General features: G+C 65.2%; 97 protein-coding genes, 1 tRNA gene and 1 pseudogene (2 of these 99 running past the window's edge). 62 read left to right on the forward strand and 37 right to left on the reverse strand.

Going from position 1 to position 115,343, the window contains the following annotated elements:
- The 3 genes from prpB to MUG94_RS06225 all read right to left on the reverse strand — a co-directional run.
- Positions 1-761, reverse strand: partial view of a methylisocitrate lyase gene (gene prpB / locus MUG94_RS06215; RefSeq protein ID WP_227889312.1) — the 5' portion only. The gene continues 145 nt to the left of window position 1, outside the view; only the first 761 of its 906 coding nucleotides appear in the window; it begins with the start codon at positions 759-761; its stop codon lies beyond the left edge, outside the window.
- The gene (locus MUG94_RS06220) at positions 762-2,279 is read right to left on the reverse strand and encodes an MmgE/PrpD family protein (RefSeq protein ID WP_227908959.1); all 1,518 of its coding nucleotides are present in this window, start codon (positions 2,277-2,279) and stop codon (positions 762-764) included. It abuts the gene before it with no gap.
- Positions 2,280-2,373: 94 nt separating this feature from the next.
- Entirely contained in the window at positions 2,374-3,027 is a 654-nt protein-coding gene (locus tag MUG94_RS06225; protein ID WP_227908958.1) for a GntR family transcriptional regulator, read from the reverse strand.
- A gap of 210 nt (positions 3,028-3,237) precedes the next feature.
- Here MUG94_RS06225 and MUG94_RS06230 point away from each other — a divergent pair, with 210 nt between their 5' ends.
- Complete coding sequence (locus tag MUG94_RS06230; RefSeq protein WP_227908957.1) at positions 3,238-5,208, forward strand: acetate--CoA ligase; 1,971 nt, start codon at positions 3,238-3,240, stop codon at positions 5,206-5,208.
- A gap of 87 nt (positions 5,209-5,295) precedes the next feature.
- Here MUG94_RS06230 and MUG94_RS06235 read toward each other — a convergent pair whose 3' ends face one another.
- Positions 5,296-6,693, reverse strand: a complete 1,398-nt coding sequence (locus MUG94_RS06235) for an FAD-binding oxidoreductase (protein ID WP_227908956.1) — start codon at positions 6,691-6,693, stop codon at positions 5,296-5,298.
- Between the two features lie 597 nt (positions 6,694-7,290).
- Here MUG94_RS06235 and MUG94_RS06240 point away from each other — a divergent pair.
- The 3 genes from MUG94_RS06240 to MUG94_RS06250 all read left to right on the forward strand — a co-directional run bounded on the left by MUG94_RS06240 (position 7,291) and on the right by MUG94_RS06250 (position 10,892).
- Entirely contained in the window at positions 7,291-8,040 is a 750-nt protein-coding gene (locus tag MUG94_RS06240) for a helix-turn-helix domain-containing protein (protein ID WP_227908955.1), read from the forward strand.
- Between the two features lie 135 nt (positions 8,041-8,175).
- Entirely contained in the window at positions 8,176-9,852 is a 1,677-nt protein-coding gene (locus tag MUG94_RS06245; protein WP_227908954.1) for a flavin-containing monooxygenase, read from the forward strand.
- Between the two features lie 53 nt (positions 9,853-9,905).
- Entirely contained in the window at positions 9,906-10,892 is a 987-nt protein-coding gene (locus tag MUG94_RS06250; protein ID WP_227889319.1) for an alpha/beta hydrolase, read from the forward strand.
- A gap of 60 nt (positions 10,893-10,952) precedes the next feature.
- Here the strand turns inward: MUG94_RS06250 and MUG94_RS06255 are convergent, their stop codons facing one another.
- The 4 genes from MUG94_RS06255 to MUG94_RS06270 all read right to left on the reverse strand — a co-directional run bounded on the left by MUG94_RS06255 (position 10,953) and on the right by MUG94_RS06270 (position 15,551).
- Positions 10,953-11,636, reverse strand: a complete 684-nt coding sequence (locus MUG94_RS06255; protein ID WP_227889320.1) for a response regulator — start codon at positions 11,634-11,636, stop codon at positions 10,953-10,955.
- Positions 11,629-12,975 (reverse strand): sensor histidine kinase, encoded by a 1,347-nt coding sequence (locus MUG94_RS06260; RefSeq protein WP_227908953.1) that lies wholly within the window; start codon positions 12,973-12,975, stop codon positions 11,629-11,631. The genes MUG94_RS06255 and MUG94_RS06260 overlap by 8 nt, the downstream gene beginning before the upstream one ends.
- Before the next feature lie 99 nt (positions 12,976-13,074).
- Positions 13,075-13,824: a response regulator gene (locus tag MUG94_RS06265; RefSeq protein ID WP_227889322.1), complete on the reverse strand. Its 750-nt coding sequence runs from the start codon at positions 13,822-13,824 to the stop codon at positions 13,075-13,077.
- Positions 13,821-15,551, reverse strand: coding sequence for a sensor histidine kinase (locus MUG94_RS06270; RefSeq protein WP_247098841.1), 1,731 nt, complete (start codon positions 15,549-15,551; stop codon positions 13,821-13,823). Before MUG94_RS06270 ends, MUG94_RS06265 begins: the two co-directional genes overlap by 4 nt.
- Positions 15,552-15,746: 195 nt before the next feature.
- Here MUG94_RS06270 and MUG94_RS06275 point away from each other — a divergent pair, with 195 nt between their 5' ends.
- From MUG94_RS06275 to MUG94_RS06315, 9 genes are all read left to right on the forward strand, one after another.
- Positions 15,747-17,120, forward strand: a complete 1,374-nt coding sequence (locus tag MUG94_RS06275; RefSeq protein WP_227908951.1) for a cation:dicarboxylate symporter family transporter — start codon at positions 15,747-15,749, stop codon at positions 17,118-17,120.
- Positions 17,121-17,502: 382 nt separating this feature from the next.
- Complete coding sequence (locus tag MUG94_RS06280; protein ID WP_227889325.1) at positions 17,503-18,402, forward strand: ParA family protein; 900 nt, start codon at positions 17,503-17,505, stop codon at positions 18,400-18,402.
- A gap of 5 nt (positions 18,403-18,407) precedes the next feature.
- Complete coding sequence (locus tag MUG94_RS06285) at positions 18,408-19,301, forward strand: segregation and condensation protein A (protein ID WP_227908950.1); 894 nt, start codon at positions 18,408-18,410, stop codon at positions 19,299-19,301.
- A complete protein-coding gene (gene scpB / locus MUG94_RS06290) occupies positions 19,273-19,902 on the forward strand; it encodes an SMC-Scp complex subunit ScpB (RefSeq protein ID WP_227889327.1) in 630 nt (209 codons plus the stop codon). The genes MUG94_RS06285 and scpB overlap by 29 nt, the downstream gene beginning before the upstream one ends.
- A gap of 23 nt (positions 19,903-19,925) precedes the next feature.
- The gene (locus tag MUG94_RS06295) at positions 19,926-21,173 is read left to right on the forward strand and encodes a pseudouridine synthase (RefSeq protein WP_227908949.1); all 1,248 of its coding nucleotides are present in this window, start codon (positions 19,926-19,928) and stop codon (positions 21,171-21,173) included.
- Positions 21,174-21,176: 3 nt separating this feature from the next.
- A complete protein-coding gene (locus MUG94_RS06300) occupies positions 21,177-22,286 on the forward strand; it encodes a prephenate dehydrogenase (RefSeq protein WP_227889329.1) in 1,110 nt (369 codons plus the stop codon).
- Positions 22,283-22,984 carry a (d)CMP kinase gene (gene cmk / locus MUG94_RS06305; RefSeq protein ID WP_227889330.1) on the forward strand — a complete coding sequence of 234 codons (702 nt, stop codon included), beginning with the start codon at positions 22,283-22,285 and terminating at the stop codon, positions 22,982-22,984. The genes MUG94_RS06300 and cmk overlap by 4 nt, the downstream gene beginning before the upstream one ends.
- Positions 22,985-23,184: 200 nt before the next feature.
- On the forward strand, positions 23,185-24,738 hold the full coding sequence (der, locus tag MUG94_RS06310) for a ribosome biogenesis GTPase Der (RefSeq protein ID WP_227889331.1): 1,554 nt from the start codon (positions 23,185-23,187) through the stop codon (positions 24,736-24,738).
- A gap of 114 nt (positions 24,739-24,852) precedes the next feature.
- Positions 24,853-24,926 (forward strand) — tRNA-Pro (locus MUG94_RS06315).
- Between the two features lie 63 nt (positions 24,927-24,989).
- Here the strand turns inward: MUG94_RS06315 and MUG94_RS06320 are convergent.
- Positions 24,990-25,631 (reverse strand): hypothetical protein, encoded by a 642-nt coding sequence (locus tag MUG94_RS06320; RefSeq protein ID WP_227908948.1) that lies wholly within the window; start codon positions 25,629-25,631, stop codon positions 24,990-24,992.
- Between the two features lie 57 nt (positions 25,632-25,688).
- On the reverse strand, positions 25,689-26,270 hold the full coding sequence (locus tag MUG94_RS06325; protein WP_227908947.1) for a small multidrug efflux protein: 582 nt from the start codon (positions 26,268-26,270) through the stop codon (positions 25,689-25,691).
- Positions 26,271-26,496: 226 nt separating this feature from the next.
- Between MUG94_RS06325 and MUG94_RS06330 the strand changes: the two genes are divergently transcribed.
- The 6 genes from MUG94_RS06330 (at position 26,497) to MUG94_RS06355 (ending at position 33,340) form a co-directional block, all read left to right on the forward strand.
- Positions 26,497-29,238, forward strand: coding sequence for an ATP-binding protein (locus tag MUG94_RS06330; RefSeq protein WP_227908946.1), 2,742 nt, complete (start codon positions 26,497-26,499; stop codon positions 29,236-29,238).
- A gap of 10 nt (positions 29,239-29,248) precedes the next feature.
- Positions 29,249-30,313: a PQQ-dependent sugar dehydrogenase gene (locus tag MUG94_RS06335; protein ID WP_227908945.1), complete on the forward strand. Its 1,065-nt coding sequence runs from the start codon at positions 29,249-29,251 to the stop codon at positions 30,311-30,313.
- 380 nt (positions 30,314-30,693) lie between these two features.
- Positions 30,694-31,161 carry an FHA domain-containing protein gene (locus MUG94_RS06340; protein WP_227889336.1) on the forward strand — a complete coding sequence of 156 codons (468 nt, stop codon included), beginning with the start codon at positions 30,694-30,696 and terminating at the stop codon, positions 31,159-31,161.
- A gap of 62 nt (positions 31,162-31,223) precedes the next feature.
- Positions 31,224-31,994, forward strand: coding sequence for a transcriptional regulator FtsR (gene ftsR / locus MUG94_RS06345; RefSeq protein WP_227908944.1), 771 nt, complete (start codon positions 31,224-31,226; stop codon positions 31,992-31,994).
- A gap of 5 nt (positions 31,995-31,999) precedes the next feature.
- Complete coding sequence (locus MUG94_RS06350; RefSeq protein WP_227889338.1) at positions 32,000-32,500, forward strand: bifunctional nuclease family protein; 501 nt, start codon at positions 32,000-32,002, stop codon at positions 32,498-32,500.
- Positions 32,501-32,752: 252 nt separating this feature from the next.
- The gene (locus MUG94_RS06355; protein WP_279324701.1) at positions 32,753-33,340 is read left to right on the forward strand and encodes a MerR family transcriptional regulator; all 588 of its coding nucleotides are present in this window, start codon (positions 32,753-32,755) and stop codon (positions 33,338-33,340) included.
- A 155-nt stretch (positions 33,341-33,495) separates the two neighbouring features.
- On the opposite strand, the gene MUG94_RS06360 is transcribed toward MUG94_RS06355, so the two are convergent.
- Positions 33,496-34,335, reverse strand: a complete 840-nt coding sequence (locus tag MUG94_RS06360; RefSeq protein ID WP_227889339.1) for a ParA family protein — start codon at positions 34,333-34,335, stop codon at positions 33,496-33,498.
- Positions 34,336-34,584: 249 nt separating this feature from the next.
- Here MUG94_RS06360 and MUG94_RS06365 point away from each other — a divergent pair, with 249 nt between their 5' ends.
- Both MUG94_RS06365 and MUG94_RS06370 read left to right on the forward strand, forming a co-directional pair.
- Positions 34,585-37,989, forward strand: a complete 3,405-nt coding sequence (locus tag MUG94_RS06365) for a pyruvate carboxylase (RefSeq protein WP_227908943.1) — start codon at positions 34,585-34,587, stop codon at positions 37,987-37,989.
- Positions 37,990-38,086: 97 nt separating this feature from the next.
- Positions 38,087-39,499: a mycothione reductase gene (locus MUG94_RS06370; protein WP_227889341.1), complete on the forward strand. Its 1,413-nt coding sequence runs from the start codon at positions 38,087-38,089 to the stop codon at positions 39,497-39,499.
- An 88-nt stretch (positions 39,500-39,587) separates the two neighbouring features.
- Here MUG94_RS06370 and MUG94_RS06375 read toward each other — a convergent pair whose 3' ends face one another.
- Positions 39,588-41,396, reverse strand: coding sequence for an AMP-dependent synthetase/ligase (locus MUG94_RS06375; RefSeq protein WP_227908942.1), 1,809 nt, complete (start codon positions 41,394-41,396; stop codon positions 39,588-39,590).
- A 262-nt stretch (positions 41,397-41,658) separates the two neighbouring features.
- Here MUG94_RS06375 and MUG94_RS06380 point away from each other — a divergent pair, with 262 nt between their 5' ends.
- On the forward strand, positions 41,659-42,621 hold the full coding sequence (locus MUG94_RS06380; protein WP_227908971.1) for an ROK family glucokinase: 963 nt from the start codon (positions 41,659-41,661) through the stop codon (positions 42,619-42,621).
- Between the two features lie 70 nt (positions 42,622-42,691).
- On the opposite strand, the gene MUG94_RS06385 is transcribed toward MUG94_RS06380, so the two are convergent.
- Positions 42,692-43,243 carry a hypothetical protein gene (locus MUG94_RS06385; RefSeq protein WP_227908941.1) on the reverse strand — a complete coding sequence of 184 codons (552 nt, stop codon included), beginning with the start codon at positions 43,241-43,243 and terminating at the stop codon, positions 42,692-42,694.
- The gene (locus tag MUG94_RS06390; RefSeq protein ID WP_227889344.1) at positions 43,240-44,001 is read right to left on the reverse strand and encodes an alpha/beta hydrolase; all 762 of its coding nucleotides are present in this window, start codon (positions 43,999-44,001) and stop codon (positions 43,240-43,242) included. The genes MUG94_RS06385 and MUG94_RS06390 overlap by 4 nt, the downstream gene beginning before the upstream one ends.
- Before the next feature lie 167 nt (positions 44,002-44,168).
- Here MUG94_RS06390 and MUG94_RS17320 point away from each other — a divergent pair.
- Both MUG94_RS17320 and MUG94_RS06400 read left to right on the forward strand, forming a co-directional pair.
- Positions 44,169-44,843: pseudogene (locus MUG94_RS17320) on the forward strand (lysophospholipid acyltransferase family protein); the annotation flags it as partial.
- Positions 44,844-45,342: 499 nt separating this feature from the next.
- Positions 45,343-46,737: a class II 3-deoxy-7-phosphoheptulonate synthase gene (locus MUG94_RS06400; RefSeq protein ID WP_227889345.1), complete on the forward strand. Its 1,395-nt coding sequence runs from the start codon at positions 45,343-45,345 to the stop codon at positions 46,735-46,737.
- A 109-nt stretch (positions 46,738-46,846) separates the two neighbouring features.
- Here MUG94_RS06400 and MUG94_RS06405 read toward each other — a convergent pair whose 3' ends face one another.
- Entirely contained in the window at positions 46,847-49,036 is a 2,190-nt protein-coding gene (locus MUG94_RS06405; RefSeq protein ID WP_227908940.1) for a Stk1 family PASTA domain-containing Ser/Thr kinase, read from the reverse strand.
- Between the two features lie 81 nt (positions 49,037-49,117).
- Entirely contained in the window at positions 49,118-50,455 is a 1,338-nt protein-coding gene (locus MUG94_RS06410) for a LysM peptidoglycan-binding domain-containing protein (protein ID WP_227908939.1), read from the reverse strand.
- A 216-nt stretch (positions 50,456-50,671) separates the two neighbouring features.
- Between MUG94_RS06410 and MUG94_RS06415 the strand changes: the two genes are divergently transcribed.
- On the forward strand, positions 50,672-51,031 hold the full coding sequence (locus MUG94_RS06415; protein WP_231715027.1) for an Rv2175c family DNA-binding protein: 360 nt from the start codon (positions 50,672-50,674) through the stop codon (positions 51,029-51,031).
- 111 nt (positions 51,032-51,142) lie between these two features.
- On the opposite strand, the gene MUG94_RS06420 is transcribed toward MUG94_RS06415, so the two are convergent.
- Positions 51,143-52,252, reverse strand: a complete 1,110-nt coding sequence (locus MUG94_RS06420) for a polyprenyl synthetase family protein (RefSeq protein ID WP_227889349.1) — start codon at positions 52,250-52,252, stop codon at positions 51,143-51,145.
- A gap of 8 nt (positions 52,253-52,260) precedes the next feature.
- Positions 52,261-52,833, reverse strand: coding sequence for a hypothetical protein (locus MUG94_RS06425; RefSeq protein WP_227908937.1), 573 nt, complete (start codon positions 52,831-52,833; stop codon positions 52,261-52,263).
- A gap of 98 nt (positions 52,834-52,931) precedes the next feature.
- Here MUG94_RS06425 and dinB point away from each other — a divergent pair, with 98 nt between their 5' ends.
- The 25 genes from dinB (at position 52,932) to nrdR (ending at position 82,530) form a co-directional block, all read left to right on the forward strand.
- Positions 52,932-54,179, forward strand: coding sequence for a DNA polymerase IV (gene dinB / locus MUG94_RS06430; protein WP_279324702.1), 1,248 nt, complete (start codon positions 52,932-52,934; stop codon positions 54,177-54,179).
- A gap of 237 nt (positions 54,180-54,416) precedes the next feature.
- A complete protein-coding gene (locus tag MUG94_RS06435; RefSeq protein WP_227889351.1) occupies positions 54,417-54,806 on the forward strand; it encodes an SCO2097 family morphological protein in 390 nt (129 codons plus the stop codon).
- A 315-nt stretch (positions 54,807-55,121) separates the two neighbouring features.
- Positions 55,122-55,553, forward strand: coding sequence for a division/cell wall cluster transcriptional repressor MraZ (mraZ, locus tag MUG94_RS06440; RefSeq protein ID WP_104054701.1), 432 nt, complete (start codon positions 55,122-55,124; stop codon positions 55,551-55,553).
- A 235-nt stretch (positions 55,554-55,788) separates the two neighbouring features.
- Positions 55,789-56,787, forward strand: a complete 999-nt coding sequence (gene rsmH / locus MUG94_RS06445; RefSeq protein ID WP_227908935.1) for a 16S rRNA (cytosine(1402)-N(4))-methyltransferase RsmH — start codon at positions 55,789-55,791, stop codon at positions 56,785-56,787.
- 47 nt (positions 56,788-56,834) lie between these two features.
- On the forward strand, positions 56,835-57,512 hold the full coding sequence (gene ftsL / locus MUG94_RS06450; protein WP_227889353.1) for a cell division protein FtsL: 678 nt from the start codon (positions 56,835-56,837) through the stop codon (positions 57,510-57,512).
- Between the two features lie 29 nt (positions 57,513-57,541).
- The gene (locus MUG94_RS06455; protein WP_227908934.1) at positions 57,542-59,332 is read left to right on the forward strand and encodes a peptidoglycan D,D-transpeptidase FtsI family protein; all 1,791 of its coding nucleotides are present in this window, start codon (positions 57,542-57,544) and stop codon (positions 59,330-59,332) included.
- A 143-nt stretch (positions 59,333-59,475) separates the two neighbouring features.
- Positions 59,476-61,125: a UDP-N-acetylmuramoyl-L-alanyl-D-glutamate--2,6-diaminopimelate ligase gene (locus MUG94_RS06460; RefSeq protein WP_227908931.1), complete on the forward strand. Its 1,650-nt coding sequence runs from the start codon at positions 59,476-59,478 to the stop codon at positions 61,123-61,125.
- A gap of 6 nt (positions 61,126-61,131) precedes the next feature.
- Positions 61,132-62,655: a UDP-N-acetylmuramoyl-tripeptide--D-alanyl-D-alanine ligase gene (locus MUG94_RS06465; RefSeq protein ID WP_227908930.1), complete on the forward strand. Its 1,524-nt coding sequence runs from the start codon at positions 61,132-61,134 to the stop codon at positions 62,653-62,655.
- Positions 62,655-63,758: a phospho-N-acetylmuramoyl-pentapeptide-transferase gene (mraY, locus tag MUG94_RS06470; protein ID WP_227889357.1), complete on the forward strand. Its 1,104-nt coding sequence runs from the start codon at positions 62,655-62,657 to the stop codon at positions 63,756-63,758. Before MUG94_RS06465 ends, mraY begins: the two co-directional genes overlap by 1 nt.
- The gene (murD, locus tag MUG94_RS06475; protein ID WP_227908929.1) at positions 63,740-65,317 is read left to right on the forward strand and encodes a UDP-N-acetylmuramoyl-L-alanine--D-glutamate ligase; all 1,578 of its coding nucleotides are present in this window, start codon (positions 63,740-63,742) and stop codon (positions 65,315-65,317) included. Before mraY ends, murD begins: the two co-directional genes overlap by 19 nt.
- On the forward strand, positions 65,318-66,703 hold the full coding sequence (gene ftsW, locus MUG94_RS06480) for a putative lipid II flippase FtsW (RefSeq protein WP_227908927.1): 1,386 nt from the start codon (positions 65,318-65,320) through the stop codon (positions 66,701-66,703).
- The gene (gene murG / locus MUG94_RS06485; protein ID WP_227908925.1) at positions 66,700-67,809 is read left to right on the forward strand and encodes an undecaprenyldiphospho-muramoylpentapeptide beta-N-acetylglucosaminyltransferase; all 1,110 of its coding nucleotides are present in this window, start codon (positions 66,700-66,702) and stop codon (positions 67,807-67,809) included. Before ftsW ends, murG begins: the two co-directional genes overlap by 4 nt.
- Positions 67,806-69,260 carry a UDP-N-acetylmuramate--L-alanine ligase gene (gene murC, locus MUG94_RS06490; RefSeq protein WP_227908923.1) on the forward strand — a complete coding sequence of 485 codons (1,455 nt, stop codon included), beginning with the start codon at positions 67,806-67,808 and terminating at the stop codon, positions 69,258-69,260. The genes murG and murC overlap by 4 nt, the downstream gene beginning before the upstream one ends.
- Complete coding sequence (locus MUG94_RS06495) at positions 69,253-70,188, forward strand: cell division protein FtsQ/DivIB (protein WP_227908920.1); 936 nt, start codon at positions 69,253-69,255, stop codon at positions 70,186-70,188. The genes murC and MUG94_RS06495 overlap by 8 nt, the downstream gene beginning before the upstream one ends.
- Before the next feature lie 228 nt (positions 70,189-70,416).
- Entirely contained in the window at positions 70,417-71,613 is a 1,197-nt protein-coding gene (ftsZ, locus tag MUG94_RS06500) for a cell division protein FtsZ (protein ID WP_227889363.1), read from the forward strand.
- Between the two features lie 53 nt (positions 71,614-71,666).
- Positions 71,667-72,389 carry a purine nucleoside phosphorylase YfiH/LACC1 family protein gene (locus tag MUG94_RS06505; protein WP_227908918.1) on the forward strand — a complete coding sequence of 241 codons (723 nt, stop codon included), beginning with the start codon at positions 71,667-71,669 and terminating at the stop codon, positions 72,387-72,389.
- A 67-nt stretch (positions 72,390-72,456) separates the two neighbouring features.
- Positions 72,457-73,233 (forward strand): YggS family pyridoxal phosphate enzyme, encoded by a 777-nt coding sequence (locus MUG94_RS06510; protein ID WP_227908916.1) that lies wholly within the window; start codon positions 72,457-72,459, stop codon positions 73,231-73,233.
- Between the two features lie 73 nt (positions 73,234-73,306).
- On the forward strand, positions 73,307-73,894 hold the full coding sequence (locus tag MUG94_RS06515; protein WP_227908914.1) for a cell division protein SepF: 588 nt from the start codon (positions 73,307-73,309) through the stop codon (positions 73,892-73,894).
- Between the two features lie 66 nt (positions 73,895-73,960).
- A complete protein-coding gene (locus MUG94_RS06520) occupies positions 73,961-74,251 on the forward strand; it encodes a YggT family protein (RefSeq protein WP_227889367.1) in 291 nt (96 codons plus the stop codon).
- A 154-nt stretch (positions 74,252-74,405) separates the two neighbouring features.
- Positions 74,406-75,122, forward strand: a complete 717-nt coding sequence (locus MUG94_RS06525) for a DivIVA domain-containing protein (protein ID WP_227908911.1) — start codon at positions 74,406-74,408, stop codon at positions 75,120-75,122.
- A gap of 141 nt (positions 75,123-75,263) precedes the next feature.
- A complete protein-coding gene (gene lspA / locus MUG94_RS06530) occupies positions 75,264-75,893 on the forward strand; it encodes a signal peptidase II (RefSeq protein ID WP_227908910.1) in 630 nt (209 codons plus the stop codon).
- Positions 75,890-76,825 carry an RluA family pseudouridine synthase gene (locus tag MUG94_RS06535; RefSeq protein WP_231705284.1) on the forward strand — a complete coding sequence of 312 codons (936 nt, stop codon included), beginning with the start codon at positions 75,890-75,892 and terminating at the stop codon, positions 76,823-76,825. Before lspA ends, MUG94_RS06535 begins: the two co-directional genes overlap by 4 nt.
- Positions 76,826-76,910: 85 nt before the next feature.
- The gene (gene dnaE, locus MUG94_RS06540) at positions 76,911-80,447 is read left to right on the forward strand and encodes a DNA polymerase III subunit alpha (RefSeq protein ID WP_227889370.1); all 3,537 of its coding nucleotides are present in this window, start codon (positions 76,911-76,913) and stop codon (positions 80,445-80,447) included.
- A gap of 112 nt (positions 80,448-80,559) precedes the next feature.
- On the forward strand, positions 80,560-81,840 hold the full coding sequence (gene hisD, locus MUG94_RS06545; protein ID WP_227908969.1) for a histidinol dehydrogenase: 1,281 nt from the start codon (positions 80,560-80,562) through the stop codon (positions 81,838-81,840).
- Between the two features lie 192 nt (positions 81,841-82,032).
- Positions 82,033-82,530, forward strand: a complete 498-nt coding sequence (gene nrdR / locus MUG94_RS06550) for a transcriptional regulator NrdR (RefSeq protein ID WP_227908909.1) — start codon at positions 82,033-82,035, stop codon at positions 82,528-82,530.
- 81 nt (positions 82,531-82,611) lie between these two features.
- On the opposite strand, the gene ppgK is transcribed toward nrdR, so the two are convergent.
- Positions 82,612-83,415, reverse strand: a complete 804-nt coding sequence (ppgK, locus tag MUG94_RS06555; protein WP_227889372.1) for a polyphosphate--glucose phosphotransferase — start codon at positions 83,413-83,415, stop codon at positions 82,612-82,614.
- A 42-nt stretch (positions 83,416-83,457) separates the two neighbouring features.
- Positions 83,458-84,336 (reverse strand): type I methionyl aminopeptidase, encoded by an 879-nt coding sequence (gene map, locus MUG94_RS06560; RefSeq protein WP_227889373.1) that lies wholly within the window; start codon positions 84,334-84,336, stop codon positions 83,458-83,460.
- A gap of 129 nt (positions 84,337-84,465) precedes the next feature.
- Between map and MUG94_RS06565 the strand changes: the two genes are divergently transcribed.
- Positions 84,466-84,642 carry an SPOR domain-containing protein gene (locus MUG94_RS06565; RefSeq protein ID WP_227889374.1) on the forward strand — a complete coding sequence of 59 codons (177 nt, stop codon included), beginning with the start codon at positions 84,466-84,468 and terminating at the stop codon, positions 84,640-84,642.
- 37 nt (positions 84,643-84,679) lie between these two features.
- Here the strand turns inward: MUG94_RS06565 and panB are convergent, their stop codons facing one another.
- Positions 84,680-85,549 (reverse strand): 3-methyl-2-oxobutanoate hydroxymethyltransferase, encoded by an 870-nt coding sequence (gene panB / locus MUG94_RS06570; RefSeq protein ID WP_227908906.1) that lies wholly within the window; start codon positions 85,547-85,549, stop codon positions 84,680-84,682.
- Between the two features lie 194 nt (positions 85,550-85,743).
- Between panB and glnA (MUG94_RS06575) the strand changes: the two genes are divergently transcribed.
- From glnA (MUG94_RS06575) to MUG94_RS06600, 6 genes are all read left to right on the forward strand, one after another.
- A complete protein-coding gene (gene glnA, locus MUG94_RS06575; protein ID WP_227889376.1) occupies positions 85,744-87,084 on the forward strand; it encodes a type I glutamate--ammonia ligase in 1,341 nt (446 codons plus the stop codon).
- A gap of 36 nt (positions 87,085-87,120) precedes the next feature.
- Positions 87,121-90,138, forward strand: coding sequence for a bifunctional [glutamine synthetase] adenylyltransferase/[glutamine synthetase]-adenylyl-L-tyrosine phosphorylase (locus MUG94_RS06580; RefSeq protein WP_227908904.1), 3,018 nt, complete (start codon positions 87,121-87,123; stop codon positions 90,136-90,138).
- A 156-nt stretch (positions 90,139-90,294) separates the two neighbouring features.
- Positions 90,295-91,764: an amino acid ABC transporter substrate-binding protein/permease gene (locus MUG94_RS06585; RefSeq protein ID WP_227908903.1), complete on the forward strand. Its 1,470-nt coding sequence runs from the start codon at positions 90,295-90,297 to the stop codon at positions 91,762-91,764.
- Positions 91,761-92,489 carry an amino acid ABC transporter ATP-binding protein gene (locus tag MUG94_RS06590; protein ID WP_227908901.1) on the forward strand — a complete coding sequence of 243 codons (729 nt, stop codon included), beginning with the start codon at positions 91,761-91,763 and terminating at the stop codon, positions 92,487-92,489. The genes MUG94_RS06585 and MUG94_RS06590 overlap by 4 nt, the downstream gene beginning before the upstream one ends.
- 378 nt (positions 92,490-92,867) lie before the next feature.
- Positions 92,868-93,041 carry a hypothetical protein gene (locus MUG94_RS06595; RefSeq protein ID WP_247098842.1) on the forward strand — a complete coding sequence of 58 codons (174 nt, stop codon included), beginning with the start codon at positions 92,868-92,870 and terminating at the stop codon, positions 93,039-93,041.
- Positions 93,042-93,172: 131 nt separating this feature from the next.
- A complete protein-coding gene (locus MUG94_RS06600) occupies positions 93,173-93,856 on the forward strand; it encodes a DUF2510 domain-containing protein (RefSeq protein ID WP_227908900.1) in 684 nt (227 codons plus the stop codon).
- A 156-nt stretch (positions 93,857-94,012) separates the two neighbouring features.
- Here the strand turns inward: MUG94_RS06600 and glnA (MUG94_RS06605) are convergent, their stop codons facing one another.
- Entirely contained in the window at positions 94,013-95,437 is a 1,425-nt protein-coding gene (gene glnA, locus MUG94_RS06605; RefSeq protein WP_227908898.1) for a type I glutamate--ammonia ligase, read from the reverse strand.
- 250 nt (positions 95,438-95,687) lie between these two features.
- Here glnA (MUG94_RS06605) and MUG94_RS06610 point away from each other — a divergent pair, with 250 nt between their 5' ends.
- Entirely contained in the window at positions 95,688-96,128 is a 441-nt protein-coding gene (locus MUG94_RS06610) for an RDD family protein (protein WP_227908896.1), read from the forward strand.
- Positions 96,129-96,209: 81 nt separating this feature from the next.
- On the opposite strand, the gene MUG94_RS06615 is transcribed toward MUG94_RS06610, so the two are convergent.
- From MUG94_RS06615 to lipB, 3 genes are all read right to left on the reverse strand, one after another.
- Complete coding sequence (locus MUG94_RS06615; protein WP_227889383.1) at positions 96,210-96,962, reverse strand: DUF4191 domain-containing protein; 753 nt, start codon at positions 96,960-96,962, stop codon at positions 96,210-96,212.
- Positions 96,963-97,072: 110 nt separating this feature from the next.
- Positions 97,073-98,077 carry a lipoyl synthase gene (gene lipA / locus MUG94_RS06620; RefSeq protein WP_227908895.1) on the reverse strand — a complete coding sequence of 335 codons (1,005 nt, stop codon included), beginning with the start codon at positions 98,075-98,077 and terminating at the stop codon, positions 97,073-97,075.
- Positions 98,074-98,796: a lipoyl(octanoyl) transferase LipB gene (gene lipB, locus MUG94_RS06625; protein ID WP_227908892.1), complete on the reverse strand. Its 723-nt coding sequence runs from the start codon at positions 98,794-98,796 to the stop codon at positions 98,074-98,076. Before lipB ends, lipA begins: the two co-directional genes overlap by 4 nt.
- Before the next feature lie 135 nt (positions 98,797-98,931).
- Here lipB and MUG94_RS06630 point away from each other — a divergent pair, with 135 nt between their 5' ends.
- The 4 genes from MUG94_RS06630 (at position 98,932) to crcB (ending at position 105,245) form a co-directional block, all read left to right on the forward strand.
- On the forward strand, positions 98,932-100,539 hold the full coding sequence (locus MUG94_RS06630) for a protein kinase domain-containing protein (protein WP_227908890.1): 1,608 nt from the start codon (positions 98,932-98,934) through the stop codon (positions 100,537-100,539).
- Between the two features lie 64 nt (positions 100,540-100,603).
- On the forward strand, positions 100,604-104,170 hold the full coding sequence (locus tag MUG94_RS06635) for a S41 family peptidase (protein WP_227908888.1): 3,567 nt from the start codon (positions 100,604-100,606) through the stop codon (positions 104,168-104,170).
- A gap of 242 nt (positions 104,171-104,412) precedes the next feature.
- The gene (locus MUG94_RS06640; protein ID WP_227908886.1) at positions 104,413-104,871 is read left to right on the forward strand and encodes a fluoride efflux transporter FluC; all 459 of its coding nucleotides are present in this window, start codon (positions 104,413-104,415) and stop codon (positions 104,869-104,871) included.
- The gene (gene crcB / locus MUG94_RS06645; protein WP_227908885.1) at positions 104,868-105,245 is read left to right on the forward strand and encodes a fluoride efflux transporter CrcB; all 378 of its coding nucleotides are present in this window, start codon (positions 104,868-104,870) and stop codon (positions 105,243-105,245) included. The genes MUG94_RS06640 and crcB overlap by 4 nt, the downstream gene beginning before the upstream one ends.
- A gap of 86 nt (positions 105,246-105,331) precedes the next feature.
- On the opposite strand, the gene MUG94_RS06650 is transcribed toward crcB, so the two are convergent.
- The 12 genes from MUG94_RS06650 to sucB all read right to left on the reverse strand — a co-directional run.
- Positions 105,332-106,261, reverse strand: coding sequence for an urea transporter (locus MUG94_RS06650; protein WP_227908882.1), 930 nt, complete (start codon positions 106,259-106,261; stop codon positions 105,332-105,334).
- A complete protein-coding gene (locus tag MUG94_RS06655) occupies positions 106,258-107,457 on the reverse strand; it encodes a HoxN/HupN/NixA family nickel/cobalt transporter (RefSeq protein ID WP_227908880.1) in 1,200 nt (399 codons plus the stop codon). Before MUG94_RS06655 ends, MUG94_RS06650 begins: the two co-directional genes overlap by 4 nt.
- Before the next feature lie 14 nt (positions 107,458-107,471).
- Positions 107,472-108,539 (reverse strand): urease accessory protein UreD, encoded by a 1,068-nt coding sequence (locus tag MUG94_RS06660; RefSeq protein WP_227908878.1) that lies wholly within the window; start codon positions 108,537-108,539, stop codon positions 107,472-107,474.
- Between the two features lie 26 nt (positions 108,540-108,565).
- A complete protein-coding gene (gene ureG / locus MUG94_RS06665; RefSeq protein WP_227908877.1) occupies positions 108,566-109,201 on the reverse strand; it encodes an urease accessory protein UreG in 636 nt (211 codons plus the stop codon).
- A gap of 44 nt (positions 109,202-109,245) precedes the next feature.
- Positions 109,246-109,935: an urease accessory protein UreF gene (locus MUG94_RS06670; protein ID WP_227908875.1), complete on the reverse strand. Its 690-nt coding sequence runs from the start codon at positions 109,933-109,935 to the stop codon at positions 109,246-109,248.
- A 9-nt stretch (positions 109,936-109,944) separates the two neighbouring features.
- Positions 109,945-111,669, reverse strand: a complete 1,725-nt coding sequence (gene ureC, locus MUG94_RS06675) for an urease subunit alpha (protein ID WP_227908873.1) — start codon at positions 111,667-111,669, stop codon at positions 109,945-109,947.
- Positions 111,669-112,097 carry an urease subunit beta gene (locus MUG94_RS17205; RefSeq protein WP_104160788.1) on the reverse strand — a complete coding sequence of 143 codons (429 nt, stop codon included), beginning with the start codon at positions 112,095-112,097 and terminating at the stop codon, positions 111,669-111,671. Before MUG94_RS17205 ends, ureC begins: the two co-directional genes overlap by 1 nt.
- 69 nt (positions 112,098-112,166) lie before the next feature.
- Positions 112,167-113,057: a sirohydrochlorin chelatase family protein gene (locus MUG94_RS06685; RefSeq protein WP_227908870.1), complete on the reverse strand. Its 891-nt coding sequence runs from the start codon at positions 113,055-113,057 to the stop codon at positions 112,167-112,169.
- Position 113,058: 1 nt separating this feature from the next.
- Positions 113,059-113,364 (reverse strand): urease subunit gamma, encoded by a 306-nt coding sequence (locus MUG94_RS06690; protein WP_227889397.1) that lies wholly within the window; start codon positions 113,362-113,364, stop codon positions 113,059-113,061.
- A 248-nt stretch (positions 113,365-113,612) separates the two neighbouring features.
- The gene (locus tag MUG94_RS06695) at positions 113,613-114,041 is read right to left on the reverse strand and encodes an OsmC family protein (protein WP_227908868.1); all 429 of its coding nucleotides are present in this window, start codon (positions 114,039-114,041) and stop codon (positions 113,613-113,615) included.
- A gap of 80 nt (positions 114,042-114,121) precedes the next feature.
- Entirely contained in the window at positions 114,122-114,469 is a 348-nt protein-coding gene (locus MUG94_RS06700) for a hypothetical protein (RefSeq protein WP_227908866.1), read from the reverse strand.
- Positions 114,470-114,604: 135 nt separating this feature from the next.
- A protein-coding gene (gene sucB, locus MUG94_RS06705) for a 2-oxoglutarate dehydrogenase, E2 component, dihydrolipoamide succinyltransferase (protein ID WP_227908862.1) crosses the window boundary here: on the reverse strand, positions 114,605-115,343 show its final stretch. 1,046 nt of this gene lie beyond the right edge of the window; 739 of the gene's 1,785 nt are visible here — the last part of the coding sequence; its start codon lies beyond the right edge, outside the window; its stop codon occupies positions 114,605-114,607.

The following is a 115,343-nucleotide window of genomic DNA, read 5'->3' on the forward strand; positions in this document are numbered from 1 at the left end:
AGCGTGCGTTCCGCGGCACCCATGGCGCTGCGCAGCAGGGTCACCGGATAGATGACCATGTTCACGCCCACCGAGGCGAGCTCGTCGTAGCTGAACAGCTCGCTCTTGCCGAACTCCGTCATATTGGCCAGGATCGGCACGTCGACGGCGTCCCGCATGGCGGCGAACTCTTCCAGCGTCTTCATGGCTTCGGGGAAGATGGCGTCCGCGCCGGCATCCACGAGGGCACGGGCACGGTCCTGAGCCGCCTCTAGGCCATCCACGGCGCGGATGTCGGTGCGGGCCATGATCAGGAAGTTCGGATCGCGGCGTGCGTCCGCGGCGGCACGGATCCGCTTGGTGGCGGTGTCCAGGTCCACCACGTTCTTGCCGTCCAGGTGGCCGCAGCGCTTGGGATTGAACTGGTCCTCTATGTGGCAGCCGGCCAGGCCGGCGTTCTCGAGTTCCTGGATGGAGCGGGCCACGTTCATCGGCTCGCCGAAGCCGGTGTCGGCATCGACGATGGCGGGCAGGTCCGTCATCCGGGCGATCTGTCCGGCGCGGGTGGCGACCTCGGTCAGCGTGGTCAGGCCGATGTCCGGCAGGCCGAGGTCATTGGCGAGGACAGCGCCGGAGATGTAGACGCCGTCGAACCCTTTTTCCTCGATCAGGCGGGCGGACAGCGGATTGAACGCGCCGGGGAACTGCTGGAGCGTGCCGGACGCGAGTCCTTCACGGAAGGCGATGCGCTTGGCTTCGGGGGTTACGGAGGAGTACAGCATTTAGAAGAGTCCCTTCGGGGCGTTGGCCGGGTCAATGACGCCGTCGGCTGCGGAGATGTTTAGCTGGTCCAGCTCGCCGGCGGCCAGTTCGGGCAGGCGCTGCACAGTGGTCAGGAACCGCTCAATCTCCTCTTCGGAGACCAGGCCGGCGGCCAGGGTGCGGAACTTGTTGATGTACTGCTCGCGGGCGAACGGCTTGGCGCCCAGCGGGTGCGCGTCGGCGACGGCGATTTCATCGGTGATTTCGGTGCCGTCGGTCAGGACGATGGTGACCTTGCCGCCGAAGGCCTTTTCGTTGATGTCCAGCGAGTGGTAGCGGCGGGTCCATTCCGGATCCTCCACCGTGGTGACCTTGTTCCACAACTCCACGGTGTCGGCGCGGCCGGCACGCTCGGGGGCGTAGGAATCCACGTGGTGCCAGGAACCGTCCTGCAGGGCAACGGTGAAGATGTACGGAATGGAGTGGTCCAGCGTCTCGCGTGAGGCCGTCGGATCGTACTTCTGCGGATCGTTGGCGCCGGATCCGATCACATAGTGGGTGTGGTGCGAGGTGGCGATCAGGACGCTGGCCACCTGCGAGGCGTCGGCCGCCTCAGGGTGTTCGCGGTGGATCTTCCGGGCCAGGTCGATCCAGGCCTGGGCCTGGTACTCGGCGGAGTGTTCCTTGGTGTAGGTGTCCAGGATGGCGCGCTTGGCTTCGCCGGTCTCGGGCAGCGGAACTTCATAGGCGGCGTCGGGGCCGTCCAGCATCCAGGCGATCACGCCGTCCTCACCCTCATAGATCGGGGTGGGGGAGGTCTGTCCGCGCATGGCGCGGTCCACGGCTTCCACGGCCATCTTGCCGGCGAACGCCGGAGCGTGGGCCTTCCAAGTGGAGATCTCGCCCTTGCGGGACTGCCGGGTGGCAGTGGTGGTGTGCAGGGCCTGGCCCACGGCCTGGAAGATGGTGTCGACGTCGAGGCCCAGCAGGGTGCCGATGCCGGCGGCAGCGGACGGGCCGAGGTGGGCTACGTGGTCGATCTTGTGCTTGTGCAGGCAGATGGCCTTGACCAGGTCCACCTGGATTTCGTAACCGGTGGCGATGCCGCGGATCAGGTCGGCGCCGGAGGCACCGGTGTGCTGCGCGACGGCGAGCAGCGGCGGAATGTTGTCACCCGGGTGGGAGTACTCGGCGGCCAGGAAGGTGTCGTGGTAGTCGAGTTCACGGACGGCGACGCCGTTGGCCCAGGCAGCCCATTCCGGGGAGGTCTTCTGCTCGACGCCGAACACAGCCGAGCCGTTGCCGTGCGCGGAGGGGGAGAAGGACAGCGCCTGGGCGCGGGCGGCGACGATGGGCCCGCGGTTCAGGGAGGCGATGGCCACCGAGGCGTTGTCGATGATGCGGTTGATGACCATGTCCGTGACCTCGTCGGTCACGGCAACGGGGTCAGCGGCGACCTCGGCGATCTTGTAGGCCAGCTGGTCTTCGCGGGCCAGGTTCTCGTCGCTGCGGTGGACCCGCACTTTGTGGAGATTCATGGTGTGTCCTTTCGGGGGATGTTCTGGGAACGTTTTGGCGGAACTGTTATCGGTGGTGCTGTCATGAAGTGTTGGGGTGCCGGTTGAACGGCCTTCAAACCGGGGGACCGACTGCTGCGAGGAAGTGTTCCAGCGACTTGTGCAGGTGGACCGAGGTGGCTGCGGACGCCAGTGCCGGATCCCGGGAGGCAATGGCGGCGGCAATGGTGGCGTGTTCGCCGGCGGTGGCGAGCAGCCGCTCCGGGTTGTCCTTGGCCAGCCTGCGGACCCGGGCCAGATGCAGCCGCACGTTCGCCAGCGCCTGGGCGAGGTAGGTGTTTGCTGCAGCAGTGTCGATGGCTTCATCGAGCCGGGCCACCAGGGCGTAGTAACCCGAGCGGGACGGGTCCAGCCCGGTTTCCTGGACGATGAGGTCTGCCGCCTGCTCGAAGTCCCGGCGCAGGCCGGCGAAGAGTTCGGGTTCCCCGCGGGTGGCTGCCAGCGCGGCGGCCTTGCACTCCAGCGCCTGGCGGAGCTCAAACAGTTCGGTCACGGTCTCCGGGGAAATGGACGTGACGACGACGCCGCGTCCGTTGTGCGGGGCGGTCAGGCCGTCGGCGGTGAGCCGGCTCAGTGCTTCGCGCAGGGGGGTGCGGGAAATCCCCAGGCGCTGCGACTGCTCCACTTCGCCCAGGACGGTTCCGGGCAGGAGCCTGCCGGCCACGATATCTTCGCGGAGCGCCCGGTAGGCGCGGTCGCTTGCCCGCATTGGCGCTCCTTTACACTGCTGGCCAGCCGGTGGATCCGAGCTGAGATGAATGTGATGTGCTTCATCAGTGTATACACAGCCGACCCTATTGGAAACCATTGACCCCGCTCCACCGCAGTTCACTTTGTGTCATGTATACACAGTTCAGTTGTGGCGGACCTCCTCCTGCCCTAGGGTGATCGGTATCACATTGCGAATCGAGGAGGATTCATGAGCTCTGGCCTGGATGCAGGAAATGAAGCACCGGACACCGCAGCCGCGACCGCCGCAGGGGCAGCGGAAGACGGTTACGCACCGTCCTACGCGCGAAGCCTCAGGGATCCTGAAGCCTTCTGGCTGGAGGCCGCTTCGCTGGTGGACTGGGACACCGCCCCGCAGCAGGCGCTGGATGAATCGGGCGCCCCGTTGTACCGCTGGTTCCCCGACGGTTATCTCAACACCAGCTACAACGCCCTGGACCGCCATGTGGCTGCCGGCAGGGGGGACGCCGACGCGCTGATCTATGACTCCGCGATGCTCGGCACCACGCGCACCTATACCTACAATCAGCTGCTTGCCGAAGTGGAGACCTTTGCCGGAGTCCTCCGCGGACTCGGAGTGGAGGCCGGGGACCGGGTCATCATCTATCTGCCGATGATTCCGCAGGCCGTAATCGCCATGCTTGCCGCGGCCCGGCTGGGCGCCATCCATTCCGTGGTGTTCGGCGGCTTTGCCCCCAAGGAGCTGGCAGCGCGCATCGACGATGCCCGGCCCGCCGTCGTCGTCACCGCCAGCGGCGGGATGGAACCCAAACGCACCGTGGAGTACCTGCCCAACGTCGCTGACGCGCTCGCCGCCGCGGACCACCGCGTCAACCACGTGGTGGTGGCCGAACGCGACGGGTTCGCACACACCGCGCAGGAGTACAACGGCGCCCACGGCACCGCCTGGCATGACTGGGACGAGCTCGCCGCCGGCGCGTCTCCTGCCGGTCCGGTCTCCGTGGCTGCCACTGACCCGCTCTACATCCTTTACACCTCCGGCACCACCGGCGCGCCCAAGGGCGTGGTCCGCGACAACGGTTCCCACGCCGTCGCGCTGGCGTGGTCCATGCGCAACATTTACGACGTCGGACCGGGCCAGGTGATGTGGACCGCCTCGGACGTGGGCTGGGTGGTGGGCCACTCCTACATTGTGTACGCGCCGCTGATCGCCGGAGCCACCACGCTGCTGTACGAGGGCAAGCCGGTGGGAACGCCGGACGCCGGAGCCTTCTGGCGCGTGGCGGACGAGCACCGGGTGGATGTCCTCTTCACCGCGCCCACTGCGCTGCGTGCTATCCGCAAGGCAGATCCGGACGCCGCCCTGATGGCCGATTACGACCTCTCCGTACTGCGGACCCTGTTTGTTGCGGGGGAGCGGCTGGACCCGGAGACCTTCGCCTGGGCAGGACGCGCACTGGACGTTCCGGTGGTGGATCACTGGTGGCAGACGGAAACGGGCTGGGCAATCTGCGCCAATCCGATGGGATTGGAGCAGCTGCCGATCAAGGCCGGCTCCGCGACGGTTCCGGTGCCGGGATTCTCGCTGGCGATCGTGGACGGACAGGGCGCGGAGGTTCCACCCGGGGAAGAGGGCAACATCGTGCTGCGGCTGCCGCTGCCCCCGGGAACGCTGACCACGCTGTGGGGCAGCGACGACCGGTTCCGGTCCTCGTACCTGGAGATTTTCGAGGGCTGCTACACCACGGGGGACTCCGGCTACGTGGATGAGGACGGTTACGTGTTCATCATGGGCCGCACCGACGACGTCATCAACGTCTCCGGACACCGGCTCTCCACCGGCGCGATGGAGCAGATTGTCGCGACCCACCCTGCTGTGGCCGAATGTGCCGTGATCGGAGTGGCGGATTCCCTGAAGGGGCAGCGGCCGTGCGGCTACGTGGTGCTGAAAACCGGAACCGAGCTGGGCGTGGAGGAGCTGCGCGCGGATCTGGTGAAGCTGGTGCGCGAATCCATCGGTCCGGTGGCGGACTTCAAGGACGTGCAGGTGGTGGAAGCGCTGCCGAAGACCCGTTCCGGCAAGATCCTGCGCAAGACGATGCGCCAGATTGCCGACGGCGACGCGTATACGGTTCCATCCACCATTGAGGATCCGGGGGTTATCGACGCACTGGTGCCGCTGCTGCGTCCGGTGGGCTGATGCCGACGGTCCCGGGTCGGCTGGCCAGCCCGATCGGTTCGGCGACCCGTGACGGAGACGAACCCGGCCAGCCGGTCAGCCGACCGCCTAGGTCGGCTCTGCCTGGACTTGGCTCATTGGAACGGCGTGGCCGAAACGGAAGAGGTTCTGCGGATCGTAGGTCGTCTTGGCTGCCTGCAGCCGCCGGAAGACCTCCGGTTCCCAGGCCGGATGCCGGTCCGGGTCTCCACCTGACGGTCCCTGGAGATTAACTAATGCGCCGGCTGTGTACGGTTCGATGGCCGTGTTCAACTGCTCCAGTGCGGCTGCCGTCGCGTCCGCGGCCGGCGGGACATTGAGCCCCACCGAGTACAGGTGGAACCCCGCGCCACGGCCGGACACCGCATCGGGCACCGGTGGATCGGCGGCCAGCATCCCGCCCATCAGCCGTATCTCGGTCATCATCAACGGTGACTCCGAACCAGGCCCTACCTGGTTCAGCAGCTCATCCGCCAACGGACCCGACAAATCCGACAACAGGCTGCCGCGGTCCAGCGCCGGCACCGGATCATCCGGATCCATGTGGATACTGCCGACGGCCCGGTAGTCCATGGGGCCGGCAGTATCCATGATGGGCGACGAGAGGTGCCGCATGGGCTCGAGCAATGCGTCCCCGGTCTCCTGGCTTCCGAACTTTCCGAACCGCAGGTGCACCGGAGCCGTGCCGCGCAGAGGCTCCGGCAGGAACGGGACATCCGGCAGGTGCAGGAAGGCCAGCGATGCCGACGCATCCGGCGGCAGCTGCGACGTCCACTCACGGAAGGCGTGCAGGACCTCGGGACCGGCGTCCTGCGGATACATGATCCCGCCGCCGTAAAAGTCCGTGAAGCCGGTCAATGCCAGGGTCATGGAGGTGATGACGCCGAAATTGCCTTTGCCGCCGCGCAGCGCCGCGAACAGCTCGGCGTCGTCGGCGTTTCCGGACTCCAGCCGGCGCAGCCGGCCGTCGGCAGTGACCACGTCAAGGGAGAACACATGGTCGCTCGCGAATCCCAGCGCCCGCCCCATGAGCGGCAGCCCGCCGCCAGAGACGTATCCGACTGTTCCGACCGTCCCGGAGGAGCCGTGCGGTCCGGTGAAACCCTCGGGCACAATCTCCTCCAGCACTTGCCCCCAGCGGACGCCCGGCCCCACTGTCACGGTGTCTGCTTCGGGATCCACCACTATGTCCTGCAGCCGGGAGGTATTGATCAACAAGCCGCAGTCCATCAAAGCGGCAGCGCCGTGTCCGGTGGCCTGGATTCCCAGGGGGATCTCCCGCTGCGCTGCCCAGCGGATGGCATTTTGGATGTCCTCGACACCGGCCGCTCCCAAGGTGGCGTCCGGGCGCTGGACCATCGAGGGGTTGTAGCCGGAGGTGTCGATCGCGTATCCGGGATCTCCCGGGCTGCTCACTGTGCCGTGGACAAGGGTACGGAGGGTTGCAAGGTCTGATTCCTGGAACATGGGACTCTCCCGTGGACGGGGCAGGCCTCGCGGAAGGGATCACAGCCTGCACTGGCGTTGGCTGGAATGCACTTCTAAAACGCTAGGCTCTGCCCGGCCGGTTTTGTCAACCCCCCCCGACCAAGTATTCGCAGGTGTCGCTTGATGATCGGAGTGCGCCTAACGACAGAATAGGGCCAATAGCCTGTGGGAAGCCCGAATGACGGCCCGAAGTACTCCTCGCACAAGTCGGGCGTACACGTTAGCCTCACGCGTATGTTGACTGATCCGACCACCCCAAGCGAGGGGGCGCAGGCGGTGGAAGAAGATAGTGGTTCCTCCCGTCTGGAACAGGTCCTCCAAGCCTTCGACGACCTAGTGGAGCAGGACGCCGGACCAGTGTTTGCTCTGGCGAGGACGGCAAGGTTGCTTGGGCGGGGCGTAGGTGTCTGCAGTCCTGACGGGGAGAGGCTTGTCGCCGGCCCGGACGGCGTAGTCAGGCAGGAGGCGGGGACGGTTCCGGATGGAGCGCGACAGCTGCCTGACGGGTTGCGGGTTTGGCTGGAGGGGCGGCCGTGGCCCGAGGAGCGGCTTCTCCTTCGGCGGCTCGGGGTGACCATGAAAGCGGCATTACGCCAGTCGGACGGAGCTGCTGTTCCGGCCATCGAGGTGGTGTTCGATGAGCGCCGATCGCCTGCCGCCCGGCTACGGGCTGCGGGGCATCTGGGGTTGCGCGAGGACGCGCCGCTGACGGTGATGGGAATCAAAGGGAGGGAAGAAGATGTAAAGGAGCTGGCATCTCGAATCAACATGGTCTCGTCCCGGGTCCATGGGTACGACGACGGGAGCACCCTGTTCCTCGCGGTCGAAGGGCTGGAGGATGCGTTGCCCACCGTTCCCGTACCGGTCGGTGTCAGGGCAGCGCTGGCACACAACGTTCAGATCCTGGAGCTTCCGGAAAAGTACAAGCTGGTGCGGCTGGGCATGCGCTATACACTGCCCGCGGCCCATGACAGCGCTCCATACCATCAGGAAGAGGCGGTGTTCCTCGACGCGGCCACGATGGGAGGTTATGCCTTGTTGCCCCAGTACCTGACAGCGGACCAGATTGACACGGTTGGGGACGTCCAAGTCCTGGACAAACTGTGGACTGCACACGGGGCGGACATGCTGCGGATACTGGAGGCAGTCGCGGTGACAGACTCCGTTCGGAAAGCGGCCCGATCCGTCTATCTGCACCACAACTCGGTGACGCACAGGGTAGCCAGAGCAGAACAGGCCCTTGGTTTCAACATCACCGAACCGTACGGCCGGACCCGCCTGTTCCTGGCTCTGTGTCTGCGCCGAGTCCGGGATTCCGACGAATGACAGCTCGCCAAATGGCGCGTCGCCGGGAGTTTATAGAGCCATTTGCCATGTGGTGGCCATAACTGTCCGGGTGCAGACTGAGGCGCACCAGAAGGCCTGGACCGGCAATGACGCCGGCAACGGACGGAGTTCTCGATGACAGTATCGAGCCAGCAAACAACTGATTATGACGCGCTGATCGTCGGCGCAGGTTTCGCCGGTATGTACATGCTCAAACGGCTACGCGATGATCTGGGGCTACGCGTGCGCGTGGTCGAAAGAGGGGAAGGGGTGGGCGGAACCTGGTATTGGAACCGCTACCCGGGAGCCCGCTGCGATGTTGAATCGCTCTTTTACTCCTACTCGTTTTCATCTGAACTGCAACAGGAATGGGAATGGACTGAGCGGTACCCCACGCAGCCGGAGATCCTGCGGTACGCAAACCACGTAGCCGACCGTTTCAACCTCCGCCCGGACATTGCTTTTTCCACGTCCGTGAACAGCGCCCGGTATGACGAGCGGCAGGACCGCTGGATCGTGGAAACCGACGACGGCGCCATCAGCACTGCGCAGTACCTCATCACAGCGGTTGGTTGCCTGTCCGCCTCACGCGTGCCGGATTTCGAGGGGATAGACACTTTTCAGGGGTCCACCTATCACACCGGGGAATGGCCTCATGAGGGAGTCGATTTCACAGGACGCCGAGTGGCGGTGATCGGAACGGGGTCCTCTGCCATCCAGTCCATCCCTGAGATCGCTGCCCAGGCTGCCCAACTTACGGTATTTCAGCGAACGCCGAATTTCTCGGTGCCGGCTGTCAACCGCAGGCTCGATCCCGCAGAGATTGAACAGACGAAAGCCGACTACGATCAACTTCGGCAGGAGGCACGGCTGTCTCCGTCCGGAGTCCTTTTCGCGCCTCCCATCGGCAGGGTCGGTGACCTGTCCACTGAGGTCCGGACAGGCGAGATGAAGCAGCGTTGGGAGAACGGTGGGGCAGGGTTCATGTCTGCGTTCCTCGACACCGGGGTTGACATTGAAGCTAATGAAGTGGTGGCCGAGTACGTCCGCGACCGGATCCGCGAAATCGTTGAACGCCCTGAAGTCGCCGAGCTCCTGATACCCCGGGACCATCCGATCGGTACCAAACGCATTTGCGTGGACACCGATTACTACGCCACTTACAACAGAGACAACGTCAAGCTTGTCAGCGTTAGAGAGACACCCATCGAGCGGATTACCGAGCAGGGTGTGGTGGTGGCGGGTAAAACCTACGAGGTGGACGATATTGTCTTTGCCACAGGCTTCGATGCGATGACCGGGGCGCTTACCGCAATCGATATCCATGGGGTTGACGGCATCATGCTGCGAGACAAATGGGCAGCAGGACCCCGCACCTATCTCGGGATCGCCACCGCAGGCTTCCCGAACCTGTTCATGATCACTGCACCCGGCAGCCCGTCGGTGTTGAGTAACATGATCGTCTCCATCGAGCAGCACGTGGACTGGATCACCGGGCACATCGCCTATGCGCTGCAGAACGGTGTTACCCGAACAGACGTGGATCCCACAGCTGAAGACGCCTGGGTAGACCACGTCAACACGGCCGCCCACCAGACGCTGTACCCCACGGCCGCGTCCTGGTACATGGGCGCTAACATTCCTGGCAAACCGCGAATCTTCATGCCCTATATCGGCGGTGTAGGGGCCTATCGGAACCTGTGCGACCAAATCGCAGAGGACGGCTACCGTGGCTTCCTCCTCGAAGCCGGGGCAGCACCGAAGACCGTCGGGCCGTCCGCGGACCGTAATACCGTGACAGCCGAGTCCTGATCTCGCTGCACCGCTAACCCGTCCCAGTGCATAACGAATGAAAGAAGGATGCCATGTCCCAGAATGTCAGTTCCCCCGCCAGCTCCCGGCACCTGATCGATCCTGAGATAGTTGCCATGCTCGACGTTTTCCCAACTCTTAACCTGTCGGCGCAGACGTTGCAGGGCGTGCGCGAGATGATGGGTGCCCCGGTTGAAGGCGCCCCCGACCCGGCTGAGCTCTTCCCGAATGTGGCTGTCACCGAGCACCTCGTTCCCGGAGCCGAGGGGGACCCCGAGGTGCGGGTCCTCTACTACGAACCGAAGGCGAAGGAGACGTCCTCGGCTGCTCTGGTGTGGATTCACGGCGGCGGTTACGTCATCGGGTCGGCCGACGCCGACGAGGCCCTCTGCCGCCGGATAGCGACCGAGACTGGTGCTGTGGTGGCGTCGGTGGATTACCGGCTTGCCCCGGAGACCACGTCGCCGGGCCTGGTGGAGGACTGCTACGCGGCGCTTCGTTGGGTGCACAGCAACGCTGCTGAGCTGGGGATAGACGCAGACCGTATCGCGGTGGGTGGGGCCAGCGCCGGCGGCGGGCTTGCAGCGTGTTTGGCGATCCTGGCCAGAGACCGGGGTGAATTTCCGATTGCATATCAGCTGCTGATCTACCCCATGCTTGATGACCGGACTTGCAGCACCCGGGATCCTCACCCATATGCGGGGGAGTTCCTTTGGACCCCGGCAGACAACCGGTTCGGATGGGCCTCGATCCTCGGGCACGAACCAGGGGGCGAGGGAGTGTCACCCTATACGGCGGCCGCACGCGTCGAGGACGTGTCAGGGCTGCCGGCAACGTTCATCAGCGTAGGCGCTCTGGACCTGTTCCTTGAAGAGGACATGGAGTATGCTAGCCGGCTGATTGCTGCCGGTGTGCCCGTCGAGCTGCACGTCTATCCGGGGGCCTACCATGCGTATGACATGAACCCGGAGGCTCAGGTTACCGGCGCCTACTTCCGGGATTTCATCGGCGGGCTCGCCCGGTCACTGGACCGGAAATAACCGCGGAGCGGTGGTCCGGTCCGAGACCGGGCCACCGCTCCAGTAACCGGCGCAGGGTAGTCAGCTGCCCAGCAGGCGGCGTTCATGGGCGAACGCGACCAGCTGAAGCCGGGTGCGGAGGGCCAGCTTGTCCAACACACTGCGCAGATGGGTTTTGACGGTGGCTTCGGAGACGAAGAGGCTCTCCGCTATTTCACTGTTGCTGAGGCCTTTGGCGGCCAGAAGAAACACGTCGCGCTCCCGGACGGAAAGGACGTTGAGGACGGACAGGTCCGGACCGGCGGCAGGACTGCTGCGGGCGGCGTGCTCGAAGAGCGTATGGATGGATCCTGGAGCGATAACGGAATAGCCCGAGTGGACGGTCCGGATGGCCGCCAACAGAAATTCCGGCTCGGCGCTTTTGAGCAGATACCCGCTGGCTCCGGCCTGCACGGCCTGGACTACTGCCTGATCCCTGTTGAACGTGGTGAGGGCAATGATCCGCGGCTTGTCACTGCCCGCGGCCACGGCATCCTGAACGATTCTCCGGGTGGCTTCCACCCCGTCCATGACCGGCATGCGGAGGTCCATCAGCACCACGTCAGGCCGCCGCTCGCTGACCAGCGCTACCGCCTTTTCCCCGTCACCGGCTTCTCCGACGAGCTCGAGGTCCTCCTGGCTCTCAACCAACATGCGGATTCCCGCCCGAAACAAGGGCTGGTCATCGACCAGGACCACGGTGATGCGTGTTCCGGCATCAGGCACGGTCGTCCGCTTCCTGTGCTGCGGCCAGCGCCGGTGGTGCTTCCGATGTTGCGGGATCGTCAAAGGCACCGCCGGCATCGGCACCGCCGCTCCCATCCGCGGTCCCCGGATCCCGGCCGTAGGGGATGAAGGCCGTAACCCGGAAGTGTTCCCCGTCCGGTCCTGCGGTGAGCCAGCCGCCGGCAAGGTGGGCGCGCTCACGCATCCCGGCCAGTCCCCGGCCGATGCGGGAGGTGGCCGCATCCGCACCCTCTGCAGGGCCGGCAGCGGTAACGGCCGATGCCACATGCAGGGTCAGGCCCGGACCGCTCCAATCAAAGTGAAGCCGCACATCCGTGCCGCGTCCGCCGTGCTTGAGGGCATTCGTCAGGCATTCCTGGACTATCCGAAAGGCAGCCATCTCCTGCCCGGCGGATAGTTCCACCGGGATTCCGGACTCACTGGACTGGATCTTCAAGCTGCCGCGCTGCATCCCGTCAATCAGCGCAGGGATGTCGCTCAGCCGCGGCTGGGGGGTCACCATTCCGTCGTCCCGCACGCCTTCGATCACCCGCTGGGCATCGACCAGGGCGCTGCGGGCGGACCGGGCGATGGTATCCAGCGCGTTGAGGATCGCCTTGGGCTGGTCCTTGCTCAGGTAGCGGGTGCCGTCGGCCTGGGCGGCGATGACGGCGAGGGAATGAGCCAGGACGTCGTGCAGATCGCGGGCTATGCGGATGCGCTCCTGCTCCACGATGAGCTCGATTTCGGTTTCCTTCAGGCTGTTCTGCACCTGCTCGCGGGACCGGAACAGGCTGCCCCGCTCCTGGTACAGGGCAAGGAGGAGCCCGACGGCGGAGCAGGCCGCGGAGATCAGCAGGAGCAGCGCAAACAGCTGCCAGCCGTTCTCCTGCAGCATCCACCGGTCGCCCGACGCCGCCGGACTGAACCATCCGACGCCGTTGCCGTACCTCCAGGAGAGCATCAGGAACGTCATGACGGCTGCCGCCGCCACATTGGTTCCCGCCGCGATGAAACGCACCCGCCGCGGGGAGGTCCAGAGGATGAAGCCCAGGGCGATGAATGAGCCCACATAGATGGCCCAGTGATTTGAAGCCATTGGCGGCACCACCCGAAGCAGCTGTCCTGCAAGGAGGACAACGGTGAATCCCAGGGACAGCAGCGGCTTCCAGGTGGCCGAGGCGATCGCAAGGGTCATCAGGGCCAGCGGCCACAGTCCCTCCCAGGAAAGCAGTGATCCTCCCATTCGCCCGGCTTCGCCCACACACCAGAGCGAGAAGAAGATGACAGCTGCCGCGGGGGCACCCCATTGCCGTGCGAATTTCAGAATCGGTTCCATGCCTGTCACCATATCCACCGCCGGCAACGCATTTATCCGAATTGGCGCTAATTCAAACTAAAAGCCAGATGATTCATTCTTTGGGCCAGTTTTGCCGCATTACCGCCGCCAGCTGTATTCCAATTCGGGCCGGCCGCGGGTTCCGTATCGGGGAGTCCGCAGTACTGCCCGCTGATCGTCCAGGTGCTCAAGGTAGCGGCGGACGGTAATGCGGGACATCGTCAGCGCGGCAGAGACTTCACTTGCGGACAGCGGAGCCGGAGCCGTCTTCAGCAGCTCCGAAACAGCTTTCAGCGTATCGGGGGAGAGGCCCTTGGGCAGGACCGCCGGCACATTCGGCCGCAGTGCGGCCAATGCGCGGTCCACCTCGGATTGGGTGGCAGAGACCCCCTGCCCGGCAAGGTTGCGGTGGAATTCCCGGTAGGAGGCGAGCTTGGCGCTGAACGCGGAGAAAGTGAAGGGCTTGATCAGATACTGAGCGATCCCCGCGGACATGGCACTGCGGACGACGGCGAGATCCCGCACGGCGGTAATCGCAATAACGTCGGCGGGCACCCCGGCGCCGCGGATCCGCCGCAGGACATCCAGCCCGTGGAGGTCCGGAAGATTCATGTCCAGCAGGATCAGGTCCACTGCCGGTTCCGGGGTGTCCCGGGTGTGTGCGGCCCGCCCGCCGTCGGCCCCGGAGCCGCTGCGTGAGGCGTTGAGGAAGGTGATCGCGTCCGTGCCTGTATGGACCACGCCCGCCAGTGCGAATCCGGGGCTGCGGCGCACGTACTCGGCGTGGGCTTCAGCGACAATGCCTTCGTCTTCCACCACGAGCACTGTGATGTTCTGGTCGGCATTCACTGGGGAACCCCGTGGAGAGCGCGGGGGTGGGCGGCCGGCAGGGGAACCAGAACGGTGAAGCGGGCACCGCGGCCGGGCTGCCCGCCCGGATCAAGATGGAGCGATCCGCCCAGTCGCAGCACTGCTTGGCGGACCAGGGGGAGTCCAATGCCCCGGCCGGTGCCCCCGGTGCCGGAGGGAAGCAGTTCCTTGGGATCCTTGGTGCTGAAGCCCTGGTGAAAGATCTGCTCGGTGGACACCTCCGGAATGCCAAGTCCGTTGTCCCGCACGCCAATCTCAAAAACGGGCCTGCCGCCGTCGTCCTCCACCACCGCAAACCACGCGGTCACCATCGGCTCCGAAACCTCGGCGACCGCGTCAAAGGCGTTGTCAATCAGGTTGCCCACAATGGTGACCAGCTCTCCCGGATCCAGGTCCAGGGCAGGGGCGCTCCCGGGGTGCGCGTCCTCGAGGTCGATCTGCAACCCTATTCCGCGCTCGCGGGCCTGGGCCGCCTTGCCGGTGAGCAGTGCGGCAAGCGCGGGTTCGCCCACGGAGGCGACGACGTCGTCAGCCAGGCGCTGGGACTGCTCCAGATCGCGGGTGGCGAACTCAAGTGCATCAGCGGGACGGTTCAGCTCAATCAGGGAAACCAACGTGTGCAGGCGGTTGGCGTGTTCGTGCGCCTGGGCCTGCAACGCTTCGGTGAGGGTGTGCATGGACTGCAGTTCTCCGGTCAGGGCTTCAATATCGGTGTGGTCGCGCAAAGTGGTCACGGTGCCGAAGCGTTTGGGTGCAGCGCTCCGTTTGCCTCCGCGGTTGCCGGGGAGAAGCCGGGCGACGCCGTCGCGCACCGGAGGGGCGACGGCGGGGGATTGGTTTACCACCAGGATGCGGTCCCGTGCGAAGTGGAACTCGTCCTCGGCCCTCCTGCCCCCGTGCAGCAGAGCGGCCAAGGAGTCCGGCAGCCCGAGAGACCGGGCATCCCGGGGCTGTCCGCTGCGGCCGGGTGCCAGGCCCAGCAGGGTTGCCGCCTGATCGTTGTACAGGACAAGCTCGCCGTCGTTATTCAGCAGCAGCAGGCCTTCGCGCAGGGAATGCAGGGCGGAGTCGTAGAACGTGAACATGCTCAGCAGTTCATCGGGCCGGCGGTCCCGGGTGGTGCGCCGCAGATAGATGCTGAGCACGTAGGAGGCGAGGGTTCCACAGGCCAATGCACCCAGCGCTGTAAGGAACACCGCCGGCAGGTCGGCGTTGCGGGCGATGGCTACGCGGTCCACGGTGATGCCGGCGGCGACGAGCGCAGTGACCTCACCATTCACACCGAAGACGGGGACGATGGCCCGGACCGAGGGGCCCAGCGTGCCGGCGTAGGTTTCAGTGAAGGACTGCCCGGCCAGCGCCTGGTCCACGGAGCCGATGTAGGCCTTGCCGATCTGATCATCGCTGCGGTGCGTGAAGCGCGTGCGGTCGGGAGCCATGATGGTCAGGAAATCGATCTGCGCGGCATCCATGACAGCCCGTGCGAACGGCTGCAGCCCAGCGCTCGGATCCGCAGCAGCCGCCGATTCGAGCACAAAAGGATCCGCGGCAACGGTTCCCGCCACGGAAAGCATCCGCTCGGCGGTCTCCTCGTAGCTGTTCCGTTCAGCCTGGTGGTAGAGCGCCAGCGAGAGTCCGAGGGACAGGCATACGAGAAAAGCCAGTTGCCCCATAAGCAGCCGACTGGCCAGACTCCATTTCCGCAATTCATTTCCTTTTTGCTCAAAGCAATTGAGAACAGTATGACCACAACCGTGACAGTCGTCACAGCTTCGGTTGACGATGTGTACGAAGGACTTATGTTCCCGGCGATTCCCGCACGGCTCCGCACCGCCGGAGAACCGCAGTCTCGGTGCCGCTCAGGGACACATCTGGAAACCAAGCCTAGGAGCAGCACACACATGGCATCTGCCACCATTGCCCGCGGCGCCGGCTCACCGAAGAGCCCGCGCAAAAAGGACAGAACACACTTTTTGTACATTGCCGTAATTCTGGCGGTGGTGCTCGGTGCCACCCTGGGGCTCGTCCAGCCCGAATTCGCCAAGGAATTGAAGCCGGTGGGCACCGCCTTCATCGGACTGATCAAAATGATGATCGCACCGGTCATCTTCTGCACAATTGTCCTCGGCATCGGCTCGATCGCCAAAGCAGCCACGGTCGGAAAGGTCGGCGGCCTGGCTCTTGGCTACTTCATCGTCATGTCCACCTTTGCGCTGGCCATCGGCCTGGTGGTTGGAAACCTGATCCACCCGGGCGAAGGTCTGAATATCGCCGCCGGCGCGGAGAACGCTCCGAAGGTGGCTGAAGACGCAGAAGGCATGGCGGGCTTCATCCTGAGCATCATCCCCACCACCCTGCTGTCCTCGCTCACCGGCGAGAGCATCCTGCAGACCCTCTTCGTGGCCCTGCTGGTCGGATTCGCCCTGCAGAAGATGGGTTCTACCGGAGCCCCGATCCTCACCCTTATCGGACAGATCCAGAAACTGGTCTTCCGCATCCTGGGCATGATCATGTGGCTGGCTCCCATCGGCGCCTTCGGCGCCATTGCCGCCGTCGTTGGCGAAACCGGCGTTGAAGCCATCAAGAGCATGGCGGTGCTGATGATCGCCTTCTACATCACCTGTGCCCTGTTCATCGCCGTCATCCTGGGCGGTGTGCTGAAGCTGTGCACCGGCGTAAACATCTTCAAGCTCATGCGCTACCTGGGCCGGGAGTACCTGCTCATCTTCTCCACCTCTTCCTCCGAGGTGGCCCTGCCCCGCCTGATCGCCAAGATGGAGCACCTGGGCATTTCCAAGCCGGTGGTCGGTGTGACCGTGCCGACCGGTTACTCGTTCAACCTGGACGGCACGGCCATCTACCTCACGATGTCCGCCCTGTTCGTGGCCTCCGCCATGAACATGCCGCTGGAACTGGGGGAGCAGATCTCCCTGCTGGTGTTCATGATCATCGCTTCCAAGGGTGCCGCCGGCGTCACCGGCGCAGGCCTGGCCACCCTGGCCGGCGGACTGCAGTCACACCGCCCGGACCTGGTGGAAGGTGTGGGTCTGATCGTCGGCATCGACCGGTTCATGTCCGAAGCCCGTGCGCTGACCAACTTCACCGGAAACGCTGTCGCCACGGTCCTGATCGGTACCTGGACCAAGGAAATCGACAAGGAGCAGGTCACCGCGGTGCTGAACCGTGAACGCCCGTTTGACGAGTCCACCATGGAGGACAACCACGAGGAACCGAAGGTTCCCGAACCCGAGCTGGAAACCCCGGGCGTCCGCTAAGGCGTCAGCCGGCTTTATCGCCAACTCCGCATCACGACACTGAAGGGCGCTTCCGCAACGGGAGTGCCCTTCGGCGTTCCTGCTGCGCCGTCTCCGGCTCTGAGCAGGAAGATAAAGGGCTTTCCCGAAATCTTGAGTGCAGATCATGGGTCCATTCAGGCTAATCGGGCGATTATGAGCCCAACATCGGAACGAAGGATCAACAGAGCGGGAATCTCGGAACCCTACAAGATGGGCGCGCGAAGCCAACGTTCTACCTCTAGTTGAGAGTCAAGGCTCGCGGTCGTTCCGCAGCGTGGATTCGCGGTATAGGCGTTGCACAGCTGTAATCTTGACAGGGACAGCCCGCAGGAAAGCTAGAGACGGAAGCGTGGATTATTACGTGAGCAGCGATCAGAGTTCAACAACTCTGCAGGACGCAACACAGGACGCAGCCGATTCCGTGATGGGACCAACGGGGCGCCCGCTGACGGAATTCCCCGAACCTCCGGTGCTCGCTTCCCACGGACCCGCACGGATCATCGCCATGGTGAACCAGAAGGGCGGCGTGGGCAAGACCACGTCCACCATCAACCTGGGCGCCGCGTTGGCTGAAGCCGGCCGAAAGGTGCTGCTGGTGGACTTTGACCCGCAGGGCGCACTTTCCGCAGGTCTGGGCACCAACCCGCATGAGCTGGACCTCACCGTCTACAACGTGCTGATGGACCGCAAGGTGGATATCCGCGAGGCCATCCACGAGACCGGCATCGAGAACATCGACCTGCTGCCCGCCAACATCGATCTCTCCGCGGCCGAAGTGCAGCTGGTTAACGAAGTTGCCCGCGAGCAGGTCCTGGAACGCGCGCTGCGCAAGGTGTCGGATGACTATGACGTCATCCTGATCGACTGCCAGCCCTCCCTCGGCCTGCTGACCGTCAACGCGCTGACCGCCGCCCATGGCGTGATCATCCCGCTGATCTGCGAGTTCTTCGCCCTGCGCGCCGTGGCGCTGCTTGTGGAGACCATCGAGAAGGTACAGGACCGGCTGAACCCCGGACTCCAGATCGACGGCGTGCTGGCCACCATGTACGACGCACGGACCCTGCATAGCCGCGAGGTCATCTCCCGCCTGGTGGAAGCCTTCGGCGACAAGGTCTTCGAGACCGTCATCAAGCGGACCATCAAGTTCGCTGACGCCACCGTCGCCGCCGAACCGATCACCACCTACGCGGGAACCCACCCCGGAGCCGATTCCTACCGCCGCCTCGCCAAGGAACTGATTTCCCGCGGCGGCGCCCCCTAACCGCTGTGGACGCCGGCATTGTGGATCCCGCGGCGGAGGAGCCAGGGGCCGCTGCGCCCGTCCGCGGCTTCCGGGTCCGGCTGGAAAACTTCACCGGACCTTTTGACGTCCTGCTGGGACTCATTTCCAAGCACGAACTGGACATCACCGAGGTGGCCCTCGCGGATGTCACCGACGATTTCATCGGCTACATCCGGGCGCTCGGCGACGCGGATCAGGCGTGGGCCCTGGACGAAGCCAGCGAATTCCTGGTGATCGCCGCCACCCTGCTGGACTTGAAGGCAGCCCGGCTGCTGCCGGCCGGGGACGTGGAGGACGCCGAAGACGTGGCCCTCCTCGAGGCACGCGACCTGCTCTTCGCCAGGCTCCTGCAATACCGCGCCTTCAAGCAAATTGCCGGCATCCTGGATGCCCGGCTGCGTGATGAAGCGGAGCGCTTTCCCCGCCAGGCCACCCTTGAACCGCAGTTTGCCGCCATGCTGCCGGACCTCATCTGGCGCACCGGTCCGCAGGATTTCGCGGCCCTGGCCGCCAAAGCCCTCACTCCCCGGGAAGCCAAGCCCACCACGGTGGGGCTGACCCATTTGCACGCTCCCCAAATCAGCGTGCGCGAACAGACGGACATCATTGCCCGCCGGCTCATGACCGCCGGAAAGCTGACCTTTGCGGCACTGGTGGACGACGCCGGCGGCTCCGTGGCGGTGGCCCGGTTCCTGGCGTTGCTGGAACTGTTTCGGGACGGCGCCGTGTCCTTCGACCAGCCGGACCCGCTGGGCGAATTGCTGATCACTTGGTCTGCCGCGCCGGGAGCGTGGCCGGCAACCGAGGGCAGGGGCCAGTCCATCACCGACACCGAATCTTTGGAGCAACATGCAGCAGAACCCGTTGGCGCAGCCTGAGCCCGGCGATGCCACCGACCTCCGGGCGGCGGTGGAAGCAGTCCTGATGGTTGTAGATGAGCCGGTCACCGCAGCCGAGCTGGCCGAGGTGTTGGAGGTGCCGGTGCCCGTGGTGCAGGACATCCTGACGGAACTGCAGCGGGAGTATGACGGCTATACTGGGGGAGGACCCGGTGGCACAGTACGTAGTTTTCCTTCAATGCGAGGTTTTGAACTGCGGGATGTGGCCGGCGGCTGGCGGATCTACTCCCGCGCCGAGTTTGCACCCGTGGTCTCGAAGTTCGTCCTGGGCGGCCAGAGTGCTCGTTTGACTCAGGCCGCGCTGGAAACCCTGGCAGTGATTGCCTACCGGCAACCTGTCTCCAGGGCGCGGGTATCTGCCATCCGGGGTGTCAACGTGGACTCCGTTGTGCGGACCCTGGTCCAGCGCGGGCTCATCGACGACGCCGGCATGGAACCCGAGACCGGCTCAATGATGTACCGGACCACGCCGTACTTCCTGGAACGGCTGGGACTGGGCGACCTCAACGAACTTCCGCGGCTTGCACCGCACCTGCCCGGGGTGGAAAACCTGGCTGAATTTGAAGACACTACTTACTAACCGCTACACCCGAAGGACTTTTTATGACACAGGCACCCCGATCCGGATCAGGCCGTAACAACCCGCGCAGCGGCGGAGCTGCCGGCGGCAAATCCTTCGGCAAGGGCTCCAAGCCTGCCGGTTCCCGCACCGGCGGCCGCGCCGCCGCCAAGCGCGACCCCGGCATGAGCGCCGGCGAATTCCGCGCCAACGGCTACCGCCCCCGTGAGGAGTCGGCCGAGAACCGTCCCGAGAAGTTCCGCTCAGCGGCTTCACGGGCCTTTGACGGCAAGGGCTCCGGCGCTTCAAAGGGCTCCGGCGAGTCCCGGTCCGCCGGCTCCGGCCAGTTCAAGCCCGAAGGCTACAAGGCCGGGGCATCAAAGTCAGCCAAGCCGTACGGCACCAAGGGCGGCGCCTCCCGCACCGGCGGCCCGCAGGCAGGCCAGCGCAAGAGCGGAGACCGTGCGTTCCGCAACGAGCGTTTCGGGCAGAATCTCGGTGTGGTCAAGCGCACCACCACCCGCCGCCCGGCCAAGCCCGTCATCTCCGATCACCACGATCCCGAGGGCATCCGCCTGCAGAAGGTCATGGCCCAGGCAGGCGTGGCTTCACGCCGTGTCTGTGAGGACATGATCCGTGAGGGCCGCGTGGAGGTCGACGGCGAAGTTGTCACCGAGGTTGGCGTCCGCGTTGATCCTCAGCAGGTTGCCATCCACGTGGACGGCATGCGCCTGCAGCTGGATGAGCACCTGAAGTACTACGTCTTCAACAAGCCCAGCGGCGTGGTCTGCACCATGGACGACCCCGAGGGCCGCCCGTGCATCAGCGACTTCCTCAAGAGCACCAACAAGCACGAACGCCTGTTCCACGTGGGCCGCCTGGACACCAACACCGAGGGCCTGCTGCTGCTGACGAACGACGGCGAACTCGCCAACCGCCTCACGCACCCGTCCTACGAAGTGCCCAAGACGTACCTGGTGCAGGTCCGCGGTCCCATGGCCCACGGCGTCGGCGCCCAGATGCGCGAAGGCCTGGATCTTGAGGACGGCTTCGCCCAGGTGGACTCCTTCAAGCTGGTTGACTCCACGCCGGGCCACCTCCTCGTTGAGGTAATCCTGCACTCGGGCCGCAACCGCATTGTCCGCCGCATGTTCGAGGCCGTCGGACACCCGGTGGAGCGCCTGGTCCGCACCCAGGTGGGTCCGATCCGCGTGGGCGACCAGCGCCAGGGCAGCATCCGCGTGCTCGGCCGCACGGAAGTTGGCCACCTGCTCGCCTCCGTAGGCCTCTAGGCAGTGGGCGCGGCGCAGGGGACAGCCACGCACCTGTCCGGTCCCGTCCTCGTGGTCGGAACCGGTTTGCTCGGCACCAGCATTGGGCTGGGGCTGAGCGGACAGGGCATCGACGTCGCGTTGTCCGACATCTCGCCGTCGACGGCGGCCGTGGCACGGGACATCGGTGCCGGCCGGCTGCTGGAGTCAGTGGATGAGGGTTTCGCCCCTGAACTGGTAGTCGTCGCCGCGCCGCCGGACGTCACCGCAGCGCTGGCTGCGCAGGCGCTGAAGGACTGGCCCGACGCCGTCGTCGTCGACATTGCCAGCGTCAAGGGTGCTGTACTGGCGGATCTGCGCGCCTCCGGCGCTGACCTGAGCCGCTACGTGGGCACCCATCCGATGGCTGGCCGCGAAAAGTCCGGGCCGGTTGCCGCGCTCGGGGAGCTGTTCACCTCCATGCCATGGGTCATCTGCGCGTCTGAGGAGAGTTCTCCGCAGGCGGTCAAGTGCGCCGAGGCCCTGGCCATCGATCTTGGTGCCGTGGTGTCGCGGATGAGCGCCGCGGACCATGACCAGTCTGTGGCCCTGATCTCGCACCTGCCGCAGGTCATGTCATCGCTGGTGGCCAGCCGGCTGCAGGACACGCCTGCCCAGGCCATGGCGCTGGCCGGCAACGGCCTGCGGGACGTAACCCGGATTGCCGCCAGCGATCCCAAGCTCTGGGTGCAGATCCTCTCCGGCAACGCTCCGCGTCTGGTGGAAATCCTCTACGGCGTCCGGGAAGACCTGAACCGGCTCATCAATACGCTGGAGGACCCGGTGGCCGACGGCGCCCGCCTGGACATGGCGCAGCTGATCTCGGAGGGCAACACCGGGCAGGCCCGGATTCCGGGCAAGCACGGTGCGCCGCCGCAGTCCTTTGTGTCCTTCACCGTCCTGGTGGATGACACACCGGGACAGATTGCCCGGCTGCTGACGGAGATCGGCGAGATTGGCGTGAACCTTGAAGATCTGCGGCTGGAGCATTCCTCCGGCCAGCAGGTGGGCCGGGCGGAAATTTCCGTCCTGCCCAGCCGGGTGCACGATTTGGTACATGAATTAAGCGCCCGCGGGTGGAAGGTAGTGCAGTGACTGTAGAACGTAATCCGGCCGAGTTTCGGCTGGGAAAGCCCCTGGTCGTGGCCATCGACGGCCCCTCCGGGTCAGGCAAATCCAGTATTAGCCGCGAAGCCGCCCGCAGGCTGCGTGCGGCGTACCTGGACACCGGTGCCATGTACCGGGCCGTGACCCTGTACTGCATGGAAGCCGGCATCGACCTCGATGACGCTGCGGCCGTGGAAGCGGCGGCACGTGCCGCCGACATTGAACTCAGCACCTCCCCGGACGCCGAGTTTGTCCGGGTCAGCGGCCGTGATGTCACAGACGCGATCCGCGAACCGATCGTCTCCTCCTCGGTCAGCGCCGTGGCCACCACCCTGGGCGCGCGCGCCGAGCTGGTCCGCCGCCAGCAGCAGCTGATCAAGGACTCGGGGCTGCGCATCGTCGCCGAAGGCCGGGACATTACCACCGTCGTCGCGCCCCGGGCTGAGGTGCGGATCCTGCTCACCGCCTCCGAGGAAGCCCGCCTGCGCCGGCGCGGCGTCCAGCTGGGCGGTACGCAAAGCGCCGCACAGCTCAAGGAGCAGGTCGTCACCCGCGACGCCAAGGACTCCACGGTGGTCAATTTCCAGCAGGCCGCCGACGGCGTGGTCACCATCGATTCCTCCGATCTGGACTTTGAAGAGACCGTCCAGGCGGTGCTGGACGTGGTGTACGCCAGCACCCACTAGGACCAAGACCACACAGCCGGCGACAGCGCAATGACAGTGCACCGGCAGGGCTCAAATGCCCTGCCGGTGCCGCGCATGTTTCAATGGACTGGTGGAACTGCGGTGTTATAACCCGCGGAACCCCACACACACTTACCGGGCTGAACGTCCGGAGACGGCCTGCTTGCAGTGCTGCAGACCTCAACGGAAAGAAAGCAAAAATGACGAACTCCTCATACTCCGGCGCTGCCGGCGACGAGACTGGCCAGGACGAATACGTTCCGGCCGGAGAGGACCAGGTAAACGAACGCCTGGCCAACATGGACGATGCCGAGACCGAGCTCCGCGCCGAAACCCTGCGCGCCGGCCTGTCCGACTACGAACTTGATGAAGAAGATGCCGCGCTCCTCGCCGGTGGCTTCGAAGAATACGATGAAGACGCCCCGCTGCGCCAGGATCCCGTCGTCGCCATTGTGGGCCGCCCGAACGTCGGCAAGTCCACGCTGGTAAACCGCATCCTGGGCCGCCGCGAAGCCGTTGTGGAAGACACCCCCGGCGTGACCCGTGACCGCGTGTCCTACCCGGCCACCTGGAACGGCGTGAACTTCACCCTGGTGGACACCGGCGGCTGGGAGCACGACGCCCGCGGCATCCATGCCCGCGTGGCAGGCCAGGCCGAGGTGGCCGTCGACGTCGCCGACGCCGTACTGCTGGTGGTTGATGCAACAGTGGGCATCACCGCCACCGACGAAGCCGTGGTGCGCATGCTCCGCGGCAAGGGCAAGCCCGTCATCGTCGTCGCCAATAAGGTGGATGACATCCAGAATGAAGCCGACGCAGCGCAGCTGTGGGGCCTTGGCTTCGGCGAGCCGTACCCCGTCTCGGCCCTGCACGGCCGCGGCACCGGCGACATGCTGGACGCCATGATGGAGGTCCTGCCGGAGTACTCCGCGTACGGCGGACTGGACAAGTCCGGCGGCCCCCGCCGCATCGCCCTGATCGGCCGCCCGAACGTGGGCAAGTCCTCGCTGCTGAACAAGCTGGCCGGCACCGAGCGCGTGGTTGTTGACGACACCGCCGGCACCACCCGCGACCCGGTCGATGAGCTGATTGAGCTCGGCGGCCGCACCTGGCGCTTTGTGGACACCGCAGGCATCCGCCGCCGCCAGCACATGGCACAGGGTGCGGACTTCTACGCGTCGCTGCGTACCCAGTCCGCGCTGGAAAAGGCCGAGGTCGCCGTCGTGCTCCTGGCAGTGGACGAAGTCCTCAGCGAACAGGATGTGCGCATTCTCCAGCTGGCCATCGAATCCGGCCGCGCGCTGGTGCTGGCCTTCAACAAATGGGACCTGCTCGACGACGAACGCCGCCGCTACCTGCAGATCGAGATCGAGCGCGACCTGGCCCACGTGGAGTGGGCCCCGCACGTGAACATCTCGGCCATGACCGGCTGGCATAAGGACAAGCTCGTTCCGGCCCTGGACAAGGCCCTGGAGAGCTGGGACAAGCGCATTCCCACCGGCAAGTTGAATGCCTTCCTCGGCGAACTGGTGGCAGCGCATCCGCACCCGGTGCGCGGCGGCAAGCAGCCCCGCATCCTCTTCGGCACGCAGGCGTCCTCGCGCCCGCCGAAGTTCGTGCTCTTCACCACCGGATTCCTGGATCCGGGCTACCGCCGCTTCATCACGCGCCGCCTGCGTGAGACCTTCGGTTTCGAGGGAACTCCCATCGAGGTCAACATGCGCGTGCGCGAAAAGCGCGGCAAGAACCGCTAGCATTGGTGCCCCGGATGCCAATGTGGCGTCCGGGGCCTTCCCGATTCGGGAAATCCGCCAAACATGAGGTAGAGTATTCGAGTTGCTTCGGCCGGATTCAAACCGGCCAAACAGCGGGTTGTGGCGCAGCTTGGTAGCGCACCTGACTGGGGGTCAGGGGGTCGCAGGTTCAAATCCTGTCAACCCGACAAATAGCCCGGCGGAACGAAAGTTCTGCCGGGCTTTTGTCGTTTAAAGTGCCGTAAAGCAACCTAGTCATCGTCTCCGAAAAAGCCGCCGTCAAGGATGCGGTTATATCGCAGACGGAGTGCGCGCTCCGTGCTCGCTGCGATCGTTGCCAGGACAAGCCCGATGTTCGCTGTAGCCGGAAGGGTGAAGGGGCTGTAAAACGTGCCCACGTTCTCCGCGATGGGTGGGAACAGCGTGATCTGTTCGACGGCCTGGGGCACGCCCAGCACGAGGGCAAGCAAGAGGACGATCAGCGACGCGGTGCCCAAGCCACGGCTCAGCGCCGGGTTGGTTTGCTGCAGGCGGGCACGCCGGCCTTCGGCTGAGGCGGGATCGGGTACCAGTTGCTGCTCCGAGCCGTCGGACCTCACGTAGTGGGAGCGTTTGAGCCCGTAACCGCTGACCTCAACCTCGATGGTGCCGCCGGGCACCGGGAACGCGGCAGGGAGCGAAGACTGGGCTCGATTGACGCCGTTGCGGTAGAGCCGTACATACGCCTCTCCATCCTCGTCACCCCCATGCCGGACATCGACGGACCAGGTCTCCAGCTCCCCGTCTTCGCCGGAGAGGTGCAGGTGCAGCAGGGAACGGGTGAACAGCTGCCACCAGCGGAAGGGTGGAAGCGTATGGCCGTCGCCGGGCTTCACCGTCTTATAGGGTGCCATTTTGTTCCTCTCGGAGTTCACCGCCCGGACCTCTGCGGTCCGGGCGGCCGCTGTGGATCAGACCCCGACGACGTAAGTGAGGGCTGCCCAGATCGACACGGTGGCGACGGTGGTCCAGAGGACGATCGCCACCGCTTGCCAGAGCAGCACCCAGCCTCTAGCGGTTCCGCTGGCGATGAGGATCGCGGCGGTGAACTGCGTCGGGATCGCCAGGGGTCCAAGGATGCTCGCGCCGGGGACGCCGAAGCGGACGAGCCACTTCATGAAGCGCTGCCGGCCCTTGGACACGGGCTTGGCCGGTGGAGTCTCTTCCAACATGGGACTCCCGCCATAACCGCCAGGCCCCGGGACCAGAGCGGCGCTCCGGGCCGCTGCCCGTCCCCGGTTGTGCTTTACGACGGCGGTGCGGGTCCGGGAGGCGAAGAGCACCACGAGGAGCACGCTCAGGAAATTACCTGCGGCGGCGGCGCTGCCGGCGACGATGGGGTTCAGGCCGCCGATGACGCCGATCAGGGAGGCTACTTCGCCCTCGATGAACGGAACTGCCCCGGCGAGCATGACGATGAAGGGCCGAAGGAACTCGGGCACTTGGGCCGCCAACTCCTGGAAGTTGATGACCAGTTCCTGGATGGGATTCATGGGAGGGACCTCTTTCTTGTGCGGGTCGTGGATTCGAGCGGTTTCCAAGAACTGCCCCCCATCGAAACCGTGTCTTCAGACTCGCAGCCGCAGCGGTGCCTTCGCGTCGGTAGGGGTCCCTGAATTCCTGCCGCTTCATGCCTACCGGCACGGGTCTGCCGACTTCGTTTGCGTCGGTGATCATTGCCTAATAGCATGCCCACATGCTCTGAAGGGAGCGGCACTGGTGGAGTTCCTGGGTCGGCGCGCCGAGCGCGCAACAGTCGATAACCTCCTCACCCGGGCACGGGCCGGGCTAAGTGGGGCAATCGTGGTGCGCGGGGAAGCGGGTATCGGCAAGACGGTGCTGCTCGAGCACGCCCGCGGCGCGGCGGAATCCTCGGGGTTCCGGGTGGTGTCCTCGGTTGGTGTGGAGTCTGAGACGCAGTTCGCTTTTGCCGGCCTGCATCAGTTGTGTGCTCCTCTGCTCGACCGCGTCGGTGCCCTGCCCGAACCGCAGCGCGCCGCTCTGGGTGTGGCCTTCGGGCAGCAAGGCGGTGCGGTTCCGGACCGGTTCCTGGTGGGGCTGGCGACCCTCACCCTGCTGGCCGAGGTCGCCGAGGAAGGGCCCCTGCTGTGCCTCGTCGACGATGCACAGTGGCTGGACGAGGCATCCGCACAGGTCCTCACGTTCGTGGCGCGACGGGTAGCGGCCGAACGGATGGCGCTGGTGTTCGCGCTGCGGGACCCCACCGACCGCGACATGGGCATGTTCGAAGGTATACCTGTCGTATGCCTGGGCGGACTCGACGAGAACGACGCGCGGGCGTTGCTGGCAGCGGCCGCGCACACACCCCTGGACAACGGGATGCGGGACCGGGTCATCGCCGAGGCGTGTGGGAACCCCCTCGCACTCCTGGAGCTGGCCCGAAGCGCGCCGGCGGCATGGCTGGCTGGCGGGTTTGAGCTGCCCGAGCTGCCGGGCACCACGCACCGGATCGAGGACACCTTTCGGCGCCGCTCAGGCAGCCTGCCGGTGCCGACCCAAACGTTGCTGCTGGTTGCTGCGCTCGATTCGACCGGCGAGGTGGCCCTGCTGTGGCGTGCGGCCGCGCATCTGGGGATCGCATACGAGTCCGCGGCGCCCGCGGAAGCCGCCGGACTTCTGGAGATCGATACCCGGGTGCGGTTTCGTCATCCGCTGGTGCGTTCGGCCGTGCTGCGGGCCGCCGCCCCTCTGGAGCGTCGCCGTGCGCATGACGCGCTGGCAGCCGTTACGGATTCAAGGGTCGACCCTGAGCGACGTGCCTGGCACCGCGCGCAGGCTGTGCTTGGCACGGATGAGGATGCCGCCGTGGAGCTGGTGCGCTCGGCCGACCGGGCGCGGTCCCGTGGCGGGCTGGCCGCTTCAGCGTCGTTTATGGAGCAGGCGGCCAAGCTGACCCCCGATCCCGCCGTCCGAGCGGGCCGGGCACTGGAAGCCGCGCATACCAAGCAGGAGGCCGGTGCGTCCGAGGATGCCTTGGACCTGCTGAGGGTCGCTGCGGCCGGTCCGCTCGATGCCCTGCAGCAGGCACGCCTCGAACTGCTGCGAGCCCGGATCGCGTTTCATCTCGTGAGGGACCGCGCCGGGGCTGGAATGTTGCTGGACGCCGCCAGGAGCCTCGCCCCGCTGGATCCGGCGCTGTCCCGCGAGACATACCTGCACGCGCTCGAAGCGGCAATCGTCACCGGCAACTTTGGCCGCGGCCGCACCATACCGGAGGTTACCGAGGCCGCCCGGACGGCGCCGGCCGCGACCTGGCCGCAAAGGCCGGTGGACCTGTTGCTTGATGGGCTGGTGGCGACGTTCACGCAGGGTTACGCAGCCGGCGTGCCGGGACGGCGGAGGGCGGTGGAGGCTTTTGTCAACGAGCCGGACGCCGACGCGGTGGACGGCGCCAACGGCTGCCGGTGGGGGTGGCTCGCCAGCCGGACTGCAATGTCGGTGTTCGACGACGAGTCACTCCACTCGCTGTCCATCCGTAATGTCCGGTTGACCCGCGAGGCCGGCGCACTGGCCACCCTCCCGGCCGCGCTTCTCGGCCAGTCCATCATGCTGGTGCTCTCCGGCGAGTTCGTCCGGGCCGCCGAGCAGAACGCATTCGCGGCAGCGACCGGGGCTGTGCCGTTGCTCCACGCGCAGCTCGCCGTCTCCGCCTGGCGCGGCCGTCCAACCGAGACTGCCGAGGTCCACGCGGCCATTGTCCGGAAGGCAGCCGGCCCGGCGCACGGCACCGAGGAATCGTTGACGCAGTACGCCATGGCGGTGCTGCACAACGGTCTCGGTGAGTACCCTGCGGCTTATACCGCGGCCAAACGGGCCTTCGACTCCGAAGCGTGGAGGTTCAACAACATGGCCCACTCCGAATTCATCGAAGCGGCGTGCCGTTCCGGCCGGCAGGAGAGCGCGGCCGAAGCGCTGGAGCAGCTCACCTCACGGGCCCTCGCCAGCGGCACCCCGTGGGGGCTTGGTCTGGCGGCGCGTGCACAGGCTCTGAGCAGTACCGGGCCGGCAGCGGAGGAGCACTACCGCGAGGCGATCGAGCAGCTTGGCCGCTCCCGGATGGCCACCCATCTCGCCCGCTCGCACCTCGTCTACGGGGAGTGGCTGCGCCGCGAGGGTCGTCGCCAGGACGCCCGTGAACAGCTCCGCACCGCGCACGGGATGCTATTGGACATGGGTGCGGAGGCGTTCGCCGCCCGCGCTGCACGGGAACTGCGGGCCACCGGCGAGCACCCGCGAAAGCGGACCGCTCAGCCAACCGACGCCCTTACAGCCCATGAGCTGCACATCGCCCGTCTGGTGGCCACCGGCGCCACCTCAAGGGAAGTCGGCACACAGTTGTTCCTGAGCCCCCGCACGATCGAGGCCCATCTGCGCAGCATCTTCCGCAAGCTGGACATCAATTCCCGCCGGCAGCTCCGGGAGCTGTCCCTTCCCAGATGACTGGAGAGCTATGCCAGGCAAAGCACGTCTCGCGGCGGCCGTGGCAGTTGTGGGCTTGGTGACGACCGGCTGCACTGCCCCGCCCGCTGACGACGGGGCAGAGGTCGGGACCGCAGCGGCGGAGATTATTGCCGCCGGACTCGATGCCCCGTGGTCCATTGCCTTCCACGAAGGGACCCCGCTGGTCAGCGAACGCGATTCGGCCCGGATCCTGGAGCTCGACGACAACGGCAGCAGCCGTGAAGCAGGCATCATCGAAGGCGCGGGTGCCGGGGGTGGGAATGGGGGAGAGGGGGGACTCCTGGGCATCGCTGTTAAGGACGGGTATTTGTACTCGTATTTCACCGCCGGCGGGGAGAACCGGATTGAGCGGCGGGAACTGTCGGGTGCCGCGGGGTCGCTGAACCTCGGCTTGCCGGAGACCATCCTGAATGGCATCGGGGCAGGTCCCATTCACAACGGAGGGCGACTTGCCTTCGGCCCCGACGGGATGTTGTACGCCACCACCGGCGACGCCGGTAACCGGGACAGTGCCCAGGACACGGGTTCGCTGTCCGGAAAGATTCTGCGGATGCTGCCCGACGGCGGCGTGCCGGAGGACAATCCGTTCCCCGGGTCGCTGGTTTACAGCTACGGTCACCGTAATCCTCAGGGAATTGCCTGGGACACCGAGGGCGTCCTCTACGCCAGCGAGTTCGGGCAGAACACCTGGGATGAACTCAACGTGATCCAGCCCGGTGGAAACTATGGTTGGCCGGAGGTTGAAGGCACCGCCGGAGCGGAGGGTTTCATTGACCCGGTTCAGCAGTGGGCACCGGCCGATGCCAGCCCAAGTGGGATCACCGTCGTCGGAGACTCCATCTACGTCGCCAACCTGCGCGGAGAGCGGCTTCGAGAGGTTCCGCTCGCTGACTCGGACGCCTCCACCGAATATCTGACCGGCGAGTACGGGCGGCTGCGCGACGTTGTTGGAACACCCGCCGGTGACGTGTGGGTTCTGACGAACAACACCGATGGCCGTGGAAGTCCGGAACCCGGCGATGACAGGATCCTGAGGTTCCGCGTCAAGGGCTGATCAGGCGGAACGGCATCATGTGGCCGGTGAGGTCTCGGGCAACGCGGGCAGGGAACGAAGTCCGGGTAGCCTTTTCCCCGACCCGGAGGGTTACGCATCATGACCCGGTAACCGAAGAAACCTGTCGAGGTGGCAGGGGAGCGCCGGAGAGGGAGTCCTGCAGACGGTTTCAGCGGGTGTGAACCGCCGTTTTGCAACTCGGAGCTTCCCAGGACGCCAAGTCGTCGGGTGCTTCTGACCGCCCCGAAACACCTCAGTGCCACGATGGCCCTTCAACAGGTAGGCTAGGACAGCCGGTACGGCACGATTTGTCAGCAGGAACTTTGCGGCCAGCCAGAAACACGAGTGGTTGGCCGCATCTTTTGGGGAGGATGAAGGAAATGGCGCGCGAAGACAACAACGCCGGACAGGGCGGAGATCGGCGTGAATTGGGCGCCGAGGACACCACAACAATCAGTCTGCCGCCTCAAAGCGATACGACGGTTGAGCCGAAGCTCAGCACGGATGAGCGGGCGGCAGTCGCGGCACTGCCGGCCGGATCTGCGCTGCTGATCGCGCATTCAGGTCCCAACAGCGGTGCCAGGTTCCTTCTGGACCAGGATGTAACAACCGCGGGACGCCATCCCAACGCGGACGTTTTCCTTGATGACGTGACGGTGTCCCGCAAGCATGTCGAGTTCCGCCGGTCTCCTGAAGGATTCCGCGTCGTGGACTCTATGAGCCTGAACGGAACCTACGTAAACAACGACCGAGTGGACTCCCTGCTGCTGCGAACGGGCAACGAAGTCCAGATCGGCAAGTTCCGGCTCACTTTTTACGCTGCGCGTCCCACGGTCGCCAAGTCATAGAGAACACCGGCACAGGAGTCCGGCCGGACGCCACGGGAATACTGAGGGAATAGGTACCAGGTATGTCAGCATCACAGCCCATCAGGCAGGCCCTTGGCACGGGGAACGAGCGCCTGCGCGGCCGTGTGCTCAACATCGGGGAAGTCCTGGGAGAGCTCAGTACCGACTTCCCCGGAATCAGCGCGTCCAAGATCCGATTCCTGGAGGAAAAAGGACTGGTCACACCGCAGCGGACCGCAGCCGGCTACCGAAAATACACCACGGCCGACGTCGAGCGGCTGCGGTTTGTCCTGGCGCTGCAGCGCGACCAGTATCTCCCACTGAAAGTCATCAAGGACTATCTGGACGCCATTGACCGCGGCGAGCGTCCCGAATCCCTTCCCGGCGGCATGTCGCTGACGCCGCGTGCGGTGTCCGAACAGCTGGCGGGGGAGCTCTCCGCCCGCACGCTCGCCCGCGGACTGACCTTCAACGAGCTCGTGCGGGAATCCGGCGCATCGGCTGAGCTGGTGAAGAACCTCGCGAACTACGGCCTCATCGCGGCGCCCGAAAGCAGTTCGGAACAGGGGATCTATGACGAAAATTCCCTGCGCGTTGCACGGGCCTGCGCCAAACTGCGGGCCCACGGCATTGAGCCCCGGCACCTGCGTCCGTTCCGGGCCGCGGCAGACCGCGAGCTGGGATTGGTCGAAAGCGTGGTGGCGCCGCTGGCCTCCCGGCGCGACGTTGCCTCCAAGGCCCGTGCAGCGGAGACCGCCCGGGAAATCAGTGATCTCTGCCTTAACCTGCACAGTGCCCTCGTGAACGGGCACATCGCACGAATGGAAAGCTGACGAGCATGCGCGAAGTCGAAGTTGTGGGCGTCCGGATCGAACTGCCGTCCAACCAGCCCCTCGTGCTGCTCAAGGAAATCAACGGAGAGCGCCATCTGCCGATCTGGATCGGAGCTCCGGAAGCCAGCGCCATAGCTTTCGTTCAGCAGGGAATCGTTCCCCCGCGCCCCATGACCCATGACCTTTTGGCCTCGGTGGTGGTTGCGCTGGGCCGCAGCGTCAGCGAGGTCCGGCTCGTCTCCGTCGAGGACACCGTCTTCTACGCCGAGCTGGTTTTTGACAATGGCGTCACCGTCAGTTCCCGGGCCTCCGACGCGATAGCGGTGGCACTGCGGGCTCCCTGCCCCATCTTCTGCGCGGACGCGGTGCTTGACGAAGCGGGGGTGCGAATTGCCGAGGCAACAGACGAGGACCCCGCTGAGGAGGACCAGGAGAATGCCGAGCAGGAGCTTCGACAATTCCGTGAGTTCCTGGCCGATGTTGAACCCGAAGACTTCGAGCGCTGAGCCGACACGCCTTGAGAAAAAGCGCGTGCATCTTTGACCTTGGCCGTGGTCAGATCTAACGTCGAAGCATAGAGTTCCCACAGCACGGATCTCCGCTCTCTCTTTCCCGGGTTTTTTCCATGGTCTGTTCAAGATCGATTCACATGGATCCTTCCCCCGAGAGGTTCGGCGGGGCACACTGAAGATAGTCGCTCCCGACGTCTCCGCGTCCCGTGCGTACCCCCCCCCGGGAACCGCTACAAGGAGGCACAAGTGAGTCCGAAAGGCGAAGCCGGCGAGCATAACCACGCCGTTGCGCCGGGCAAGGTTCCCGGAGCCCAGGGCTTGCTGTTCACTGAGGATTTGCCCGTTCTCGATGAGGACGCCGGCTACCGCGGTCCGACAGCCTGCAAGGCGGCCGGGATCACCTACCGTCAGCTCGATTACTGGGCCCGCACCGGCCTCGTGGAACCTGCCGTTCGGGGAGCCTCGGGATCCGGAACGCAGAGGCTTTACGGGTTCCGCGACATCCTTGTCCTCAAGGTCGTCAAACGGCTCCTTGACACCGGAGTGTCCCTCCAGCAGATCCGCACCGCCGTTGAACACCTGCGTGAACGCGGTGTTGAAGACCTGGCCCAGATTACGCTCATGAGCGACGGCGCCAGCGTCTACGAATGCACCTCCGCTGATGAGGTCATCGACCTCGTGCAGGGCGGACAGGGTGTCTTTGGCATCGCCGTCGGACGCGTCTGGCGCGAAGTTGAAGGAAGCCTTGCGCAGCTGCCCAGCGAGCACGTGAGGGAGCACGAGTTTCCCGGCGATGAACTGAGCCAGCGGCGGATTGCCCGCAAGATCAGCTAGGCAAGATTGGCTGGGCAAGATCAGCGGGAAAGGACCGCGCCGGCGTTTGACGGCCACGCCCGCGCACCCCGATAGGAGCGCCCCTTGGTGTCTGCCGTCGGCCCAGCAACGCTTGCCTTTGCGGAAACAGTGCGGGGCTAACCCCTGAACTGTGTTTAGCTCGCTCGGCGAATGACGCGGTTGCGGACGCTGCCGGTTTCCATGAGGTTTTTCAGCAGGGCATCGAACGTGCCTGCGGCCTGCTTGGCCGACTCCCCGGGCCAGTGGTGCACAGAGTGCGCGGCTCCCTGGATCTGCTGCCAGTTGGCCTGTTCGGCAATGGTGGGGCTCAGCAACAGGTCGCCAAACATCTGCTTCATCTCGGCCAGCCGGAAGGTGTGCTCATTGGAGCCAGAGCGCACGCGGTTCGCGATGATCGAGGCCGGGGCGAGGTTGGGAGCGAACTCCGTGCGGAACAGTTCGAGGGCACGCATTGTCCGCTCGGTGCCTGCCACGGAGAAGAGTCCGGGTTCCGCCACCAGCAGGACACGGTTGCTGGCCGTCCATGCCATGCGCGTGAGGCCGTTCAATGACGGCGGGCAGTCGATGAGGACCAGCCCGTAGCCGCTGACGCGGGAAAGAAGGGTGGAGAGGCGCTTGAGGTCCCTCCGGCCCAGGTCCGGACGGTCGTAGATGCCTGAAAATGCAGAGCCCATGGCGACATCAAGAACGGGCTGGTGTTTGGGATCCTGGTTTTTGGCCCGACGGTCATTGGCAACCCAGCCGCTGGGAACAACATTGTCGCCCAGCTGTGCACGCCGTGAATTCTTGAGCATTTCGCCGATGCCGGGTTTGTCACCTGCGGTGACACCCAAGCCGGTGGTAGCGTCCGCGTGCGGATCAAGGTCCACGACGAGGGTGGGAATTCCTGCTGCCAGTGCAGCCGACGCCAGTCCGAGCGTCACGGAAGTCTTGCCCACGCCGCCCTTCAGACTGCTGATGCTCACTACTTGCACTTGTTGAACCAAAACCTAACGTGTCTAGGGATCACGAGCGGGGGCCCTTGTGAGGCTGCTGTTTCATTCTATGTGACGCCCGGCGGTAACTCCTGCAGGGTCGGTTTTGCAGGGTGGCGGGAGATAGGCAGAATAATCTGGGTGATCCAGCACACTTTTCCAGCGGTTGCTGTGAAATAGTCTGGATTAGAATCCGAAAGAGTGCAGCGGCCCCGGTGCTGCCCTCACCCGCAACGATGCAGGAGCGCAATGTTCTCGAAGATACTGGTAGCCAACCGCGGAGAAATCGCGATCCGAGCCTTCAGGGCGGCTTACGAGCTGGGCGCAAAGACCGTAGCAGTGTTCCCGCAGGAAGACCGCAACTCGATCCACCGCCAGAAGGCAGACGAGGCCTACCTCATTGGTGAGGAAGGGCACCCTGTCCGGGCTTACCTCAACGTGGACGAGATCATCCGCGTGGCCAAGGAGTCCGGCTGTGACGCGATCTACCCGGGTTACGGGTTCCTTTCAGAGAACCCCCAGCTGGCACGCGCCGCCAAGGAAGCGGGCATCACCTTTGTGGGGCCCGATGCTGACATCCTCGAGCTGGCCGGCCACAAGGTTCATGCCCTGAATGCCGCGCGGGAAGCAGGCATTCCGGTGCTGCGCTCCACTCAGCCCAGCTCGGACCCCGAGAAGCTGCTTGCAGAAGCCGAGGACATCGGCTTCCCCATTTTCGTCAAAGCAGTGGCAGGCGGCGGCGGCCGCGGCATGCGCCGCGTGGACACCGCCAAGGACCTGCCCGAGGCCCTGAGCGCCGCCATGCGCGAAGCCGACACCGCCTTCGGGGATTCCACCGTGTTCCTGGAACAGGCTGTCCTGCGCCCCCGGCACATTGAAGTCCAGATCCTCGCCGACGGCGAAGGCAACGTGATCCATCTCTTTGAGCGGGACTGCTCCCTGCAGCGCCGCCACCAGAAGGTCATTGAAATTGCACCGGCGCCCAACCTGGACGAGAGCATCCGGCAGGCCCTGTACCGGGATGCAGTGAAGTTCGCCAAGGCACTGAAATATGAAAACGCCGGCACGGTCGAGTTCCTCGTGGACACCGTTGGCGAACGCGCCGGGCAGCACGTCTTCATTGAAATGAATCCCCGCATCCAGGTGGAGCACACAGTCACCGAGGAGATCACCGACGTCGACCTGGTGCAGTCTCAGCTGCGGATCGCGGCCGGCGAGACCCTGGAAGACCTGGGTCTGCGCCAGGATGAACTGCGGGTGCGCGGCGCTGCGCTGCAGTGCCGCATCACCACGGAGGATCCGGCGAACGGTTTCCGCCCCGACGTCGGCAAGATCAGCGGTTACCGGTCCGCCGGCGGCGCAGGCGTCCGGCTGGACGGCGGCACGGTTTACGCCGGTGCCGACATCAGTCCGCACTTTGATTCCATGCTGGTGAAGCTGACCTGCCGCGGCCGCACCTACCCGGCCGCTGTCAACCGCGCCCGGCGTGCCCTGGCCGAGTTCCGAATCCGCGGCGTCTCATCCAACATTTCCTTCCTGCAGGCTGTCCTGGATGACCCCGACTTCATTGCCGGAGACGTGGCCACGTCCTTCATCGAGGAACGCCCCGAACTGCTCAGTGCCCGCGGCTCCGCCGACCGCGGCTCACGGCTGCTCAACTGGCTGGCGGACACCACGGTGAACAAGCCGTACGGGGAGCTTCCCGTGCACAGCGACCCGGCGGACAAGCTGCCGGCCGACCTGCCGGAGGTCCGGCCGGGTTCGCGCCAACGGCTTGAGGAGCTTGGTCCGGAGGGTTTTGCGGCAGAGCTGCGTGCCCAGCAGGCCCTGGCGGTCACCGACACCACCTTCCGGGATGCGCACCAGTCGCTGCTCGCGACCCGGGTCCGCACGCGTGACCTGCTGTTGGCCGCGCCCGCAGTGTCCGCGCTGACACCCGAACTGCTCTCGGTGGAGGCCTGGGGCGGTGCGACCTACGACGTCGCCCTCCGCTTCCTGGGCGAAGATCCCTGGGAACGGCTCGCATCCCTGCGCAAGGCCCTCCCGAACATCTGCATCCAGATGCTCCTGCGCGGCCGCAACACCGTGGGCTACACCCCGTACCCCACCGAGGTGGCAGAAGCGTTCGTTCAGGAAGCTGCCGCAGCCGGCGTGGACATCTTCCGCATCTTCGACGCCTTGAACGACGTCGAACAAATGGAACCCGCCATCCGTGCCGTGCGCGCCACCGGCACGGCAGTCGCTGAAGTGGCCCTGTGCTACACCGCTGACATGCTGGACCCCAACGAGAAGCTGTACACGCTGGACTACTATCTGGACCTGGCCCAGAAGATCGTCGATGCCGGAGCCCACATTCTGGCCATCAAGGACATGGCCGGACTCCTGCGGCCCGCCGCGGCTGCCAAGCTGGTGGCTGCGCTGCGTGAACGCTTCGAGCTGCCCGTGCACCTGCACACCCACGACACCGCAGGCGGTCAGCTCGCCACCCTGCTTGCTGCGGCAAACGCGGGAGTGGACGCGGTTGACGTCGCCTCTGCATCCCTGGCCGGCACCACCAGCCAGCCCTCGGCCTCCTCCCTCGTGGCAGCCATGGCCCACACCGACCGTGACACCGGCCTCGATCTGGACGCCGTCAGCGCCATGGAGCCGTACTGGGAAGCGGTGCGCCGGGTTTATGCTCCGTTTGAATCAGGGCTGGCCGGACCCACCGGCCGGGTCTACCAGCACGAGATTCCCGGCGGACAGCTTTCCAACCTGCGTCAGCAGGCCATCGCCCTTGGGCTGGGGGAGCGGTTCGAGGCCATCGAAGACATGTACACCGCGGCGAACCGCATCCTGGGCCGGCTGGTCAAGGTCACTCCGTCGTCCAAGGTGGTCGGTGACCTGGCGCTCCAGCTGGTCGGCAGCAACGTGTCGCCCGATGACTTCGAAGAGAACCCGCAGAACTATGACATCCCGGACTCGGTGATCGGCTTCCTCAGCGGCGAGCTGGGCAACCCGCCGGGGGGATGGCCGGAACCCTTCCGCACCAAGGCTCTCCAGGGGCGCACCATCAAGGTGCGCGACGCCGAACTGACCGAGGTGGACCTCGAGGGCTTGTCCGGTGACTCGGCCACCCGGCGCGAAACGCTGAACCGGCTGCTCTTCCCCGGCCCGGCCAAGGAATTCGCCACCGTCCGCGAAACCTACGGTGATGTCTCGGTGCTGGACACCCGCGATTACCTGTACGGACTGCAGCAGGGCGTTGAGCACGTAGTTGAGCTCGAAAAGGGCGTGCGCTTGATTGCCACCCTGGAAGCCGTGTCCGACCCGGATGAAAAGGGCATGCGGTCCGTCATGACCACGCTCAACGGGCAGATGCGCCCCGTGCTGGTCCGTGACCGCAGCGTGAAGTCCGAAGCCAAGGTTGCCGAGCAGGCCGACTCCGGTAATCCCGGACACGTGGCAGCTCCGTTTGCCGGTGCCGTCACCGTCACGGTAAAGGCAGGCGACGAAGTGGCGGCCGGAGAAACCGTGGCGACCATCGAAGCCATGAAGATGGAGGCTTCCATCACCGCCACCGTGGCGGGTACCGTTTCCCGGCTGGCGATCTCCGCCGTCGAGCAGGTGCAGGGCGGAGACCTGCTTGTGGTGATTGATCCGAAGGACGGCTAACCCCACCCCCCCCCCCGTCCGCGGCTGTCTCAGCCGCGGTGGGCCCCGCGATCCGGCAGCCGGAGCGCGGGGCCCTTTCGCGTCTTAGACTGGGTGCGTGACTCACTTTGATTTGGCCATTATTGGCTCAGGTTCCGGAAACTCTCTGATCACGCCCGACTGGGACGACAAGAAGGTGGCTGTGATCGACGGCGGAACCTTCGGGGGCACCTGCCTGAACGTGGGCTGCATCCCCACCAAGATGTATGTCTATCCGGCGCAGTTGGCAGCAGCCGCGTCCGACGCCGCCCGCCTGGGTGTGGACGTGACCCTGGACAAGGTGCACTGGCGGGACATCCGCGACCGCATCTTCACCCGCATCGACGCGATCTCCACGGGCGGGCGACGCTACCGGGCGGAGGAGCTGGACAACGTCACCCTGTACGACAGCCATGTCCGTTTCGTCAGCGAGCATGCCTTGGAAACAGAGGACGGACAGCGGATCACCGCGGACCAGATTGTCGTGGCCGCCGGGTCGCGTCCGGTGCTCCCCAACATCCCCGGCATGGATCTTCCCCAGGTGCATACCTCTGACACGGTCATGCGCATTCCAGACCTTCCCGAGCGGATCCTGATCATCGGCGGCGGCTACATTGCCGCCGAGTTCGGGTTTGTCTTTTCCGCCTTCGGAGCCAAGGTCACCATGGCTGCCCGCTCCGGGCCGCTCCTGCGGGCCCTGGACGCCACGGTGTCAGAGCGCTTCACCGAAGCTGTTTCGAAGCAGTGGGACGTACGCCTCGACACCGAGGTTACGTCGCTCATGGAAAACCCCGACGGATCCGTCCGGGCCAGCCTGGAGGGGCCGGACGGGGCAAGCACGCTCGACACCGACCTGGTCCTGGTTGCAACGGGCCGCGTGCCCAATACCGACCGGCTCGGCATTGAAGCCGCCGGCTTTGACCTCCGTCCCGACGGACGGCTGGCCGTGGACGAGTTTCAGCGCCTGCTCAAGGGCGGCAAGCCCGTTGAGGGCGTGTGGGGATTGGGCGATGTCAGCAGCGACTTCCAGCTCAAGCACGTCGCCAACCACGAGGCCCGGACAGTGGCGCACAATCTGGTGCACCCTGAAAACCTCAAAGCCAGCGACCACCGTTTTGTGCCCGCAGCCGTCTTCAGCAGTCCGCAGATCGCCTCCGTGGGCATGACGGAAGAGGAAGCCTGCCGGGACACGGAGGCACGGGGAGTGGAACTGGCGCTGGCCGTGCAGGAATACGGATCCACCGCCTACGGCTGGGCCATGGAAGACACCACGGGATTCGTGAAGCTCCTGGCCGAGAAGGAGAGCGGAAAGCTCCTCGGAGCCCACATCATGGGCCATGAAGCGTCCATGCTGATCCAGCCGCTGATCCAAGCCATGTCCTTCGGGCTGGATGCCGCATCCATGGCGTCCGGCCAGTACTGGATCCATCCCGCCCTGACAGAAGTCGTGGAGAACGCCCTGCTGTCGCTGAAGACGGGCACAGGCGACTAAAGACCCGGGCCAGGGCAGGAATCAGGAAGCAGACGAAGAAGGCCGGTCCGGATATCCCGGACCGGCCTTCGTCGTCTGTGGAGCGGAGTTAGACTTTCTGGCCGCTGTAGATGTCCTCCACCACGGCGGCGAAGTCCTTCAGGACCTGTCCGCGCTTGATCTTCAGGGACGGTGTCAGGTGTCCGCTGGCTTCGGTGAAGTCCGAGGGAACCACGCGGAAGACCTTGATGGCCTCGGCCTTGGACACCGTCTGGTTGGCGGAGTCCACCAGGGCCTGGATTTCTTGCTGCAGCTGCTCCGTCTGGCCGGCCTCGGCCACCGAGGTGTCGGCCGGCAGCTTGTGCCGATCGAGCCAGCCCGGAAGCGCTTCCTCGTCCAGCGTGATCAGCGCAGAGATGAACGGCCGCTGGTCGCCCACCACAACGCACTGGGACACAATGGCGTCGGCGCGGATGCTGTCTTCCAGCACCGCCGGAATGACGTTCTTGCCGCTTGCGGTAACGATGATTTCCTTCTTGCGGCCGGTGATCTTCAGGTAGCCGTCATTGTCCAGCGAGCCAATGTCCCCGGTGCGGAACCATCCGTCCGTGAAGTTCTCGGCGGTGAGGTCCGGGCGGTTGTAGTAGCCCTTCATGACGCTGACGCCCTTGGCGAGGATCTCGCCGTCGTCGGCAATCTTCACTGCGTTGCCCGGCAGCGGCACGCCCACCGTGCCGATCTTGGTCAGCTTGGGGGTGTTCACGGTGACCGGCGCAGTTGTTTCCGTCAGGCCGTAGCCTTCCAGGACCGTGACACCAATGCCGTGGAAGAAATGGCCCAGGCGGTCGCCCAGCGGCGCGCCCCCCGAGATCGCGTACTTGACCTGGCCGCCCATGGCGGTGCGGATCTTGCCGTAGAGAAGCCGGTCGAAGACGGCATGCTTGACCTTCAGGCTCAGCGGGACCTTGCCGGCCTCCAACGCCTTGGACCATTCAATGGCCGTCTTGGCGCCGGCATGGAAGATTTTGCCCTTGCCGCCGTCTTCCGCCTTCAGCATGGAGGAGTTGTAGACCTTTTCGAAGACACGGGGGACAACCAGCAGGAAGTCCGGCTTGTAGCTTTGCAGGTCCGGCAGGAGGTTCTTGACGTCGGGGGTATGTGCCACGGTGGCCCCGGAGGTAACACACAGCACCGAAATGAAGCGCGCGAACACGTGTGCCAGCGGGAGGAACATGATGGTCCGGGCGCCCTCGCGGCAGACTTCGGGCTGGGCCGCGGCTGCATTCCGTGACAGGTTCACGAAGTTGCCGTGTGTCAGCTCGCAGCCCTTGGGGCGTCCCGTGGTTCCGGACGTGTAAATGATGGTGGCCAGATCGTCCAGGGTGGCTTTCGAGCGCCGGGCTTCCAGTTCTTCATCGGACACGGAGGATCCTGCGGCGCGCAGGTCGTCCAGACCGGACCCGTCGATCTGCCACACATTCGAGACATCCGAGAGGTCTTCCTCCACGGCGGCCTGCCGGACCACGTTCTCATGACGGGCCGATTCAACGACAACGCCCACTGCCCCGGAATCACCCAGGATCCAGGCAACCTGGTTCGGTGAGGAGGTTTCGTAGATCGGCACCGAGACAGCACCGGCAAACCACAGGGCAAAATCCACCAGGGTCCATTCGTACCGGGTACGGGCCATGAGGCCCACCCGGTCACCCACCTTGACTCCGGAGGCGGCAAAGCCCTTGGCCAGCAGCCGGACATCCTTCAGGAACTCCGTGGCGGTGATCGACTTCCACTCGCCGTCGGCACCCCGGACCGAAAACAGTGCAGGGTTGGAAGGCTTGGCTGCCTGTTCCAGCAGCAAGGTGGTGGAATTGGTCTCCAGTGGAGATTCCACCAGAGGGGGAACACTGTATTCACGCACGATAGCTCCTTTGATATCCGGCTGCCCCCGCGGACGATTTACGCAGACATTACCAAACAGCCTATAACGTGGATCACATTAAATACCGGGCGGTAACTTCTCGAACCAATAACGCTTTCGCGGCACGCGTGGCGAAGAATAGAATGGCTTACTGATGCCCCCCGTAACCCCAGCACCCGTACCCCGTTCCTCAGCGATCCCGTGGCAGCGCCGCAACGCTGACCCCTTCCCGACACGCCGCCCCATCCGCCTGCCCAACCGGATGCGCCGCCGGGGTTTGGCCATCGGCATCGACATCGGCGGCACCAAGGTTGCCGCCGGACTGGTCGACGGCGACGGCAGGGTCCTCGCAGAAGCCCGCCGCTCCACGCCCGGACATGATCCGCGCGAAGTGGAATCCGTCATTGTGGACCTGGTGGCCGAACTGTCGGCCAACCATCACGTCTGGTCGGTGGGTATCGGCGCCGCGGGCTGGATGGACCTCGCCGGCAGCACAGTGCTCTTCAGCCCGCATTTGGCGTGGCGCAACGAGCCCCTGCGTGAAAACCTCGAACGGCTGCTGCGGCGTCGCGTGTACCTGGTCAACGACGCCGACGGCGCTGCCTGGGCAGAGTGGCGCTTTGGTTCCGGTCTGGGCCAGAGCCGCCTGGTCTGCATAACCCTGGGCACCGGCATCGGGGGCGCCATGATCATGGATGGCCGCCTGGAGCGTGGACGATTTGGCGTGGCAGGGGAATTTGGCCACCAGATCATCATGCCCGGGGGACAGCGCTGCGAGTGCGGAAACCGCGGCTGCTGGGAACAGTATGCCTCCGGCAATGCGCTCGGCCGGGAAGCACGTGAACTGGCCGGCGCGAACTCTCCCGTGGCTCAGGAACTGCTGCGTGCCGTCGACGGGGACATCAGTGCCATTACCGGTGCGGTGGTCACCAAAATGGCCCTCGACGGCGATCAGGCGTCGGTGGAACTGCTGGACGAGGTGGGCCAGTGGCTCGGCCTCGGCCTGGCGAACCTGGCCGCTGCCCTTGACCCGGGAATGTTCGTAGTGGGCGGCGGGCTGAGCGCAGCAGGAGACCTCCTGCTGGAACCCGCCCGGCGGTCCTTTGCCCGGAACCTGACCGGCCGGGGATTCCGGCCGGCTGCGCGGCTGGAACTGGCTGCCCTGGGACCCGCTGCGGGGATGATCGGGGCAGCGGACCTGTCCCGGATAGCGGCCCGGCGCTGATCCAGGGAACCTCCCCGGCGGTACCTGCGGAAAGCTTGGGCCTTGGTACCTGTATCAGCGGCCGTGATCGTCAGACGGCCGCGCCGTCGTCACTGCGGTGCTGGGGCAGCCGGAAGAGCAGATAACCTGCCGCCGCGATGAAAAGGGCGATCACGCCCAGGATCACCGCCAGCGGTGCACTCCGCCAGAACATTGCGAACAGCAGCAGCATGATGGGTCCGCCCACCGCGCCGATCCAGGCAAGGACCACAAGCGGCTCACCGGTGCTCAACGGCGGAGGCTCGGGGGGAACAAATTCGCCTTCAGACTCGAGTTCTTCCGGCTCGTCGTAGTCCCGGGGGCCGCGGGGCGGGGCGGTCCTAAATGGCTGGTTCTCAAAAATCGCTCGGGTGCGTTCGGCCGCAGAGCGGGGGAACGGACCCCGGGATATGCCGTCGGCGTCGTCTCCGCCCTCCGTTCCCGGTCCATCGTGCGGCGCGTCGTCAATGCCGGTTCGGGAATCCTGCGGTGCATCCCGTCCACCGTGGGTTTCATCGGCCGGCATGTTCTGCAGCCGGGAGACAAGGTCGAGCCAGACCGACTCGTCGGTGGATTCGTTGCGTTCCGGTTCACGGTCTTTCATGCTGCGGCACCTGCGCTGATCCTTTGGATGAACTGGTGGGAACGGTCAAAAATCAAGGGAGCATCATGGTCCATCGTGGCGACATGGTAGCTGTTTTCCAAGGGAACAACCTCGAGATCGCTGCCCAGATGCCGGCGAAGGACTTCCATGCTGGATTCCGGAACCACGGGATCCACGGTCGAACGGAACACGATGACCGGAGCGCTGATCCGCGGCAGCAGCGCCGTCGTGTCCTTGAACAGCCGCATCAGCTGGTGTACCCCGCCGACCGGAGTCCGCAAGTACGCCCCTTCATCCTGGCCCGCGAGCTTGATGTTGTTGCCAATGGCGGGCACTGATCTCAGGACGTATTTGAGCAGCCCGGAGTACCGGGCCCGCGGGTCGTCAATGGTCAGGCCGGGATTTACCACGGCCACCCCGGCCACGGTGCGGTGGGCCGCGAGCCTCAGCGCGAGGGTGCCGCCCATGGAGAGTCCGGCGGCAACCACGCGGTCGGTGCGCCCGGCGAGCTGCTGATAGGCGTCGTCATAGCTCTCATACCAGTGCTCCCATGGGGTGCGGGCGAGGTCCTGCCAGGTGGTTCCGTGCCCGGGAAGCAGGGGGAGGCTCACCGCGTAGCCCTGATCCGCAAGGTGCCTGGCCCAAGCCGCGAGGCTGACGGGGGAGCCGGTGAACCCGTGGCTCAGGAGAACACCTGTGGCGGCGTTTGCTCCGTGCCCGTCGCTGGAATAGGCGGCTGCGCCCGGTGGGGAAGTCATACCTCCATGGTTGCATCCGGGAGCGACTTTTCCACCCCTGGCGGGCCCAAAGTTGCGGCGCGTCCGAGCGCTGAAATTCAACCCGGGCAAGCGGGCGCATAGAGTAGGAGGTGGGAAACCATACCGGGTCCCTCATTTGCTATGTCCGGACGGGAGAGCTGGCTTACGTGTTCTATTGGGTGATGAAGACCATTTTCATCGGGCCGGTGGTCAATCTGCTCTTCAGGCCCTGGGTCAAAGGCATGGACAACGTGCCTGAAACTGGTCCGGCTGTACTGGTGAGCAACCACCTGTCCTTTTCCGATTCGATCTTCCTGCCGCTGGCGGTGCCGCGCCCGGTGAGTTTCCTGGCCAAATCCGAGTACTTCACCGGTAAGGGCCTCAAGGGCAAGCTCACTGCCGCCTTCTTCCGGCTCACCAACCAGCTGCCGATGGACCGCTCCGGGGGTGCCGCGTCGGCGAGTTCCCTGAACGCAGGCGTGGACGTACTGGAAAACGGCGGCCTCCTGGGGATCTATCCCGAGGGAACCCGCAGCCCTGACGGGCGGCTGTACCGCGGTAAGACCGGTGTTGCCAAGCTGGTGCTGAAAACCGGTGTGCCGGTGATTCCCGTAGCCATGATCGGCACCGACAAGGTCCAGCCCATCGGCCGCAAAATCCCCAACATCCGCCGTATCGGCATCATTGTGGGCGAGCCGCTGGATTTCTCCCGTTACGCCGGCATGGAGAATGACCGGTTTATCCAGCGTTCGGTGACGGACGAGATCATGTATGAGCTGATGCGGCTGTCGGGTCAGGAGTATGTTGACGTGTACGCCAGCACCATGAAGGAAAAGCAGGCAGCTGCGCGCAAGGTGTCCAAGGGGTCCGAGGCCCGCAGCGCAGCGGTGCGCCTGCCCGGAACCGACCATGGAACGGCGCTTCCCGGTTCGGCCGGCTCTGACGCTGAAACGGCTGCGCTGCGGCCGGTCCAGCCGGGCGGCCGTACCCGGCCCGACGCCGGCAACCGGAATGATGACGGCACAGAGGCCGGAGGCGCCGCGGACAGCGAGGGTGTCCCTGCTCCGGCCGCCGAGCAGGACGATGCTGCGCCGGAAGCACCCTCCACCCGGCGCTCGGTCCGGAAACCGGGCACAATTACCACGATCGGACGCAGGAAGACTCCGCCGCCTGCAACGGGGCTGGAGCCCGAGGATACGGAACCGCACAGCGCTTAGAGCCACCCCGGTCCGCACTCTCAACGAGGATGCGGCGTGGCTGTGTTGCGGCCAGGCCGCTCCAGGTTACGTCCGCGGGCAGGACGCTTCGGCTCCGGCGGGGGCCAGACAGTACCCTTAAAGCGTGACTTACACTCCAGTTGACAACGCGTTAGATTCTTCCTCCGCCGCACGACAGGGTGCGGCGGACTATCCGGGTCTGGATGACTGGCGGTCCCTGCCGATCGCACAGCAGCCCACCTGGCGGGATCACCCCGGGTATGAGGCTGCCGTCGCCGAGTTGTCCATGGTTCCTCCGCTCGTTTTTGCGGGTGAAGTGGACATTCTCCGGGACCGGCTCGCGCAGGCGGCTCAGGGCAAAGCGTTTTTGCTGCAGGGCGGCGACTGCGCTGAGACCTTCGCCGGAGCTACCGCAGACAAGATCAGTGCGCGGGTGAAGACCATCCTGCAGATGGCGGTTGTCCTGACCTACGGAGCGTCCCTGCCGGTGATCAAAATGGGGCGGATGGCCGGGCAGTTTGCCAAGCCGCGCTCCTCGAACGATGAGACGCGGGCAGGACAGACCCTGCCGGCGTACCGCGGTGACATGGTGAACGGCTATGACTTCACCCCCGAGTCCCGTGAGCACAATCCGGCACGGATGGTCCGCGCCTACCACACGTCCGCTTCCACCCTGAACCTGATCCGTGCCTTCACCCAGGGCGGATTTGCGGATCTGCGGCTGGTGCATCATTGGAACAAGGGATTCACCTCCAACCCTGCACATTCGCGCTATGAGTCGCTGGCCCGGGAGATTGACCGTGCCGTCCGCTTCATGGATGCCTGCGGAGCGGATTTCGAGGCGTTGAAGCGCGTTGAGTTCTTCGCCAGCCACGAAGCGCTCCTCCTGGACTACGAGCGGGCCCTCACCCGGATCGATTCCCGCACCGGGCGGCCGTACGACACGTCGGGGCACTTCCTCTGGATCGGCGAGCGTACGCGCGACCTGGACTCCGCCCACGTGGACTTCCTGTCCAAGGTGCGCAACCCCATTGGCGTGAAGCTCGGCCCGAACACCAAACCCGAAGATGCTCTGGCCCTGATCGACAAGCTTGATCCGGAACGTGAGCCGGGCCGCCTGACCTTCATTACCCGGATGGGTGCGAAGAACATCCGCGAGAAGCTTCCTCCGCTGGTGGAGCGGGTTACTGCTTCCGGGGCGCAGGTTCTGTGGGTAACGGACCCGATGCACGGCAACACTGTCACGTCGCCCAACGGCTACAAGACCCGCAACTTCGACGACGTCATGGACGAGGTCCGTGGCTTCTTCGAGGTGCACAGTTCGCTGGGCACGTTCCCCGGCGGCCTGCACGTGGAAATGACCGGCGACGACGTGGCCGAGTGCCTGGGCGGAGCGGATCCGATTGATCAGGAAGCGTTCCTCGAGGGGTACGAATCAGTGTGCGATCCGCGCCTGAACCATATGCAGTCCCTGGAAATGGCGTTCCTGGTCGCCGGTGCCCTGTCCCGCAAGGATTGACCTGTCCCGCAGGGATTAACAGCTGACGGCTTTCCACGGCTCCGGTAACCTTGCCAGACAAAAAAGTGCACGCCCCGCGGGGCGTGCACTTTTTGCGTTGTAGGCGGTCCTAGACGACCCTCAGCGTGATGACTGATCCCTCCGGTGCCATGGATCCGCCGGCAGGATCCTGGGACTGCACGATGCCCAGCAGGCCGCCCAGCAGTTCGCTGACCTGGACTTGGAAGCCCAAGCCCTCCAGTTGGGCCCGTGCGGTGTCCGGGGACTGACGCACCACGTTGGGGACCTGCACCATGACCGGCCCCTTGGAGAGGGTGATCGTTACCGCGGATCCGCGGTCCACCAGGCCCGAGGCCGGAGCCTGTACCGCTACGGACCCGTCAGGGACGTCACGGCTGTTGACGCGGTCGGGAAGCACCTCCGCGGTGAGCCCGGCGTCTTCCAGGATCTGTACCGCCTCGTCCTCGGTTTTTCCGACTACCGAGGGAACTTCCACCGGAGCAGGTCCGAGGGAAACAACCACATTGACGGCCGTGTCCCTCCGCAGCTGGGTGTCGGGCGCGGGGAACTGGCTAATGACCTTCCCGGCGTCGACGGTTTCGCTGTATTCCTCGGTGACTGCTCCGACGGTGAGTCCGGCGTCCGTTATGTTCTCGGTGGCGTCCTCGGCCGTGCGCTGCACCACGTTGGGGACGTCAAACAGCTCCGGACCCTTGCTGATGAGCAGCCTTACCGGCTGGTAGCGCCGGATCTCCGCCGGTGCGTCCGGATCCGTTCCGACGGCGAGCCCGGCCGCAACAATTTCGTCATGGATCTCGTTGGTCGAGTACTGGAGCCCTTCCCCGCTGAGCAATGCTCCGGCAGCCTCCCGCGACACGTTGGCTACGTCCGGAACAGTGACGACGGCGCCCGGTCCGCGGCCAAAAAACCATCCGGTGAACACGGCTGCGGCAATGAGCAGCACGGCCAGCACCACAAGGAGCGCACCGCGGCGCCGGGGGCGTCCGCGCCGCAGGGAGACCTCGGGCCGATGCGCGTCGCGGCTGCTCTGACGCTCCGATGCCTTGAATTCCCGGCGGGCCTGCCTCCGCTCGGCACGGCTGCCCGGCACGGGAACCTGCGGAGCGCCGTCGTCCCCGGCTTCGTCGCTGTTTTCCGTTCCGTCAGAGCCGCCCGGACCGCCGGGCTGCCGGCGTCCGCCGTCGCCGCGGCTGCCTGCCGGGAACACCGAGGTCTCGTTGTCGCTCCGGCGAATAACCTCGGTGGGATACGCACCTGCGGCTGCGGATGCCGAACCGGCTGTCGAAATAATCTCGGTGGCCCCGTCCGGCGTGCGCGGCAGGGCGGCGGTGGCGTCCGGATCGGAAATAGCGGCTGTTCCGGATCGTGCCTGAAACTGCTGCCGGACTGTTTGGTCCGGCCCGGCAGAGTCCGCACAATGGAAATCCAACTGATCATCGCTGAGGGAGGTGCGGATGTGGCGGAGCTCGCCCAGCAGCGCCCTGCCGTCCACGGGCCGGTTGTCCGGATCCGGGGCCGTGCACCACTGGACCAGCTCATCCAGGTCTTCAGCCAGTCCCGGGCAGGCAACGGAGGGAGCCGGAACGGTGGAATGGACGTGCTGAAAGGCAACCTGGATGGGGGTAGTGCCCGAGAAGGGCTGAATACCGGTCAGCATCTCATAGAGCATGATGCCTGCTGAATAGACGTCGCTGCGTTCATCCGCGCCGGTGCCGGTGACAAGCTCAGGCGCCAGGTAGGCAACAGTTCCCACCAGGGTGCCCGTGTTGGTGCTCGTGGACACCGCCCGGGCAAGGCCGAAGTCAGCGATCTTAATGCTGCCGTTGTCGGCCAGCAGGACGTTTTCGGGTTTCACATCCCGATGGATCAGTCCGGCGTCGTGCGCTGCAGCCAGCCCGTCCACCACGGCGTCGAGCAGGGCCAGGGCCAGTCTGGGGGAGAGGCGGGTCCGCGTTTCCAGCAGCTCGCGCAGCGTCTTGCCGGGCACATACTCCATCACCAGATAGGCAAGGTTCTCCGCAAAGCCCTGGTCCAGGACGCCGACGACGTGGGGATGGGACAGCCGGGCCGCGGACTTTGCCTCGCGCTCAAACCGGTCCAGGAAACCCTGATCGGCGGCCAGATGCGGATACAGCACCTTAAGGGCAACATCGCGGTCCAGTCGCAGGTCAGTGGCCAGATAGACCGTGGACATGCCGCCGCGGGCAATACGGGAAAGCACCCGGTAGCGCTCATCCACTACGGTGCCGACTAAGGGGTCATTCACGGTTTCATGCACTCTTTGATCCTACGTGTGCCAAAGGGCAGGGACCGGATCGACACCGATCCGGTCCCTGCCCTTCGTGTGGTGTCAGGCCCGTTAGCTGAAGGACTGGCGGTGAGCCAGCACCGACGCAACGTAGCCGCGCGTGTCCTCGAACATGCCCTGGGTCGTGACCGAGTACTGACCCTGGTAGTAGGAAGCCACAGCAGTTTCCAGGCTGTCGCTGGTGAGCATCAGGGAGCGGATGATCGCCACGCCTGCGGTGGCGTTGTCATAGGGATCCAGCAGGTTGAGCTGGCGGCCCACCAAATCTGAGGCCCAGTCTCCGGAGCTGGGAATGACCTGCATGGCGCCGATGGCGTTGGCGGGGGAAACTGCCCGCTGGTCAAAGCCGGACTCCTGGAAGGAGAACGCCATGGCCAGGGCCGGATCCACGCCCATCTGCACGGCGGTCTGCGACACAATCTGCTGCATCTCCGCCCGGCTGGGCACCGCCGTGTTGTTGAGCGCGTGCTTGTTCGCATTGGCGTCAGCGACCACGTGGTCCGGATAGGTGTAATGCAGGAAGGTGCTGGGCACCAGGTCAGTGGGGGCTGCTTCCGCCGGTGCAGCGGACAGGGTGGTCACGCTGCCCCCGCCGGAAAGGACGACGACGTCGCCCGGGAAGAGGACGGTGGTGTCATCCATGCCGTTGGCTGCCATGAGGTCGGCCAGGCCCAGATTGTGGCGGGCAGCGATTCCGGTCAGGGTGTCGCCGGCTTCGACCGTGTGGGTTGCGGCAGCCGCGGGTTCAGCGGCGGGGGCCACCGAAGGAGCCGTGCCGCCGGAGAGGGAAATTTCCTGTCCGGGGTGGATCACCGAGGTCAGGGTCAGGCCGTTGGCGGCCAGGACGGCATCCAGGCTGACGCCGTGGGCGGCAGCAACGGCGCTGAGGGTGTCCCCGGACTTTACCGTGTATACGGCGGCGGCGGATGCGGAGGGAGCGGCTGTCGTCCCGGATCCCGGGAGGCGCAGTTCTTCACCGGCAAAGATCAGCGAGCTGCTTTGCAGGTTGTTGACCCGCAGGACTTCCTCCAGCGACAGGCCGTAGCGGGCCGCAATGGAACTTACGGTGTCTCCGGCTTCGATCCGGTGGGTCGCCGGGACGCTGGATTCAGCGGGGATGGTGAAGGGAATCTGCGTGGCGAGCTGCGACGGGGCAACAAGCCCGGCCGTGTTGCCGGCGGTCAGGTTCTTAATGGCCTGAAGCGGCAGCTGCGGGAAAAGGGCGGCGTCCGGAGCGGCGGGAACTGCCTGGGCCGGTTCAGCAAGTGCGAGTGCTGACATCATGACCGCGGGAATGGCGGCGGTGGTCACGGCAACACTGAGTTTGCGGGGCATTCCCCTGGAGATGGACCGGGGGGAATTGCTTCCCTGAATCGACTGTGCAGTCATAAAGGGCTGTTTCCTCATCTGTAAACGGCGCGGCCTTTACCGCAACTCGGGAAGGCCACTGCCGGGCAGTGGTGCGAGTGTGACAGAAGTGATTTCTGTGACCTAAGCGAATTTACACTACAGAGGCTCAGAGGAGTACCCGAGTAGGGACTGGGCATGGATTTCAGTTGTGCAACGTGTTCCAACTGGCCCGGGGGAGGGTTCTCGTGGGAACCTATGGGGGTGACTGAACTCGAGGAACTTGTTTCCGATTGGCTGACCCTGCCCGACGTGGCTGAAAAACTGAACGTTTCCATTACCAAGGTGCACAGCATGCTCGAAGAGCGTGCGCTGGTGGCCGTGCGGCTTGGAGAGCGCAAAATCCGCAGTATTCCCGCCGCGTTCATTGTGGACGGCGCTGTGCTGGACAGCTTGAAGGGCACCATTTCCGTGCTCATCGATGCCGGGTACAACGACGTTGAAATGGTTCGCTGGCTCTTTACGGCGGATGACTCGCTGCCGGGCCGTCCGGTGGACGCCCTGCGCGAGGGACGGAAGACGGAAATCCGCCGCCGCGCCCAGGCTCTGGGCTGGTAACCCCCAACACGGATTAAACAACAGGCGGCGGCTCCCGATTGGATCGGGGGCCGCCGCCAATGTTAAGCCGGCCTTCCATCAGCCCGTCCTCACCGGGACAGACCTGGGCTCCTAGGCGGTGCGGGTCACCGCAGCGTGTGCCAGTGAGCGCAGGGCGGCGCGGGTGACATCATCGACGGGCATCTGATCGAGTGCGTCGAATGCAGCGTGGGTGTGGCCCTCAATGAGGGTCTCGGTGGCGGCCAGCGCCCCGGAATCCTCCATGAGGGTGCGCAGCCGGGCCACGCCGTCGTCGTCCAGGTCTTCCCTGCCCAGGCCTGCGGCAATGGCCTCCTGGGCCGAAGGGCCGCCGAGGGCGAGAGCGTAGGCGACCAGGACGGTGCGCTTGCCTTCCCGCAGGTCGTCGCCGGCAGGCTTGCCCGTTTGTGCCGGGTCGCCAAAGACGCCGAGGACGTCATCGCGCAGCTGGAACGCTTCGCCCAGCGGCAGCGCGAACCGCGAATACCAGTCCAGCAGCTCCGCTGACGCCCCGGCCAGGGCGCCGCCCAGTGTCAGGGGATGTTCCGTGGTGTACTTGGCGGATTTGTAGCGCAGAATGTTCCTGGCCCGGACGACGGCGCGCTCGGGCTCGTGCGTGGGGCCCACAACTTCCTCGAGGATATCCAGGTACTGTCCTGCCATCACCTCGGTGCGCATCCGGTTGAAGATGCGCCGTGCAGGCGTCCCGTGAGCTGCCTGGGCGCCCACCGCTGCGAACATCTCCTCGCTCAGCGACAAGCACAGGTCGCCGGCCAGAATGGCGGCCGATGAGCCAAAATGCGTTCCGTCCAGGTGCCAGGATGCATCGCTGTGGGCCGTGCTGAACCGGCGGTGGACGCTGGGGCCGCCCCGGCGGGTGTCGGAACGGTCGATAATGTCATCGTGAATGAGGGCGGCACTCTGGAACAGCTCCAGCGCGACGCCGGACCGCACCGCCGGCAGACCCAGTTCGGTTCCGCCGGCCCCGCGCCAGCCCCAGTAATTCAGGAGCGCACGCAGGCGCTTGCCGCCCTGGGCGAGAGCCGACACGGCATCCAGCAGCGGAAGCGATTCCATGGACACGTCTTGGAGCACGGCCTGCTGTTCGGAAAGGAACGCGTCCAGTTCCGCACCGAGGTGTTCACGGTACGAGGACTGCTCCCGGGCTGCGTCGGCCTCGGCGGAGGGAAGGGCTGTTGGCATGGCCGGGCCTACTTGGCTGACTCGGGGAGCGTGTTGATGCTCGCCGTGTAGAAGAAACTTCCGTCACGGGACACGACGGTCACGTTGGCCGTGTCATCACCGCCGGAACGGACAAACTGCTGCACGGTGGCCGGGTCCTGCACCTCCGGATCGGCGGGCGTGAAGCCCTGCGCGGAGAACGTCTTGGCATAGAAGGCCAGGATCTCTTCGGCGGAGGAATCTGTCTTGCCGCTCAACGACGCGGTGAACAGAGTGCTGGTTTCCTCGAAACTGGTGGTCAGCGCCGTTGATCCCGGCAGCAGGGGAATCAGATCCGTGGGAAAGCCCTCGGCGATGGCCCCGGAGGTGGAGGTTGCTGACGGGGTGGCAGTGCTGCCGGATGACTCCGTGGCCCCGGCGGAGGCAGACGGGCCGGTGGAGGAGGGGGAGGAGGACGCTGATCCGCTTGCCGAAGGCGAAGAAGCTCCGGCCGACGCCGAGGCCGAGGCCGAGGGCGTACCGGATCCGGCGTCTGAAGTTTCGGAGTCCGAGGTGCAGCCTGCAGAGGTGAGGAGCAGGGCAGCGGCGGCAAGGGCAGTCATGAGCTTTTTCATGGGTATCCGCATCTGGTGGGGGGTCAGGATCTGGTCCCCAGTCTAGGCGAAGCACAAACGTCGGACCCGTTGTCTACCATGAAGGAGTGAGCAATGGCCCCAGCGAAAACCGCGACTGCACCATCATGCACGTGGACATGGATGCCTTCTATGTCTCGGTGGAATTGCTCAAGCGCCCCGAGCTGGCGGGCCGCCCCATCATCGTGGGCGGGCTCGGCGGCAGATCAGTGGTCCTTTCAGCCTCCTACGAAGCACGGCGGTACGGTGTCCATTCCGCCATGCCCATGTCCGTGGCCTACCGGCAGTGCCCGCAGGCCGTCATCTTGGAGCCGCACCAGGAGGACTACCGCGAGGTGTCCGGCCGTCTCATGGCCATCTTTGAATCCATCACTCCGCTGGTGGAACCCCTGAGCGTCGATGAAGCCTTTCTTGACATCGCCGGAGCCATGCGCCTGCTCGGGCCGCCGCGGGTCATCGGGGAACTGATCCGGAAGCGGGTGGCCGCCGAACTCGGCATTACCGCCAGCGTGGGGATAGCAGCCACAAAGTTCGTGGCAAAGATTGCTTCCACCCGCTCCAAGCCGAACGGGCTGCTCCTGATTCCCCGGAATGAAACCGTGGCCTATCTCCACACCCTGGACGTTTCGGCCCTGTGGGGTGTCGGCGCCAAGACCCGGGAGTCCTTGGCGCGGGTGGGCATCTCCACCGTGGAAGACGTGGCCCGGACACCGGTCAGCGTCCTCAAGCGGCTGTTGGGCGCCACAGGTGAACATGTCTACGAACTGGCGTGGGGAAGGGATCCGCGGAGCGTCACGCCCGTGCGCCGGGAAAAGAGCATCGGAGCGGAAGAGACTTTCGCCCGGGACGTGTCCGACGACGAGACGCTGCATACGGAGCTGCTCAGGCTGGCGCACAAGACGGCCGGCCGGTTGCGTGCCGCCGGGCTGCAGTGCCGTGCCGTGTCCCTCAAGCTGCGCTATGCGGACTTCTCCACGCTGACAAGGACCCGGACCCTGCGGGAGCCGGTGGACAGCGCCCAGTTGATTTATGAAGAATCGAGGGCGCTGCTGACCGCTTTGGGGCCGCGCCGCATGAGCGTGCGCCTGATTGGCCTGAGGACCGAGCGGCTGGAGCCGGCCGAGGGTGCGGCGGTTCAACTGACGCTGGACGGCCGCGACGACAACTGGAGGTCCGCGGAAGACGCCCTGGACAAGATCAACGCGCGGTTTGGTGAGCTCGGCGTCATGCCGGCACGGCTTCTGGATCCTGCGCGAAGGGGTCGTCCGGGGCGGGCATCGGGCCAGATGGTGCCGCCGTCGGAGGAAAGCGGCTAAGCCCTCGGCGGAATGGATCGCGGCAGCGTCCCCACCGCTTTCCCCGGACCAGATTGCCACCTATCCTAGAACTTAAGCACAACACGCGTTCTGCCCGGATTGTCGGTCCAGGTGAGTTCCCCGGGATTGCCGGGAGATCACCTCCCAGGTCTCCGGGACAGCCGGGGGCGGGAACCGTCCCGGCCCGGGGATCGTTGGTTGCTTGACATGGGAATTTCGGACCGCAAGGAGGCAGTAATGGCACTCTCGGAACACGAGCAGCGCTTGCTGGACCAGTTGGAGCAGCAATTACACGCCGAGGACCCCAAATTTGCCAATTCCATGGCGACTCCGGCCGCCACGGGCATTTCGACCAGGCGGATCGTGCTTGGCGCTCTGGTTGCCGTGGCCGGAATCGGACTGCTGTTGGGAGGCGTTGCCCTTGCCTCTGACACGCCATTCAGCCTTGTACTGGGCATACTGGGATTCCTGGTCATGGGTGCAGGCGTTTACTACGCGACGACGCGCGGGAAACGGGGTTCGCAGTCCCATACGCCGGCACGCAAGAACGAGCGTGAAGCGAGTGCGCCGAAGAACTTTATGAGCAACCTGGAAAACAAGTGGGATGAGCGCAAGCGCGACCAATAACCGGCGGGGCCGGGAGGAATCTGCTCCACTTCCCTCCCTCGCCCGCTGAATTCCCCGAAAAGACCCGCAGTTGCGGGTCTTTTCGTGGTTAAGGGGCCAAAATTCGCTGCCGCAAACCCGTTCCGGGGCTCAGGGCCCTCCACCGGTCCACTTCCGCATCAGAACGCGGCAGGGAAAGGTCCGACGCGCCGAAAACCAAAGGGCCCGGACGTTGACTGTGGAGTGAAGTGGAGTAAAGTGGAGGCCATAAGAGCGTAGGGGCAGCATCGTAGGTATTGCAGGAGGAACTTCTCCCAATTGGACAGGTGGTGACTGATGTTCCTCGGAACGCATTCACCTCGCCTCGATGAAAAGGGACGCCTCATTCTGCCTGCGAAATTCCGCGAGGAACTGGCCGGGGGATTGGTGCTGACCCGGGGGCAGGAACGCTGCATTTACGTTTTTAGCCAGAAAGAGTTTGAACGGGTGCATGAGCAGATGCGGGAAGCTCCGCTTTCTTCACGCCAGGCACGTGACTACATTCGGGTTTTCCTCTCGGGAGCCTCAGATGAAGTCCCGGACAAGCAGGGCCGGATCACCATTCCGCCGGCGCTGCGGGCCTACGCCGGACTCGGCCGTGAATTGGCCGTGATCGGAGCAGGGACCAGGGCTGAAATCTGGGACGCAACCGCGTGGCAGACCTACCTCGAAGAGCAGGAGACGGCGTTCTCGGAAACTGACGAGGACACCATCCCCGGAATCTTCTAGACCGCCTGCACGGTCAACAGCACAACCGCGCAATCAGCACAGATCAGCAAATATCACCAAGTCAACCAACCACCACGCAGGGACCGGCAACAGCGGTTTCTTGCATGAGATCTCCAGCCGCCCCGCAAGGCCGGCACCTGACTCACTTCCCCGGAGCCAGGCGTCGCAGCGTGAGGCGCGGATGGGGGTCTGATTCAAGAACTACGCCGCCGTCCCAGACGCGGAAGGACAGCAGATGAGCGAAGAACGCCCTACCGAGGAACGGCACGTTCCGGTGCTGCGTGACCGCTGCATTAATTTGCTGGCACCGGCCATCGAAAGGGCGGTGGAGGACCACGGCAGCGCAGTGGTGGTGGATGCCACCCTGGGCATGGGCGGGCACACCGAGGCCATGCTGGAGCGGTTCCCGCAGCTGCACGTCATTGGCATTGACCGTGACCAGCAGGCGCTGGCCCTGGCCGGCGAACGCCTGGCACCTTTCTCGGACCGCACTGACTTGGTGCACGCGGTGTACGACGAAATCGCCGACGTCGTCCGGGACCTCGGTTTTGACGGGATCGACGGAGCGCTCTTCGACCTGGGCGTTTCGTCGCTGCAGCTCGATGAACGGGACCGGGGATTCGCCTACTCCTATGACGCACCGCTGGACATGCGGATGGACACCAGCCGCGGGCGCACCGCGGCTGACATCGTTAACAGCTACGGCGAAGCGGATTTGGTCTCCATCATCCGCAAGTGGGGTGAAGAGAAGTTTGCCGGCCGGATTGCCTCGGCGATTGTTTCCACGCGGGCAGTCAAACCTTTCACCACCACCGGAGAACTCGTTGACGCCATCCGCACCGTGGTGCCGGCCGGTGCATCACGTACCGGGGGGCACCCCGCCAAGCGAACCTTCCAGGCGCTGCGGATTGAAGTCAATGAAGAGCTCGACGTCCTGGAACGTGCCATTCCCGCCTCACTGTCGGTGCTGAATCTTGGCGGCCGGGTGGTTGTCATGTCCTACCACTCGCTGGAAGACAAGATCGTGAAGGGCGTGTTCGCTGCCGGTTCCCGATCCTCTGCCCCCAAGGGATTCCCGGTGGAGCTGGAACAGCACAAGGCACAGCTGAAGCGGCTGACCAAGGGAACGGAAGTTCCCACCGAAGAAGAAATTGCCGAGAATCCCCGTGCTGCCTCCGCGAAACTGCGGGCCGTGGAACGGATCCGCATCGCAACTGACGGGGCAGGTTCATGACACAGGTACAGACCCGGCCACACGCCGGGACCAGCACACACCGGCGTGTGACGCACGGCAACACCGCGCGGGCCCTGGATTGGAACCCGGCTCCGGCAAACCCGGCGTCTTCCGGTGCGTCCTCCGTCATGCCGGAACCGCGCAGGCGGACCCCGCTGTCAGTGGTGCCCGCAGCGAAGCGGCGCCGCCGCGCTCCGCTGGTCATTTTTTGTTTCATCGCCCTCATCATGGGGCTGGGAGCTGTCCTGCTGCTGAATATTTCCGTTTCGAGCGGACAGTACCAACTGGTCCAGCTGCAAAACGAGCGGACGGAACTGGCGCAGCGCAACGAAGCCCTGACGCAGCAGCTGGAGAACCATCAGGCCCCCCAGGTGCTGGCCGCCGAGGCCGCCGAGTTGGGCATGGTGACGTCGTCGACCTTCGGAAGCATTGACCTGCAGACCCTGGCCGTGACGGGTGACCCCGTTCCGGCTGAAGAAGTCGAAGGCGCGCCGGCCCTTATTCCGGCTCCCAATGTATTGACCCAACCGATCGCTCCCGCCGCTGCGGCAGCTGAACCGGAGCCGTCGTCAGGGTCTGCAAGGGCGGGGGAAGCGCGTGAAGCGGAGGCGGCCGAAACGGCTGGGGCCGGCGGAGCCGCCGAAGCGGAACAGGCTCCGGCAGTACAGGAAGCGGATCTGAACGGCGGGACCATTCCGGCTCCGGTCCAGAGAAGCGGACAATAAGTTTTACTAGGCAGTGACGAGGATACGTTGTGGCAAAAGTGCAGGGCTCCGGCAGGGGCAACCACAGAGTAGCCGTCGTTACAGGCAGGCTCAGGACCGGGTTGATCCTGGCCCTGGTCCTGCTGACCGTGCTGGGTGTGCGGCTGTTCCAGGTGCAGGCGCTCGATCCTGAAGGAATGGCGGAAACTGCTGTCGCGGAGCGGCTGCAGACCAGGGCGGTGCCGCCGCTGCGCGGCAGCATCCTCGACTCCGAGGGCAACTACCTGGCCCGCAGCGTGGAGCGTTTCGATATTGTGGTCGACCAGACCCTGTCCCACCCCTATGTGGAGGACCGGGAATACAGCCGCAGCACTGCGGAGGGACAGGAGGTTGTCTCCTTCGACCAGGCCTTCGAGGAACTGTCGGAGATTCTGGGCCAGGATACCGACACGCTGCGGGGTTCCGTCCTTGGGGACGCCAGCTTCAAGTTCGTCGCCAAGACCGTGACACCGGAGATCAAGGACAAGGTCCTGGCCGTCAAGTTCCCCGGCATCTACGCGGACCGCACCACGCTGCGCACCTACCCCTCCGGCTCGGTGGCAGGCTCCATTATTGGTTTCCTGGGTACCGACGGGCCGCAGGAAGGCCTCGAGCTGACGCAGGATGACGTGCTGGCCGGTGAAGCCGGCAGCAGGACGTACGAAATCGGCGGCGACGGCATCCGCATCCCCTACGCCACCAATGAAGACGTTCCGGTGCGGGACGGAGACTCGGTCAAGCTCAGCATCGACCAGGACCTGCAGTGGTTCGCCCAGCAGACCATTGCCAGCCAGGTCCAGGAGTACAACGCCGACTGGGGCAACGTGGTGGTGGTGGAAGCCAAGACCGGCCGCATCATCACCATGGCGGAATCCACCACCGTGGACCCGAACGACCCGGGCCTGACCCCGGCGGAGTCCCGGCAGCCGCTGTCCGTCACCGTCCCCTTCGAACCAGGCTCCACCACCAAGGTCATCACCATGGCGGCGGCCCTGGAGCAGGGGATCATCGATCCGCTGTCCCAGTTCGAGATCCCGTCCACCTACACGGTTGACGGGCAAACCTTCAAGGATGCTTTCGACCACGGCACGGTGCACATGACGGCAGCCGGCATCCTGACCAAATCCATGAACACGGGCACGGTCATGATCGGGCAGCAGCTCACCAAGCAGGAACGCTATGACTGGCTGAAGAAGTTCGGCATCGGGGAGCCCCTGAACGTGGGCCTCAACGGGGAAACGGTGGGGCTGCTGGCGAAGCCGGAAGAATGGGACGGCCGGCAGCAGTACACCGTGCTCTTTGGACAGGGCCTCGCCCAGACGGCGCTGCACACGGCCATGGTGTACCAAACGATCGCGAACGACGGCGTCCGGCTGGCTCCGAGCCTGATTGACAGCTACATCGGTGCAGACGGTACTGAAACTGCCGCTGAAAAGACAGATCCCACCCGGGTGGTGTCGGAGGAAACCGCCCGTGAAGTCCAACACATGCTGGAGACAGTGACAGCGGAAGGATCCGGTAAGGGAGGCGCGCTGGACCAGTACCGGGTGGGGTCCAAGACCGGTACGGCCGAGGCCCCCGGAGCCAACGGCGGATATGACGGGTACACACTCTCCTATGCTGGTATTGCACCCATGGACGATCCCCAGTACGTGGTGGTGGTGACGCTGCAGCGGCCCGAAGGCTCTCTGCAGGTCCTGGACCCGGGCAAGACCTTCAAGAAGGTCATGCAGCAGGTCCTGACCACCCGCAACGTGGCGCCGTCCTCCTCGGAGCCGGAGCTCTACCCCGTGGAGTACTGATCCATCGCCCCCGGGGCGCCGGCCCCCGCCGGCATCCGCAACCCAGCCTTCCGGGCTGACCATCTTGAAGTACCTCGTCAATTTTCTGGAGCAATGCAGTGCCAACAAACGATCCACGCAATCCGCAGCAGCCGGGGAGCGGAATGCGGCCGTCATTCATTGAGCCGGTGTCGCTGCGGAGCGCCGCCGACTCACTGGCAGCCGCCGGGCTGCCGGGTATTGAACCCGCCCGGGCGGCCGATGCGGGTGCGGACATCATGCTGACCGGACTCACCATCAATTCCCGCGAGGTCCAGCCGGGGGATCTGTACGTGGCGCTGCCGGGCGCACGCCACCACGGTGCCCGCTTCGCCGCTTCGGCGGCTGCCGCCGGCGCCGCGGCAGTGTTGACCGATCCGGAAGGCGGGCGCCTGCTGGGGGAGCTGCCGGTGCCGGTCTACCTCACCGATGAGCCCCGCAGGCTGGTGGGTCCGCTGGCGGCTGCAGTTTTCGGCAGCAGGCCGCAGGACGGCAGTGCGCCCACCCTGTACGGCGTGACGGGCACCAACGGCAAGACCACCACCACGTACTTCATCAATTCGGTCCTGGCCGCCCTGGGCAAGAGCACCGGGCTCATCGGAACGATCGAGATCCTTGCCGGCGGCATGCCCATCGCCAGCACCCTCACCACACCGGAATCGCCTCAGGTGCATGGTCTGCTGGCCCTGATGCGGGAAAAGGGACTGGACGCGGCGGCCATGGAGGTTTCGTCCCACGCCCTCTCGTACCGGCGCGTTGACGGCGTCGTCTTCGATGTTGCCGGCTTCACGAACCTCACCCAGGACCACCTGGACCTGCACGGTTCCATGGATGAGTACTTCGCGGCCAAGGCCGTCCTCTTCACACCGGAGCGCGCCAAGCGGGCCGTCATCTGCGTCGACGATGAGTGGGGCGTGCGGATGGCAGCAGCAGCTGCCCCGGTCCCCGTCTGGACGCTTGCCACGCACGACGGCGACGCCGCCGCTGACTGGCGCGTCACCGACGTCGTCCGGGCCGGCCTGGGTCACCGTTTTGTTCTCCGCGGCCCCGGCGGTGCAGTGCTCCGCACGGGCACCGGCCTCCCGGGCACCTTCAACGTCTCCAACGCTGCGCTGGCGGCCGTTATGGTCCTGGCCTCGGGCGTGGACGCCGGCGAACTCCAGGAGGCACTGGACCGCTGGGATCCCTTTACCGTCGAAGTTCCCGGACGGATGCAGCTGGTCGGCACGGCCCCGGCGGCGATTGTCGACTTTGCCCACAATCCGGACGCCCTGGCCCGAACCCTGGAATCAGTGCGCCGCGATGCACCTGACAGTGCCGCGGGAACCTCCGCCGGCGGGACCGGTGCCGGTACCGCAGCCAAGCCGCGCGTCATCGTGGTTTTCGGAGCCACCGGTGAGCGTGACCAGACAAAGCGCCCCCTGATGGGAGCCATTGCCGCACGCCTCGCGGACGTGGTGATCATCACCGACGATGACCCCCACGACGAGGACGAAGCAGCAATCCGAGCCGACGTCCTGGCCGGTGCCCGCACCGCGCGCGCGGAGGAGGGCTTGTCCTGCGAAATCAGAGAAGCGGCCCCCCGGGCAGCGGCCATTGACCTCGCCGTTGCCCTGGCCCGCCCGCAGGACACGGTGCTTGTTGCCGGGCGGGGACATGAAGTGTTCCAAGAAGTTAAAGGAGTGAATTTGGCCCTCGACGACCGCGTTGAGCTACGGCAGGCTTTGACACGGCACGGATTCCATGTGCTGTCCGGCAACGGGGTAGAGTCCTAAAACGTCATGATTGAACTTAGCGCAGCAGACATAGCGGCAATTACGGGCGGCGAACTGATCGGTGGAGCCGCACAGGCAGCCGGGACGATCGTGAACTCGGCCACAACCGATTCCCGGGAAGCATCTCCCGGGTCCCTCTTCATCGCCAAACCCGGCGAACACTCCGACGGCCACCTCTTCGTGGAAGCCGCCTTTGAGCGCGGCGCCGTCCTGGCCCTGGTGGAACGCCCGGTCCCGGATGCCTCCGGAGCCGTGCACCCGGCAGTCCTGGTGCCGGACGTTGTCCTGGCCATGGGCACCCTTGCGGCGGAGATCGTCCGCCGGCTGCGGGCCTCCTCGCCGTTGACGGTCATCGGAATCACGGGTTCGGCCGGTAAAACCACCACCAAGGACCTGCTGGCCGGGATCCTTCGGGCCGAAGGTGAAACGGTGGCTCCCGTGGGCTCCTACAACGGAGAGGTGGGTGTTCCGCTGACCATTTTCGGCGCGGACTACGGCACCCGCTACCTCGTCATGGAGATGGGTGCGACCGGCATCGGCCACATCGAATACCTGGCCTCCATGGTGAAGCCGGACATCGGCGTCGTCCTGTGCGTGGGAACAGCCCACGCCGGTGAATTCGGCGGCGTGGACAACATTGCCCGCGCCAAGGGCGAAATGGTGGAGGCCCTGGCACCCGGCGGAACAGCGGTCCTGAACGCCGACGATATTCGTGTGGCCGCCATGGCTGAACGTGCCGGCGCCGGCGTGGAGCTGCTGTATTTCACCTCCTCCCCGGAAGAAGCCCACGGCGCCAAATCGTCCGTCCGGGCACTGGACGCCCGGACCGATGAACAGGGCCGGCCCGTCTTTACCCTCCGTTTCCCCGACGGAAGCGAGTATCCGGTGGAATCCGGCCTGATTGGTGCGCACCACACGGCGAATCTGCTGGCCGCCGCAGCTGCCGCTTTTGCGGCCGGAATCCCGGCCGAGCGGATCGCCGCCGGACTGTCCGGCCAGAAAGCTGCCAGCCGCTGGCGCATGGAACGCACCGACCGCCCGGACGGCGTGACCGTCATCAACGATGCCTACAACGCCAACCCGGAATCCATGCGGGCAGCCCTTCGCACCCTGGCCGAACTGGGCCAGGGACGGCGCACCTGGGCCGTGCTGGGCGAAATGCTTGAGCTGGGCGACTCTTCCGTGACTGAACATGACGCGATCGGCCGCTACGTGGTCCGCCTGAACATCTCCCAGCTCATCGTGGTGGGCACCGGAGCCCGGGCTATGCACACCGGTGCGGTCATGGAAGGCTCGTGGGGTGACGAGTCCGTTTTCGTGGAAACCCCCGAAGACGCCGAACGCATCCTGGAGTCCTCGCTGGAACCCGGAGACCTGGTCCTTTTCAAATCCTCAAACGGTGCAGCCCTGCGCCACCTCGGTGATCGGATAGCTTTGAACGCCCCCTCCCCATCCACCGTCCTGCCGCCGGCGACCGCGCCGCAGCACACCAGCCCGGATCTCGCCGGGGAAGCCGGAGGCGTCCAGTAGTGGTTTCCCTGCTTATCGGGTCTTCACTGGCTCTGATCCTGGCCTTTGCCGGCACGCCCCTGTTTATCCGCTTCCTCGTCAAAAAGAGCTACGGCCAGTTTGTCCGGGATGACGGACCGACGTCGCACCACACCAAGCGCGGAACGCCCACCATGGGCGGAGCCGTCATTGTGGCCTCGGTGGTGGCGTCCTACTTCATTACGCACCTCATCAGCTATGCCATAAATCCAACCAGTTTCGGGCCGTCCGCTTCCGGACTGCTGGTCCTGTTCCTGATGGTCGGCATGGGGCTCGTGGGTTTCATTGACGATTACACCAAGATCTCCCGCCAGCGCAGCCTGGGGCTCAACGCCAAAGCGAAGATCATCCTCCAAACACTGGTGGGCGTCACTTTCGCCATCCTGGCCCTGAACTTCCCCAACGGCCAGGGGCGGACACCGGCATCCACGGAAATCTCCTTCGTCCGCGACACCGGCATCGACCTGGCGTTCGCAGGCACCCTGATCGGCGCCATCCTCTTCATCCTCTGGGCCAACCTGATCATCACGGGAACAACCAACGGGGTGAACCTGGCGGACGGCCTGGACGGGCTCGCCGCGGGCGCCTCCATCCTGGTGTTCGGCGCCTACTTCCTGATCGGGATCTGGCAGTCCAACCAGAGCTGCGGTGCGCCGCGCTCCGGCAGCGTCTGCTACGAAGTCCGCGACCCGATGGACCTGGCCCTGCTGGCCGGCGCCCTGGCCGGGGCGCTGGTGGGCTTCCTGTGGTGGAACACGTCCCCGGCAAAGATCTTCATGGGAGACACCGGATCCCTCGCCATCGGCGGCGCCATTGCCGCCTTCGCCATCCTCTCCCGCACCGAACTGCTCCTGGTCATCCTGGCCGGCCTCTTCGTGATCATCACGCTTTCCGTGATCATCCAGGTGGGGTACTTCAAGATCAGCGGCGGTAAACGCGTCTTCAAAATGGCGCCCCTGCAGCACCACTTTGAGCTCAAGGGCTGGGCCGAAGTCACCGTGGTGGTCCGCTTCTGGATCGTGGGCGGACTGTGCGTGGCCGTGGCCCTTGGCATCTTCTACGCGGAATGGGTGGTAGGAAATTGAGCGAAACAGCTGGCTCTGCGGCGGGAATGTCCCGGCTTGACGGACTGACCACGTGGGACGCCGATTGGCGCGGACTGCGCGTCGTCGTCACCGGCATCGGCCTTTCCGGGTTTTCAGCCGCCGACACCCTGATTGAACTGGGTGCGCGCGTGGTGGTGGTGGATGCCCGGGACACCGAGGAAAACCGCGCCAAGGCGGATACCCTCCGGATTGTCGGAGCAGCCGACGTCCTGCTGGGTGCCGAGCACGCCGAAGCACTTCCCGCCGTGGAGGGTGAGCCGGCTGAACTGGTGGTCACCTCGCCCGGCTTCAGCCCGTCGCACCCGTTGATGCGGATGGCAGCCGACGGCGGCATCCCGGTGTGGGGCGACGTCGAGCTGGCCTGGCGGGTCCGCATCCGCGAAGGCCGCAAGACCGCTGAATGGCTGACCATCACGGGCACCAACGGCAAGACCACCACGGTGTCGATGACCGAGAGCATGCTGCGCGCCGCCGGACTGCGGGCCATTGCCGCAGGCAACGTCGGAACCCCCATCCTGGACGCCATCCGGGATCCGCAGGGCTATGACGTCCTCGCCGTGGAGCTTTCCTCCTTCCAGCTGCACTGGTCCTCCTCGCTGTCGCCACTGGCCAGCGTGTGCCTGAACATTGCCGAAGACCACGTGGACTGGCACGGTTCCTACGAGGCGTACCGGGCAGACAAAGCCAAGATTTACGAGAACACGCGCGTTGCCTGCATCTACAACGCCGAGCAGGCTGAGACCGAGCACATGGTCGAAGAAGCCGACGTCGTCGAAGGCTGCCGTGCCGTCGGCTTCACCACCGGCATGCCGGCAGTGTCCATGGTGGGGATGGTGGAGAACCTGCTGGTGGACCGAGCCTTCATCGAACAGCGCAAGGATTCCGCGGCTGAACTCGCCTCCATGGCTGACCTGGGCGAGCACGCTCCCCGGCACATGGTGGCCAATGCACTGGCCGCCGCCGCCCTGGTCCGGGCTTACGGCGTCGAACCGGTGGCGGTGCGGGACGGACTGAGGGCGTATGCACCCGGAGACCACCGCATCCAGGCGGTTGCCCGCCTGAATGACATCTTCTGGATCAATGACTCGAAGGCCACCAACCCGCACGCGGCGTCGGCCTCCCTGTCGGCGTTCAGCTCGGTGGTGTGGATCGCCGGGGGACTCTCCAAGGGGGTCCACTACGAGGATCTGGTCCGGGACCATGCATCCCGGATCCGCTCAGTGGTCCTGATTGGTAAGGACTCCTCCGACCTTCGCACGGCTTTGGCGCGACACGCGCCCGGCGTCCGGGTGATTGATGCCGTTCCGCCGCACACTGGTGGAAAGCATGCCGCTGCCGCGGAGGTCAGCGGTGAGGACGTGATGGCCCTGGCTGTTGCGGCCGCAGCCGCCGAAGCCCGCCCGGGAGACACTGTCCTGATGGCGCCCGCAGCAGCGTCCATGGATCAGTTCGCGTCCTACGCGCACCGCGGAGACGCTTTCATCGAGGCCGTCCGCGGGTACGTGGAAGGACAGGCGCAGACTCCAAAGGAGCCCTAGATGGCCACTACGTCCTCAGGGAAGCCCCGCAAACCGGTGCTCCGGTCTTCGCGCCCGACAACCACAACAGCCTCCCCGGTCTCCACCGGTCCCGCATCACGGACCGGAAAGCCGGGCGGACCTGCTGCTCCGACTGCTCCTGCACGGAAGGCCTCCGGCCGGGGTACGCGGAAAGCGGCGGACCCGGAGAAAAAACCCTCCCTGCTGGAACGCGGCATCATCCTGCTCGAAGGCAGCCGCCGCAAGGCGACGGGATCCGCCTACTACACCATCCTCGGTGCCGCACTGGCCCTGACAGCCATCGGTCTGATGATGGTGCTTTCCGCCTCCTCCGTGGAATCCATTGCCGCTTCGGCCGGGGAATCCGTCGGCAGCACGTTCAGCTTCTTCATGAAGCAGGCTCTGTTTGCGGCACTGGGGATCGTGGCCATGCTGGGGCTTTCCCGTCTTGGCCCGCGGACGTACCGGAAACTGGCATGGCCGGCTCTGGTGGCGGCTTTCTTACTGCTGATCCTGGTGTTTATCCCCGGCATCGGCAAGGAGGTCAACGGCAACCGGAACTGGATTGAGCTGGGCCCGGTCGGCGGCCAGCCATCCGAAGCCGCCAAGCTGGCCATGGCCGTATGGTTCGCCTCCGTGCTGTCCACCAAGCAAAAACTGCTGGGCGAATGGAAGCACGCCATGGTTCCGGTGGTCTTTCCGGGCGGGGCCATCCTGATCGGGCTGGTCCTCATCGGCAAGGACCTCGGCACGGTCATCATCATGGCAATGATCATGATCGCGTCCCTGTTCTTTGCCGGAGCGCCGCTGCGGTTCCTTGCGGCAATGGTGGCGGCGGGAGGCGCCGGAGCCGTCCTGATGTCCCTGGTCAGCAGCAACCGCTCCAGCCGGATCAGTGCCTGGCTGGGACAGGACTGCGGTGCCGGGCTCTGCGACCAGGCCAATGCCGGCATGTATGCGCTGGCCTCGGGCGGCTGGTTTGGGGTGGGCATCGGCCAGAGCCGGCAGAAGTGGAGCTGGATCCCTGAAGCGCACAACGACTTTATCTTCGCGATCATCGGCGAGGAGTTCGGGCTGCTGGGCACGCTGCTGATCGTGCTGCTGTTCAGCGTCCTGGCGGTGGCCACCATCCGGATGACCATGCGGCACACGGATCCGTTTATCCGGATTATCTGCGGCTCCATCCTGGTCTGGATCATCGGCCAGGCGTTTGTGAATATTGCCATGGTGACCGGACTGCTGCCCGTGATTGGTGTGCCCCTGCCCTTCATCTCCTACGGCGGTTCATCCCTGACCTTCACCCTGGCCGCTGTGGGGGTCCTGCTCTCCTTCGCCCGTAAAATTCCAGAACAAAAACTTTCCGAAAGTGAACCATCAGCTCCATGACGCAACGTCCCCTTTCCCTCGTCCTCGCCGGAGGCGGCACCGCCGGGCACATCAGCCCGCTGCTTGCGGTGGCCCGCGCTGTGCGGGAGTCCGCACCCGAGTCCCGCATCAAGGTTGTGGGCACGGCTGCCGGAATGGAAACCCGGCTGGTTCCGGCCGCCGGATTTGAACTGGCCGTCATCGACCGCGTGCCCATGCCACGGAAGCCGGGAAGCGACCTGGTTCGGTTGCCCGGGCGGCTCCTGCATGCCGTCCGCCAGGCCGGCGCGATCCTCGACGAGGCCGAGGCCGACGTCGTGGTGGGCGTGGGAGGATACGTTTCCACTCCGGTGTACCTCGCCGCCCGCCGGCGGAAGCTGCCGATCATCGTGCACGAGGCCAATGCCCGCCCCGGGCTGGCCAACCGCGTGGGAGCCCGGTTTGCCGACGTCGTGGGCACGGCCTTCGCCGAAACGAAGCTGCCCGGTGCGCAGCTGGTGGGCATGCCCATGCGCCGCGAGATTTCCGGACTGGACCGGCGCCGGGAGCGCGACGGCGCACGCGCCGCCCTGGGCCTGTCTCCGGACCGTCCCACCCTGGTGGTCACCGGCGGCTCGTCCGGAGCGGCCAGCATCAACCGTGCGGTGGAAGCGGCACTTCCTGCCCTCGCCGAGGCGGGCGTCCAGACCCTGCACATCACCGGACGGGGCAAGGAGCTGCTGACGTCAAAGGGCGCGCCCCTTGCTGCTCCGCTCTACCGGCAGGTCGAATATGTGGACGGGATGGAGCAGGCCTACGCAGCTGCGGATCTGCTGCTTGCACGCTCCGGCGCCGGCACCGTCTGTGAAATCAGCGCCGTTGGCCTGCCGGCCGTCCTGGTGCCGCTGCCGCACGGCAACGGCGAACAGGCGCTGAATGCCGCCGGGCTGGTGGCTGCCGGGGGAGCGCTGGTTGTTTTGGATTCACTCTTCACAGCGCAGTGGATATCGGACAGGCTGATACCTTTGCTGGCCGATCCCGCGGCCCTGGATGCCATGTCGGCCGCTTCGTCAGCGCAGGGCATCCGTGACGCGGACCGCCGGATGGCGGAATTTATCCTCGACGCAAAGGTAAGGTCACGCGCATGAGCACCCTGAATCTTTCGGACCTCGGCCGGGTGCACTTCATTGGGCTGGGGGGCGCCGGCATGTCCGCCGTGGCCCGGGTAATGATCGGGCGAGGCGTCAAAGTGTCCGGCTCGGATTCCCGTGACTCGGCCGGCCTGCGTGCCTTGGAGACCCTCGGCGCCACAGTGTTCGTGGGCCAAAAAGCCGCCAACGTGCGGGACGTGGACACTGTGGTGGTTTCCACGGCAATCCGACCCGCCAACCCTGAACTCGCCGCGGCCAGGAACATGGGCCTGCGGGTTATCCACCGGTCCGAGGCGCTGGCAGCAGCCATGGGCACCCAGGACGTGGTGGCGGTCGCCGGAACCCACGGTAAAACCACCACCACTGCCATGGTGACCGTGCTGCTGCGTGAAGCCGGACTGGATCCCTCTTTCGCCATTGGCGGCGACGTGGCGGCACTGGGCGTGAATGCTGCCTTCGGCAGCGGCGACGTGTTTGTCGCTGAAGCCGACGAGTCCGACGGGTCTTTCCTGAACTACCTCCCGCAGATTTCCGTTATCACCAACGTTGAGGCCGATCACCTGGACCATTACGGCACCGAGGAAGCGGTCTTCGAATCCTTCGACCGGTTTGTCCGGCTGCTGCCGGCAGACGGCCTGCTGGTCGCCTGTGCCGACGATCCCGGCGCGGCTGACGTGGTGCGCCGCTCGGGTGTCGCACGGGTGCGCACCTACGGCTACAGCGAGACCGCCGACATCCGGATCACCGACACCCGTCCGCTGGCCAGCGGATCGGTGTCAGTGCTCCGCTTCAGCCTGGACGGGCTGGAATGCGAGCAGGAACTGCGGCTCCTGGTCCCCGGAGCACACAACATCCGCAACGCGGCTGCCGCCTTCACCGTGGGACTGGGACTGGGAGTGGATCCCGCCCTGGCCGCGGCCGGCCTGTCAGTGTTTTCCGGCGCCGCCCGCCGGTTTGAAGCCAAAGGCGCGGTCCGCGGCGTGCGGGTGTTCGATGACTACGCGCATCACCCCACTGAACTGGAGGCCGCGTTGGATGCGGCGCGCACCGTCGCCGGGGACCACCGCGTTCACGTACTGTTCCAGCCGCACCTGTTCAGCCGGACGCTGGCATTTGCCGGCGAATTCGCTGCCGCACTGGAACGTGCCGACAGTGCCACGGTGCTGGACATCTATGCCGCGCGGGAGGATCCCGTGCCCGGTGTCACCAGCGAGATCATTGCCTCCAAGGTGAACCGGCCCGGCGGTTATGCCCCCGACGCCGGCCGGGCCGTGCAGGATATCTGCCGGCGCGCCGCAGCCGGGGACATCATCCTGACGGTGGGAGCCGGGGACGTCACCCAATACGGCGCTGCCCTGGTGCAGGAACTGGCCCGGACGGACCATGAAGACGCCGAACCGGAGACGGCCGCGGCACAGCCGGTGCTGCGGAAGGGACTCCGTGGGTAGCAGAAAACCACGCCGTCCCGAGGTTGATCCCGGGCGCCAAGCGGGCCGGGGGCATGGCAGGGACAGCCGGCGCTCCTCCGGGCACGGCGACTTCATCCCCCGGAGCGGGAGGTCCCACCGGGGTGCCGGCGGACCGTCAGGTCCCGTTGATGCTGCCGGCGGCCGCAACCGGGGAGAACGGGACGCGGAGCTTGGCGACACGGTGACGGCCACGGTGCTGGCCTTTCCCGAACCGCCCGCCAGAAGGCGCCGGAGGTGGCTGATCATTTCCGCTGTGTCAGTTTTCGTGCTGCTCGGTGCGTTCCTCGCTTTTCTGTTTCTTTCCCCGGCGCTTGCGCTGAAGACGGTGACGGTCCAGGGCAACTCGCTGCTGCCCACCGAGCAGGTGCAGCGTGCCCTGCAGCCGCTCGTGGGCCGGCCGCTGACCACCATCGCCGATGACGACGTCGCCGGCCTCTTGGCAGACCGGCCGGAGGTGGCAGACGTCGACGTGGTGGCGCTGCCCCCGTCCGAGATCGTGGTGACCATAACGGAACGGGTGCCGGTGGCGGTCCTGCAGACCGGCGATGTCTTGTCTCTGATTGATCAGGATGGCCTGGTGATCGGCACGGCGGCGAACCAGGCCGAGGCGAGGCTCCCGCTGATTGACGGCGGCAGCGAGGCAGTGAACAGCGCGGTGTTCAGCACGGTGACCTCGGTCCTGTCGGTGCTGCCCGAAAACGTGCTCGCGCAGTTGGACCACGCCTCGGCGTCCTCCATCGATTCGGTGGAGCTCAAGCTCCTCAACGGGCAGACGGTATTCTGGGGGAGCGCCGAATCCAATGTGGCCAAGGCGCGTGCCTTGGAAGCACTGCTGCTGATGCCGCCCAAGGACCCGCCGATCGGCGTGTTTGACGTCAGCACGCCAACCGCGCCGGTGACACGGTGATATTTCCCTCCTCAGGGAAAGAAAAATCCGACACGCGGCAGAGGTAATTGCAGAACCAGTTTTCGCCCCATAGCGTCACTGGTAGAGCATTACTTGACATAACTATAACCTTCAACTAGAACCTTAGGGTTTCTGGGAAAAGGTTGCAGGTCAGGTTCAAGGTTTTCGGCCGGAGCTTTCCGGCCACCCAATGATCAGTTGCACAGATTCGAACAAGGGACACAGGACGTGGCAGCACCGCAGAATTACTTGGCCGTCATCAAGGTCGTCGGCATCGGCGGCGGTGGCGTGAACGCCGTAAACCGGATGATTGACGTTGGACTCCGAGGCGTGGAGTTCATCGCCATCAACACCGATGCGCAGGCGCTGCTGATGAGCGACGCCGACGTGAAGCTCGATGTCGGCCGTGAGCTGACGCGTGGCCTCGGCGCCGGCGCGGACCCCGAGGTGGGCCGCAAGGCTGCCGAGGACCACGCTGAAGAGATCGAGGAAGTCCTGCGCGGAGCGGACATGGTCTTCGTGACCGCAGGCGAAGGCGGCGGCACCGGCACCGGCGGCGCGCCCGTCGTGGCCCGCATCGCCCGGTCCCTTGGCGCCCTGACCATCGGTGTGGTGACTCGTCCCTTCACCTTCGAAGGCCGCCGCCGCTCCAACCAGGCAGAGTCCGGCATCGACACGCTTCGCGACGAAGTCGATACGCTCATCGTCATTCCGAATGACCGACTGCTCTCCATCAGCGACCGGAACGTGTCCATGCTGGACGCCTTCCGCTCGGCAGACCAGGTGCTGCTCTCCGGTGTCCAGGGCATCACCGACCTGATCACCACCCCGGGCCTGATCAACCTCGACTTTGCCGACGTGAAGTCCGTCATGCAGGGTGCCGGTTCGGCACTCATGGGCATCGGTTCGGCACGGGGAGAGGACCGCGCCGTCAAGGCGGCCGAGCTGGCCATAGCGTCTCCTCTGCTGGAAGCCTCCATCGACGGCGCCCACGGCGTCCTGCTCTCCATCCAGGGCGGCTCCGACCTCGGCCTGTTCGAGATCAACGAGGCCGCACGCCTGGTCCAGGAAGTGGCCCACCCCGAAGCCAACATCATCTTCGGTGCCGTCATTGACGACGCCCTGGGCGACGAAGCACGCGTCACGGTCATTGCCGCCGGTTTCGACCAGGTGGATGTCACCTCGCAGCCGGTTTCGCACAAGCCTGCCGAGCCTGCCGCACCGCCGGTCGCCGCGCCGGCCGTCGGCGGCTACGCGGCTGCTGCGCCTGCTTCGGCAGGGCTGTCGGCATGGTCGCAGCGCTCGACGCAGCACAGCGACGTTCCGGCCGATGCCGGTTTCGATGTGGACCTGCCCGCCGTCGTGGAGTCGGATCTGTCCACGGGCCGCAACGATGACCTGGATGTCCCCGACTTCCTGAAGTAAGACCCGGTCCGGGCAGCAGCCTGGATGCGCAAACACAGCGAGGTTGTTCGACAATGTTTTGGTGGCAGACGCAGGCCGGTGACGGCCTGACGGTCGCGTTCACCAATACGGAGGCGGGCAACCTCGCTTTGCATGTCGGGGATGATCCAGCCATGGTGCTTCAGCGCCGCAGGGCCCTGGAACAGCGGATGGGCGTGCCCGGTGGATCGCTGCATTTTATGAACCAGGTGCATTCCGCCGCTGTCGCGAGGGTGTCCGAGTCGGGACCGGTCGGAACAACGGCTGTGCCGACGGCTGACACGCTGACGGCTGACGCCATGGTGAGCCCGGACGGGTCTGTACCGCTGGCGGTCATGGTTGCCGACTGTGTGCCCGTGGTGCTGGCCGGGCGGAACAGTGCCGGGGTGGTGACGGCTGTTGCCCACGCCGGACGCCGGGGGCTGCTCGACGGCATTCTCGCCAACACCGTGCAGGACATGCGTGCGGCCGGAGCTTCAAGCCTGCGCGCCTGGATTGGACCGTCGGTCTGCGGAGAGTGCTATGAGGTTCCCGCAGCAATGCAACGGGAGGCGGCCGAGCTGATGCCGGAACTGCGCTCGACCACCCGCTGGGGAACTCCTGCCCTGGACCTTCCCGCCGGTGCCCGGACACAGCTGGAAGCCCTGGGGGTCGACGTCGTCCGGCTCCCCGGCTGCACCCTTGAATCCGGCGATCTTTACTCGCACCGCCGCAGCAGCAGTGCGGGACGGTTCGCCGGACTGATCTGGCGGCGCTGACGGTCCGGGTCCCCGGCTGCGCGCAGCACATGCCTGCCTAAATGCCTGCTTGATACAAGGAGTACCCATGACTGCCAGCATTACCCCCGCCGAACGGTCCGCCGAGCTTACGGCACGGCTGCAGCGGGTGCGCACCCGCATCCGGTCAGCGGTTGCCGGTCCCGCCGAGCCAACCCTCATAGTGGTGACGAAGTACTTTCCGGCCAGTGACGTCGAACTCCTGGCCGCACTCGGAGTCACCGAGGTGGGGGAGAACAAGGATCAGGAGGCTGCTGCAAAAGCATCGTCGGTTCAGGCTCAGGGTCTGAACTGGCATTTCATCGGCCAGCTGCAAAGCAACAAGGCCAAATCCGTGGTCCGTTACGCTGCCGCCGTGCATTCAGTGGACCGGCTCTCGCTGGTCACAGCCCTTGGCAAAGCCATGGCTGCTGAACAATCGCGCCGTACGGAGGCTGGGGTGCAGCCCAGAGCTGACCTGGACGTGTTTTTGCAGGTGGATCTGCGGGAGCAGACACCCGCAGCGGGATCTTCCGGTGGAGGCGCAGGGACCGGCGCAGCCCGCGGGGGAGCGCTGCCCCGGGAGCTGCCTGATCTGGCCGAAGCTGCAGCGGCAACGCCCGGTCTCCGCCTTGCCGGGGTCATGGCAGTGGCCCCTTTGGGCGCCGATCCGCAGGAGGCGTTCGCCAAGCTGGCGGGGCTGTCCGGGAACCTCCAAAAGGCCCATCCCGGGGCAACCGGGATCTCCGCCGGGATGAGCGGGGACCTGGAAGCAGCGCTGCAGCACGGGGCGACACACCTGAGGATCGGTTCCGATATTCTCGGGCCCCGGCCCCCGGTGCGGTAGCGTCTATTGCAGGAAAGTCTCTCATTTGGCGAGGGACAAGTGCTACGGCGCTGAAGTTCTAGAAGGAGCAACCATGGCTGGCGCAATGCGCAGGACAATGATCTACCTTGGGCTCGCCGACGGTGAAGAGCCCTACGAGTCTGAGCAGAAAAGCCAGCGGGATGCCCCGGTGCGCAGCGCCGAGGAATACACCCCGGAATACGAGCGCCCCGAGCGTTCCGACCGGTCAGAGCGTTCCGACCGGACCGACCGCACCGAGCGGTCCGACCGCGACGCCGAGCAGGCCCCGGCACCCGTGGTCCGCACCGCCGTCGAAGAATACCGAGCACCCGTGACGCCGATCAAGCGCGCGCCGTCATCCCGAGAGGAAGTGGCTGGCTTGCGCCAGATCACCACCGTTCACCCCCGTTCCTACAACGACGCCAAGATCATTGGGGAGAGCTTCCGGGACGGGATTCCCGTGATCATGAATGTCACCGACATGGGTGAAGCGGACGCCAAGCGCCTGGTCGATTTCTCTGCTGGCCTTGTCTTTGGCCTGCGCGGTAGCATTGAGCGCGTGACCAACAAGGTCTTCCTCCTGTCGCCTTCCTATGTGGAGGTGCTGGGGGATGACAAAAAAGTCAGTGAATCCCAGTCGGCATTCTTCAACCAGAGCTGACCGCATGCCCGCAGCAGCGGGGTCCCTGCGGATCGCTACAGACTCCCCGGAAACGAAACAACACGCGTGAGTATTATTTTTGCCCTGCTGTATGTGCTGCTGGTGCTCTTTCAGTTTGCTCTGTTCCTGAGGATTGTTTACGACGCGGTCCAGATCTTCGCCCGCCAATGGCGTCCGAAGGGCCCCGCCCTGGTGCTTGCATCAGTGATCTATGGGGCCACCGATCCTCCGATCCGGCTCCTGCGGAGGTTCATTCCTCCGCTGCGGCTGGGAGGAATCTCGCTTGATCTGGCCTTCATCGTGCTGTTCATCCTTGTTGCCATCGTGAAGCAGATCGTCGCCGGCGCCCTGTTCTAGGCGTTGAGGCATCCGGGGCCGGTTAGTGTTCCTTCTCCGGAAGATATACTGTGAAAAAGAATAAGACCCCTTAGATTTTTATGTTCGATATTCTGTACGTAGAACCGTCTGCTTGACTCGCAGGCGAATCTTATAACCAGTGTGAGGTGACCAGATGGCTCTGACGCCAGAAGATGTTGTCAATAAGCGGTTCCAGCCGACCAAGTTCCGTGAAGGCTACGACCAGGATGAGGTTGATGACTTTCTCGACGAGATCGTCATTGAGCTTCGGCGCCTGAACGCAGAAAATGCAGACCTGCGTACGCAGCTCGCAGATTGCGTTGCCGGCAAGTCGGGCGAAGGATCCGTTCCCGCTCCGGTTTCCGCCGCTGCCAAGACCGAACAGGTCACGGCACCGGTAAAGGAAGAAAAGAAGCCCGAACCGGTCAAGGCCGAGGAGCCGAAGGCTCCCGCAGCCAAGGTCGAAGAGCCCAAGGCTGCTGCTCCGGCCGCAGCAGCTCCGGCCGCTCCGGCCCCCGCCGCCGCTGCACCCGCCCCGGCGAATGCAGCCAGCAACACCGAAACCGCCGCAGGCATCCTGGCCATGGCCCAGAAGATGCACGACGACTACGTTGGTGCCGGTGTTGAGCAGCGCGACAAGATCATCGCAGAAGCACAGATGGAAGCCAGCGGACTCGTCAGCGAAGCCCAGGACAAGAGCCGCAAGATCCTCAGCAACCTGGAACAGCAGAAGGCTGTTCTGGAGCGCAAGGTGGAGCAGCTGCGCGGCTTCGAGCGCGACTACCGTTCACGCCTGAAGGCCTACATCGAAGGCCAGCTGCGCGACCTCGACGCCCGTGGATCCGTTGCCTCGGAGACTGCCGACGCATAACGCGAACGGCTCCGTGGCACCTCACAGGTGCACTAAACTGAAATAAAGCAAGGGCCGGCTGGCCGGGATGCCCCGGCTGGCCGGCCCATTGTTTTGGCAGCTCCGGGGTCCCTGCGAGGGTCCACGACCAACGAAAGCACCATGACTAAATCTTCTGAGGAACCCGTGTCCGCGAGAGACGCCGGCAGCGGCGGCGAGCACGTGCGGCCGGCATGGTCCGGATATGCCCTGATCATGGCCGCCTGTGCAGTGCTGGGACTGGGAATCGACCAGCTCACCAAATGGTGGGTCGAGTCCACCATGACCCTTGGCCAGGTTACGGACGTGCTGCCGCCGCTGCTGCGCTGGCACTACATCCTCAACCCGGGGGCCGCCTTTTCCATCGGCACGGACTACACGTGGGTGTTCACCATCATCATGGCGGGCGTGTGCGGTTTCCTGGTGTACCTCATGCTCAAGGTCCGCTCCGTGTCCTGGGCTGTTGCCCTGGGCCTGGTCCTGGGCGGGGCAGCGGGCAACCTCACGGACCGGCTGTTCCGTGAGCCGTCGTTTGGGCAGGGTCATGTGGTGGACTTCATCGCCCTGCCCAACTTCGCAATTTTCAACATTGCGGACACCTGTGTGGTCTCCGGCGTAATCCTCGTCTGCCTGCTCACACTGCGGGGAGTGGGCCTGGACGGAGCACAGACCCCTTCGGACACAGCGAAGGAAGCCGGCACCAACAAGCAAACCGGCACCAAAGATATGAAGAACGGCGAAGAAAACCAATGAACGAGATCCACACCGTCCTGCAAATCCCGGACGAGGCCGACGGCGGCCGCGCCGACGCTGTCCTGGCCAAACTGCTGGATGTCTCACGCTCCACCGCCGCCACCTGGTTTACGGACGGCTACTTCAGCATGAACGGCCGGCCGCTGGGCAAGTCCGACCGCCTCACCGCCGGAGACCGGGTGACCGTTGACATCCCCGAGCAGCGTGACCCGCTCGCCGTCGTCGTCGAACCGGTGGAGGGGCTGAAGATCCTGGCCGACGACGACCATTTCGTCGTCATCGACAAGCCCGTCGGGGTTGCTGCCCATCCCTCTCCCGGTTGGGTAGGACCCACAGTGGTGGGCGGACTGGCAGCTGCCGGCTACCGCATTTCCACCTCCGGCGCACCCGAGCGGCAGGGCATCGTCCACCGCCTGGACGTGGGCACCTCGGGAGCCATGGTGGTGGCCAAGACAGAGCACGCCTACACGCTGCTGAAGCAGGCCTTCAAGGAACGCACCGTGGAGAAGATGTACCACGCCGTGGTCCAGGGCCTGCCGGATCCGCTGCGCGGAACCATCGACGCACCGATCGGCCGCCATCCTTCCTATGACTGGCGGTTCGCCGTGCTGGAGGGTGGACGGCCCTCCGTCACGCACTATGAAGTGCTTGAGGCGTTCGGCAAGGCTTCCCTGGTGGAAGTGCACCTGGAGACCGGCCGCACCCACCAGATCCGTGTGCACTTCTCCGCACTCAAGCACCCCTGTGCCGGAGATCTCACCTACGGCGCCGAGGCCAAACTGGCAGCCGAGCTGGGCCTGACCCGGCAGTGGCTGCATGCCCGGAAGCTGGCGTTTGCGCACCCGGGAACCGGTGAACGCGTGGAAGTTGTCAGCGAATATCCCCAGGACCTGCAGTATGCACTGGACGCCCTGCAGCGCGGCGATGTCTGAGGCACGCGGACGGAAGTGACGAGACCGTCGGCCGGACGGCGGCGTGCCGTCCGGCCTCCGCTTTAGCTCGGCCTAGAATAGTTCGGTGGCTTCAGCAACTTCTTCGAAATCGTTTGTCCATCTTCACAACCACACCGAGTACTCCATGCTGGACGGGGCGGCCCGCCTGACGGACCTCTTCAGCCATGCCGAGGAACTCGGCATGAACGCCGTGGCAACCACGGACCACGGATTCGTGTTCGGAGCCTTCGATTTCTGGAACAAGGCACGTAACGCAGGGATCAAGCCGATTGTCGGCGTCGAAGCCTACCTGACGCCGGGAACCGCACGGGCTGACAAGACCCGCGTGAAGTGGGGTGACGGCGGCCGCAACGACGTCTCCGGCGCCGGCGCCTACACGCACATGACCATGTGGGCCGAAACCACCGAGGGCATGCACAACCTCTTCCGGATGTCCTCCCTGGCCTCCCTTGAAGGCTTCCTCTACAAGCCGCGCATGGACCGCGACCTGCTGCAGACCTACGGCAAAGGCCTCATCGCCACCACCGGCTGTCCCTCCGGCGAGGTCCAGACCAAGCTGCGCTTGGGCCTGTACAAGGAAGCCGTCCAGGCCGCCTCGGACTTCCGGGACATTTTCGGGAAAGACAACTTCTTCTGCGAGCTGATGGACCACGGCCTGGACATCGAGCGCAATGTCCATGCGGACCTGATCAAGCTGGCCCGCGAGCTGCAGTTGCCGCTGGTTGCCACCAATGACCTGCACTACACACACGCTGAAGACGCCTCCGCGCACGCCGCGCTGCTGTGCGTGCAGTCCGGCTCCTCCCTGGCGGACCCCAAGCGCTTCAAGTTCGACGCCGACGAGTTCTACCTGAAGTCCCCGGCGGAAATGCGGGCTATCTTCCGCGACTACCCGGACGCCTGCGACAACACGCTGCTCATTGCCGAGCGGTGCGACGTGGAATTCAACACCAAAGCCAACTACATGCCGCGGTTCCCCACCCCCGAAGGGGAAAACGAGGAATCCTGGTTCGTCAAGGAAGTCGAAAAGGGCCTGCATTACCGCTACCCGGCCGGCATTCCCGATGCTGTCCGCAAGCGCGCCGACTATGAAGTGGGCATCATCGCCCAGATGGGTTTCCCGGGCTACTTCCTGGTGGTGGCCGACTTCATCAACTGGGCCAAGGAAAACGGCATCCGGGTGGGCCCGGGCCGCGGCTCCGGTGCCGGTTCCATGGCCGCTTACGCCATGCGCATCACCGATCTCGATCCGCTGCAGCACGGCCTGATCTTCGAGCGCTTCCTGAACCCGGACCGCGTCTCCATGCCTGACTTCGACGTTGACTTCGATGATAGGCGCCGCTCCGAGGTGATCCACTACGTCACCGAGAAGTACGGTGACGAGCGCGTGGCCATGATCGTCACTTACGGCACCATCAAGGCCAAGCAGGCGCTGAAGGACTCATCGCGTGTCATGGGTTATCCGTTCTCCGTGGGAGAGCGCCTGACGAAGGCCATGCCGCCGGATGTCATGGGCAAGGGCCTGTCCCTGCAGGATGTCCACAACAAGGAAGCCAAGCGCTACGGCGAGGCCGAAGAGCTGCGCGAACTGCTGCGCACCGATCCCGACTCGCAGCGTGTCTTCGATACCGCGCTCGGACTGGAAGGCCTCAAGCGCCAGTGGGGCGTGCACGCTGCCGGCGTGATCATGTCCTCCGACCCGCTGATCGACATTGTCCCGATCATGCGCCGCGAGCAGGACGGGCAGGTCATTACGCAGTTCGACTACCCCACCTGCGAAGGCCTGGGGCTGATCAAGATGGACTTCTTGGGCCTGCGAAACCTGACGATCGTCTCCGACGCCGTGGAGAACATCAAGAACAACCGGGGCGAGGACCTGGTCCTGGAAGACCTGCCGCTGGATCTGAAGGAGGCCTACGATCTTCTGGCCAGCGGCGACACCCTCGGCGTGTTCCAGCTGGACGGCGGGCCCATGCGGTCGCTGCTCAAGAGCATGCGTCCGGACAACTTCGAAGACATTTCCGCCGTCATCGCCCTGTACCGTCCGGGCCCCATGGGTGCGAACTCGCACACCAACTATGCCCTGCGCAAAACCGGGCAGCAGGAAATCACTCCAATCCACCCGGAGCTCGAGGAGCCCCTGGCGGAGATTCTGGGCACCACCTACGGCCTGATTGTCTATCAGGAGCAGGTGATGGCCATCGCCCAGAAGGTGGCCGGGTTCAGCCTCGGACAGGCAGACATCCTGCGCCGCGCCATGGGTAAGAAAAAGAAGTCGGAGCTGGACAAGCAGTACGCCGGCTTCCATCAGGGCATGATCGACCGCGGCTACTCCGAGGCAGCCATCAAGGCCCTCTGGGACATTCTGCTGCCGTTCTCCGACTACGCCTTCAACAAGGCGCACTCGGCCGCCTATGGTGTGGTGTCCTACTGGACCGCGTACCTGAAGGCGCAGTATCCCGCGGAATACATGGCTGCCCTGCTCACCTCGGTCGGTGATGACAAGGACAAGCTGGCCATGTACCTGAACGAATGCCGCAAGATGGGCATCACGGTGCTGCCGCCGGACGTCAACGAGTCCAGCGTGAACTTCACTCCCGTAGGCAAGGACATCCGCTTTGGCATGGGTGCCATCCGCAACGTGGGCGCCAACGTGGTGCAGTCCATGGTGTCCGCCCGCGAGGAAAAGGGTGCGTTCACCAACTTCAAGGACTTCCTGATGAAGGTCCCGGCGGTGGTCTGCAACAAGCGCACCATTGAATCGCTGATCAAGGCCGGAGCCTTTGACTCCATGGGCCACGCCCGGCGTCCGCTGGCAATGATCCACGAAGAAGCGATCGACTCCGTCGTCGTGCTCAAGCGCAACGAAGCCGTGGGCCAGTTCGACCTCTTTGCCGCCATTGCCGACCAGGAGCCGGAGGACTCGATCAGCATCGAGATTCCGGACCTGCCCGAGTGGGAGAAGAAGGACAAGCTCTCCTTCGAGCGCGACATGCTGGGCCTGTATGTGTCCGACCATCCGCTGCAGGGCCTCGAGGGCATCCTGAGCCAGCACGCGGATTCCTCCATCACCAACATCGTGGGGGAGGAAGGCCCGCCCGACGGCGCCATTGTCACCATCGCCGGCATGATCACCTCGCTGCAGCGCAGGATCGCCAAGAACAGCGGCAACGCCTACGCCCGCTGTGAGATTGAGGATCTGGCCGGCTCCATGGAGGTCATGTTCTTCGGCCAGGTCTACGGTCCGATTGCCGCCGTGCTGGCCGAGGACCTCATTGTGGTGGTCCGCGGCAGGCTCCAGCGCCGCGACGACGGCGCCGTGACCCTGAACGCCCAGGAACTCACCGTTCCGGACCTGAGCGAGGGTCATTCCGGTCCGGTGGTGATTTCCATGGCGACCTACAAGGCTACGGAAACGGTGGTCACGCAGCTCGGGGATGTCCTCCGGACCCACCCGGGAACGTCGGAGGTGCAGATCCGCCTCAATGGGTCACGGACGGTTGAAGTCATGAAGCTGGGCGTTGACCTGCGGGTGAACCCCACGCCGTCCTTGTTCGGTGACCTGAAGGTGCTGCTGGGTCCGGCCTGCCTGGACGTGTAGCAAAGCGGCGGCGGGGCGGGTGGGGCAGTAGAATGGACCCGTGACTTCATCCATCCCCGCAGCCGTTAACACGTCCTTCCGTACGATCGACCTGCGCGGCCGGCATCTGTCGATGGCCGCGCTGAAGCAGGCGATGCCGCGCGCGGAGACCACCACCGATGTGGCCTCCGACGCCGTGGCAGCCATCATTGCCGACGTCCGCACCCGCGGCTATGACGCACTGAGTGATCTCGCCGCCCGGTTTGACCGCGTGGAACAGCACCGCCCGCTGGTTCCCCGCGCCGCACTGAAGGAAGCGCTGGACCAGCTGGCCCCCGAGATCCGGGCAGCCCTGGAGGAATCCATCCGCCGTGCCCGGCTTTTCGCCGAGGCCCAGCGGCCCCTGGACACTGACCTGCAGATTGGCCCCGGAGCCAACGTGGCCCAGAAATGGATTCCGGTCCGACGCGTGGGCCTGTACGTGCCCGGCGGCCTGGCCGTCTACCCGTCCTCCGTGATCATGAACGTGATTCCAGCGCAGGCCGCGGGCGTCTCATCCCTGGCCCTGGCGTCTCCGCCGCAGCCGGCTTTCGGAGGCCTGCCGCACCCCACCATCCTGGCGGCGGCCGAGTTGCTGGGCATTGAAGAGGTGTACGCCATGGGCGGCGCCCAGGCCATTGCTGCCTTCGCCTACGGTGTGGCCGCCGCGGGAGAGAACCCCGAGCTGGAACCGGTGGATGTAGTCACCGGACCGGGCAACGTTTATGTGGCCACCGCGAAGCGCCTGGTCAAGGGAGTGGTGGGAATCGATGCGGAAGCCGGTCCCACCGAAATCGCGATCCTGGCTGACGCCGGAGCCGATGCACGCCTGGTAGCTGCGGATCTGATCAGCCAGGCCGAGCACGATCCGAATGCCGCCTCCGTGCTCGTCACAGACTCGGCTGACCTGGAGCAGCGTGTCCGGGATGAACTGGACCGCCAGGTGCCGGCGACCCGCCACGCGGAGCGTGTGGCCACCGCACTGTCCGGGCCCCAGTCCGGAACCATCCTGGTGGAAGATCTGGAACAGGGCATCAGTGTCTGCAATGCCTACGGAGCCGAGCACCTCGAAATCCAGACTGCCGATGCCGAAGACGTCGCCGCCCGCATCACCAGCGCCGGTGCCGTATTTGTCGGAAACTACAGCCCGGTGAGCCTGGGGGATTACTGCTCCGGTTCCAACCACGTGTTGCCCACGGCCGGCACCGCAGCCTTCTCCTCGGGCCTGAACGTGACCACCTTCATGCACGCCATCCAGGTCATCAACTATGACCGGGCTGCCCTTAAGGAAGTAAGCGGCCACGTGGTTGCCCTCTCCCACGCAGAGGACCTGCCCGCCCACGGCGACGCCGTGTCCGTCCGTTTCTCCTCCTGAGGTGCTGCGGCAAACCACCACATGTAGTGGCGGCTGGTACTACATATAGTGACGACAGTTGGAGATGAACGGTCTGCGGCCCTAGAATGAGTGCGCAGCCGGCTCCGTGCCGGTTGCACCCACCCTCTTCCGGGCTGCGGCAGCACTGCCGCCGCTGTCCCCGGGCCCTGAACTCCAGCGAAAGGACACCGGATGTACTGTCCGTTCTGCCGCAACGCTGATTCCCGCGTCGTAGACAGCCGCCTTGCCGAAGACGGCTCGGCGATCCGTCGGCGACGCCAATGCCCGGAGTGCGGCCGCAGGTTCAGCACTGTGGAGACCACCAGCCTGAGCGTCATCAAGCGTTCGGGTGTGGGCGAGCCTTTCAGCCGCGGAAAGGTGATAAACGGCGTGCGCAAGGCCTGCCAGGGCCGGCCCGTGAGCGAGGATGACCTGGCTATGCTGGCCCAGGAGGTTGAGGAATCCATCCGCGCCAGCGGAGTGGCGGAAATTGATGCCCATGAGGTGGGGCTGGCCATCCTGAAGCCGCTGCAGCGGTTGGACCAGGTTGCCTATCTGCGTTTCGCCAGCGTTTACCAGGCGTTCGAATCGCTGGAGGACTTCGAAGCCGCCATTGCGGAGCTCCGCAAGGATTCCCTGCACGCTCCGGCTCATCCGGCGGCATCCCAGCGGCCCCTGACGGCGCGGTAAGCAGCTTTACAGCATTGAAAAGCGGCGGCAGGATTTCCTGCCGCCGCTTCTTGTTTGCCGCGCCAACGCCCGGCGACAGGCTTACTTGATGTAGTTGAAGTGCATGGCCGCCTGCAGTGCGGCGCCCACGATTCCGGCGTTGTTCTTGAGGTTGGCCGTGACCAGCGGGGTGCGCAGTTCCAGCAGCGGCAGGAAGTCCTCGCTGCGCTTGGAAATGCCGCCGCCCACAACAAAAAGGTCGGGGGAAAACAGGAACTCCACATGGGAGAAGTACCGCTGCAGGCGCTGCGCGTATTCTTCCCAGCTGATGTTGTCGCGTTCACGGGCCGAGGCGGAGGCACGCGTTTCGGCATCCACGCCGTCGATCTCGAGGTGGCCCAGCTCAGCGTTGGGAACCAGCTTGCCGTTGGAGATCAGCGCCGAGCCGATGCCGGTGCCCAGGGTGATGACCAGGACCGTGCCTTCGACGCCCCGGCCGGCTCCGTAGCGCGCTTCCGCGAGCCCGGCGGCGTCGGCGTCGTTCATGACCTGAACTTCGCGGTTCAGCGCATTGGTGAGCAGGCCGTCGACGTCGGTGTCCACCCAGCTCTTGTCCACGTTGGCGGCTGAGCGGGCGATGCCGTGCTGGATGATGGCCGGGAAGGTGACGCCAACGGGAACATCGGTTCCCGGACCCTCCGGCCGCGAGGAGAGCTCGGCCACGATCTGGCCGACGACGCCGGCCACAGCCTCCGGGGTTGCCGGCTGCGGCGTGGGAATGCGGAACCGGTCACCAATGAGCTTGCCCTTGGTGAGATCGACGATGCCGCCCTTGATGCCGGTGCCGCCGATATCAATGCCGATGACCGCGTGTGCGTCGCCGTGCTTCTTGTGTTTCTTGGCCATGGAGTTCTCCAGAGGTAGGTCTGTCTCGTGTCGTTGACGCTGCTAAGGGAGGGTTAGAACTTCGGCGCCGGTTTCCGTCACGAGCAGCGTGTGCTCAAACTGGGCGGTGCGTTTGCGGTCCTTGGTGAGGACGGTCCAATTGTCATCCCACATGTCCCACTCAATGGTGCCGAGTGTGAGCATAGGCTCAATGGTAAACACCATTCCCGGTTCAATGAGCCGGCTGTAGGCCGGCGCGGCGTCGTAGTGGGGAATGATCAGTCCGGTGTGGAAGGCCTCGCCAACTCCGTGGCCGGTGAAGTCGCGCACAACGCCGTAGCCGAAGCGCTTGGCATAGGACTCGATCGTGCGGCCGATGACGTTGATTTCCCGTCCCGGCATGACGGCCTTGATGGCACGGCGCAGTGATTCCTGTGTTCGTTCCACCAGCAGCCTGGATTCTTCATCCACGTCCCCCACGAGGAACGTCCAGTTGGTGTCGCCGTGCACGCCGTTGATGTAGGCGGTGATGTCGATGTTGATGATGTCGCCGTCCTGGAGCACCGTGGTGTCCGGGATGCCGTGGCAGATGACCTCGTTGACGGAGGAGCACAGCGACTTGGGGAAGCCGCGGTAACCCAGTGTCGACGGGTAGGCGTGATGGTCCAGGAGGAATTCGTGGCCTACGCGGTCCAGTTCGTCGGTGGTGACGCCGGGGGCGATGTGCTTGCCGACCTCCACGATGGCCTGGGCGGCGATTTTCGAGGCTGCCCGGATCTTCTCGATGGTTTCAGGGCTCTTGACTTCTGAACCGGTGAAGGGTGTGGGAGCTTCCTTGTCCACGTATTCCGGTCGCGGAATCGAGGAGGGAACCGGCCGCCGGGGGCTCACGGTTCCCGGGATGAGACGGCCAAGGGGTGCAGTGGCAACGGTGTGGGGCATACCATCGATCTTATCGCCGTGCGGCCTGTGCCGCTGCACGCCGGGCTCCGCCGGGGGGAGCGCAACGTTTTTCTGCGGCCGGAGCCTCGTTCCAGGGAAAGAGATCACCATGTTCAAGGAGAGCGGACTATGACCGAGTACTGGTTCAACGTCGTCACGCACGAGGTTGAAAAGGGCCCCCAGTCCGACTGGACCAAACTGCTGGGGCCGTACAAGACACAGGAAGAGGCAGAGTCGGCACTCCTGAAGGTGCAGCAGCGCAATGAAGCCTGGGACAAAGAGGACGAAGAAAACCGCAACTGGTAACCCGCAGCTGCCGGCCGGGCGCTAGGCGTCGTGCCGGCTAGAAACTGTGCTCCGGGCCGGGGAAGGCACCGCTGCGGACCTCATCGGCGTAGGTTCGGGCGGCTGCTGCCAGCACGGAACGGACGTCAGCGAACTGTTTGACGAACCGCGGCTGCTTGCCGCTGCGCAGCCCGGCCATGTCCTGCCACACGAGGACCTGTCCGGTGGTGGCATTGCCGGCTCCGATGCCGATGGTCGGGACGGCAACCGCGGCGTCCACCTCCGCGGCTACATCGGCCGGGACCATTTCCATCAGGACACAGAACGCGCCCGCATCAGCCAGGGCGGCGGCGTCGTCGAGCACTGCGCGCCGGGCGTCGCCGCGCCCCTGCACCCGGTAGCCGCCCAGCGCGTGCTCGCTCTGCGGTGTGAAGCCGACGTGTGCCATAACCGGGATTCCGGCCGCTGCCAAGGCGCGGACATGGGGAGCATAGTGCGCCCCGCCTTCCATCTTGACTGCGTGCACCAGCCCTTCCTTCAGCAGCCTGATGGAGGATTCAACGGCCTGCGCAGGGGAGACCTCGTAGGAGCCGAAGGGCAGGTCGCAGACCACCAGGGCACGGCTGGCTCCGGCCGTGACGGACCGGGCGAACACGAGCATTTCATCGAGGGTGATCGGCAGGGTGGTGGCGTGGCCCATAACGTTGTTGGCCGCGGAATCGCCCACCAGCAGCACCTCGATGCCCGCCTCGTCAAAGATGGCGGCGGTGTACTGGTCGTAAGCGGTGAGCATTGCGAAATGCCCGCCTGAGTCCTTGATCTGCTGCAGGTGCGGGATCCGGACCCGGCGCGGACCGGACTGGCTTGCGGGGGCACCGGGACCTGCGGATCCTGCGGCGTACGGAGCGGACTGTTCAGCATCGGTCATGACCTGAGCGTACTAAACACACACGGTGTTGACGCCGTCCTCCCGCAATGCGTCGGCACCTCCGTAACGCAGGGCCCCCGGCGGGGCCGGCGACGGCAAAAGGCCCGAGGATGGGTAGAGTGAACCCAGGCTTGTAATACTGGGACGGCGCCGGAGGATCCGGGCCCTCCCACCGTCTCAGAAAGAGGACAGGGATGAACCGCCAGCAGGAATTCGTTTTGCGCACCATTGAAGAGCGAGACGTCCGGTTTGTGCGGTTGTGGTTTACCGATGTTGTGGGCACGCTGAAGTCCGTGGCGCTGGCTCCGGCTGAGGTTGAAGGCGCCTTCGAGGAGGGCCTGGGTTTCGACGGGTCCTCGATCGAGGGCCTGGCCCGCGTCTTCGAATCCGACATGCTGGCCCAGCCGGACCCCTCCACGTTCCAGATTCTGCCCTGGCGCGGTGACTCCGAGCAGACGTCGCGCATGTTCTGCGACATCCTTACCCCCGACGGCCAGCCCTCCGCTGCTGACCCCCGCAATGTGCTGAAGCGCCAGCTGGCCAAGGCGGCGGACATGGGCTTCACCTGCTACACGCACCCCGAGATCGAGTTCTATCTGCTGAAGTCCGATGAGCTCGGTCCCGACGGCGAACCAATCCCCGTGGACCGCGCCGGCTACTTCGACCATGTACCCGGCGGCGTGGCCCAGGACTTCCGCCGCACCGCGGTGTCCATGCTGGAAGCCGTGGGCATCTCGGTGGAGTTCAGCCACCACGAGGCCGGTCCCGGCCAAAATGAGATCGACCTGCGCTACGCGGATGCCCTGCAGACAGCGGACAACATCATGACGTTCCGCACCGTGGTCAAGGAAGTCGCCCTGACCACCAATTGCTACGCCACGTTCATGCCCAAGCCGTTCTCCGACCATCCCGGCTCGGGCATGCACACGCACCTGTCCCTGTTTGAGGGGGACACCAACGCGTTTTTCGAAGCCGGGGCCGAGTACCAGCTCTCCCGCACCGCCCGCCAGTTCATTGCCGGTATCCTGCGGCACGCTCCGGAATTCACGGCCGTCACCAACCAGTTCGTGAACTCCTACAAGCGGTTGTGGGGCGGCGGCGAAGCTCCGAGCTACGTCTCGTGGGGCCACAACAACCGTTCCGCGCTGGTCCGGGTGCCGCTGTACAAGCCGGGCAAGGGCCAGTCCGCGCGGATCGAATACCGGGGCATTGACTCCGCAGCCAACCCGTATCTTTCCTACGCCGTCCTGCTCGGCGCCGGGCTCAAGGGCATCGAAGAAGGTTACGAGCTTCCCGCCGGCGCCGAAGATGACATTGAGAGCCTGTCGGCAGCGGAACGCCGCGCCATGGGCCTGGACCCGCTGCCGGCCTCCCTGCATGACGCCGCCCGGGCCATGGAAGAGTCCGAGCTGGTGGCCGACATCCTCGGTGAACAGGTCTTCGAGAACTTCCTGCGCAACAAGCGGGCCGAGTGGAACGAGTACCGCCAGCACGTCACCCAGTTTGAGTTGAAAAAGAACCTGGGCATTCTCTAGACCGCTGCCGGTACTGAACGATATGGAGGGCCTCCCGTGAGTCTCACCCGCCGGCTGATCGCCGCAGGCTTCAGTGACCTGGAAAAAAGCAGCCGCTTCCTGCAGGCTCCGGAATTGGAGGGACTGGACGAGCAGGTGCTGTTCACCGGGTTCCTGCAGGCTGCTGATCCGGACCTGGCCCTGCAGTCGCTGGTCCGGCTGCTGGACCGTGTTCCGTCACTGCGGGAGCTGGTTGAGGCCGGTCCGGAGGAGAGCGAGGCCCTCTTCCGGCTGCTGGGCGCCTCGGAGGCGCTGGCGGAGTTCCTGATGCGCCACCCGGAGGCTGCCGACAGCCTGCGGGCACCGCTGCGTGCCGAACCCGCTGAGGTGGCCGGGGACATCCTGCGCGCCTCGCTGCTGGAATCGGTGAAGGCAGGCACCGGTAATGCACCGGTGGCCGGGCTGACGGGAACGGAAGCCTACGTTGCCCTGCGCACGAGATACCGCCGGCACCTGCTGGATCTGGCCGTGCGGGACCTGGGGTCAGCCTCGCCCACCGATGTGCTGCCCGCCGTCGGCCGTGAGCTGGCGGACCTTGCCGGCGCGGCCCTGGAAGCAGCCCTGGCCGTGTCCCGCGCCGAGCTGGCCGCCAGCTACCCGGCGGAGGACATTTCCCGGGTGCGCCTTGCCGTGATCGCCATGGGCAAATGCGGCGCACGGGAACTCAACTACATTTCCGACGTCGACGTCATCTACGTGATGGAGGCAGCCGGACTGGACGACACCGCGGCGGCACGGATCGGCACCGCGCTGGCCGCAGGGATCTCCCGGGCCATCAACGCCTCCGCCCCGGAACCGGGGCTGTGGGAAGTGGACACCAACCTCCGGCCCGAGGGCAAGGACGGTCCCCTCGTCCGCACCCTGGATTCCCACTTGAGCTATTACTCGCGCTGGGCACACACCTGGGAGTTCCAGGCACTGCTCAAGGCCCGCGCCGCTGCGGGGGATCCGGACCTTGGCCGCCGCTACGAAGAAGCAGTGGCGCCGCTGATCTGGTCCAGCACCGAGCGGGAGGGCTTCGTGGAAGCGGTGCAGGCGATGCGCCGCCGCGTCACGGACAACATTCCGGCACATGAAGAATCCCGGCAGCTGAAGCTCGGCAGCGGCGGGCTGCGCGACGTCGAGTTCACCGTCCAGCTGCTGCAGCTGGTTCACGGGAGAACAGATGAAACCCTGCGCGTGCGCAGTACGACGGCGGCCATCGCGGCGTTAAGCGAAGGCGGCTACATCGGGCGCACCGATGCCGTGGACCTGGATGCCGCCTACCGGTACCTGCGCGTGCTTGAACACCGCATCCAGCTGGTGCACATGCGCCGCACGCACCTGATGCCGGCGACAGGACCGGCCCTGCGGGCACTCGCCAAGGCTGCCAGCGGCTCGCTCGCCGTCGGCCGTCCCACCGCGGAACGCCTTACCGACACCTGGCAGCGCACCAAGCGGCTGGTCCGCCGCCTGCATGAGAGCATTTTCTACCGCCCGCTGCTGAACACCGCATCGAACCTCAGTGCGGACGAGGTGCGGCTTACCCCATCTGCCGCGCAGGCCCGGCTGGCCGCGCTGGGATATGCGGACCCCAAGGGGGCCATGCGGCATATCGAGGCACTCACGTCCGGCATCAGCCGCCGCGCTGCCCTGCAGCGCCAGCTCCTGCCCGTGCTGCTGGGCTGGCTCGCTGACGGCGTGGACCCCGACGCCGGCCTGCTGGGCTTCCGGCGCCTCAGTGAGTCGCTGGGGGAGACGCACTGGTACCTGGGCATGCTGCGTGACTCGTCAGCGGCGGGGGAGCGGCTGTGCTCCATCCTCTCGTCCAGCCGGTTTATCACCGACCTGCTGGAAGTCTCGCCGGAGGCCACCGCCTGGCTGGACACTGACAAATTCCTGGTGCCGATGACCTTTGAGGCGCAATGGCAGGAGATCCGTTCGAAGATGTCCCGCCATCCCAACCCGCAGGAGGCCATGCGGCTGATCCGGCTGATTCGCCGGCGCGAGATGCTGCGGATTGCCCTCGCCGACAGTGCGTGCCTGCTGACGCAGGAGGAGGTGGGCCAGGCGCTCGCCGACACGGACCGCGCTGCCGTCCTGGGGGCATTGCACGTCGCCGAAGGCGCGGTGCTGGAGCACGAGGAAAAGCTGACAGACATGCTGGTGGTGGCCATGGGCCGCCAGGGCGGACGGGAAATCGGCTACGGTTCCGACGCAGACGTCCTGTACGTCCACCGTGCACTGCCCGGCGCCGATCCCGCTGCCGCCCAGTCCCAGGCAGAGCGGATCGTCGGCCAGCTGTCGGCCCTGCTGCAGCAACCATGCACACCCGCCATCTTGGCGGAGAAGGTGCTGGTCCTGGATGCCGGACTGCGCCCGGAAGGGCGCAACGGACCGCTGGTCCGCAGCCTGGGCTCCTACCGCGAGTACTACAGCCGCTGGTCGCTGATCTGGGAAGCCCAGGCGCTGCTGCGCGCCCGTCCCATGGCCGGCAGCGACGACCTTGCCGCTGACTTCATCGACCTGATCGATCCGATCCGCTATTCGGCGGGCGTCAATGAGCACGACATTGTCGAGATCCGGCGCATCAAGGCGCGTGTGGAAAACGAACGCCTGCCGCGCGGCGCGGATCCCTCCCGGCACCTTAAGCTGGGCCGCGGGGCGCTGAGCGACGTCGAATGGCTGGTGCAGCTGCTGCAGCTCGAGCACGCCGGTACCCGTCCCGAGCTTCGGACCACGTCCACGCTGCCGGCGTTGGACGCACTTGCCGAAGCGGGCCTGCTTCCCGAAGCGGATGCGGCAATCCTGCGGGAGGCGTGGCTGCTGGCGAGCAGGATCCGCAGTGCCAACGTCATCCGCGGCGGGCGGAACCCGGATGTGTTGCCTTCCTCACGCCAAGAGCTGGAGGCGGTGGCCCGCTGGTGCGGCTACGGTGCCGGCCGGGGTGGCGTTTTAGAGGAGGACTATCTGCGGATTACGCGCCGATCCCGGGCGGTTTTCGAGCGCTGGTTCTACGGTTACACCTCCCACTGACTCCGTTGCCGATGCCCGGGGGATGCTCAGCTGACAGTCCGCTGACGCCGGATCAGCGGCCTCCCGGTTAGTTCCTGAGCCCCGCGCTGGGTAGGCTCTATGAGGCATTATCGGCATTTTTGTGCCGTTCCGGAACATCTAGGAGACGTTTTCACCTTGCAAACTGGCAAACGGGCCCGTCGAGGCCCGGCTAAGCTCGCCGCCCCGTTCATAGCGGCGACCGCGGCCATCGCACTGCTCCTTGGCGTCCCCGCAACCGGGGCCTTCGCCGCAGACACCCCCAAGGCCGCCGAGGGTGAAAGCTTCTCCGTCGGCACCGACACCACCTTCGCTCCCTTCGAGTTCCGCCAGGACGGCGAACTCGTGGGCATCGACATGGACCTGCTCAACTCGATCGCCGAGGAAGAGGGCTTCACCGTCGACATCCGCTCCCTCGGCTTTGACGCCGCGCTGCAGGCCCTGCAGTCCAACCAGGTGGACGGCGTCATTGCCGGCATGTCCATCACGGAGGAACGCCAGAAGACCTTCGACTTCTCGGACCCGTACTTCGAGTCCGGCATCCAGATGGCCGTCGCCGAGAACAACGATGAGATCAGCGGCTACGACGACCTGGCCGGCAAGCGGGTCGCCGTGAAGACCGGCACCGAGGGCCAGACGTTCGCCGAGTCCATCAAGGACCAGTACGGCTTCAGCGTGGTCGCGTTCGCCCAGTCCGCGCAGATGTACGACGACGTCAAGTCCGGCGGCTCCGTGGCAGTCTTCGACGACTACCCCGTGCTGTCCTACGGCATCAAGTCCGGCAACGGGCTCAAGACCGTCACCGAGAAGGAAGCCGGGTCCTCCTACGGCTTCGCCGTGAACAAGGGCACCAATCCCGAACTGCTGGCGGCCTTCAACACCGGCCTGGCCGAGCTGAAGGACAACGGCGAATATGACGAGATCATGGACCGCTACCTCGAGGCAGGTGCCGAAGACTCCAGTTTCTGGTCCCTGGTGACGGACAACGCCCCGGCCTTCGCCAAGGGCCTGGGCCTGACGCTGCTCGCCACGGCATTGTCCCTGGTCTTCGCCCTGGTGCTGGGTGTGCTCTTTGGCTTCTTCAAGGTCAGCTCCAACGTGGTGCTGCGCGGCATCGCCACCACCTACGTGAGCATCTTCCGCGGCACCCCCGTGCTGGTACAGGCGTTCTTCTTCTACTTTGGCCTGCCGCAGCTCATCGGGCAGCCAGTGGACGTGCTGACCGCGGGCGTGCTGACGCTGTCGCTGAACGCGGGAGCCTACATGACGGAAATCGTGCGCGGCGGCATCCAGTCCGTGGATCCGGGCCAGATGGAGGCTGCCCGCAGCCTGGGCCTCGGCTACGGAAAGACCATGCAGAAGGTCATCATTCCGCAGGCCGTGAAAATCATGACGCCCTCCTTCATCAACCAATTCGTCATCACCCTGAAGGACACGTCGCTGCTGGCCGTGATCGGCTTTGCCGAACTCACCTACCAGGCCCAGCAGATCTACGCCGTGAACTTCCGCACCGCCGAGGTGCTGCTGATCGTGGGCGCCCTGTACTTCATCGTCATCACGCTGCTGACCAAGCTGGCGGATGTTCTGGACAAGAGGTTTAACAAGTGAGCAAGATCGTCACCCGCGGACTGCGTAAGTCCTACGGCACCAACGAGGTTCTCAAGGGCCTTGACGTCACCGTCGCCGAAGGCGAAGTGGTGTGCGTTATCGGCCCCTCCGGCTCCGGCAAGTCCACGTTCCTGCGCTGCCTGAACAAGCTGGAAGACATCACCGCCGGCGAGGTGGAAGTCAACGGTGTCAGCATCACCGATCCCAAGGTGGACCTGAACAAGGTGCGCCAGAACATCGGCATGGTCTTCCAGCACTTCAACCTGTTCCCGCACATGAGCGTGCTGCAGAATGTCATGCTCGCACCGCTGGAGCTGAAGAAGGGTTCCAAGGCCGAGGTCCGGGCCAACGCCCTGCGCCTGCTGGAACAGGTGGGACTGGCCGACAAGGCCGGCGCCCGTCCCGCGCAGCTCTCGGGCGGACAGAAGCAGCGTGTGGCCATTGCCCGCGCGCTGGCCATGGCGCCGGACATCATGCTCTTCGACGAAGCAACCTCCGCCCTTGACCCCGAAATGGTGGGCGAGGTGCTGCAGGTCATCCGCGACCTCGCGAAGGCCGGCATGACCATGGTGGTGGTGACCCACGAAATGGGCTTCGCCCGCGAAGTGGCCGACCGCGTGATCTTCATGGCCGACGGACACATCGTGGAGGAAGGCGATCCCGAGACGTTCTTCTCCCATCCCAAGCATCCCCGGCTGCAGGACTTCCTGGCCAAGGTGCTCTGACCCTTCACGGCGGCACTGCATCGGCGGTGCCTTACGACGACGGCGGCTGTTCCCTGCGGGGGACGGCCGCCGTCGTCATTTCTTCCCTCCGTGACGGCAGTGAGTAAACCCACGTTGAGGAAGCGCCAAAAGGCTCCTAGTGTTAAAAGAAGCAGGAGTTGCGGCGCATCGGGCTTTTCCCGAAAGACGCCGCCCTGCACTGCAGCGGCCAAGCTGTATGTCAAAGACTGCACTGCAGCAGCCGCACTGCCTTCCCGGCAGGAGCAGTATCCGCATTCCCACTACGGCGCAGAGACGCCGCATGCGTGCGCTTGCATGCCAGCCGGAAGGCAGCCGCTCACCAAGGAATGCACTACCAATCGATTGGAGATTTCATCCATGCTGAAGCATGCCGCCAAGACCCGTCGCAGGACGACCTCATCAGTAACCGCACAAATGGCTGCCATTGCCGTTGGCTGCGCCCTTGTGGCCGGAGGTGTTTCTGCAGCTGAAATCAGCATGCTGAACAGCTCTCCCGCTGATACTTCCGTCAGCACGGGGATGACGCCCTGACACCCTGACACCCTGACGCACTGCAGGCAGGGCAGGTGCCAGCCGGATGACGCCGGATCGGATACGTTGGAACAGATGTTCCTTCCATCCGTGTCCGCGGTTCCCGCGGCCCTCCCCACCTGGAGACACTCATGACAGCGCCATTGCCCGGCTGGTACCAGGATCCGGATCAGCCCACCCAGCAAAAATGGTGGGACGGCCGGGAATGGAGCACCTACACCATGCCGCTGGCGGCGGCCGAGCCGCCTTCAGGCAGCCCGGCTTCGGGTGAGCAGACCGCCGCCACGTCCGAACACTTCATCCCGTCCGGGGAACAGGCAGACTCCTCCAGCCCGGGCGCGTCCGCAGGGTACGGGTATCCGGCAAGGAATAGTCCGGTGGAAGCGGCCGGCCCCCGTCCCGGGTACCCGGCAGCAAACTCAGCGGAGGCCGGCGCGCCGGGCACCGCCCAAAGAGCCGACTCGTATCCCGGCTACTCCCACCCCGGCACCGGCTACTCCGGCTACTCCGGCCCCCAGGGTTATCCTGCCTACCCTGGCTACCCCGGCTATCCGCAGATTTTCCGCACCAATCCGCTGGCCCTGACCGGGTTCATCCTCGGGCTTTCGGGTTTCTTTCTTTTCTTCATTCCGATCTTCGGCACGGCCATCTGCGCCGCCGCGGTGGTCTTCTCAGTTGTCGGACTTTTCAAGCAAAGGGACCGGGCTCCCCGATACAAGGTTTTCGGGATCATCGGACTGGTCCTGGGGATCATTTTCACGCTGTTGTCGCTGCTGTTGACGCTCGCGCTCTTATCGGACCTTTACTACATCTAGCCAGCCCGGTTTCGGCGTCGATCTGTCCGGACCGGATACGGTCGGCACCGGGATCTGGATTGCCCTGGCCTGGGACGCAAAGAGCCCGCACCCCGTGTCGTGAGACAGGGGGTGCGGGCTTTTTGCGGCGGGGTGTCCCGCTGTCGGAGCTAGGGCTTAGCAGCCGTAGTAGAGCTCGAACTCGTACGGGTTCGGGCGCAGCAGCAGCGGCTGGATTTCGTTTTCGCGCTTGTATTCGATCCAGGTGTCAATCAGGTCCTGGGTGAACACGCCGCCGGCCTGGAGGAACTCGTTGTCGTTCTCCAACGCGTTGAGTGCCTCTTCCAGCGAACCCGGTGCCAGCTGGATGCCGCGGGCCTCTTCGGGGGGAAGCTCGTAGAGATCCTTGTCGATCGGGTCAGCGGGCTCGATGCGGTTCTTGATGCCGTCCAGGCCTGCCATCAACTGTGCGGCGAAGGCCAGGTACGGGTTGGAGGAAGGGTCCGGAGCGCGGAACTCAAGGCGCTTGGCCTTCGGGTTGGAACCGGTGATCGGGATGCGGATACCGGCGGAGCGGTTGCCCTGCGAGTACACCATGTTGACCGGGGCTTCGAAGCCCTTGACCAGGCGGCGGTAGGAGTTGACCGTCGGGTTGGTGAAGGCCAGGACGGCGGAAGCATGCTTGAGCAGGCCGCCGATGTACCAGCGGGCGACGTCGGACAGGCCGGCGTAGCCCTTCTCGTCGTAGAACAGCGGCGTGGAGCCGTTCCACAGGGACTGGTGGCAGTGCATGCCCGAACCGTTGTCACCGAAGACGGGCTTCGGCATAAACGTGGCGGACTTGCCCCAGGCATCGGCGACGTTCTTGACGATGTACTTGAACTTCAGCAGATCATCGGCCGCGTGCGTCATGGTGGTGAACTTGTAGTTGATCTCGGCCTGGCCGGCACCGCCAACCTCATGGTGGGCGCGCTCAACCTCAAGGCCGGCGTTGTCCAGCTCCACGCAGATGGCGTCGCGCAGGTCAGCCTGCTTGTCCACGGGAGCCACGGGGAAGTAGCCGCCCTTGAACGGGGTCTTGTTGCCAAGGTTTCCGCCGGCTTCTTCGCGGCCGCTGTTCCACGGTGCCTCGATGGAGTCGACCTTGTAGAAGCTGCCCTGCGGGGAGGACTCGTACTGGACGTTGTCGAAGATGTAGAACTCGGCCTCGGAACCGAAGTACGCCGTGTCGGCAATGCCGGTGGAGGCCAGGTAGGCCTCAGCGCGCTCGGCTACGCCGCGCGGGTCGCGGTGGTACGGCTCGCCGGTGCGGGGATTGACGATGGAGAAGTTCAGCGCCAGGGTCTTCTCGATGCGGAACGGGTCCAGAAAAGCGGTGGTCACGTCCGGGATCAGCTGCATGTCGGATTCGGCGATGCCCTGGAATCCGCGGATGGAAGAACCGTCGAAGAGCTGGCCGTTGATGAAGAAGTCGGCGTCAACGGATTTTGCCGGCACGTTGAAGTGCTGCTGCACTCCGGGGAGGTCGGTGAATCGGATGTCGACGAACTTAACATCTTCGTCAGCGATGAACTTGAGGACTTCGTCCGCAGTTTTGAACATCGGTACTTTGCTCCTTATACACAATTGGGTGGATGACTCCGGACTGCACATCCTGACCTGCAGCAGGCTGGAAACGGGCTCCCTGTCAACTGCTTAGAACTCTAGGGGCAGCTAATTTCTCAACCGTGACGGCCGTGTTTCAGCCAAGTTACGCAAACCGAAGTCTCCCCTCCACCCTAGCGTGAACGGAACTGAGGCAGGCATTTGCCACTCGGGCCGCCGGAACACAGAGGCCGGGTAGTCTTAAACGGTGGTTGATAGAAGAAGTTTAGGTTCGTGGCTGGAAGGCCCTCCCTCCGACGAGAATTCCTGGCCGGGCAAGCGGCTCGGCCGGCCGAAGACCGGTCCCGGCAGCATCGGGCGCGTGGGTCCGCGGCTCGGCGCAATCATCATTGACTGGGCTATCGCCTCGGTGATTGGGTACGCGTTTTTTGGCGGCTCCTCCACCGCCATCCTGGCCATCTTTGCCGTGGAGCAGATTGTGCTCGTGTCACTGCTGGGTTACGGCATTGGGCACCGTGTGTTCAGCCTGCAGGTCCAGAAGCTGGACGGCAGGCCCGCAGGGCCGCTGGCCGCCGTCGTGCGCACGCTGCTGCTGTGCGTGGTGATTCCGGCCGTTGTCTTTGACGAGGACCAGCGCGGCCTGCACGACCGCGCCATGGGAACCGTCCTGGTGAAGGTCAAGCACTAACAAAACCTGTCCAGCTCAGGTCAACAAATGAAGGGCCCCTCCGAGGAGGGGCCCTTCATTTGTTGTGGCGGTGAGGTGGCCTTACCGTCCGCGCGAGGCCTTGCGGTCCGGGCGGGCCTTGTACGGATCGATGCCCTTGGGAATCGGCAGGCGCGTTCCCAGGGCGGCCAGACGCTTGTTGACCGCCTGGACTTCCTGTTTGGTCAGCGACTTGGGCAGTTTCTTGGCTTTCTTCGCGACCTGTGAAAGCGGGGTCAGGTTCTCGCCCTGGCCGGTCTGGATGACATGCACGGGCACGTTCGGCGCGATGCGGTTCATGCGGCGGCGTTCGCCGTCGGCCAGTGCCTTCGCGCGGCCCGGGGAGCCTTCGGTCACCAGGACAATGCCGGGGCGGCCAATGGCGCGGAAGACGGCTTCCTGGCTGCGCGGGTTCACGGCAACGGGCTGCTCTTCCAGGATCCAGCCGCGGCGCAGGATGCTCAGCGCGGCGCCGGAGGCACCCGGCTGGCCCTCAATTTGGGTGAAGGCGGCGCGTTCTGCGCGGCGGGACAGGATGAAAACAGCGGCCAGCAGGCCCAGCGGGACCGCGATGATGAGCATCGTGATCCAGTTGTCGATCAGCAGGCCGATCAGCAGCCCGACGGCGATGATGCCCAGGAATGCTCCTGCCATCACCCATACCAGGTTGGGGTCGTTGCGCCGCGTCATCTTGAAGACGTCGGCGATCTGCTTCATGCGGCCCGGGCCTTTTTTCTTCTTTTCCGCTTTGGGTTTGCGGGAGAAGAGGCCGCGGCGGGCGCTCTTGGGTGCGTCGGAATCTGTGCTGTTGGCCATAGTGGTTCAATTCTACGTGATTACCGTGTCCGGTCCGTGCCGTGAAACGGGGCGAAACCGGAACTCCGGCGGTCAGGGAGGTGCCGGTTCGCAGCGGGCGTACAAAGCGGTCAGCGGCGGGCGAGAATGGAGGACGCCTCCTGAAGGGTGGTGCCTGAATCCTCGATGTGGGCCAACTGCGGCGGCAGGTCAAGGCCTTTCTTGCGCATGGCCCCCGCCCAGAGCCGCCCGGCCCGGTAGGAGGAACGGACCAGCGGTCCGCTCATGACACCAAGGAAACCCAGCGCGGTGGCTTCGTCGCTGAGCTCCACGAATTCCTGCGGCTTCACCCACCGGTCCACCGGAAGGTGCCGCTCGCTGGGGCGCAGGTACTGGGTGATCGTGATCAAGTCGCAACCGGCGTCGCGCAAATCCCGGAGGGCGCCGGAGATCTCCTCGCGTGTTTCGCCCATGCCCAGGATGAGGTTGGACTTGGTGACCATGCCCAGCTTCTGTCCCTGCGTGATCACGTCGAGCGAACGCTCGTAGCGGAAGGCAGGCCGGATGCGCTTGAAGAGCCGCGGCACGGTTTCCACGTTGTGGGCAAACACCTCCGGGCGCGCGTCGCAGATGGCCTCGATGTGCTCGGGTTTGCCGGAAAAGTCCGGAATCAGGATTTCGACGCCGGTGCCCGGGTTCAGCTCGTGGATCTTGCGGATGGTTTCCGCATACAGCCAGACGCCTTCGTCCGCGAGGTCGTCACGGGCCACGCCCGTCACCGTTGCATAGCGCAGGTTCATCTTCTGGACCGAACGGGCAACCTTGGTGGGTTCGAACAGATCCACGGCCGAGGGCTTGCCCGTGTCGATTTGGCAGAAGTCGCACCGCCGGGTGCACTCGGAACCGCCGATCAGGAAGGTGGCCTCCTTGTCCTCCCAGCATTCGAAGATGTTGGGGCAGCCGGCCTCCTCGCAGACGGTGTGCAGGCCTTCCTTCTTGACCTGTTCCTTCAAATGAACGTACTCCGGACCAATGGCGACTTTGGCCTTGATCCACTCCGGCTTGCGTTCCACGGGCACGGCTACGTTGCGCTGCTCGATGCGCAGCAGGCGGCGTCCTTCGGGGGCGAGCGTCATAGGAGGGTTCCTTTCGACCGGCCGGCCGCGGTGGCGCCTGGTTCCGGAGGGATGGTGTCCATGATCCGAACCGGATGTTCGCGGACAAGGTGGTCCCTGCGGCGAAGGAGTTCTTCCTCCACGCGGGCCACCAGATCGGTGGGAGTGACAGTGCGGCCGGTCTCGGCCGAGATGGAGGTGGTTCCGGCGTCGGTGATCCCGCAGGCCACAATCTGGTCATAGGGGGCCAGGTCATTGCTGCAGTTGAGCGAGAAGCCGTGCATCGTGACGCCGTGGTTGACGCGGATGCCAATGGCAGCGATCTTCCGGTCGGTGCCGCCGTCGCGCACCCAGACGCCGGAGCGTCCGGCAACCCGTTCGCCGCTGATGCCGAAGTCCGCCAGGACCGCAATGAGCGCGTCCTCGAGGGTGGCCACATAATCCGCAACTTTGCTGGGATCGGGCAGTCGAAGGATAGGGTAGCCCACCAGCTGCCCCGGGCCGTGCCAGGTGAGTTTGCCGCCGCGGTCCACGGAAATCACCGGTGTTCCGTCGAAGGGACGCTCATGGTCCTCGGTCCGTTTGCCAGCGGTGTACACCGGGGAGTGCTCCAGCAGCAACACTGTATCGGGAGCTGTACCGGCCAACACGCGCTCATGAAGACCGCGCTGCCTGTCCCAACCGTCCAAGTAATCCACGTAATCCGGGGCAAGACCGACGCGCAGGAAATCCAAAGCCATGGGGTCAGCCTAGACCGCTGCGGCAGAAGTTCCGACTGTGGTGTTGCTCACATGTTCTTGGGCGGGGTGATCCGTACCCGGAAGAGCTGTGGATAACTTCTGCAGGATAGGCCGATCCCGACTAGAACAGAGTGCATGGAGGCTAACGGGCAGGTTGGGGTGGTCCACCCGCCGGCGGTGGATGAGGGATACCGCGCTGAGCGGCTGTTGGGCTCCGGCCGCGCGTCCAGGGTGTGGGCGGTCGTGCGGAACAGCGACGGCGCCCGCTTTGCGCTGAAGGTGCCGGCGGCTTCCCCCGGCGGGCACGGCACCACGTTTGAAACCCGGCGGGAGCTCAACATCCTGTCCCGGTTTGAGCATGAAAACCTCATGCACCTTTCCACCGTCCTGGAGACGGACCAGGGCCCCGGGCTCCTGATGGAGCTGGCCCCGGGAGGTTCCCTCGGCCGGGTGCTGCGGGCCCGGGGAACGCTTCAGCCGGGGGAAGCCGTAACGGTCCTGGTGGGCATAGCGTCAGTGCTCGCTTATCTGCATGGCCTGAATGTCTGCCATGGGGACGTCTCGCCCGGCAACATCCTTTTCACCGCCAGCGGTAAACCTCTGCTGGGGGATCTGGGAACCGCGGCACTGCTGGGATCAGGGCCGGCGCCGGCCGCAGCAGAGGAAGATGACGTCCTGGCGCTGGCCGCTGTGGGGTGGCTCATCGTGACGGGGCGGGCGCTTCCCCCTGCTGAGCGCCGGCTGCCCCTTGCCGTTCTGGTACCCGAAATTCCGGCGGCGCTCGCCGAGGCCATCGATGCGGGGCTGGAGGAAGAACCCAAACGCAGGCCCGACGCTGCCGAATTTGCCCGCCGGGTGTTCGAATCCACCCCGGCTCAGCCGCTGGACCTGGCCCTGGGTGATGCCTCCGCGCCCCTTGACCAAGCCCCAACCCGCCGATCCCGGCTCGATCAGGGGCGCGCTCCTGCAGGGCTGAGGCGCCGGGCCGGACGGGGAAAGAACAGGCGCCCGGGTGGTTCTCCGGGGGAACACGAGGGTAGCGGGCGCAGCCGAAACCGGATGTTGCTGGGTGCCGCAGCAGTCCTTGTGGCGGCAACCATGGGTTTGGGGGCGGTGGCGGTGGCGGCACCGGAGATGCTGCCGGGCGCAGAGCCGGGGGAACCCGGGACGCCGCCGCCGGCGTCGGACGGCGGGCAGTCTCCGGGGGCGCAGCCGCTGCCTCCGCCGGATCAAGCGAAGGACGCAGACACGGTTCGGGGTGCGGGGGACGGAGCTGTGCCAGGATCACCGGAACCCTCCGGGCAGGTATCCCTGGCCCGGACATCCGGTTCGGAACTGGAGCTCATGGTCAGCAGCAGTGACCCGGTGCAGGCGGCCCGTGCGCTCGCCGAGCTGCGGGCACGGGCCTTCACCGCTGCTGATGCCGATTTGCTGACGGGCATCAATACGCCGCGCTCGCCGGCCATGCAAGCGGACCAGGCCGAGATTTCCAAGCTCGAGGCGGCAGAAACGGTGCTCTCCGGCCTCGCTGTGGAGGTCGTGTCGGCCGGACCGGCTGTGCCGGGCCAGGACGGACGGGTCAGCGTACGGGCCGCCGTCTCCACGTCCGCCTACGCGGAACGGGACGCACGGGGAGGGATGGTCCGGAACGTGGCTGCGGTATCCAGCCAAGACGTTGTCCTGGTCATGGTGCGGACCGCGGACGGCTGGCGCATTGAGGACATTCTGGCGCCGCCTGCCTGAATATTGACTCCGGAGCGGGTCTGTCGCTGAAACGCCAACGGTCCTCGAAAGATAGGATCGTTCCATGAGTTCAACTGCTTACCTTCGCTACCCCGATCTGCATGGCGACCTCGTCACCTTTGTGGCTGAAGACGATGTCTGGATGGCTCCCGTTACCGGCGGACGGGCCTGGCGCGTTTCCTCCATGCAGCTGCCGGCCCGCAGCCCCAAGTTCTCACCAAACGGCGAGCATCTGGCGTGGCAGGTGGTCCAGGGCGGTGCCCCGGAGATCGTGACTGCGGACGCCGACGGCGGCAACTACCGGCAGTTGACCTTCTGGGGGAGCCAGAGCACCCGGCTGAAGGGATTCAACTCGGCGGGGCAGGTTGTTGCCACCACGTCCGTGGAACAGGAAGACAGCCGCCTGCGCTGGGCCTTCACGGTTCCGCTGGACGGCGCAGCCCCGGTCAAGCTTCCGTACGGTCCGGTGGAAACGATCGCTGAAGGACCCGCCGTGGGTGACGAACGCCCAATGGTCATCGGCAGCATGCTCACCCGTGAACAGGCCTGGTGGAAGCGCTACCGCGGCGGCACGGCAGGGAAACTGTGGATCGATGCGGACGGCAACGGTGAATTCGAACGCCTCGTCCCTGAACTTGACGGCAACCTGTCGGACCCGATGTGGATCGACGGCCGGGTGGTTTTCCTGTCCGACCACGAGGGGTACGGCAACCTGTACTCGGTGACGCCGTCGGGCACGGATCTGCGCCGGCACACAGACTTTGACGCCTTCTACGTCCGCCATCCTTCCTCGGACGGCAGCCGCATTGTTTTCGAATCCGCAGGACGTTTGTGGCTGCTGCCCTCCTTGGATGCTGAAGCGCAGCCGCTGGACATCGTCCTCGGGTCAGCCGGCACGGCCCGGCGCCCGCGTCCGCTGGACGTTGGCAAGCATCTTGCCGGCGCCGTCCCCGATGCCGCCGGAAATGCCAGCGTGGTGGAAACCCATGGCACGCTGCATTGGCTCACCCACCGCGACGGACCGTCGCGGGTCATCGAGGCGGACTCCACCGTCCGGGCCCGTCTCGGCCGTCCGCTGGGGGAGTCCCGGGCTGTGTACGTGGCCGACCGACACGGCGAAGAGGCAATTTACATCAAGGACGTCTTCGCGGAGGTCGCGGTGGGTGCCGCCCCCCTCTCCGGGGCTGCTCCGGGTCTTCCGGCGTCGCAGGCCGCAGCGGACGCCGGAGACGACACCGGTTTGGTCCTCCCCAGTCCGGTTTCAGCCGGGTCCGCTGTTGCGCTGCCGCAGGCAGTCCAGCAGGCGGCGGAACCCCGGACAGCAGGGCAGGAGCCCGAATCGTCCCGGGAAACCGAGATTTCCTCCAAGCCGGGGGAGAGCAGCAGCACCGTCCGGGTGGAATTCGACCGGCCAACGCGGGTCAGCCAGTTGGCGCCCAGCCCGGACGGAAAGCGCGTGGGCGTGGCCACGGAGTACGGAGAAGTTTTTGTGCTCGACGTCGCCTCGGCCCAGTTGTTCCCGGTGGCCTCCACCGGCTTCGGCGCCGTTGACCAGCTCGCCTTCTCCCCGGACTCGCAGTGGCTGGCCTGGGCAGAACCGTCCAGCGCAGACGGCCGCACCAAGATCCGCCTCCGCTCCGTGCTGGATACGGAAGCACCGGTGATCGACGTGACTGACGGTCGGTTTACCGACCATGATCCCTCTTTCACCACCGACGGCCGCTACCTGGCCTTCCTCTCCGAGCGCAGCTTCGACCCCGTCTACGACACGCACCGGTTCGATTTGAGCTTTCCGTCCTCCACCAAGCCGTTCCTGGCGGCTCTGGCAGCGGGCACCCCTTCGCCCTTCGGCCCGACGGTTTCGGGCATCCCGGCCGTTGACCCAGCGGACGCAGGGAAAGCCGATCGTGATCCGGAGACCACTGCAACGGTTCCTGACGTTGTCGTTGATGCCGAGCGGATAGGGGACCGGATTATTGCCGTCCCGGTCCCGCAGGGACGCTACGAGAAGCTCCGGACCGCTGATTCAGCCCTGCTCTGGCAGGCGGCCGACATCTACGGAGTGACAGGTGACGGCCGGGCCTCGGCCACGGACCGCGACCCGGCCTCTCGGCTGGAGCGCTTCGACCTGGTGAAAAAAGATCTGTCCGTCCTGGTCCCGGCACTGGACGATTTTGAAGTCAGCGGCGACGGCACCAAGGTGGTGCTGCGCCATGACAGCGGTGTCCGGGTGGTTCCCGCCTCCGCCAAAGTTGAGGAAGATTCCGGCGAGAACATCCGGGTGGAGCTGGACCGCATCCGGGTGCGGATTGACCCGGTCCAGGTTTGGGGGCAGGCTTTTGACGAGGCCTGGCGGCTGCAGCGCGACTTCTTCTGGGCTCCGGACATGGGCGGACTGGATTGGGAAGGCGTCCACTCCCGCTACCGGCCGCTGGTGCAGAACCTCGGCAGCCACGATGACCTGGTGGACCTGCTCTGGGAAATGCACGGAGAGCTGGGCACCTCCCACGCCTACGTCACTCCTGCTCCCGTCACGGAACCGGGCTCGGGAAGCCAGGGTTTCCTCGGCGCCGACCTCCGGCCGGGTGCCGGCGGCTGGGAAGTGGTGCGCATTCTGGGAGCCGAATCCTCGGACCCGCAGGCCACGTCACCGCTGAGCGCCCCGGGCGCGGACGTGCACCCCGGCGACATCATTGCCGCCGTTGACGGACAACCTGTTCCGGCCAATGAAGGACCGGCCCCGCTGCTCGCAGGGGCAGCCGGCCGCACCGTGGAGTTGACGATTGTCTCCACGAACGACGACGGCGCACCCTCCCAGCGCCGCATCGCCGTCGTGCCGCTGCGCAGCGAGGAACGCCTCCGCTACCAGAACTGGGTCCACGCCAATCGCCGCATTGTCCGCGAGGCTTCAGACGGTGCCTACGGCTACCTGCACATCCCGGACATGGTGGCCAACGGCTGGTCTCAGCTGCACCGCGACCTGGACCAGGAGGCTGCAAAGCAGGCTCTGGTGGTGGACGTCCGGCGCAACCGCGGGGGACACACCTCTCAGCTGGTGGCCGAGCTGATCGGCCGGAAGGTCACAGCCTGGGCCAACCCCCGCGGCGGAAAGCCCACCCCCTATCCGGACCATGCTCCGAGGGGGCCCGTGGTGATCCTGACGGACGAGTTCGCCGGTTCCGACGGTGACATCATCACTCAGGTGTCCAAGCTGCGCAGCATCGGCCCCGTGGTAGGCACCCGCACCTGGGGCGGCGTCGTCGGCATTGACGGCCGGTTCCACCTGGTGGACGGGACCGTGGTCAACCAGCCCCGGTACGCCTATTGGTTCACCGGAGGTGTGGGCTGGGACGTGGAAAACCGGGGAGTGGAGCCGGACATTGAGGTGGCGTTCCCGCCGCATGCCTATGTGGCAGGAGATGACCCCCAGCTGGAGCACGGCGTTGGCATCCTGCGCGAAATGCTGTCGGAGATCCCCACGGATCAGCCGCCGGCCATGACCGGCTACCGGTCACTTCAGCCTGCCCCGCTTCCTCCGCGTCCGCAGGCGGCGCCGGACTCAGCGGCGGTGCCTAAGGGAGCCGTTCCCGGGCCGGTTGCAGCCTCGTCCGCAGTGCCGGGCAGGCACTAGCGTTTAGTTCCCGCGTGGACCACGGCCTCCGTTCCCCTGGCTACAGGGGAACATAGGCCGTTGCCAGCTGGTGTCCCTCCTGCGGAGCCATTACATTGTCAGCTTCCTGACTCAAGGACTTGGCAGCGTTGAAGGCGGATGGCCGCAGGAGTAGCGTCGGAAAATGGGCTTTTACCCCAGTTCGCCGAGAAGCGCCCGAACGTCGGCGTTTCCCCTGACCCCATCCAACCTCGGAGCAGCGAATGAATACCTCAACGCGCCCGTCCTACCTGCACTGGGCAGCAATTGCCCTTGTCTTCGTCGGCGGCGGATTCGGTGCCGCCAGCCGCGAGGGCCTTTCGCTCGCCATCCCGAACCTCGGCGAGGTTCCGATCGCGATCCCGATCATCAACGTGGTCGGTGCCTTCCTGCTCGGCTACCTCTACGAAGCCGTCACACGCCTTGATAAGGCGCGCCCAACCGGCGCGAACCTCAAGCTGCTGCTCGGCACCGGCTTCTGCGGCGGCTTCACCACCTACAGCTCGCTGGCCACCGACACCGCAGTGCTTTTCCGCGACGGACTGCCGGGGTCCGCCATTATCTACGCTCTGGCAACGGTGATCGTCGGCGCCTGCGCCACCTGGGCCGGCATTGCCATTGCGGCCGCCGTCAATAACCGGAGCTCGAGTCCGCGTAAAGATGAGCAGGAGGACGCAACATGACCCCGGGAATTTTCCTGCTGCTCGCCCTGGCCGGCGGGTTGGGCGCCGTGGTGCGGTTCATGCTGGACGGCTTCATCCGCGCCCACTCCAAGACGCGGTTCGCGTGGGCGACGACGATCATCAACGTCTCCGGTTCCCTTGTGCTCGGCTTTCTTACCGGCCTCACCATTGAGCACTTCGTGTCGACCGACGTCGGCATCGTCATCGGCACCGGGTTCCTCGGCGGCTACACCACGTTCAGCACGGCGAGCTACGAGACGGTGCAGCTGATCAAGAAGGGCCGGTACGGCGCGTCGTTCATCAGCGGTATTGTCATGCTCGTGCTCTCCGTTGCTGCCGCCGTGATCGGCCTTTGGGTGGGTACGGAACTCTGAAGCCAACAGTTGCAGGTCACCAGCGGCTCCCGCGGTGACCTGCAGCTTTCGTGTGCTCTGGGCAGCCCGGGGGAGGCGATGCAGGCTTACGGGCGCTTGGCCGCAGGAATGTAATAGGCGATCACCAGGAAAACCCAGGTGGTGAGGATGTACGGCCACGTATAGGTGGGAGCGTCGAGGCGGTGCATGATCACCGTGACAACCGCGGTTACCACGGTTCCAATCACCGCAAGCACCCACGACACCGAGCTGCTGCGCAGAAACACCACGGAGAGCGCAATGGCGGTGAGCACACCGGAGTACCCGGCGAGGCCGTTGGCCGTCTCGGTGAGGGCCTCGCCCATCGCCAGCGCGCACAAACTGCCCACCACGCTGCCAAGGAGGCCGGCCAACCCCACTTTCCAGCTGGCTACGAACAGTCCGAGGAGAATGAGGGCCCCGGACCATTCGTTGTTGATGAGCACCACCTCCGAGACATTCGTCAGCAGGGAGCGTGCGAAGGCGAGCGACGCTGAATCGATGGTGGCCGCCGGCGCCGCGCTCACGTGCAGCGCCTCCGTGCTGAGCAGCATCCCGGTTGCCACGATGCAGAACGGTGCCGTCGTCGACGGCAACGCATAGATTTTCAGCGGTGTCTTCGTGAACAGGGCGACCACCAGCCAGGTCACCGGAGCGCAAAGCAGACCGCCGACGAGCGCGATTGGATAGGCGGCCCACTGACCGCCGATGGCCGAGAAGGTCCCGGCACCAACGAGAGCGCCGCAGAAGCCCTGCATTCCTGTTGTTACGGAGCTGGAGTCGGCCTTGAGCAGGCGCCCTCCCACCGTGTTTCCCGCACAGCCGATCAGCACGAGCAGTGCCATGCGCCAGTCAGCGACGGCGAAGGCAACCAGGATTAGCAGCGCCGTGTAAATGTTGCTCTGGAAGAAGATTTGCGAGAGTCCCTCGCACCAGCCCTTAAGCCATCCTGGGCCTGAGATGGCCGGGCTCGGTGTAGCTGCCGCTGCGCTGCTCATGTCATGTCCTTGCCCGGGGCGTCATTCCGCGGCGCTCCTGTTGCTGTTTCCCGCTTCGCCTTTGCGCCTGGACCGGGTTCGCCCCGGGCAGCTGCGTCGCCGTTGGCGCCCGCCCCGCTGCTCGCCAGCGCCCATCGCTCCTCCACATGGCCGAAACGCCAGTAGGCAGTGGAGGTGAACCAGACGAGGATCAGCGTGCCTACGACGATGTAGCCCACGTTCTCAAGGTCGATGCTGGCCACCCACCCGGTGAGCGGGTCGCGCAGGCCGAGCTTCTCGTTCAGCAATCCAACCAGCTCAATCCCACCGATCATGACGGCAATCACCACCGAGAGCCCTGTGATGGTGAGGTTGTAGTACAGCTTCCGAACCGCATTGACGCTCGCCCACCCGTAGGCCTTCACCATGACGGCAGAATCCAACGTATCGAACAAGCTCATGCCCGCAGCAAAGATCAGCGGCAGGCAGAGGATCGCGTACCAGGGCAGCCCTGTCGCCGCCCCCGTTCCGGCCAGCACCAGGAGCGCGATCTCGCTGGCAGTGTCGAAGCCGAGCCCGAACAGAAAGCCGACGGCATACATCTTTCCCGGGCGGTCGATCGTCTTCAGCATCGGGCGGATGAGGCGGCTGATAAGGCCCCTCCCTTCCAGATGCCGTTCCAGCTCCAGCTCGTCAAGGTCTCCACTGCGCGAAGCCCGCCAGACCTTGAGGATTCCCATGAACGCAACGGCATTGATGAGCCCGATCAGCAGCAGGAAGACACCGGAAACCAGCGTGCCGAAAACGCCCAGGCCGTTGCGCACGTCATTTCCGTCATCGCTCAGCCCCACGGCCCAGCTCACCCCCAGCGCCAGCAGCGCCGCCATCAGGAAAACGATGGTGGAGTGGCCCAGAGAGAAGAACAGGCCGACGCCGGCGGCCGGCCTGCGCAGGTCGACAAGCTTGCGGGTGGTGTTGTCAATCGCGGCGATGTGGTCGGCGTCGAACGCGTGCCTCACACCCAAAACATACGCCACCACTGCAATGCCAACCCCGAAGACGGAAGAACCAAGCTGCAGATGCAGCGGCTCGACCAGGAAGAAGAACAGTCCGAAACCCGCGATGTGCAGGAGTGCGACGGGAATAAAGGCGAGCACCACCTGCGCCCGGTAGGACCGACCCGGCTTCGCCTCTTGCGCAGTAGCCTGTTCTTTCACCGTGAGTCCCCTCCCTAGCTCTTTCGAATCACGGGGGCCTGCTGTCCTGTCAGCAGCTCGTGCACGGCGGCCGCCGCGGCCGTGTTGGCTGCCGCCACTGCCACGGTGTCGTTGCCCACCAGCCGCATCCACACGCCTGCGTCACCGGGCAGCGTGCTCACTCCGAAGATCAGGTCACCCCCGCTGTCGCTGATCGCCCGGTGCAGGGTGTCTGCGAGCAGCGCAGGCGGGACAAGCGGAGTAAAGACGTAGAGCATTGCCAGCACATCGTGGTCAGCGAGCACGCCGAGACCCCGCACTCCGGCATCGGCCCCCGGTTCTCCCGACCCGGGACTGAGCCGCAGCCGGTCCAGGGCGACCAGCCGGCCGCCCGGCCGGCGGACCTCGAGATCGGAGGCATACACGTCGTAGGCGTGCCGCTCACCGCGCGCGAGCCTGCCGGCATACACGGTCTCACCGAGCAGGAGGGTGGCCGACTCATCAATGACCACCGCCGTCTGCTGGTAAAAGCGGGAGTCAGTGAAGGGCACAACGGGTTCGGGCAGGTATTCCACATACGCGTCCTCTTCGACCGCGATGTTCATGATCGCCGACGCGTAGTCGTGCTCCATGCGGTAGACGCGTGTTTGGGTTTGGCTGGTCACATGCGCCGACGTACCGGAACCGAAGCTCAAATCTGTGCGCAGCCTGTCACCGTGCAGAATGCCGCCGCCCGATGACATCAGGTAGGTATAGGGCATGTCCGGGCGCAGCTGGTTGTAGTACAGCGGATGCATGATTTGAAGGGGCGATTTCTGGTAGTGGTGCACCAGCTCGGTGCGCCCGCGGTTGCGGGCAAACCCGAGCTGCAGAACGCCCACCTTGCCCGGGCTGCCCACGGGCAAGGTGGGCACCCCGGCATGGCGCAGCACCTCCTCGGGTACCCTCACCGGCTCATAGAACGCCGGCTGGAGGCGATATCCGCCCGGGTTTGGTTCCCGAAGTCCGTCCTGACCGGCTTGTTCTTCCGCCCGAGGGAGCAGGGGACCAACACCGGCGAGCTCGTCATTAGCGGTCCGGGCATCCCCGGCGGGTTCAGGCATGGCTCGGGGTTCTGTTGCTCCGAGCGTCATCCGATGAGCTCGGTTCTGGCACCGTTCCACTGCGTCATGATCTCCCGGTGGAGTTCATCGACGCCGAACCCGGTAAGCGAGTTGGTCAGCACCACGGGCCTGTCCTCACGCACCCGGTGTGCATCGGACTCCATCACGTTGAGGTCGGTCCGCACGTACTGGGCAATGTCGATCTTATTAATCACCAGGATGTCGCTGTCGGTGATACCGGGACCGCGCTTGCGCGGCATCTTCTCACCTTCGGCGGTGTCCAGCACGAACACGAAGACGTCGGCAAGCGCCGGCGAGAAGGTAAGGGTCAAATTGTCACCGCCCGACTCGTAGATGAGGGTGTCAATGTCAGGGAACCGTTCCAGCATTTCCGCACCCACGGCCAGATTCATGGTGGGATCATCACGCACTGCCGTATGGGGGCAGGACCCGGTTTCCACGCCCACCACCCGTTCAGGATCGAGGATGCCTTTGAGCTCCCGGCGCACGTGGTGGGCGTCCTCCTGGGTGTAGATATCGTTCGTGATGACGCCGGGAGTGCGCCCGGCCTCGATCAGCAGCGGCACCAGCGCCTCCGTCAGCGCCGTTTTGCCGCTGCCAACAGGCCCGCCGATCCCGATCCTCAAGACGTTCTCGCTCATACTTTCCTCAATTCCTTGAAATCCGTTGGTATATGTCTGCGTTCTCAGCTGGCAAACAGGCGTGCCTCGGCCCGCTCATGCTGGGCGGACATGACGTCGGCCATGGGCGCGCAGCCGCCAAGGTCAGCGAGGTCGCGTTCAAGTGCGGCCTCCGTTGCCTGTTCAATCACGCCGGCCGTATTCCGCAAGATGCCCTGCGCGTGCCGGTGATCGGTCAGCCGAAGCCGCAGGGCGGCACCGACAAAGCTCGCACAAAAAGCGAACAGGTCCGATGCCACCGCCTTGCGCGTGGCCACGCCGTTGGCGGCGTACACCACCGCGGTCACGACCGGCTGGCAGCCGGGCGTGCTGCGCAGCCGCACCCGCTCGGCATACTCAGTGAGCAGCGGGTGCTCAATCAGCTCCGCGCCAAGATCGACCAGCTGGTGCCCGCTGCGCACGGAAACCGTGCGCAGCTCGGTGTTCAGCTTGGACGCGAACAACCGCTGATCGACCTCCTGGACGAGCTCGACGTCGTCGTTCGCCGCAGCGCGGTGCGCTGCGGCGAGCGCTGTTGCGTCCCCGGGCCCCACGGAGTGCAGCAGCAGATCGGCGAGCAGCGGCTGCACTCCGTCGCGGGACACCAGCCGCGCCTGGCTAAAGGCCTCGAGCCCGTGCGACATCGTGTAAAAGCCGCTGGGAAACGCCGAGTCCGTGAACTGCAGGCTGGTCAGCAACCGTTGTACATCCGACATGTGCGCCCCCTACGCGAGGAAGAACAGCTGGGTCAGCGGCAGGGTCTGCGCCGGTGGAATCGTGGCCAGCGTGCCGTCATATGTCACGTCGTAGGTCTCAGGATCAACCTCGATATGCGGGGTCGCGCTGTTGCGAACCATGTTCTCCTTGCCGAGGCCGCGGCAGCCGTGTACCGGAAGTATCTGGCTCTCCAGCCCGAGCCGCTCGGGAATGCCCTTGTCGATGGCCGCCTTCGACATGAACGTCGCCCGCGTGCTCTGCAGCGTCTTGCCCTGTGCGCCGAACATGGGCCGGTAAAACACCGGCTGCGGTGTTGGCAGCGAGGCGTTCGGGTCGCCCATCAAAGCCCAGTTGATCAGGCCTCCCTTGACGATCAGCTTGGGCTTGGCGCCGAAGGAACCAACAGGCCAGAGCACGATATCGGCCATCTTGCCCGGTTCCAGCGAGCCGATGTAGTCGGACACACCCTGTGTAATGGCCGGGTTGATCGTGATCTTGGCGAGATAGCGCAGTACCCGGAAGTTGTCGTTGTCCGCACTGTCTTCCGGAAGAGTTCCGCGCTGGTCCTTGCAGTGGTGGGCAATCTGGAAGGTTCGCATGAACGACTCTCCGATGCGCCCCATGGCCTGGGAATCGGAGGAAACCATCGAAATGATCCCCTCGTCATGGAAAACCGTCTCGGCCGAGATCGTCTCGGCCCGCACGCGGGAGTCGGCGAAGGCTACGTCTTCGGGGATGTCATGGGAGAGGTGGTGGCAGACCATCACCATGTCCAGCAGCTCGTCAACCGAGTTGGCGGTGTAGGGCAGGGTGGGGTTCGTCGAGGACGGGAGTACGTTGGGGTGGCCGGCCACCTTGATGATGTCCGGTGCGTGCCCGCCGCCGGCACCCTCGGTGTGGAAGGTGTGGATGGTGCGGCCGTCGATGGCATCGAGGGTGTTCTCGACATAACCGGCCTCGTTGAGGCTGTCAGTGTGCACCGAAATCTGCACGTCGTAGGCGTCGGCGACGGAGAGCGCGTTGCTAAGGGCGGCGGGTGTGGAACCGTAGTCCTCATGGACCTTGAGTCCGCATGCCCCGCCCTGGACCTGTTCGATCAGGGCCTCGGGCAGCGATCCGTTGCCCTTGCCGAGGAACCCCATGTTCACCGGCATCGCCTCGGCTGATTCCAGCAGCCGGGCCAGGTTCCACACACCGGGGGTGGTTGTGACGCCGTTGGTGCCGTCGGTTGGTCCCGTTCCGCCGCCAAAGAGGGTGGTGATGCCGTTGGAGAGGGCGGCCAGCGCCTGTTCCGGCGAGATGTAGTGCACGTGCGAGTCGATGCCGCCGGCGGTGGCGATGAGGTGCTCCCCGGCCAGCAATTCGGTGCCCGGGCCTACCACAAGGCGCGGATCCACTCCGTTCATGGTGTGCGGGTTGCCCGATTTGCCGATCCCGGCGATCTTTCCGTCGCGCACACCGATGTCGCCCTTAACAACGCCGAGCACCGGATCCAGGATGATGGCGTTGGTGATGACCAGGTCAAGTACGCCCTCCGCGTCAGTCGCCGCCGGGTCCGCTGCCATGCCGTCACGGGCGGTTTTTCCGCCGCCGTAGACCACCTCGTCGCCGTAGTGGCCTTCGTTGTAGTCCTTCTCAATCTCGATCACCAGATTGGTGTCGGCCAAGTGGACTCGGTCGCCAACGGTGGGACCAAAGAGGTCCGTATATTGCTTGCGCGAGATGATAGCCATTACTTTTTCCCCTTCGATGCGTCGCCGGTTGCGTTGGCACTGGGTGTGGCGCTCGGTTTGCCGTTTTTGAATTCGAGTTCTTCCATTCGTGCCATCGCCCGGATCTTCGTTGCCGCCGAGTCGAGCCCGCCGTCCACGAGGTTGTTGAAGCCAACCACCCGCCGGGTTCCGGCGTACGCGGTGAGCGTCACTTCACGGGTGTCACCGGCCTCCAGCCGGATGCCGGTCCCCGCGGGAACATCCAAATGCATGCCGTAGGCAAGTTCCCGTTCGAACAGAAGTGCCTTGTTGGCCTCGAAGAAGTGGAAGTGCGAGCCGATTTGTATCGCCCGGTCGCCGGTGTTGCTCACCAGCAGCGTGACGCTTCGCCTGCCGGCGTTAATCTCGATGTCTTCGTCTTTGTGGTGATAAGTGGGGCTGCCCAGCATGGTGTTTCCTTCCCTTGCGGCGCGGAGCGGGGTCGCTGCGCGCGGCGGTTCGGTGTAGGAGGGATCCGATCAACTCGAACGGATCGGGATGGGATGGTGGTGCGTGTGGGAGTGACCGTTGGCTTCCTCAAAGGCGTGCGAGTGGGCGTAACCGTGACCGTGATCTGCCGCCAGGCCTGCCTCGATGCCGGTGCGGCCGTGGCTTAGATTGTGCAGCGCATCGCGGATCCGCTCGCGGATAACGCGCAGCACCGCCTGCTCGCTCAGCAGTGCACCGTAGAATTCGGCATCGGTGAAACCACCCTCGCCGAACGGCACGGCTTCTCCGCGCACGCTCGCCGCCCGCCTAAAACCTGCGGGGACGACGACGGTCTGCGTGCTGCCGAGCAGCCGCAGCCGGTTCAGGGCCGTCAGGAGTCCGCTTGCGTCGTCGACGGTCGCCGTCTCCACGGGGTTGCCGGCCCCGTGTGTGCGCACCAGATGTGCGATGCGGTGGAGCTCGGCGTCGTCGAAGGGGTTGGCGGCATCCGCGAAGATCAGGACAGCCGCCTCCGGTGCACGCCGGCGCACCTCGGTGGCGGCAGCCCGAAGCCAGGCCGTGAGATGGTCGCCGGTGCCAAAGGCGTCGGCTAGAACCATTGGCACGGGGGAGGATGCCCCAGCGGTATCGCTGGAACTTCCCTGCACGCCGAGCCAGCTAAGCGTCTTCGCGGTATCGGCAACCAGAGTCGGATTGCGGCCGAATGTCATGGGCAGCACGACGATCGGTGCCGGCTCTGCGCCGGAACCACTCCGACCTCGCCCGCGCAGGTGCGTGAGCGTGTTGTGCAGCGGCCGGCCGGCCGGGGTGATGAGAGCACCGGGAACCAACTTCGCCGCGAAGGAGAGATCCGTTCCGTTGTTACTCTCGTGTCCTCCGACCAGCACCACGGTCGCTTGGGACTCGAGGGGCTGGGTCAATTCATGCCCCGATGGGATCGTGGCAGGAGACGAGCTTGCTGCCGTCAACGAACGTTGCCTCGACCTGCAGGAGCGGCAGCCGCTGACGCACGCCGTCCATGCACTGGCTTTCTGAGACGATGGTCTTGCCGAGCTCCATCACCTCGGCAACGGTCCGGCCGTCGCGGGCACCTTCCAGAATCGCCTCGCAAATGAGAGCGGTGGCTTCGCTGACATTCAGTTTGGTTCCGCGCTCGCGCCGCTTACGGGCCAAATCGGCCACCTGGTATATGTACAGCTTGTCTATTTCTTTTGGAGTGAGGTCCATTGCTTCACCTTTAGCCGCTGTTGCGATCACTTTGTGTGTGCTCGGCACACCGGCCGAGCTCGCGTAATGGAGACGCTACGCGCAGCAATTGGCAGTCAACACCCTCCTGTCCGGAACTGGGGTGGTACGGTGCAGAGAAATCTCGGCGTTCATTCTGCACGTCGCACGGGCACAAAAAATCCGTGTTCCCCTTGACTTTCCAAAGGGAACACGGACTGTTTGCGGACCGGTGCCAAGCCGGCTTGGGCTTAGGATTCCAGCGTGGCGTCCAGCGAGATCTTGATGCCTGCGAGTGCCTGCGACACGGGGCAACCGCTCTTTGCGGCCTCCGCGATGTCCGTGAATTCCTCGGCGGTCAGGCCGGGAACCACGGCGGTGACCTTCAGGCGGCTCTCGGTGATGCCGGTGCCGGGAACAAAAGTCACGTCTGCCGAGGCCTCGATGCGTTCGGCGGTCTTGCCGGCTTCGGCCAGTCCGTTGCTGAACGCCATGGAGAAGCAGGCGGAGTGGGCGGCGGCAATCAGTTCCTCGGGGCTGGTCTTGCCGTTGGCTTCCTCGGCACGTGCCTTCCACGTGACGTCATAGGTGCCCAGGCCGGAGCTGTCGAGCGTGACATCCCCTTTGCCGTTGAAGAGGTCGCCGTTCCAGACGGTGTGGGCTGAGCGGACTGTAGCCATGGGAGCTCCTTAAAAGCGGATGGGGCGAAGGCCGGCAGGCGCCGGCGCTTCACCCCATACTATTCAGTGACGTGCAGCTGTTACCACATGGTGGCGACGGCGATGTTGACCACCGTCAGGATGCCGACGCCGTTGGCGAGAACCTTGCTGACAGGCTCGCCCTTCTTGTACTTGCGCTGGCCGATGAAGGCCATGACGGCGATGACGAGGGCGAGGGTGAGCTTGACGGCAATCTTGATGTGGTTGACGTCGTAGTCGTCCATCTCAGCCAGACCCACCAGAAGAAGGCCGGTCACCAGCTGGAGGAGTGCGGCGTGGAACTGCCCGGGCATCACGGTGGGGTTCTTGATCTTGGCAAACCAGATGCCAACGATGATGGCCGCGCCGAGGATGTGCAGGAAAACGAGGAAGCTCTGTAGGAAGTCCATGTCACCAGCTTACGGACACCTTGTCAGCATTATCGAACCGTACGGCCTGCTGCCGGTAACTATTCGACAACATGTAGAAAAAGGGCGCTTCCCTCGCGGGAAGCGCCCTTTCAGCGGCAGTCAGTCAGTTCAGGACTAGAGTCCCAGGTCTGCCTCGAAGTTGCCTTCTTCAAGCCGGGCCTTGAGCGTCTGCAGGAAGCGTCCTGCGTCGGCGCCGTCCACCAGGCGGTGGTCGTAGGACAGGGACAGGTACATCATGGAGCGGATGGCGATGGTGTCATTGCCCTCGGCGTCCGTCAGGACGACGGGACGCTTGACGATGGCGCCGGTGCCCAGGATGCCCACCTGCGGCTGGTTGATGATCGGGGTGTCGAACAGGGCACCCACGGAACCGATGTTGGTGATGGTGAAGGTTCCGCCGGACAGCTCATCCGGTCCGATCTTTCCGGCCTTGGTGCGCGCACCGACGTCGCCGATGCGCTTGGCCAGACCGGCAATGTTCAGGTCGCCGGCATCCGCGATCACGGGGACCAGCAGGCCCTTTTCGGTGTCCACGGCAATCGCGAGGTGCTCGGAGTCGTGGTACGTGATCTGCTGGGCGTCCGAGTCGTAGGACGCGTTCAGCTTCGGGTGCTGCTTCAGTGCCTCGGTGACGGCCTTGGCAATGAAGGGCAGGAAGGTGAGCTTGGCGCCGTTCTGCTCCAGGAAGGAGTTCTTGGCCGAGGCACGCAGCTTGGCGATGCGCGTCATGTCCACTTCCTGGACCTGGGTCAGCTGGGCAGAGACCTGCAGGGATTCGACCATGCGGCGGGCGATCGTCTGACGGATCCGCGGTGCCTTGACCGCGGTGCCGCGCAGCTTGGCGCTTTCGTCG

This window comes from Arthrobacter gengyunqii (assembly GCF_023022985.1).
In the GTDB taxonomy this organism is placed as follows: domain Bacteria; phylum Actinomycetota; class Actinomycetes; order Actinomycetales; family Micrococcaceae; genus Arthrobacter_B; species Arthrobacter_B gengyunqii.

Bases quoted from the DNA above. Each gene is read 5' to 3' on its own strand.
- scpB (WP_227889327.1), top strand. From the start codon at position 19,273: ATGCAGCAGAACCCGTTGGCGCAGCCTGAGCCCGGCGATGCCACCGAC.
- MUG94_RS06220 (WP_227908959.1), bottom strand. From the start codon at position 2,279: ATGAATCTCCACAAAGTGCGGGTCCACCGCAGCGACGAGAACCTGGCC.
- MUG94_RS06245 (WP_227908954.1), top strand. From the start codon at position 8,176: ATGACAGTATCGAGCCAGCAAACAACTGATTATGACGCGCTGATCGTC.
- MUG94_RS06425 (WP_227908937.1), bottom strand. From the start codon at position 52,833: ATGACTGCCCTTGCCGCCGCTGCCCTGCTCCTCACCTCTGCAGGCTGC.
- MUG94_RS06385 (WP_227908941.1), bottom strand. From the start codon at position 43,243: ATGAAAGACCGTGAACCGGAACGCAACGAATCCACCGACGAGTCGGTC.
- nrdR (WP_227908909.1), top strand. From the start codon at position 82,033: ATGTACTGTCCGTTCTGCCGCAACGCTGATTCCCGCGTCGTAGACAGC.
- MUG94_RS06295 (WP_227908949.1), top strand. From the start codon at position 19,926: ATGACACAGGCACCCCGATCCGGATCAGGCCGTAACAACCCGCGCAGC.
- map (WP_227889373.1), bottom strand. From the start codon at position 84,336: ATGCCCCACACCGTTGCCACTGCACCCCTTGGCCGTCTCATCCCGGGA.
- MUG94_RS06325 (WP_227908947.1), bottom strand. From the start codon at position 26,270: ATGAATCCCATCCAGGAACTGGTCATCAACTTCCAGGAGTTGGCGGCC.
- MUG94_RS06350 (WP_227889338.1), top strand. From the start codon at position 32,000: ATGCGCGAAGTCGAAGTTGTGGGCGTCCGGATCGAACTGCCGTCCAAC.
- MUG94_RS06365 (WP_227908943.1), top strand. From the start codon at position 34,585: ATGTTCTCGAAGATACTGGTAGCCAACCGCGGAGAAATCGCGATCCGA.
- MUG94_RS06695 (WP_227908868.1), bottom strand. From the start codon at position 114,041: ATGGCTACAGTCCGCTCAGCCCACACCGTCTGGAACGGCGACCTCTTC.
- MUG94_RS06650 (WP_227908882.1), bottom strand. From the start codon at position 106,261: ATGAGCAGCGCAGCGGCAGCTACACCGAGCCCGGCCATCTCAGGCCCA.
- MUG94_RS06320 (WP_227908948.1), bottom strand. From the start codon at position 25,631: ATGGCACCCTATAAGACGGTGAAGCCCGGCGACGGCCATACGCTTCCA.
- crcB (WP_227908885.1), top strand. From the start codon at position 104,868: ATGACCCCGGGAATTTTCCTGCTGCTCGCCCTGGCCGGCGGGTTGGGC.
- MUG94_RS06565 (WP_227889374.1), top strand. From the start codon at position 84,466: ATGACCGAGTACTGGTTCAACGTCGTCACGCACGAGGTTGAAAAGGGC.
- murD (WP_227908929.1), top strand. From the start codon at position 63,740: ATGGGTGGTAGGAAATTGAGCGAAACAGCTGGCTCTGCGGCGGGAATG.
- MUG94_RS06615 (WP_227889383.1), bottom strand. From the start codon at position 96,962: ATGGCCAACAGCACAGATTCCGACGCACCCAAGAGCGCCCGCCGCGGC.
- MUG94_RS06275 (WP_227908951.1), top strand. From the start codon at position 15,747: ATGGCATCTGCCACCATTGCCCGCGGCGCCGGCTCACCGAAGAGCCCG.
- ppgK (WP_227889372.1), bottom strand. From the start codon at position 83,415: ATGGCCAAGAAACACAAGAAGCACGGCGACGCACACGCGGTCATCGGC.
- MUG94_RS06640 (WP_227908886.1), top strand. From the start codon at position 104,413: ATGAATACCTCAACGCGCCCGTCCTACCTGCACTGGGCAGCAATTGCC.
- MUG94_RS06515 (WP_227908914.1), top strand. From the start codon at position 73,307: ATGGCTGGCGCAATGCGCAGGACAATGATCTACCTTGGGCTCGCCGAC.
- MUG94_RS06460 (WP_227908931.1), top strand. From the start codon at position 59,476: ATGCGGCCGTCATTCATTGAGCCGGTGTCGCTGCGGAGCGCCGCCGAC.
- MUG94_RS06535 (WP_231705284.1), top strand. From the start codon at position 75,890: ATGAACGAGATCCACACCGTCCTGCAAATCCCGGACGAGGCCGACGGC.
- MUG94_RS06240 (WP_227908955.1), top strand. From the start codon at position 7,291: ATGAAAGCGGCATTACGCCAGTCGGACGGAGCTGCTGTTCCGGCCATC.
- mraZ (WP_104054701.1), top strand. From the start codon at position 55,122: ATGTTCCTCGGAACGCATTCACCTCGCCTCGATGAAAAGGGACGCCTC.
- hisD (WP_227908969.1), top strand. From the start codon at position 80,560: ATGGCCGCGCTGAAGCAGGCGATGCCGCGCGCGGAGACCACCACCGAT.
- MUG94_RS06380 (WP_227908971.1), top strand. From the start codon at position 41,659: ATGCGCCGCCGGGGTTTGGCCATCGGCATCGACATCGGCGGCACCAAG.
- MUG94_RS06700 (WP_227908866.1), bottom strand. From the start codon at position 114,469: ATGGACTTCCTACAGAGCTTCCTCGTTTTCCTGCACATCCTCGGCGCG.
- rsmH (WP_227908935.1), top strand. From the start codon at position 55,789: ATGAGCGAAGAACGCCCTACCGAGGAACGGCACGTTCCGGTGCTGCGT.
- MUG94_RS06415 (WP_231715027.1), top strand. From the start codon at position 50,672: ATGGGGGTGACTGAACTCGAGGAACTTGTTTCCGATTGGCTGACCCTG.
- glnA (WP_227889376.1), top strand. From the start codon at position 85,744: ATGAACCGCCAGCAGGAATTCGTTTTGCGCACCATTGAAGAGCGAGAC.
- MUG94_RS06660 (WP_227908878.1), bottom strand. From the start codon at position 108,539: ATGCCTGAACCCGCCGGGGATGCCCGGACCGCTAATGACGAGCTCGCC.
- glnA (WP_227908898.1), bottom strand. From the start codon at position 95,437: ATGTTCAAAACTGCGGACGAAGTCCTCAAGTTCATCGCTGACGAAGAT.
- MUG94_RS06595 (WP_247098842.1), top strand. From the start codon at position 92,868: ATGCTGAAGCATGCCGCCAAGACCCGTCGCAGGACGACCTCATCAGTA.
- MUG94_RS06390 (WP_227889344.1), bottom strand. From the start codon at position 44,001: ATGACTTCCCCACCGGGCGCAGCCGCCTATTCCAGCGACGGGCACGGA.
- MUG94_RS06510 (WP_227908916.1), top strand. From the start codon at position 72,457: ATGACTGCCAGCATTACCCCCGCCGAACGGTCCGCCGAGCTTACGGCA.
- lspA (WP_227908910.1), top strand. From the start codon at position 75,264: ATGACTAAATCTTCTGAGGAACCCGTGTCCGCGAGAGACGCCGGCAGC.
- murC (WP_227908923.1), top strand. From the start codon at position 67,806: ATGAGCACCCTGAATCTTTCGGACCTCGGCCGGGTGCACTTCATTGGG.
- MUG94_RS06410 (WP_227908939.1), bottom strand. From the start codon at position 50,455: ATGACTGCACAGTCGATTCAGGGAAGCAATTCCCCCCGGTCCATCTCC.
- MUG94_RS06600 (WP_227908900.1), top strand. From the start codon at position 93,173: ATGACAGCGCCATTGCCCGGCTGGTACCAGGATCCGGATCAGCCCACC.
- MUG94_RS06335 (WP_227908945.1), top strand. From the start codon at position 29,249: ATGCCAGGCAAAGCACGTCTCGCGGCGGCCGTGGCAGTTGTGGGCTTG.
- MUG94_RS06465 (WP_227908930.1), top strand. From the start codon at position 61,132: ATGATTGAACTTAGCGCAGCAGACATAGCGGCAATTACGGGCGGCGAA.
- lipB (WP_227908892.1), bottom strand. From the start codon at position 98,796: ATGGCTTTGGATTTCCTGCGCGTCGGTCTTGCCCCGGATTACGTGGAT.
- ureG (WP_227908877.1), bottom strand. From the start codon at position 109,201: ATGAGCGAGAACGTCTTGAGGATCGGGATCGGCGGGCCTGTTGGCAGC.
- MUG94_RS06505 (WP_227908918.1), top strand. From the start codon at position 71,667: ATGTTTTGGTGGCAGACGCAGGCCGGTGACGGCCTGACGGTCGCGTTC.
- murG (WP_227908925.1), top strand. From the start codon at position 66,700: ATGACGCAACGTCCCCTTTCCCTCGTCCTCGCCGGAGGCGGCACCGCC.
- MUG94_RS06260 (WP_227908953.1), bottom strand. From the start codon at position 12,975: ATGGAACCGATTCTGAAATTCGCACGGCAATGGGGTGCCCCCGCGGCA.
- MUG94_RS17205 (WP_104160788.1), bottom strand. From the start codon at position 112,097: ATGCTGGGCAGCCCCACTTATCACCACAAAGACGAAGACATCGAGATT.
- MUG94_RS06235 (WP_227908956.1), bottom strand. From the start codon at position 6,693: ATGTTCCAGGAATCAGACCTTGCAACCCTCCGTACCCTTGTCCACGGC.
- MUG94_RS06225 (WP_227908958.1), bottom strand. From the start codon at position 3,027: ATGCGGGCAAGCGACCGCGCCTACCGGGCGCTCCGCGAAGATATCGTG.
- ftsR (WP_227908944.1), top strand. From the start codon at position 31,224: ATGTCAGCATCACAGCCCATCAGGCAGGCCCTTGGCACGGGGAACGAG.
- MUG94_RS06230 (WP_227908957.1), top strand. From the start codon at position 3,238: ATGAGCTCTGGCCTGGATGCAGGAAATGAAGCACCGGACACCGCAGCC.
- lipA (WP_227908895.1), bottom strand. From the start codon at position 98,077: ATGACGCTCGCCCCCGAAGGACGCCGCCTGCTGCGCATCGAGCAGCGC.
- MUG94_RS06670 (WP_227908875.1), bottom strand. From the start codon at position 109,935: ATGTCGGATGTACAACGGTTGCTGACCAGCCTGCAGTTCACGGACTCG.
- panB (WP_227908906.1), bottom strand. From the start codon at position 85,549: ATGACCGATGCTGAACAGTCCGCTCCGTACGCCGCAGGATCCGCAGGT.
- der (WP_227889331.1), top strand. From the start codon at position 23,185: ATGACGAACTCCTCATACTCCGGCGCTGCCGGCGACGAGACTGGCCAG.
- MUG94_RS06630 (WP_227908890.1), top strand. From the start codon at position 98,932: ATGGAGGCTAACGGGCAGGTTGGGGTGGTCCACCCGCCGGCGGTGGAT.
- MUG94_RS06435 (WP_227889351.1), top strand. From the start codon at position 54,417: ATGGCACTCTCGGAACACGAGCAGCGCTTGCTGGACCAGTTGGAGCAG.
- MUG94_RS06420 (WP_227889349.1), bottom strand. From the start codon at position 52,252: ATGCCAACAGCCCTTCCCTCCGCCGAGGCCGACGCAGCCCGGGAGCAG.
- MUG94_RS06690 (WP_227889397.1), bottom strand. From the start codon at position 113,364: ATGGACCTCACTCCAAAAGAAATAGACAAGCTGTACATATACCAGGTG.
- MUG94_RS06250 (WP_227889319.1), top strand. From the start codon at position 9,906: ATGTCCCAGAATGTCAGTTCCCCCGCCAGCTCCCGGCACCTGATCGAT.
- ftsW (WP_227908927.1), top strand. From the start codon at position 65,318: ATGGCCACTACGTCCTCAGGGAAGCCCCGCAAACCGGTGCTCCGGTCT.
- MUG94_RS06525 (WP_227908911.1), top strand. From the start codon at position 74,406: ATGGCTCTGACGCCAGAAGATGTTGTCAATAAGCGGTTCCAGCCGACC.
- MUG94_RS06340 (WP_227889336.1), top strand. From the start codon at position 30,694: ATGGCGCGCGAAGACAACAACGCCGGACAGGGCGGAGATCGGCGTGAA.
- MUG94_RS06635 (WP_227908888.1), top strand. From the start codon at position 100,604: ATGAGTTCAACTGCTTACCTTCGCTACCCCGATCTGCATGGCGACCTC.
- ureC (WP_227908873.1), bottom strand. From the start codon at position 111,669: ATGGCTATCATCTCGCGCAAGCAATATACGGACCTCTTTGGTCCCACC.